This window comes from Chryseobacterium rhizoplanae (genome assembly GCF_900182655.1).
GTDB lineage: Bacteria > Bacteroidota > Bacteroidia > Flavobacteriales > Weeksellaceae > Chryseobacterium > Chryseobacterium rhizoplanae.
In genome coordinates this window covers 57672-173014 of the sequence record NZ_FXTC01000008.1, presented here as the reverse complement: position 1 = coordinate 173014, position 115343 = coordinate 57672, and the positions used below count along the sequence as shown (strand labels likewise).

General features: G+C 36.4%; 78 protein-coding genes and 5 tRNA genes (2 of these 83 cut by a window edge). 64 read left to right on the top strand and 19 right to left on the bottom strand.

Annotated elements, in window-relative coordinates; all coding sequences use genetic code 11:
* Nucleotides 1-539: the final stretch of an ABC-F family ATP-binding cassette domain-containing protein gene (locus tag FN817_RS17360; RefSeq protein WP_142719042.1), read on the top strand. 1051 nt of this gene lie to the left of the window's left edge; the window shows 539 of its 1590 coding nt (coding positions 1052-1590); its start codon lies beyond the left edge, outside the window; the stop codon is at nucleotides 537-539.
* Between the two features lie 170 nt (nucleotides 540-709).
* Here the strand turns inward: FN817_RS17360 and FN817_RS17355 are convergent, their stop codons facing one another.
* From FN817_RS17355 to FN817_RS17345, 3 genes are read right to left on the bottom strand one after another with little or no spacing between them, the layout of a single operon-like run.
* On the bottom strand, nucleotides 710-1249 hold the full coding sequence (locus tag FN817_RS17355) for an AAA family ATPase (protein WP_142719041.1): 540 nt from the start codon (nucleotides 1247-1249) through the stop codon (nucleotides 710-712).
* A gap of 41 nt (nucleotides 1250-1290) precedes the next feature.
* A complete protein-coding gene (locus FN817_RS17350) occupies nucleotides 1291-2217 on the bottom strand; it encodes an alpha/beta fold hydrolase (protein ID WP_142719040.1) in 927 nt (308 codons plus the stop codon).
* A gap of 9 nt (nucleotides 2218-2226) precedes the next feature.
* Nucleotides 2227-2853: a hypothetical protein gene (locus FN817_RS17345; protein ID WP_142719039.1), complete on the bottom strand. Its 627-nt coding sequence runs from the start codon at nucleotides 2851-2853 to the stop codon at nucleotides 2227-2229.
* Between the two features lie 155 nt (nucleotides 2854-3008).
* On the opposite strand from FN817_RS17345, the gene FN817_RS17340 reads away from it, so the two are divergent.
* The 47 genes from FN817_RS17340 (at nucleotide 3009) to FN817_RS17110 (ending at nucleotide 80929) form a co-directional block, all read left to right on the top strand.
* Nucleotides 3009-4295 carry an adenylosuccinate synthase gene (locus tag FN817_RS17340; protein WP_142719038.1) on the top strand — a complete coding sequence of 429 codons (1287 nt, stop codon included), beginning with the start codon at nucleotides 3009-3011 and terminating at the stop codon, nucleotides 4293-4295.
* 210 nt (nucleotides 4296-4505) lie between these two features.
* Nucleotides 4506-4793: a hypothetical protein gene (locus FN817_RS17335; RefSeq protein WP_142719037.1), complete on the top strand. Its 288-nt coding sequence runs from the start codon at nucleotides 4506-4508 to the stop codon at nucleotides 4791-4793.
* A gap of 254 nt (nucleotides 4794-5047) precedes the next feature.
* Entirely contained in the window at nucleotides 5048-5890 is an 843-nt protein-coding gene (locus FN817_RS17330) for an energy transducer TonB (RefSeq protein WP_142719036.1), read from the top strand.
* 164 nt (nucleotides 5891-6054) lie between these two features.
* Nucleotides 6055-6828: a ParA family protein gene (locus tag FN817_RS17325; protein ID WP_047374161.1), complete on the top strand. Its 774-nt coding sequence runs from the start codon at nucleotides 6055-6057 to the stop codon at nucleotides 6826-6828.
* Between the two features lie 69 nt (nucleotides 6829-6897).
* Nucleotides 6898-7788: a ParB/RepB/Spo0J family partition protein gene (locus FN817_RS17320; RefSeq protein ID WP_142719035.1), complete on the top strand. Its 891-nt coding sequence runs from the start codon at nucleotides 6898-6900 to the stop codon at nucleotides 7786-7788.
* Entirely contained in the window at nucleotides 7788-8426 is a 639-nt protein-coding gene (locus FN817_RS17315) for a DUF5683 domain-containing protein (protein ID WP_142719034.1), read from the top strand. The genes FN817_RS17320 and FN817_RS17315 overlap by 1 nt, the downstream gene beginning before the upstream one ends.
* Nucleotides 8427-8486: 60 nt before the next feature.
* Complete coding sequence (dapB, locus tag FN817_RS17310; RefSeq protein WP_047374207.1) at nucleotides 8487-9188, top strand: 4-hydroxy-tetrahydrodipicolinate reductase; 702 nt, start codon at nucleotides 8487-8489, stop codon at nucleotides 9186-9188.
* A gap of 126 nt (nucleotides 9189-9314) precedes the next feature.
* Entirely contained in the window at nucleotides 9315-10958 is a 1644-nt protein-coding gene (gene lepB, locus FN817_RS17305) for a signal peptidase I (RefSeq protein ID WP_142719033.1), read from the top strand.
* Nucleotides 10958-11632 (top strand): signal peptidase I, encoded by a 675-nt coding sequence (gene lepB / locus FN817_RS17300; RefSeq protein ID WP_228451593.1) that lies wholly within the window; start codon nucleotides 10958-10960, stop codon nucleotides 11630-11632. Before lepB (FN817_RS17305) ends, lepB (FN817_RS17300) begins: the two co-directional genes overlap by 1 nt.
* A gap of 11 nt (nucleotides 11633-11643) precedes the next feature.
* Nucleotides 11644-12261 (top strand): WbqC family protein, encoded by a 618-nt coding sequence (locus FN817_RS17295; protein WP_142719032.1) that lies wholly within the window; start codon nucleotides 11644-11646, stop codon nucleotides 12259-12261.
* A gap of 86 nt (nucleotides 12262-12347) precedes the next feature.
* Nucleotides 12348-14030, top strand: a complete 1683-nt coding sequence (locus FN817_RS17290; protein ID WP_142719031.1) for a S8 family serine peptidase — start codon at nucleotides 12348-12350, stop codon at nucleotides 14028-14030.
* A 124-nt stretch (nucleotides 14031-14154) separates the two neighbouring features.
* Nucleotides 14155-14646, top strand: a complete 492-nt coding sequence (locus FN817_RS17285; protein WP_142719030.1) for a lipocalin family protein — start codon at nucleotides 14155-14157, stop codon at nucleotides 14644-14646.
* A 25-nt stretch (nucleotides 14647-14671) separates the two neighbouring features.
* Nucleotides 14672-15361, top strand: coding sequence for an OmpA family protein (locus tag FN817_RS17280; protein WP_142719029.1), 690 nt, complete (start codon nucleotides 14672-14674; stop codon nucleotides 15359-15361).
* Nucleotides 15362-15468: 107 nt separating this feature from the next.
* A complete protein-coding gene (locus tag FN817_RS17275; protein ID WP_142719028.1) occupies nucleotides 15469-16356 on the top strand; it encodes a decaprenyl-phosphate phosphoribosyltransferase in 888 nt (295 codons plus the stop codon).
* Nucleotides 16353-17672, top strand: a complete 1320-nt coding sequence (locus FN817_RS17270; protein ID WP_142719027.1) for an FAD-binding oxidoreductase — start codon at nucleotides 16353-16355, stop codon at nucleotides 17670-17672. The genes FN817_RS17275 and FN817_RS17270 overlap by 4 nt, the downstream gene beginning before the upstream one ends.
* The gene (locus tag FN817_RS17265) at nucleotides 17672-18397 is read left to right on the top strand and encodes an SDR family NAD(P)-dependent oxidoreductase (RefSeq protein ID WP_142719026.1); all 726 of its coding nucleotides are present in this window, start codon (nucleotides 17672-17674) and stop codon (nucleotides 18395-18397) included. Before FN817_RS17270 ends, FN817_RS17265 begins: the two co-directional genes overlap by 1 nt.
* A gap of 6 nt (nucleotides 18398-18403) precedes the next feature.
* The gene (locus FN817_RS17260; protein WP_142719025.1) at nucleotides 18404-18991 is read left to right on the top strand and encodes an HAD family hydrolase; all 588 of its coding nucleotides are present in this window, start codon (nucleotides 18404-18406) and stop codon (nucleotides 18989-18991) included.
* 24 nt (nucleotides 18992-19015) lie between these two features.
* Complete coding sequence (locus tag FN817_RS17255; protein ID WP_142719024.1) at nucleotides 19016-19483, top strand: hypothetical protein; 468 nt, start codon at nucleotides 19016-19018, stop codon at nucleotides 19481-19483.
* Nucleotides 19484-19485: 2 nt separating this feature from the next.
* A complete protein-coding gene (locus FN817_RS17250) occupies nucleotides 19486-20661 on the top strand; it encodes a cysteine desulfurase family protein (protein ID WP_142719023.1) in 1176 nt (391 codons plus the stop codon).
* A gap of 83 nt (nucleotides 20662-20744) precedes the next feature.
* The gene (gene trxA, locus FN817_RS17245) at nucleotides 20745-21062 is read left to right on the top strand and encodes a thioredoxin (protein WP_047380983.1); all 318 of its coding nucleotides are present in this window, start codon (nucleotides 20745-20747) and stop codon (nucleotides 21060-21062) included.
* 125 nt (nucleotides 21063-21187) lie between these two features.
* Nucleotides 21188-21261, top strand: a tRNA-Asp gene (locus FN817_RS17240).
* 33 nt (nucleotides 21262-21294) lie between these two features.
* Nucleotides 21295-21368 (top strand) — tRNA-Asp (locus tag FN817_RS17235).
* Nucleotides 21369-21401: 33 nt separating this feature from the next.
* A tRNA-Asp gene (locus FN817_RS17230) sits at nucleotides 21402-21475 on the top strand.
* Between the two features lie 33 nt (nucleotides 21476-21508).
* A tRNA-Asp gene (locus tag FN817_RS17225) sits at nucleotides 21509-21582 on the top strand.
* Between the two features lie 323 nt (nucleotides 21583-21905).
* On the top strand, nucleotides 21906-23816 hold the full coding sequence (locus FN817_RS17220) for a polysaccharide biosynthesis protein (RefSeq protein ID WP_142719022.1): 1911 nt from the start codon (nucleotides 21906-21908) through the stop codon (nucleotides 23814-23816).
* Nucleotides 23817-24087: 271 nt separating this feature from the next.
* A complete protein-coding gene (locus FN817_RS17215) occupies nucleotides 24088-24807 on the top strand; it encodes a polysaccharide biosynthesis/export family protein (RefSeq protein ID WP_228451592.1) in 720 nt (239 codons plus the stop codon).
* Nucleotides 24808-24810: 3 nt separating this feature from the next.
* On the top strand, nucleotides 24811-27150 hold the full coding sequence (locus tag FN817_RS17210; protein ID WP_142719020.1) for a GumC family protein: 2340 nt from the start codon (nucleotides 24811-24813) through the stop codon (nucleotides 27148-27150).
* A 2-nt stretch (nucleotides 27151-27152) separates the two neighbouring features.
* Nucleotides 27153-28121, top strand: coding sequence for an SDR family oxidoreductase (locus tag FN817_RS17205; protein WP_142719019.1), 969 nt, complete (start codon nucleotides 27153-27155; stop codon nucleotides 28119-28121).
* A gap of 21 nt (nucleotides 28122-28142) precedes the next feature.
* Nucleotides 28143-29435, top strand: a complete 1293-nt coding sequence (locus FN817_RS17200; RefSeq protein ID WP_142719018.1) for a nucleotide sugar dehydrogenase — start codon at nucleotides 28143-28145, stop codon at nucleotides 29433-29435.
* Between the two features lie 36 nt (nucleotides 29436-29471).
* Nucleotides 29472-30881, top strand: a complete 1410-nt coding sequence (locus tag FN817_RS17195; protein ID WP_142719017.1) for a lipopolysaccharide biosynthesis protein — start codon at nucleotides 29472-29474, stop codon at nucleotides 30879-30881.
* Between the two features lie 2 nt (nucleotides 30882-30883).
* Nucleotides 30884-31879 (top strand): polysaccharide pyruvyl transferase family protein, encoded by a 996-nt coding sequence (locus FN817_RS17190; protein WP_142719016.1) that lies wholly within the window; start codon nucleotides 30884-30886, stop codon nucleotides 31877-31879.
* Nucleotides 31869-32888: a glycosyltransferase family 2 protein gene (locus FN817_RS17185; protein ID WP_142719015.1), complete on the top strand. Its 1020-nt coding sequence runs from the start codon at nucleotides 31869-31871 to the stop codon at nucleotides 32886-32888. The genes FN817_RS17190 and FN817_RS17185 overlap by 11 nt, the downstream gene beginning before the upstream one ends.
* Entirely contained in the window at nucleotides 32866-34179 is a 1314-nt protein-coding gene (locus FN817_RS17180) for an O-antigen ligase family protein (protein WP_142719014.1), read from the top strand. The genes FN817_RS17185 and FN817_RS17180 overlap by 23 nt, the downstream gene beginning before the upstream one ends.
* Complete coding sequence (locus tag FN817_RS17175) at nucleotides 34154-35239, top strand: glycosyltransferase (RefSeq protein WP_142719013.1); 1086 nt, start codon at nucleotides 34154-34156, stop codon at nucleotides 35237-35239. Before FN817_RS17180 ends, FN817_RS17175 begins: the two co-directional genes overlap by 26 nt.
* Nucleotides 35236-36342, top strand: coding sequence for a right-handed parallel beta-helix repeat-containing protein (locus FN817_RS17170; RefSeq protein WP_142719012.1), 1107 nt, complete (start codon nucleotides 35236-35238; stop codon nucleotides 36340-36342). The genes FN817_RS17175 and FN817_RS17170 overlap by 4 nt, the downstream gene beginning before the upstream one ends.
* Before the next feature lie 584 nt (nucleotides 36343-36926).
* A complete protein-coding gene (locus FN817_RS17165; RefSeq protein WP_142719011.1) occupies nucleotides 36927-38111 on the top strand; it encodes a glycosyltransferase family 4 protein in 1185 nt (394 codons plus the stop codon).
* A gap of 407 nt (nucleotides 38112-38518) precedes the next feature.
* Nucleotides 38519-38592: transfer RNA gene (locus tag FN817_RS17160), tRNA-Asp, on the top strand.
* A gap of 251 nt (nucleotides 38593-38843) precedes the next feature.
* Nucleotides 38844-38999 (top strand): Arm DNA-binding domain-containing protein, encoded by a 156-nt coding sequence (locus FN817_RS17155; protein ID WP_142719010.1) that lies wholly within the window; start codon nucleotides 38844-38846, stop codon nucleotides 38997-38999.
* A gap of 238 nt (nucleotides 39000-39237) precedes the next feature.
* Complete coding sequence (locus tag FN817_RS17150; protein WP_142719009.1) at nucleotides 39238-39963, top strand: thioesterase II family protein; 726 nt, start codon at nucleotides 39238-39240, stop codon at nucleotides 39961-39963.
* Nucleotides 39964-40413: 450 nt separating this feature from the next.
* Nucleotides 40414-45933, top strand: coding sequence for an SDR family NAD(P)-dependent oxidoreductase (locus FN817_RS17145; protein ID WP_142719008.1), 5520 nt, complete (start codon nucleotides 40414-40416; stop codon nucleotides 45931-45933).
* Entirely contained in the window at nucleotides 45933-58394 is a 12462-nt protein-coding gene (locus FN817_RS17140) for a non-ribosomal peptide synthetase/type I polyketide synthase (RefSeq protein WP_142719007.1), read from the top strand. The genes FN817_RS17145 and FN817_RS17140 overlap by 1 nt, the downstream gene beginning before the upstream one ends.
* A 94-nt stretch (nucleotides 58395-58488) precedes the next feature.
* Entirely contained in the window at nucleotides 58489-66195 is a 7707-nt protein-coding gene (locus tag FN817_RS17135; RefSeq protein ID WP_142719006.1) for an amino acid adenylation domain-containing protein, read from the top strand.
* Nucleotides 66196-66227: 32 nt separating this feature from the next.
* Nucleotides 66228-66959: an aspartate/glutamate racemase family protein gene (locus FN817_RS17130; protein WP_142719005.1), complete on the top strand. Its 732-nt coding sequence runs from the start codon at nucleotides 66228-66230 to the stop codon at nucleotides 66957-66959.
* Between the two features lie 14 nt (nucleotides 66960-66973).
* Nucleotides 66974-73414: an amino acid adenylation domain-containing protein gene (locus FN817_RS17125; RefSeq protein ID WP_142719004.1), complete on the top strand. Its 6441-nt coding sequence runs from the start codon at nucleotides 66974-66976 to the stop codon at nucleotides 73412-73414.
* Nucleotides 73415-73421: 7 nt separating this feature from the next.
* On the top strand, nucleotides 73422-77273 hold the full coding sequence (locus FN817_RS17120; RefSeq protein ID WP_142719003.1) for a non-ribosomal peptide synthetase: 3852 nt from the start codon (nucleotides 73422-73424) through the stop codon (nucleotides 77271-77273).
* Between the two features lie 103 nt (nucleotides 77274-77376).
* Nucleotides 77377-79041 carry a cyclic peptide export ABC transporter gene (locus FN817_RS17115; RefSeq protein WP_142719002.1) on the top strand — a complete coding sequence of 555 codons (1665 nt, stop codon included), beginning with the start codon at nucleotides 77377-77379 and terminating at the stop codon, nucleotides 79039-79041.
* A gap of 49 nt (nucleotides 79042-79090) precedes the next feature.
* A complete protein-coding gene (locus tag FN817_RS17110; protein ID WP_142719001.1) occupies nucleotides 79091-80929 on the top strand; it encodes a class II aldolase/adducin family protein in 1839 nt (612 codons plus the stop codon).
* A gap of 370 nt (nucleotides 80930-81299) precedes the next feature.
* On the opposite strand, the gene FN817_RS17105 is transcribed toward FN817_RS17110, so the two are convergent.
* From FN817_RS17105 to FN817_RS17095, 3 genes are all read right to left on the bottom strand, one after another.
* The gene (locus tag FN817_RS17105) at nucleotides 81300-82481 is read right to left on the bottom strand and encodes a phosphatidylinositol-specific phospholipase C domain-containing protein (RefSeq protein WP_142719000.1); all 1182 of its coding nucleotides are present in this window, start codon (nucleotides 82479-82481) and stop codon (nucleotides 81300-81302) included.
* Nucleotides 82482-82500: 19 nt separating this feature from the next.
* Nucleotides 82501-85347, bottom strand: a complete 2847-nt coding sequence (locus FN817_RS17100; RefSeq protein WP_142718999.1) for a TonB-dependent receptor — start codon at nucleotides 85345-85347, stop codon at nucleotides 82501-82503.
* A 135-nt stretch (nucleotides 85348-85482) separates the two neighbouring features.
* A complete protein-coding gene (locus FN817_RS17095) occupies nucleotides 85483-86532 on the bottom strand; it encodes an AraC family transcriptional regulator (protein ID WP_142718998.1) in 1050 nt (349 codons plus the stop codon).
* A 175-nt stretch (nucleotides 86533-86707) separates the two neighbouring features.
* On the opposite strand from FN817_RS17095, the gene FN817_RS17090 reads away from it, so the two are divergent.
* From FN817_RS17090 to FN817_RS17070, 5 genes are all read left to right on the top strand, one after another.
* Nucleotides 86708-87130: a hypothetical protein gene (locus FN817_RS17090; protein WP_142718997.1), complete on the top strand. Its 423-nt coding sequence runs from the start codon at nucleotides 86708-86710 to the stop codon at nucleotides 87128-87130.
* Between the two features lie 13 nt (nucleotides 87131-87143).
* On the top strand, nucleotides 87144-87431 hold the full coding sequence (locus FN817_RS17085) for a hypothetical protein (RefSeq protein ID WP_142718996.1): 288 nt from the start codon (nucleotides 87144-87146) through the stop codon (nucleotides 87429-87431).
* Between the two features lie 9 nt (nucleotides 87432-87440).
* A complete protein-coding gene (locus tag FN817_RS17080) occupies nucleotides 87441-87929 on the top strand; it encodes a hypothetical protein (RefSeq protein ID WP_142718995.1) in 489 nt (162 codons plus the stop codon).
* Nucleotides 87926-88279, top strand: a complete 354-nt coding sequence (locus FN817_RS17075) for an XAC2610-related protein (RefSeq protein WP_394345051.1) — start codon at nucleotides 87926-87928, stop codon at nucleotides 88277-88279. The genes FN817_RS17080 and FN817_RS17075 overlap by 4 nt, the downstream gene beginning before the upstream one ends.
* 185 nt (nucleotides 88280-88464) lie before the next feature.
* Complete coding sequence (locus tag FN817_RS17070; protein ID WP_185149919.1) at nucleotides 88465-89508, top strand: L,D-transpeptidase; 1044 nt, start codon at nucleotides 88465-88467, stop codon at nucleotides 89506-89508.
* Here the strand turns inward: FN817_RS17070 and FN817_RS17065 are convergent.
* The 3 genes from FN817_RS17065 to FN817_RS17055 all read right to left on the bottom strand — a co-directional run bounded on the left by FN817_RS17065 (nucleotide 89501) and on the right by FN817_RS17055 (nucleotide 92111).
* A complete protein-coding gene (locus tag FN817_RS17065) occupies nucleotides 89501-90028 on the bottom strand; it encodes a hypothetical protein (RefSeq protein ID WP_142718993.1) in 528 nt (175 codons plus the stop codon). The genes FN817_RS17070 and FN817_RS17065 overlap by 8 nt on opposite strands.
* Before the next feature lie 4 nt (nucleotides 90029-90032).
* A complete protein-coding gene (locus FN817_RS17060; protein ID WP_142718992.1) occupies nucleotides 90033-91352 on the bottom strand; it encodes a PDZ domain-containing protein in 1320 nt (439 codons plus the stop codon).
* Between the two features lie 120 nt (nucleotides 91353-91472).
* Nucleotides 91473-92111, bottom strand: a complete 639-nt coding sequence (locus FN817_RS17055) for an alpha/beta hydrolase (protein ID WP_142718991.1) — start codon at nucleotides 92109-92111, stop codon at nucleotides 91473-91475.
* A 246-nt stretch (nucleotides 92112-92357) separates the two neighbouring features.
* Here FN817_RS17055 and FN817_RS17050 point away from each other — a divergent pair, with 246 nt between their 5' ends.
* Entirely contained in the window at nucleotides 92358-92789 is a 432-nt protein-coding gene (locus FN817_RS17050; RefSeq protein WP_228451591.1) for a hypothetical protein, read from the top strand.
* A 45-nt stretch (nucleotides 92790-92834) separates the two neighbouring features.
* Here FN817_RS17050 and FN817_RS17045 read toward each other — a convergent pair whose 3' ends face one another.
* Together FN817_RS17045 and FN817_RS17040 are read right to left on the bottom strand one after the other, a co-directional pair.
* Nucleotides 92835-93473, bottom strand: coding sequence for a response regulator transcription factor (locus FN817_RS17045; RefSeq protein WP_142718989.1), 639 nt, complete (start codon nucleotides 93471-93473; stop codon nucleotides 92835-92837).
* Nucleotides 93463-95484, bottom strand: a complete 2022-nt coding sequence (locus FN817_RS17040; RefSeq protein WP_142718988.1) for an ATP-binding protein — start codon at nucleotides 95482-95484, stop codon at nucleotides 93463-93465. Before FN817_RS17040 ends, FN817_RS17045 begins: the two co-directional genes overlap by 11 nt.
* Before the next feature lie 255 nt (nucleotides 95485-95739).
* Between FN817_RS17040 and FN817_RS17035 the strand changes: the two genes are divergently transcribed.
* Nucleotides 95740-96246: an outer membrane protein gene (locus FN817_RS17035; RefSeq protein WP_142718987.1), complete on the top strand. Its 507-nt coding sequence runs from the start codon at nucleotides 95740-95742 to the stop codon at nucleotides 96244-96246.
* 190 nt (nucleotides 96247-96436) lie between these two features.
* Here the strand turns inward: FN817_RS17035 and tyrS are convergent, their stop codons facing one another.
* Nucleotides 96437-97732 (bottom strand): tyrosine--tRNA ligase, encoded by a 1296-nt coding sequence (gene tyrS, locus FN817_RS17030; protein ID WP_142718986.1) that lies wholly within the window; start codon nucleotides 97730-97732, stop codon nucleotides 96437-96439.
* Between the two features lie 186 nt (nucleotides 97733-97918).
* Here tyrS and FN817_RS17025 point away from each other — a divergent pair, with 186 nt between their 5' ends.
* Nucleotides 97919-98479: an RNA polymerase sigma factor gene (locus tag FN817_RS17025; protein ID WP_047420407.1), complete on the top strand. Its 561-nt coding sequence runs from the start codon at nucleotides 97919-97921 to the stop codon at nucleotides 98477-98479.
* A 161-nt stretch (nucleotides 98480-98640) separates the two neighbouring features.
* Here the strand turns inward: FN817_RS17025 and FN817_RS17020 are convergent, their stop codons facing one another.
* Nucleotides 98641-99273 (bottom strand): hypothetical protein, encoded by a 633-nt coding sequence (locus FN817_RS17020; RefSeq protein WP_142718985.1) that lies wholly within the window; start codon nucleotides 99271-99273, stop codon nucleotides 98641-98643.
* A gap of 114 nt (nucleotides 99274-99387) precedes the next feature.
* Here FN817_RS17020 and lipA point away from each other — a divergent pair, with 114 nt between their 5' ends.
* Nucleotides 99388-100254, top strand: coding sequence for a lipoyl synthase (lipA, locus tag FN817_RS17015; protein ID WP_002981042.1), 867 nt, complete (start codon nucleotides 99388-99390; stop codon nucleotides 100252-100254).
* Nucleotides 100255-100491: 237 nt separating this feature from the next.
* Here the strand turns inward: lipA and FN817_RS17010 are convergent, their stop codons facing one another.
* Complete coding sequence (locus FN817_RS17010) at nucleotides 100492-101391, bottom strand: AraC family transcriptional regulator (protein WP_142718984.1); 900 nt, start codon at nucleotides 101389-101391, stop codon at nucleotides 100492-100494.
* Between the two features lie 182 nt (nucleotides 101392-101573).
* Here FN817_RS17010 and FN817_RS17005 point away from each other — a divergent pair, with 182 nt between their 5' ends.
* Nucleotides 101574-102770, top strand: a complete 1197-nt coding sequence (locus FN817_RS17005) for an MFS transporter (protein ID WP_142718983.1) — start codon at nucleotides 101574-101576, stop codon at nucleotides 102768-102770.
* A gap of 77 nt (nucleotides 102771-102847) precedes the next feature.
* On the opposite strand, the gene FN817_RS17000 is transcribed toward FN817_RS17005, so the two are convergent.
* Nucleotides 102848-103228 carry a SpoIIAA family protein gene (locus tag FN817_RS17000; protein WP_047420413.1) on the bottom strand — a complete coding sequence of 127 codons (381 nt, stop codon included), beginning with the start codon at nucleotides 103226-103228 and terminating at the stop codon, nucleotides 102848-102850.
* A 115-nt stretch (nucleotides 103229-103343) separates the two neighbouring features.
* On the opposite strand from FN817_RS17000, the gene FN817_RS16995 reads away from it, so the two are divergent.
* The gene (locus FN817_RS16995; RefSeq protein WP_142718982.1) at nucleotides 103344-104549 is read left to right on the top strand and encodes an NAD(P)/FAD-dependent oxidoreductase; all 1206 of its coding nucleotides are present in this window, start codon (nucleotides 103344-103346) and stop codon (nucleotides 104547-104549) included.
* A 360-nt stretch (nucleotides 104550-104909) separates the two neighbouring features.
* Here the strand turns inward: FN817_RS16995 and FN817_RS16990 are convergent, their stop codons facing one another.
* The 3 genes from FN817_RS16990 to FN817_RS16980 all read right to left on the bottom strand — a co-directional run bounded on the left by FN817_RS16990 (nucleotide 104910) and on the right by FN817_RS16980 (nucleotide 108010).
* Entirely contained in the window at nucleotides 104910-106097 is a 1188-nt protein-coding gene (locus tag FN817_RS16990) for a VWA domain-containing protein (protein WP_142718981.1), read from the bottom strand.
* A 205-nt stretch (nucleotides 106098-106302) separates the two neighbouring features.
* Complete coding sequence (locus tag FN817_RS16985) at nucleotides 106303-106983, bottom strand: SIMPL domain-containing protein (RefSeq protein WP_142718980.1); 681 nt, start codon at nucleotides 106981-106983, stop codon at nucleotides 106303-106305.
* Between the two features lie 112 nt (nucleotides 106984-107095).
* Nucleotides 107096-108010 (bottom strand): SIMPL domain-containing protein, encoded by a 915-nt coding sequence (locus tag FN817_RS16980; protein ID WP_142718979.1) that lies wholly within the window; start codon nucleotides 108008-108010, stop codon nucleotides 107096-107098.
* 134 nt (nucleotides 108011-108144) lie between these two features.
* On the opposite strand from FN817_RS16980, the gene FN817_RS16975 reads away from it, so the two are divergent.
* The 3 genes from FN817_RS16975 (at nucleotide 108145) to FN817_RS16965 (ending at nucleotide 111444) form a co-directional block, all read left to right on the top strand.
* The gene (locus FN817_RS16975) at nucleotides 108145-109935 is read left to right on the top strand and encodes a tetratricopeptide repeat-containing sensor histidine kinase (protein WP_142718978.1); all 1791 of its coding nucleotides are present in this window, start codon (nucleotides 108145-108147) and stop codon (nucleotides 109933-109935) included.
* A gap of 159 nt (nucleotides 109936-110094) precedes the next feature.
* On the top strand, nucleotides 110095-110829 hold the full coding sequence (locus FN817_RS16970; protein ID WP_142718977.1) for a LytR/AlgR family response regulator transcription factor: 735 nt from the start codon (nucleotides 110095-110097) through the stop codon (nucleotides 110827-110829).
* Between the two features lie 72 nt (nucleotides 110830-110901).
* Complete coding sequence (locus FN817_RS16965) at nucleotides 110902-111444, top strand: lipocalin family protein (RefSeq protein ID WP_142718976.1); 543 nt, start codon at nucleotides 110902-110904, stop codon at nucleotides 111442-111444.
* A 70-nt stretch (nucleotides 111445-111514) separates the two neighbouring features.
* Here the strand turns inward: FN817_RS16965 and FN817_RS16960 are convergent, their stop codons facing one another.
* Entirely contained in the window at nucleotides 111515-111988 is a 474-nt protein-coding gene (locus FN817_RS16960; RefSeq protein WP_142718975.1) for a DUF7832 domain-containing protein, read from the bottom strand.
* A 115-nt stretch (nucleotides 111989-112103) separates the two neighbouring features.
* Between FN817_RS16960 and FN817_RS16955 the strand changes: the two genes are divergently transcribed.
* Together FN817_RS16955 and FN817_RS16950 are read left to right on the top strand one after the other, a co-directional pair.
* Nucleotides 112104-113354 (top strand): CinA family nicotinamide mononucleotide deamidase-related protein, encoded by a 1251-nt coding sequence (locus tag FN817_RS16955; RefSeq protein ID WP_142718974.1) that lies wholly within the window; start codon nucleotides 112104-112106, stop codon nucleotides 113352-113354.
* Between the two features lie 88 nt (nucleotides 113355-113442).
* Nucleotides 113443-115343: the 5' portion of a polysaccharide deacetylase family protein gene (locus FN817_RS16950; RefSeq protein WP_142718973.1), read on the top strand. Its footprint extends 1498 nt past the window's final position; 1901 of the gene's 3399 nt are visible here — the first part of the coding sequence; it begins with the start codon at nucleotides 113443-113445; its stop codon lies off the right edge, out of view.

Here is a 115343-nt window from a genome sequence, read left to right as displayed (position 1 = left end):
ATCTATGGAAAGAAAATCTCAGCCTTGAGATCCGAAGCGGAGAAAGAATTTCAATCAAAGGTTCCAATGGCTCAGGAAAAACGACCCTGATACAACTTCTGCTTGGAAATACTGAACCTTCCGAAGGAAAAATAGACAGAACAGACTTTAACAGCATTTATATTGATCAGGAATATTCACTGATTGATAATGACTCTACTCTTTATGATTTTGTCCAGACCTTTAATGATAATGCGCTGCAGGAATCTGAGGTGAAAACATTACTGTCCAGATTTTTATTTTGTAAGGATACCTGGGAAAAAAAATGTGGAATGCTGAGTGGAGGAGAGCGTTTGCGGTTACTTCTCTGCGGGCTTTCCATCAGCAACAAAGCTCCGGATATGATCATCCTTGATGAACCCACGAATAACCTCGATCTTCAGAATGTGGAAATTCTCACCCATTCCATTAAAGATTATCATGGTACATTGATGGTGATTTCCCACGATGAAGTTTTTTTAAAGGAGATTGGAATTGATCGGGAATTGATACTGAATTAATGATTGTATTTCTCACAAATTAAAAGGATAAAATAGATATTCAATAGAGGCGGGCTTTAGCCCGTCTTTCAAAAATCAATACAATTCCATTGGCTTTAGCCAAAACCTTACATAATAAAACCTGGAAATTAATTTCCAGGTTTTTATTTTCTATAAACTTTAAAAACTATTTATTTGTTTATTATATTCAGAATAATCTCCATCTTTTTAGGCAGGTCATAATCTCCTGAAATTTCAATCAAAGGAGTGTTCATCTTAGACAGCCATTCCAAATGGGCTTTCAACGTTCTGTTGGCAATACCCGTATGGTGATCATAATCTTTAGCCCAATCCATAAACTCCTGGAATTTTTTTGCTCTTTCCGGATTGGTGATAATTTCTTCGCCGTATCTTTCATGCTCTCTTTTTCGGAGCCTTTCCAGTCGTACTTCAGGTGGGAGATAGAGGAAAATAATCAGGTCAAATGCAGGAAATACATTTTTACCCCAATGAATGATTGAGCCGCCAAAAATCCAGTTTTCGGCAGTATGAAGTTGGTCTGAAACAATTGAATTTCTCGTTTCAGGGTTTTGTCTTTCTGTAAAAGGGATTGGTGTTGGAAGCCAGAAAAAATCATCACTGTCGAAGTATTTAAGATTGAGTTCCTCAGACAATGCTTTTCCTAAAGTGGTAACCCCGGAACCTGAAGCTCCGAAAATATGTATTCTCATGACTTTATCCATTTATGAATCCTCAAATCTGTGAAAGCATTTTAATTTTTTTCTATCCAACGACTGATTTCATTCAGTACCTCTTCCCGTATTTCTTCGTTAAGAATTTCGTGGCGCATCTCCGGATAAATCTTCACATCCACATGCTGGAAACCGTCAGCTTTTAAATGGTCAACAGTATGCATAACCCCTTTTCCAAAATCCCCGATCGGGTCATTCTGCCCGCTTACAAACAGGAAAGGAAATGACTTGAAAATAGTGGCAGCCCAGTTTCTCGCCGTAGCTTTTTTATAAACAGTAAATAAAGTATAAAAGGCATTATGACTAAATGGAATTCCACAAAGTTCATCCTGTTCAAAAGCTTTTCTGTTGTTAGGATTTACACTCAACCAGCTGGTATCACTGAAATCTTTGTCCTTTTTAAAATGTTTGTTATTGACGCTCGTAAAAACAGAATTCAAAAAAGTACGGTGACGGGGAGCGATAGCTGTGGCTAATGACAAATAACCTCTTAACAAGTCTATTCCGGGTAAAGGTCCGCCGGTTCCTGTAATGATAGCCCCTGAAAATTTACTGCTTGCCTTTTGAAGAAGACAACGGGTAATAAAAGATCCCATAGAATGTCCCAAAATAAAATGCGGAACATTCGGATATTGCTCTGCAAGATAATCAGCCATCATTTCGGCATCGGAAACAAGCCTTTCATCCGGTTTTTCAAGCTGAAAGAAACCGATGTCTTTTTTCTCTTTTACAGATTTTCCATGTCCCAGGTGATCATAAGTCAATACGGCAATTCCATGAGAAGCAAAATATGCTGCAATCTCTGCATATCTTCCGCTGTGTTCCTGCATGCCGTGAACAATGAGAAGGGTGGCTTTTGCTGTTTCCGGGGAAAACAGGGTGTGGAAAATCTGGGAGGCTTTGTTAGAGTTGGAGGGATGATATGAGGATTTATGAGATAAAAGCATAATAAAATATTAATTAAAAACATATCTAAATAACCAGTATACGCTATGTCCATTTAAATTTGAGTTTATGTCATTTAATTCTTTTTTTAAAGAATTAGCTCTTTTTGTATAATTTGTAATCTTGGAAATGTATAAATCCGTATTTTCTTCAAGGAAACTACAATTTTTGAAATGTTCAGTAGTTTCTTCTGGTTTTAAATTTTTATATGATATATGTTGTTTTACTTGTTCTGTGAAATCAGTTGAGATATTTAAAGGTGAATTTTCTTTTAAATAGTCAATACTGTAGATTATATCAATAAATTTTGAATAATCATTTCTTACTGTAAAGAGTCTGAATAAATACTCGCTTGGAATTGATTTATAAATTTCAGAGTTAAACATTGGCATAGTATCATAAGTTCGTTGTGATTTCCCATTGAAATTATTTTTTTCAAATACTATCGAATAATAATTAAGAATGTAAAATTTTGTTTTATCAAAGTCTGAAATATATGCTGTTGATTTTGGAAGAGCAATTTCGTCGTTATATTTTAAGATTAGTTTTCTATAATTATTTAATTTGTTTGCAATTGATAATCTATTAAAAATGTTTGTTAAAATAATTCCAATTAGGGAACCAAGAAATATCTTCATTTATGTAATTTATTAACTTCAAATATAATAATAAATGTCAAAAATATAGCTTCAACCTCATGATTTTCACCCCACCAAAAATAAAATCCACCTAGAATTTGCTCACCCAATTTTTTAAAAGTAATTTTGCACGAATCTAAAAACAAAAGTAAAATATGTCAACTTATGTAGTTGTAGGTCTTCAGTACGGAGATGAAGGCAAAGGAAAAATCACGGATGTTTTATCAGCAAAATCGGACTATGTAGTACGTTTCCAGGGTGGAGACAACGCTGGTCACACGGTTTATGTAGGTGATGAGAAATTCGTTCTACACCTTCTTCCTTCAGGAGTTCTTCAATGCAAAGGGAAATGTATCATTGCGAATGGAGTAGTGGTAAACCCTAAGTCTTTTATTAGAGAAGTTGGTCAGATCGAGAGCAAAGGCTTGAGAACAGATCATATCTTTATCAGCAGAAGAGCGCATGTAATCATGCCTTACCACATCCTTTTGGATACTTACCGTGAAGAGGAACACGGAGGAACTCAGATCGGAACTACCAAAAAAGGAATCGGGCCTTGTTATGAAGATAAAATTGCAAGAGTCGGAATCAGAATGGTAGACCTTTTAAATCCTGAAATTTTAAGAGATAAAATTGAGAAAAACTTAAAAGTTAAAAATTCTCTTTTTGAAAAATATTACGGAAAACCAACTTTAGACGTTGAAGAAATCTACAACGAATATTTAGAGATCGGAAAACAGCTTCAGGACAGAATCGTTGATACTGAATTAGAGCTGAACGAAGCAATCAGAGATGGTAAAAACGTATTATTCGAAGGAGCACAGGCATTAATGCTTGACATCGACTTCGGAACATATCCATACGTAACTTCATCTTCTCCATCTACAGGAGGTGTTTGTTCAGGAGCAGGAGTTCCGCCAACATCACTTCAGAACTTAATCGGTGTGGCAAAAGCATACTGTACAAGAGTTGGAAACGGACCTTTCCCTTCTGAATTAGATAACGAACTAGGTGAGAAAATCAGACAGATCGGTGGTGAATTCGGAGCTACTACAGGTAGACCGAGAAGAACAGGTTGGTTAGACCTTGTTTCTTTAAAGCATGCTTGTATGATCAATGGGATCAACAATCTTGTAATTACGAAATTAGACGTTCTTACAGGAATTGAAAATCTGAAAGTAGTAACACATTACAAAACTGAAGACGGGAAAATTATTGATTATTTCACTTCTTCAACAGAAAAGCTATACAACTACGAGCCAATCTACCAGGATTTACCAGGTTGGAACGAAGATATTACAAAAGCAAGAAGCTATGATGAACTTCCTGACACTGCTCAGAAATACATCGAGTTTATTGAGAAATATTTAGGAATCAATGTATACCTGGTTTCTGTAGGTCCTGAAAGAAGTCAGAACATTATCAGAAAAGAATTATTCTAATATTCTTAGATTATAAAATAACGAAGAGACTATCATTGGATGGTCTCTTTTTTTGTTTAAATGACCCTTGTCAAAGTTTTAAACCTTGACAAGGGTCGGGGTTCAAGAGTTAGGATTAATAACTTAAAGAGACTTTTAGCAGATTATCCCGGTCATGAATTTTTATATACTTTTGTCTTGGAACAAAACTATAAACAGAAAATCAATCACATGGAAGAAAATAAAATACTTCAGCGCTTTCTGGATAATATTGTAATCAGCTTATACTTTACAATAGCTTATGCGGCTTTGCTGATTGTCTATTTGGGACTGCCTATAAGAGTCAGTTCAGATTTTTTGCTGATCCTGTTTATAGTCTGCAGTTTGGTTTTTAGTATAGGCGCGATTTATTTTGCGGCTAAAAGTTATAAAAAAACGAAGATCAGTTCAATTATTCTGATAGTAATCAATGCTTTGGGATTATTGATACTGCTTACTCTTCTTCTCCTGCTTATATAATCTTCTCTACTAAGCTATCAATCTGTTATTTGTGGTTTACTGTTCTTATTTATTTTCATAGGAAATAGTTCTGTTTTCCTGTGTGACTTTTTCTACTTAAAAATGTTAAAATTTAAACATTATCATAAAATTTTCTAATATTATGTTGTTTTGCTAAAAAATTGGCAGATGTTTTGATATTACAACATTGCTTATCGATAAGAGCTAACAAAACTAATAATCAAAATTTTTAACAGTTTAAAAAAGTAGTAGTGATGAAACAACATAGTCAAAACCAGGAATTTCGTTTTAACGAAGTTCTCTTTGAGCACCGCAATAAAGAATATGGTGCCTATGCATTAAGAAACGAATCAGATCGAATATTAACCAAAGCGCTTTTTATCGGAGCAAGTTTAATGGCAGCAGTATCCATTACACCGTTTGTGATTTCTGCATTTAAACCAGCAGAAATACCTACAGGAACTATATATAGTCTTCCACATGTGATTGAGATTCAAGATGTAGAAAAGCCGAAAGATCCTCCTGTACAAATTGTAAAGCCAACGCCACCAGCTCCCGCAGTAAAAACATATGATGAGAGATTGCCAGAGCCTAAAGCGACTGTTACCAATGAAAAGCAGGTTGTAGATAAAACGAATGCAGTAGCAAGCACAGAAACATCGGAAGGTAAAGAAGTATCAAATACAACCTATATTCCGATTGTTCCACGCGTAATTGGAGGCGATGGCCCGCCTGCAGTAAAAGCTGATCCGGTAGTTGAAAAAACAGATCCTAAAAAGATTGAAACGGAATTAAGTGTAGAAGCTAATTTCACAGGAGGAATAGACGCCTTCAGAAATAAAGTAATGAACAACTTCGATGGTTCAGGATTTGAATCAGAAGATGTAGTAAAAACGACAGTTACCTTTATTGTAGAAATGGACGGAACCATCTCAGGGGTAAAAGCTAATGGAACCAACGCCGACTTTAACAGTGAAGCTATGAGAACAATCAAAAACATCTCAAGCAAAGGAAAATGGATCCCGGCCAAAAACAAAAAAGGAGAATTCGTAAGAAGTTATTTCAAATTTCCTATCTCAATGAAGTTTGATAATTAATACGGAAAAACACATTTCAAATAGTTATCCACAAAGATTTTTTTTTGTGGATAATTTTTTTTATTGCTAAATTGCTTATTAACAATATTTTAACTCAATTTTGATTTTCCCCACTCACCGAGAGCAAAGAAAAAAGTGTATTTTTGAAACTTAAAGTTCTAATAATGGCAAAAATCATAGGTATTGCTAATCAAAAAGGAGGCGTTGGTAAAACTACCACCGCTGTCAACTTGGCGGCAGCATTAGGAGTATTGGAAAAAAGAATATTAATCATTGATGCTGATCCTCAGGCGAATGCTACATCCGGTCTGGGTGTTGAAGATGTTCAGTATTCTACTTATAATCTTTTGGAGCATAGTGCAGAAACAAGAGTTTGCATCAAAAGAACTGCGACTCCGAACCTGGATATTATTCCGTCGCATATCGATCTGGTCGCTGCGGAAATTGAATTGGTAGACAAGGAGGATCGTGAGTATATGCTGAGAAAAGCACTGGCCAGTGTAAGAGACGATTATGACTATATCATCATCGACTGTGCACCGAGTTTAGGTCTTATTACAGTAAACGCTCTTACTGCAGCTGATTCTGTAATCATACCGATCCAGTGTGAGTATTTTGCATTAGAAGGACTGGGGAAACTTTTGAATACCGTTAAAAACGTTCAGAAGATCCATAATAAAGATCTTGGGATAGAAGGTCTTCTTCTTACGATGTATGACAGCCGATTGAGATTATCCAATCAGGTAGTGGAAGAAGTAAACCTGCACTTCCCGGAAATGGTTTTTGAAACCATTATCAGCAGAAACGTAAGATTGAGTGAAGCACCAAGTTTTGGAGAAAGTATCCTGAACTATGATGCAGAAAGTAAAGGAGCTGTTCAGTATATTCAGTTAGCTGAAGAAGTTCTTTTGAGGAACGAAAACTTAATAAAGAATTAAATTAATAATAAATGGCCAATAAGTGTATGCTGGTCATCACTTGTTAAACATCATTTATCAATTATATCTATGAAGGACAAAAAAAGAGCTATGGGACGCGGTTTGGGCGCTATTTTAAGTGCAGAATCTAAAGCAACTGTCAATTCAGCTACTGATGAAGGAGCAGATAAGTTTGTGGGAAATATTGTAGAAGTTTCGCTTGAAGATATCTATCCGAACCCGACGCAGCCGAGAACTTATTTTGATGAAAAAGCATTAAACGAGCTTGCACAGTCAATTGAAAACCTAGGGGTAATCCAGCCGATAACCCTGAGAAAAGATGGTGAAAAGTTTGAAATCATTTCCGGGGAAAGACGTTACAGAGCAACTAAAATTGCGGGGTTAACGACTATTCCTGCCTATATCCGTTTAGTGAATGATCAGGAACTTCTTGAGATGGCTCTTGTTGAAAACATCCAGAGAGAAGATCTTGATGCCATCGAAATTGCACTGACTTATCATAGGCTTTTAGAGGAAATAGGACTTACACAGGAAAATCTGAGCCAGAGAATAGGAAAGGACAGAAGTACCATTACCAATTCTATCAGGTTGTTAAGACTAAACCCTGATATTCAGAATGCTATCAGAAGTGGTGAAATTTCTGCAGGACACGGCAGAGCAATCATCAGTCTTGAAAGTGAAGAAGATCAGCAGGTTTTGTTCGAGCTTATTATCAAAGAAAAATTAAACGTTCGTCAGGCAGAACAGGCAGCTGCTGCATTGAAGAATCCAAAATCTCCCGCTGCCAAAAAAGCAAAAGTGGAGCTTTCCAATAACTATAAAAAAGCCCAGAAGACAATCGCTGATATCTTGGACGTAAAAGTAGAGATCAAATCTTCTGGAAATGGTAAAAAAGGTAAAATTGTCCTGGACTTCAAAAATGAAGAAGAGCTGGAATATATTTTATCCCATATTAAATAATGAAGAAAATATTTTTCACATTTTTCTTGTGTATCGCTGCACTGGCCTACTCACAAGTAAACCCTATTGATACCGTTCGGATGCAGACTCCTCCGAAAGAGGAACCCCGTGTGGTAAAACCAGGTAAAACAGAAGCAAAGATCATTGAAGATCTTGAAAAAGCCAATGGTCCCACAGTAAAAACCATAAAACTGAATCCCACCAGAGCAGGATTGTATTCTGCCGTTTTACCGGGATTAGGACAGTTTTATAACAAAAAATACTGGAAGATTCCTATTGTCTGGGGAGCGGTAGGAGCCGGAGTGGGTATTGCCGTATGGAATGACAACCAATACAAAAAATATCGTGAATACTACATCGCGAAACTTAATGGTACTCCTAATGAATTTGTGGACAGCCACCCGTTTTTAGATAAAAGAGCATTGGGGAACGCACAGGACAGAGCGAAGAGACAAAGAGATTACGCCATTGCGATTACAGGACTTATTTATATTCTGAATATTGTAGATGCCGTAGTAGATGCACACCTTTACGAAAGCCGTCATGACCCGGATCTGGTTTTTAAACCATCGGTTATTCAGGATCAGTATGGGTACAGTGCTCCAAAAACAGGGTTCAGTTTAAGTTATAGATTTTAGAAACAACATATCTGCTAAAGACCTCAGTTGAAAGCAGTATTCAAAAATAAAAAAGATTATATGAAAATAGCATTAGTTGGTTATGGTAAAATGGGTAAGATCATTGACGAGATCGCGCAGAAAAGAGGTCATGAAGTAGTTGCCCGTCTTAAGGAAACCCCAACTGCTGAGAATCTTAATAATCCGGATGTTGTGATTGAATTCTCATTGCCTGAAGTGGCATTTGAAAACATTAAAGCTTGTCTTGAAAATAAAATTCCGGTGATCTGTGGAACTACAGGCTGGCTGGATCAGAAAGAAGAAATAGAAAAACTGGCTGTAGAAAACGGTACTGCATTTTTATATGGTTCCAACTTTAGCTTAGGAGTCAATTTATTTTTTGCTTTAAACGAAAAGCTTGCAGATCTGATGAAAAACGTAGATGAATACTCTTGCCAGCTGGAAGAGATTCACCACATCCATAAAAAAGATGCTCCAAGCGGAACCGCTATTTCCATTGCAGAAGGAATCATTCAGAACAATCCTAAATTCGATGCCTGGAAGCTGGAAGAAACAGAAGGTAAACAATTAGGAATTTTTGCGGTACGTGAAGATGAAGTTCCGGGAACTCACAGTGTATATTACAGAAGTGAGGTAGACGAAATCGAGATCAAGCACACTGCTTTCAACAGAAACGGTTTTGCGCTGGGAGCTGTGGTAGCTGCCGAATGGATCAAAGATAAAAAAGGAAACTTCGCAATGAAAGACGTTTTGGGACTTTAATTTGTAACAAATTCTGTAAATTGCAGACCAATAAACAGAAAATGATGAATAGTGAATTGTAAACAGCGGACTGCTTTTATCATTTATTACTCATCATTTTTATCATAAGAATAGGCACAAAAATTTATGAATTATTTTTTAACTTATACCGTATATGTCCTCATACTATCCGTATTGATGGGCATTTCATCTTGGAAACTGTTCAAGAAAATGGGCTATAGCCCTTTATTTGCTTTTATCCCTTTCTACAACTATTTCATCATTCTGAAAGAAACAAAGCATCCGAAATGGTGGGCGATCCTGTCTTATCTTCCGATTGTAGGGCCAATCATGATGTCTGTTTTCCACCTTTATCTCGTGAAAAAGTTTGGGAAAACCCTTTTCAAAGATCAGATTCTTACCGTGATCCTGCCGTTTATTTATTTGGCGGTGATCAACTATTCTAAAGATGTAGAGTTAGAAGATGAAAATGCAAACGACCTGTTTCTTACAGATGAAGAGAAGAATGATAAAAAGAAAGATACATTCGTAGGTTCAATTACCTTTGCGGTAGTTTTTGCAACCATTATCCACGTTTTTGTAACACAGCCTTTCGGGATTCCTACAGGATCTATGGAAAGAACATTACTGGTGGGTGACTTCCTTTTTGTAAACAAATGGAGCTACGGGTACAGACTTCCGATGCGCCCGGTAGCAATACCTTTCCTTCAGGGGACGATTATGGATACAGGACAAAAGGGTAACCCGAAAGATGATCCAAAATCTTACGTAGATGCAGTAAAGCTTCCTTACACAAGAATTTTACAATTCAACAAGCCACAGAAAAATGATGTGGTGGTTTTCAACTATCCTCAGGATTCTGTGCATACAGCGATCGACAGAAAAGACCCTTACGTAAAACGTTGTGTGGCTACAGCAGGGGATACTTTTGAAATGAGAGCCGGAAGACTTTTCGTTAACGGAAAGCCGGAAACTGTTTTAGGAGATCAGGAAGTACAGCACAGATATATTGTAACAACAGATGCTCAGTTAGATATCCCAACCTTATATAAAGCTTATGGATTTTTACCGGTTCAGGAGTTTCAGCAGGATAACGGAGGATTCATTTATGGTTTTCAGGGTTTAACAGACAAGACGGCTAAAGAAATTAAAGAACTTCCTCATGTTCTTGATATGAAAGAAGAAGTTTCAGCGAAAGGTGAAGCTGCAGTATATTACAGAGATGAAGCCAAAACTAAAATTGATACTACTCAATCTATCTTCCCAATTAACAAACCTTGGAATCAGGATTGGTATGGCCCGCTTAGAATTCCTAAAAAAGGTGATGTGGTAGCGATCAATAAGGAAACACTTCCAACCTATCAGTGGATCATTTCTGAATATGAGCACAACAGCTTAGAGAAAAAGAACGGCAAAATCTTTATCAACGGAAAAGAAGCAACCCAATATACTATTCAGCAGGATTATTATATGATGGTAGGAGACAACAGAGATGCTTCATTAGATGCAAGGTTCTTTGGTTTTGTTCCGGAAGAAAATATTGTAGGAAAACCGATGTTTACATGGATGAGCCTTCAGGGTGCTTTTGCAGACAGCAGTTCTACTTATCAGGCGCCATTCAAAATCCGTTGGGAAAGAATGTTCAAAGCAACCAATACAGGAGAAGCTAACAAAACCTCTTACTGGTGGATTGCTGCAATGATCCTGATCCTGTTCTTCGGATGGGAGTATTTCGTGAAATTATTCAGAAAGAAAAAAACTGAAGAATAGTGTTTAAAAGTAAAATATTTAATAGAGTCCTTTTAATAGGCAGCTTTATTGTAACTCTTTTTATTATTGCAAAACTCTCCGGGGTTTTGCAATATGCTTTTGTACCAACGGCAGGCAATGAACCTACCATCAAAAAAAAGTCATTTATTGTGATGACTAACATCCTTCCTTATGCCAAGTTTGAAATGATTGCTTACAATCAGAATAATTTAGATTACCCTCAAGGTGTCTATGTGCAAAGATTAATAGGAACGGAAAATGATGAAATTTTAATTAAGAATGGAAAATTATACATTAATAACACATTGATAGATAAGTTTAATGTGAAGCATTCTTATAAAATAGGCAGAGACTATGCAAATGATCTCCTATTTAAAGGAACTGAAGAAAGTGAAATCTTTCAGATTGATGATAATTACTTCATTACCCAGTTAAGTGATAAAGAACTTAATGATAATTTCTTTCATGAAAGGTTTATAAATCCAAATACAGATCAGGATGTTCGCAAAATTTATCATAAAGATTGGAATGCAGATAACTTTGGACCAATAAAAGTTCCAAGTGGAAAATTATTCTTTTTAGGAGATAATCGTAATGCAAGTTTAGATTCCCGTTATTTAGGCTTTATTGATGAGAAGGATGCTGTAGGACGAGTAATTTATCCTAGAAACTAGATTATATTATTATGCAAAATATTTTATTACCGGCATTTTATTTGCCCCCAATTTCATGGTTTTCAGTATTATTAAATCCTGAGAATGAAATTACATTGGAACAGTTTGAGAGCTTTCCCAAGCAGACTTATAGAAACAGAGCAAACATCTATGGAGCCAACGGAAAATTGTCTTTAATAATTCCTATCCATCATAACGGTAAAAGAGAATTTAAAGATATTGAGATCTCTTACCGCGAAGATTGGAGAGCCCTTCATTGGAAATCAATCAAGACAGCATATCAGAGTTCTCCTTATTTTGAATACTATGAAGATAAGTTCAGAAAAATATTTGAGCTTCAGGAAAAATACCTTCTTGATTTTAACCTTAAAGGGATAGAAATCATCCAACAGATATTGAAAACAGAAAAGGCACACTCTTTGAATGAAGAATATATCAAAAATCCTGAAAGTATTAATTTCAGAGAAAAGTTTTCGGCAAAGCTTCCGTCAGAGTTTCAAATGGAAGAATATTACCAGACGTTTTCTGATAAACTAGGCTTTTTGGAAGACCTTTCGGTTCTTGACCTTATTTGTAATAAAGGTCCGGAGTCACTGATGTATATAAAAAATGTAAAACAATCATATTAGCATACAATCGCTATTAGTGAAATTTCAGTATAGAACAGAAGAAGTTGGCGATTGGTGTCTCTCTTTTAAAAAATAAATTTCAACATATGAAAAAGGTATTATTAGCTGCAGTTTTTTTAGCAGGTTTTAGTTTTTCTTTTGCACAGGAATCTAAAGCTAAAAGTATTGATCCAAACGAAGATAAAGATCTGATGACATGGTATCATAAAGATTTTGCAACTTCAAAAGTATATGGGGTAAATACGGAAAATGCTTATAAATACTTAGAATCTAAAGGACTGAAGCCTAAAACCGTTGTGGTAGGAGTTTTGGATAGTGGAGTACAGGTAGACCATCCCGGATTGGTAAAGAACCTTTGGTCAAACCCTAATGAAGTTCCCGGAAATGGTAAAGATGATGACGGAAACGGATATGTTGATGATGTACACGGCTGGAACTTCATAGGAGGTAAAAACGGTGACGTTGATATCGACAATATGGAAGTGACAAGAGTCGTTGCCAAATACAAACCTGTTTTTGAAGGAACTGATTCCACTAAAAATAAAGCAAATCAGGCTCAGATGAAAGAAGAGTTTGATATGTATATGAAGGCCAAAGATATGTTCAATAAAAAAAGTATCGAGGCTCAGCAGAATTTCAAAACATATTCTATGCTGAACGAGCTGATTCCTAATATGGTAAAATTATTAGGAGGTAAGCCTGTCACTGCTGAAACACTTTCAGCAATTAAAGCTCCTACAGACCAGAAAGATGCAATCGCACTGGAATTTTTGGGTCAGATTTCTCAAAGTCCAGAATTCAAAGGAAAATCTTCCGCTGAATTTGAAAAAAAGATGAAAGAAGAGATGAAGGAGGCAATAGACCACTTTGCTCCGGCAGCAAAACAATATGACCTTTCCTATGATACCAGAAAAGAAATTGTAGGTGATAACTATGATGACTATTCTGAAAAAAGTTATGGTAACAACCATTACGAAGGACCGGATGCAGAGCATGGAACTCACGTAGCGGGAATTATTGCAGGACTGCCGCAAGGAAAAGAAATTCAGCATGGGGTAGCTTCAAAGGTTGCTAAGATCATGTCTGTAAGAACAGTTCCGAATGGTGATGAAAGAGATAAAGACGTTGCTAACGCTATCAGATATGCAGTAGATAACGGAGCAAAAGTTTTAAATATGAGCTTCGGGAAACCTGTTTCTCCAGGTAAAAATGTAGTTTGGGATGCTTTTAAATATGCTGAAGATAAAGGCGTTCTTTTAGTAAAAGCTGCTGGTAACGAAAATGAAGATGTCGCAGAACATTTGGCATATCCTACCAACTTTAAAAATGTTACTGATGAAAAACCATTTGTAAGCAACGTTCTTGTAGTAGGAGCAAGTACCAATAAAAACAATGCTTTAAGAGCCGATTTCTCTAACTACAATAAAAAAATGGTGAATGTTTTCGCTCCGGGAGAAGAAATCTATTCTACTGTTCCTAAAAACGAATACAAATACCTTCAGGGAACCTCTATGGCTTCCCCTGTGGTAGCTGGAGGAGCTGCTGTTTTATTAGCATATATGCCGGATCTTAAACCTTATCAGATTATTGAAGCGCTTGTAAAAAGCAGCAATGCAAGTACTGCAAACGGATTTACAGATCAATCGCAGGCCGGAGGTGTTATCGACCTGAAAAAAGCTGCAGAATACGCCTATACTAATTTCTACAAAGGAAAGCCGGCAAGCACTGCTAAGCCTTCGAAATCCGTAAAAAAGGCTGTTAAAAAATAATTTATCTCCCTGTCTTTAAGGAGAAACCATAAAAAGTCCGAATTTTTTCGGACTTTTTATTTTTTATTTTAAATTTTGGCACGGTTTTTTGTAACTTTATAGTAACAAAATAATAAACAACAAAATGAAAAAGTTACTACTTGCAGGGATGTTGGGAACATCACTTTTTGCAGTTTCGTGTTCCTCTGTTAACAAAGCAGCTACATCTCAAAATCAAAGAGCCGACTTCCTGAAAATGAAAGGAGACTGGCAGATTGTAAGCATAGATTATGATAAAGGTTATAAAATTAAACCTTTTGACGAAGGTGCAGACGCACAGTGTTTCGTAGGAAGCCACTGGAGACTGATTCCTAATAACTGGACAGGAGCGTATACTTTAAATGGTGGCGGAGATTGCCCGGCAATTACACAGCCTATCAAGTTTGAAGTAAAAGACGGTAACACGTTTATGTTTAAAAAAATTGCTTCAGGTACTAAAGCAAAACAAAATACTGCAGGGTATACAATGATGTTAATCAACCAGTCTACAGATCAGTTTTCACTTCAGCAAGATGTTCCTTTTGAAGGAGGAAATGTAAAAGTAGTTTACAACTTCCAGAGAGCAGGAATGAAATAATTTATCAACATAAAAGATCAAAAAAATGAATTTTAATAAAACATACGTAGGAGCCCTTTTCTTGTCATCAGCATTATTATTGACAAGCTGTGAGGCGGTTCAGAATTCAAATCACCAACAAAGAGGTACAGCAGTAGGTGTTGCTTCAGGAGCAGTACTTGGAGGTATCTTGGGTAACAATGTAGGAAAAGGAGGAAACGGAGCTATTGGTGCTGTATTAGGTGGTATTATCGGTGGTGTAGCTGGTAATGTTATCGGTAACAAAATGGATAAGCAGGCCAGAGATATTAAAGAAACTTTACCAGGTGCTCAGGTAGAAAGAGTAGGAGACGGTATTAAAGTAACAATGAATGAAAGCATCGTTAACTTTGCATTTGACTCTTCAAACCTTACTTCTCTTGCACAGACTAACCTTGATAAGCTTGCTCAAGTATTAGCAAATAACCCGGATACTAATATCAATATCTATGGATATACAGACAGCGTAGGTAAAGATGCTTACAATTTGTCGCTTTCTCAAAGAAGAGCAGATGCGGTAAAAGCTTATTTAGTAGGAAAAGGAATCGCTTCAGGCAGAATGTTCACAAAAGGTGAAGGTAAAAATATGCCGGTTGCAAGCAACGATACTGATGAAGGAAGAGCTAAAAACAGAAGAGTAGAGTTTGCCATTACTGCAAATGAAAAAATGATTAACGATGCCAAACAAGGGCAGTAATTAATTTTACATATAAATATTTTCGTAAAAGACCGCCCCGGCGGTTTTTTTTGTATTTTTATGCTAGAAATTTTGAATTTATTATTTTTGTACTTGAAATAACATAAATGAAGAAATATTTAAAGCTGCTCCGTGTAGAGCAATGGGTGAAAAACCTTTTTGTATTTGTCCCTCTTTTCTTTTCAGGCAATATTACCAACATAGATCTGCTTACCAAAAGCATTTTCGCATTTGTTATATTTTCGCTTGCGGCCAGTGTTGTGTATATCCTGAATGATTACAATGATATTGAAGCAGACAGAAAACATCCTGAAAAAAGGAGAAGACCTTTAGCCAGTGGAGCTATTTCAAAAGCAACAGCTATAGGAATTCTTATCGGTCTGGTTATTACAGATATTGTTCTTGTATTTTTCACACAGCTCTACTTCCATGAGTTGCTTTGGAAGTTTGCTATCATCATAGGTTTCTATGTGATGATGAATCTGGCCTATACATTTAGACTGAAACATGTTCCGATTATCGATATCTTTATTATTGCTATAGGATTTGTACTTCGTGTATTGGCTGGAGGTTATATTACAGGCATCAGTATTTCACAATGGGCTATTCTATTAACATTTGTACTGGCACTCGTACTTGCAATTGGAAAAAGAAGGGGAGAGTTGATCAACGCACAGGTTTCAGGAAAAACAAGAAAGGCATTGGATGGCTATAATGTTCAGTTTGCAGATATTGCATTATCCATTTCTATTACACTGGCTATTGTGTGTTACCTGATGTTTACCCTGTCTCCGGAAGTTCAGGAAAGATTCCATGAAAGAGTTTTTTATACGGTAATCTTCGTGGTTTTTGCCTTATTAAGATACCTTCAGCAGACTTTGGTCTACAACAGAACGGAGTCTCCTACAAAAATTGTGTACCGGGACCGTTATATACAGGTTACCCTGGTACTTTGGGTAGCTGCATTTTTAATTCAAATTTATTTTAAGAAATGAAGCCGAATTTCACACAGAAAGTTACAAACTGGGGTAATTTCCCGGTAGTAGAGAAAGAAATGAGATCAGAGGACAGTTTCAAAAAAATAAAAGAATTTGTACTCAATCACAATGAAATTATTGCCAGAGGAAACGGAAGATGTTATGGAGATGCTTCGTTGGGAGAATCTATATTTTCAACAAAAAAATTAAATAAGTTTATCAATTTTGACCGTTTAAACGGAGTGATAGAATGTGAATCCGGAGTGCTGCTTTCAGATGTTCTGGAAATTGCTGTTCCGCAGGGATATTTTCTGTATGTTACTCCGGGTACAAAATTTGTATCAGTAGGAGGCGCTATAGCTTCTGATGTTCACGGAAAAAACCATCATGCAGAAGGGTGTTTTTCAGAATATGTGATTGAATTTAAACTCATGACCGAGAGCGGGGAAATTATTACCTGTTCCAGAGAAGAAAATTCAGAGAAGTTCTGGGCTACCATTGGTGGAATGGGACTTACAGGGATTATTCTTACGGCAAAATTTAAGCTTAAAAATATAGAATCCGCATACATTCGTCAGGAAAGTATCAAAGCAGAAAATCTGGATGAGATCTTTAAACTGTTTGATGAAAGTGAAAACTGGACTTATACCGTTGCATGGATTGATTGTCTTCAGAAAGGAAAAAACATTGGAAGAAGTATCCTGATGAGAGGTGAACATGCCTTTCAACATGAACTTCCCCAGAAATTTTCGAAAACTCCTTTGAGATTAAAGAAAAAATTATCACCTACAGTTCCTTTTTATTTTCCGGGATTTGTGCTGAATGCCCTTACGGTAAAAGTTTTCAACTGGCTATACTATAAAAAACAGTCTAAGAAAGAAGTTAAAAACTTTATTGATTACGAAACATTTTTCTATCCATTGGATGCTATTAATGATTGGAACAAAATCTACGGAAAATCCGGTTTTATACAATATCAGATGGTAATTCCTAAAGAAGCGGGAAAAGAAGGGATGAAAAGAATCCTTGAAACGATCGCGAAAAGCGGAAACGGATCATTCCTGGCAGTTTTAAAACTTTTTGGAAAACACAATCCGGAGGCTTACAACTCATTCCCTGTTGAAGGGTATACACTGGCTCTGGATTTTAAAGTCAATTCAAAACTGAAAAAACTGGTAGACCAGCTTGATGCAATTGTTCAGGAGTTCGGAGGAAGAATTTACCTTACCAAAGACAGTATGAGCAGATCATCGCTTACCAATTATCTGAAAAACATTCAAAATCCTAAATTTGTGTCTTTACAGCACAAAAGAATCATAAACAACAACTCATAATGATAGTTCTGGGAAGTACATCTGAAGTGGCACAGGCTTTTGTGGAAAAAGCACTTCAGGAAGGAGAAAAGTTTGAAAAAATCTATCTTTTTACCTCAAATAAAGAAACTACAGAACGCTTCGCAAGACATATTGATGTGAAGTTTCTGCAGCAGGCAGAAGTTATTGAACTGGATCTGACCAAAGAAATTGATTACAACAGATTTGATAATATCAATTCAAATGTATTATTTTGTGCCGTAGGATATTTGGGAGAAGGAACAGAAGAAGGACTGTATGACAACAGGAATACGGAACGGATCATAGACATTAATTATTCAAAACTGGTTCCTGTAATGAATTATTTTGCTCATAAATTTGAAAGCAGAAGATCCGGAACGATCATTGGGCTCTCATCAGTAGCAGGAGACAGGGGAAGACAGAGTAATTTCATCTATGGAAGTGCAAAAGCAGCATTTACAGCCTATTTGAGTGGCTTGAGAAACTATCTTTTTGACAAAAAAGTACACGTTCTCACGATAAAACCAGGGTTTATGGCAACCAAAATGACAGAAGGCCTGCCTTTGAACCCGAAACTGACAGCAACACCGAAACAGGCGGCTGCCTGTATTTATAAAGCCTTCAAAAAGGAGAAAAACGTGGCATATGTTTTGCCGGTTTGGAGTATTATTATGATGATTATCAGGAATATACCTGAGTTTATATTCAAGAAATTAAAGCTTTAAGAAGAAATGAAAAAGTTGTATTGTTTTGATTTTGACGGAACTTTGACCTATAAGGATACTATGTTTATGTACCTTAAATTCTACGATTCTACAAAATACCGGATACAATTTTTAAGACATGTACCGCTTTTTATTCTGTTGAAGTTAAAGCTTGCCGAAACAGAAAAAGTGAAAAAAAGTTTTATCGGGTCTATTTTAAAAGGGCAGACCCAGGAAAAGATCGAAATGAAATCTAAACAGTTTTTTGAACTTCACTATCCTAAAATTGTAAGGGAAAATGCATTAGACTTTATAAAAAATATCGATAGGAATAATACACAAAGTTTATTGGTAACCGCATCCTTAGATATTTGGGTAAAGCCTTTCGCTGAGGAACTTAAAATGGAGCTTGTTTCTACGCGGGCAGAGTTTAAGAACGGAATTTTCACTGGAAATTTTGTAGGGAAAAACTGTAACGGGAAAGAAAAACTGGTAAGAATTAAAGAAGAAATAAACAATTCTAAGTACGATAAAATTATTGCATTTGGGGATACTTCCGGGGATCGGGCAATGTTGAAATGGGCAAATGAGGGACATTATCAATTTTTTCACTAATTTTGGAAGATAAAATTGTAAAAAATGAAAAGCCTGTTAATTGCATGTGCAGTAATATTGATGAGCTGTGCAAGCGCTTCATCTCAGAAGTCTTCTGCTATGCAGGGAAATACTGAACTCCTTGTTTCTGAATCTCAGGGAGGAACAGATAAACCTGGCTTTAAGATTATTGAAAACGAAAAAGAGTTTCGTAACATTATCCAGGGAAGTTTTGGTATCGTAGATCTGGGAAAAGAATCTTATATCAAATATCCTCAGTTTCCGAAAAATAAGAAAGTCGTTTTATACAATTTGGGAACCTTCAGATCAGGAAGCCACAAAATTGAAGAAATCAAAGGAGTATCTGTGAAAAATCAAATTCTCTATGTAGAAGTTCCGGCTGGAGAACCTTCCGGTGGTATGGAAATTCAGGTGATCTCCAGCCCATGGTTTATTTTTACTGTTCCCACAGATTACAAGTTTACCTCCGTAGAATTAAAATATTCAAAATAATAATGGATAAAGTATATTTAGATAATGCCGCAACCACTCCGCTTGCAGAAGAAGTTATAGATGCAATGGTGGGCACTATGAAGATGAATTTCGGAAACCCGTCTTCAACGCACAGCTTTGGCCAGGAAGCAAAAATACTTATTGAAAATGTAAGAAGACAGGTTGCAGACTATCTTCATGTAACTCCTGCTGAAATTATTTTTACATCCTGTGGGACCGAATCCAACAATATGATCATCAAATCCTCGGTAGAACACCTTGGAGTAGAAAGGATCATCAGCTCTCCTCTGGAACATAAATGTGTTTCTGAAAGTATTCTGGACATGAAAAGCAGAAAAGGAGTAGAAGTAAACTACATCCGTCCGAATGAGAAAGGAGATATTGACCTTACAAAATTAGAAGAGCTGTTAAAAGCTTCAGATAAAAAAACATTGGTAAGCTTAATGCATGCCAACAACGAAATCGGAAATATCATTAATCTTAAACAAGTTGCCCAGCTGTGCAAAGAGCATCATGCACTTTTCCACTCAGATACTGTACAGACGATGGCTCATATGAATCTTGATTTCTCTGATATTCCTGTAGACTTCGCTTCCTGTAGTGCCCATAAGTTTCACGGGCCAAAAGGAGCTGGATTTGCGTTTATCAGAAAGGCAACAGGTTTAAAAGGAATTATTACCGGAGGACCTCAGGAAAGAAGCCTTAGAGCCGGAACAGAAAATGTGAGTGGTATCGTAGGATTGGGTAAAGCGTTAGAGCTTTCTCTGAATCATATGGATGAGTATACCAACCATATGCAGGATATTAAAGATTATGCAATCGAAAGACTTTCTGCTGAAATTGAAGGAATTAAATTCAATGGAAGAAGTGCTGAAAAAGAAAACAGTCTTTATACAGTTTTAAGTGCGTTGTTGCCATACAAAAATCCATTGATAGGGCTTCAGCTGGATATGAAAGGAATTGCAATCTCTCAGGGGAGTGCTTGTTCATCAGGAGCTTCAAAACCTTCAATGGTGATGATGATGGTACTTTCTGAAGACGAAATGGATCATTGTACACCATTGAGAATCTCTTTCAGCCATATGACGACTAAAGCGGATATCGATAGATTGGTGAATGCTCTGAAAGAAATTTCAAGTGACTACACTATAGAAAAAACTAATGTTGAGCATAGATAGTCTTGTGCGCTAAATATCGTAATTTTGAACATCCGATAAAGGATTAAAAGAAAAATAATATTAATTAAAATAAAAGAAACAAAATGGCTTTAGAAATTACAGACAGCTCATTTCAGGATACGGTTTTAAAATCAGACAAACCGGTATTAGTAGACTTCTGGGCGGTATGGTGTGGACCATGCAGAACTTTAGGACCAATCATCGAAGAAGTTGCTTCAGATTTTGAAGGAAAAGCAATCGTTGGGAAAGTGGATGTAGATAACAACCAGGAGATTTCTATGCAGTATGGAATCAGAAATATCCCTACAGTTCTTATTTTTAAGAACGGAGAAGTAGTAGATAAATTAGTAGGTGTAGCTCCAAAAGAGGTAATCGCTGAAAAATTAAGCGCTCACTTATAAAAAAATAAGTTTGATAATGAATGCCTTCCAGTATTGGGAGGCATTTTTTCTAAAATAATTTGCAGATAACAAAAAAAGGTGTAATTTTGCAACCACGAAAAAGAAACGACGTTCTTTAAAAAAATGATCCGGTAGTTCAGCTGGTTAGAATGCCGCCCTGTCACGGCGGAGGTCGCGGGTTCGAGTCCCGTCCGGATCGCAGAAGTTTTTCTCAATTTACTTTTAAAAAATTGATCCGGTAGTTCAGCTGGTTAGAATGCCGCCCTGTCACGGCGGAGGTCGCGGGTTCGAGTCCCGTCCGGATCGCAGAAGTTTTCTCAATTTCTTTTTAAAAAAATTGATCCGGTAGTTCAGCTGGTTAGAATGCCGCCCTGTCACGGCGGAGGTCGCGGGTTCGAGTCCCGTCCGGATCGCAGAAGTTTTCTCAATTTACTTTTAAAAAAATTGATCCGGTAGTTCAGCTGGTTAGAATGCCGCCCTGTCACGGCGGAGGTCGCGGGTTCGAGTCCCGTCCGGATCGCAACTGCAATATGAAAGTAGTATAAAATACTGTAAAATATATGTTTTACAGTATTTTTTTTGTTTTACGTGGGTTCTAAAAAAAGTGGAGAATTGTTCAGATACGAAGGTGGGGATAGAAGATAATGTCTGTATATGGCGGTTGGTTTACGAACCTTTTTAATAATGTTACTTTTGGAATTTTGTTTTAAAATGTTAATTTATATTTTAAAACAAAATTAACTTGTACTACTAAAAATATTAATAATAATTATTACCTTCGTCCAATAATAAAAGCCACTGAATGTTGAATTAATGAAAAGGGTATTTTAGGTTTATTTGTATATGGGGGACATTTTTAAAATCAGGGATTTAAGGTATATACCCAGATGGTCGGTATTTTTTATCGACGTTTCAGTTATTTTCTTTTCTGTTTTAGTTACGTATTTGTTATTAAAAAGTCTGGGGGTAAAACTTAACTTTATTGAATATCAAAATGAAAAAATATTTTCAGTAATTATTGTTAATATTCTGTTTATACTCCTGTTCAAAACATATGCGGGAATTATAAGGCACTCTACTTTCTTTGATTTTTGTAAAATTTTGTGGTCTTCGGGTAGTGCTCTTATTACATTGCTGGGGATGAATTTTATATCTGGACTGGCATTGGGTAAACCTCTCTTTTTATATCCGGTTCTGTTTTTATTTTTCTTGATTTCTATTTTTCTGATGTTCTTTTTCAGAATGATAACCAAGCAGTTTTTTTCTGTATTTATGAATCCTAAGGATGCTTCGTCCAAGGAAAGGGTTGCTGTTGTAGGGATAGGGGGTGCTTCTGTTTCATTAGCGAATGCTATTATTCATAATCCTGATCATCCATACCAGCTGGCAGGATTTCTTAGTGCGAGATCAGATTCTAAGAAAGCAATGCTGCTAGGTCATAAGATTTATAATAAAAAGCAGTTTATTAAAAGCAATTTGAGAGAACAGTTTGATGCGGTTTTGATCAAAGATATGATGACAAAGCGGGAAATGGAAGAATGGACAGCCCTCGCATTGGATAATGGATTGAAAGTATTAAAAGCACCTGTAGCCAGTATAATAAAGGAAGATGATGTTGTAAGAGGTATTCGCCCGCTTAAGATTGAAGATTTACTCAATCGTCCGGCCATTAAAATAGAGGGGGAAGAGGTAAGAAGTTTCCATGTTAATAAAACTATTTTAGTAACCGGCGCCGCCGGGTCTATAGGAAGTGAAATAGTAAGACAGGTTGCACAATTGAATTCATCGCTTATTGTGGTGGTTGATCAGGCGGAATCTCCTTTATATGAACTGCAGCTTGAGTTACTGGAGAAATTCCCGAATCAAAAATTCAAATTTGTATTGGCGGATATTTCAAATTATTCCAGAATCGAAAAACTGTTTGATGATTATCAGTTTTCAATAGTTTATCATGCTGCGGCATACAAACACGTACCTTTAATAGAAGATAATCCTCATGAAGCTATTTTTGTGAACATTGGAGGAACTAAAAACTTAGCTCTTTTATCAAAAAAATATAACGTTAAGCGTTTTGTGATGGTATCTACCGATAAAGCTGTTAACCCAACCAACGTAATGGGAGCTTCCAAAAGGGCTGCTGAACTCTTTGTACAGTCTTTACAAAATTCCCCGGAGAACACAACAAAATTTATTACTACACGTTTTGGAAATGTATTGGGTTCCAACGGTTCTGTAATCCCACATTTTAAAAAACAAATTGAAAAAGGTGGTCCGGTTACGATTACTCATCCTGATATTATTCGTTATTTTATGACTATTCCGGAAGCCTGCGAACTTGTACTTCAGGCAGGAACAATGGGACAAGGTGGTGAGATCTATGTTTTTGATATGGGCAAACCGGTTAAAATCCTGGATCTGGCAGAAAGAATGATCAAATTATCAGGGTATACACCGGGTGTTGATATTAAAATTGATTTTATAGGCTTACGACCTGGTGAAAAGTTGTATGAAGAGCTTTTAACTGATAACTCCACAACTATTCCTACCCATCATGAGAAAATTATGATATCCAGAGACCCACTGATGGAGTTTGAAGATATAGATACTTTGTGTCAACAGATTATCATGTCAGCAATGAATAAGGATAATTTACAAATCGTGAAAATATTAAAAGTCATTGTACCGGAATTTATAAGCAATAATTCGGAATTTGAAGTTCTGGATAAAATATCTGAGCATGAAGTATATAAGTAAAGTATATAAATGAAATTAATGAAAAAAATAGTGTAAAATAATATTTTTCGTTATTTTATTTCCAAACGGAATGAAAATTGCTAGAAAAAGAATTGATTTAAATATAGGTGTTAAAATACACTTCGCATCAGTAAAAACTAATACTATAGAATCTTAAATAAAATTGAAGTTAACTCAAGTGGACTTAGAACAAAAACATATGAATAAAACTATTATTGCATATATATTACTGTTGTCGGTTACTTTACTATCATGTAGACCGAAGCAAAATATGGTATATATATCGAAACATAATATGGAAGAGGAAGTTGCAAAAGCAAAGTTCCAGGGCTTACATATTCAGGAAGGAGATGTACTTTTAATTCTTGTTTCTGCACTGGATGAAGTTGCAGTAAAACCATTTAATCTTAACACTACAAATAAGGTAGGAAGCACTTCAAATGCCGGAATAAATCAATATGCGCAACCAAGTGAGTATTTGGTAAATGAGGAAGGGAATATATATTTTCCTGTAATAGGGAATGTATATGCTAAAGGAATGACACAGATACAGCTGAAAAATGACTTGGAGGCCCGACTTAAGAGGTATCTTACAGATCCTATGGTAAGCATTACTCTGAAAAATTTCAATGTAAGTATCTTAGGTGAAGTTAAAAATCCGGGACAGAAAGAAAGTGTTTCCCAAAAGATTAACATCTTTCAGGCATTAGGTCTTGCTGGTGATATGACAGATTTCGGAGACCGTACCAATGTAAAGCTAATTCGTACGGGAGAGGATGGTACTGATCAGATTGCTAATGTTGACCTTACCAGATCTGATATTGTAAGTTCTCCGTACTATTATATGAAACAAAATGACATATTATATGTACAGCCGGACAAAAACAAACAGGTTCAGGCTAACTCGAATCCAAACAGAGCTCTTACATTCCAGATTATTGGTGCATTATTAACGGCGGGTACGCTTATTATTGCCTTAACACGAAGATAGAATATGCAGAAGATAGAATTTCAGGAAAAGGAAGATAGTTTGAATCTAAGAAAAGTTATCTCTCAATACCTATATAAATGGCCATGGTTTGTTGCCTCTATTTTAGTTTTTGTCATAGGAGCTTACATTTATCTTAGATACAGTGTACCTCAATATGAATCAACAACGGTCCTTAAATTTGATAAAAAGCAAAGTAATCTTTCCTCGGCATTGTCTGATCTGGAGAATCTTGGGATGGGCTTAGGTAATGCTGATGAGTTGAAAAGTGAAGGAGCTGTTGTTACTTCAAGGCCTATTCTCATGGAGGTTGTGAAAAATCTTAATCTTAGTGTAGAATATTTCAATACAGGAGAAATTAAAGATTCACAACTATTTAGTAAAATCCCAGTTGTTGCAAAAGTATTATCATATAATAATAATGAGAATTTTAAATTTTCAGAATATACAATGATAGATTTAAAGGGGGATGAGTTTACGCTTCAGAATGAAAAAAAAGCGACCTTTAAAGGTAAGTTCAATATTCCTCTGAATTTAGATTTTGGAATAGTGATGTTTCAGAGAAATTCTGCTTTTCCGTTTAAATCAAAGTATAAAATAATTTTTTGGAATCCTATTGAGAAAGTAAAAAAATTAGAGAAAAAGATTGAGATAAATTTACCAGATGAAAAAGCCATGCTAATGGAGATAAACCTGATAGGATCTCTTCCTGAAAAATCGGAGGCTATTCTTAATGAGGTGACTAAGCAATATAATCTGGATGGTCAGAAAGATAAAAATTTACAGGCTCAGAATACTCAGGAATTCATCGACAAAAGACTGGAAGTGATTACCAAAGACCTTTCAGGGGTAGAAAATCAAAAAGAAGATTTTGAGAACCGTAACCGTATTGTAGACATCCAGGCACAGGCAGAGCTGGCATTACAGAATACAAGTGACAATACTAAAGTTCTCCTTCAGCAGCAGGCTCAGCTGGATCTTCTGAATTCACTTTCAGGAGAAGCTTCAAAAGGTAATAACCAGCTTATGCCATCCAACCTTGGGTTGAATCCTTCACTGGAACAAACAATATCTCAGTATAATTCATTGATTATCAGTAGAAATAAAACTCTTAAGCAAGCAACCAACGAAAACCCTGCTGTTATAGAAATGAACAGGGAAATTGCTTCTTTAAAGGAAGTAATACGTGATAATATCCGTGAGCAGAAGCAGACCGTGCAGACAGGTATTTCTCAGCTGCAGAACCAGATCAATACTAACAATAGTATGATTGAAAAAGTTCCAGGACAGTCTAAAGTCTATAGAGGAATTGAACGTCAGCAAAATCTTAAAGAGCAGTTATTTTTATTTCTTCTTCAGAAAAGAGAAGAAAACGCAATCAATCTATCAGTAAATGTACCGAAAGCTAAAATTGTGAATCCTGCATTTACAGAGGATATTCCTGTATCTCCTAAAAAAGATATTATCCTTTTAGGAGCGTTATTGCTTGGTGTATTATTTCCTTTTGCAGTTTTATATTTCCTTTTCATGCTGGATGATAAGATTTATACAAGAGATGATATTAAAGAACGTTCAGAATTGGGTGTATTGGTAGATATTCCTTCACTTAAGGATAATGAAAACCATTTGATACAGAAAAACGATTTTTCCGAGTTGGCTGAAGCCTTCAGGGTACTCGTTTCCAATTTGAAATTTGTATTACCGGTAAAAGATACAGCTAAAGTGGTTATGGTAACTTCTTCGGTAAAAGGGGAGGGGAAAACCCTGGTTTCTGTAAATCTTGCGCTTACTATTGCCAATAAAAATTCAAGAGCACTTCTGATAGGTTCTGACATCCGTAACCCGCAGATTCAGCGATATGACAGTGAGCCAACCAAAAGAAAAGGTCTTACAGAATATTTATATGATAATTCTGTAAATGTTGAAGAACTTATCCATACGTCTACTACCAATCCATCATGTGATGTCATTTATGCCGGAGCAATTCCTCCTAACCCTCAGGAGCTGCTTTCTAACGGAAGATATCAAAAACTTATTGAGGAAATGTCATCTCAATATGCTTATATCATTATAGACTCTGCACCGCTTATGCTGGTATCGGATACTCTTAGCATTGTTGATACGGCAGATGCAACATTATATGTTGTAAGATCCGGAGTATCAAGAAATATTTTGATAGATTTTGCTAATGATCTGGTGAGAGACTCTAAGTTGAAGAATGTATCTTTTGTCGTTAATGATGTTTCGAAACGTGCAGGAGGTTACGGATACAACTATAGTTATGGATATGGCTACAGTCAAACAAATGATAAAAAAAGTTGGTGGAGGAAAATCTTCAAATCATAAAAATGAATAAAATTTTAATTACAGGTGGAGCGGGTTTTATCGGTTCTAACTTAACAGAGTATTTTTTAAATAAAGGTTATTATGTAGTGTGCTTGGACAATTTCGCAACTGGGCACCGTCATAATATTGAACCTTTCCTTGAAAATCCAAACTATCAGCTTATCGAAGGAGATATCCGTGATTTGGAAGTTTGTCAGAAGGCAGTGGAAAATGTAGATTATATTCTACACCAGGCCGCACTCGGCTCAGTTCCCAGATCTATTAAGGATCCTATTACAAGTAACGATGTGAATGTTTCAGGATTTTTAAATATGCTGACTGCTGCACGCGATGCCAAAGTAAAACGTTTTGTATATGCTGCTTCCTCATCTACCTATGGTGATTCTGCATCATTGCCTAAAGTGGAAGATGTTATCGGAAGACCATTATCACCATACGCTATTACCAAATATGTGAATGAATTGTATGCAGATGTATTCGGAAAAACTTACGGATTGGAATGCATTGGCTTGAGATATTTTAATGTATTTGGAAGGAGACAGGATCCTAACGGAGCTTATGCTGCTGTGATCCCTTTATTCATAAAACAACTAATCAACCATGAATCACCGAAAATTAACGGTACAGGAGATTTTTCCCGTGATTTTACATACATCGACAACGTAATTCAGATGAATGAGCTGGCCATGCTTACTGAAAATCCGGATGCCGTGAATACAGTTTATAATACGGCAGTGGGTGATCGTACAACATTGAATGATCTGATTGGATATCTTAAAAAATATCTTAGCGAATTTGATGGAGAGATTGCCAACATTGATGCTGTTCATGGTCCGAATCGTGTAGGGGATATTCCACACTCACTGGCATCAGTTGAAAAAGCAGAAAAATTGTTAGGATATAAACCTAGCCATAATATAGATAAAGGTTTAAAAGAAGCTATTAACTGGTATTGGACAAATTTAAAGTAAACATTTTTTAATTGAATCTTTATGAAGAAAGAACATAAAATTGCTATTATAGGGCTAGGATACGTAGGATTGCCTTTAGCCCGCTTGTTTGCCACTCAATATCCGGTTGTAGGTTTTGATATCAATCAGAAAAGGATTGCAGAATTGAATACGGGGGTAGACAGTACTCTGGAAGTGGAAAATGAAGTATTGGAATCTGTATTAATTCAGAATAATCCTTTTAATCAGGGAGCTGAAAAAGGATTATATTGTTCAGCTGATATCAAGGATATTCAGGATGCAGACATTTACGTTATTACTGTCCCAACTCCGGTGGATCAACATAACCGACCTGACCTTACTCCGCTTTATAAAGCCTCAGAAACTGTAGGAAAAGTATTATCCGCAGGAGATATAGTGATTTATGAATCTACGGTATATCCCGGAGCTACTGAGGAAGAATGTATCCCTGTTCTGGAAAAAGTTTCAGGAATGGTGTTTAACAAAGACTTCTTTGCAGGATATTCTCCTGAGCGTATTAACCCCGGTGATAAGGAACATACTGTTGAAAAGATCTTAAAAGTTACCTCGGGCTCAACACCTGAAATCGGGGAAATAGTAAATGATTTATATCAGTCTGTAATCGTTGCGGGGACTCATTTGGCTCCAACAATCAAGGTTGCAGAAGCTGCCAAAGTAATTGAAAATTCACAAAGGGATATTAATATTGCCTTTGTAAATGAATTGGCAAAAATATTCAATCTTTTAGATATTGATACTCATGCAGTATTGGAAGCAGCAGGAACCAAATGGAACTTTTTACCTTTCAAACCAGGATTGGTAGGAGGGCACTGTATTGGTGTAGACCCTTATTATCTGGCTCAGAAAGCGCAGGAAAAAGGATATCATCCTGAAATTATATTGGCAGGGCGCCGTCTTAATGATTCCATGGGACAATATGTAGCTTCCCAGTTATTGAAAACCATGATTAAAAACAAGGTAACGATTAATGGAGCCACAGTTTTGAATTTAGGAATAACTTTTAAGGAAAATTGCCCTGATGTACGTAATACGAAAGCGGTAGATGTGATTCATGGGCTTGAAGACTATGCTTTACAGGTAACTACTTTTGACCCGTGGGCTAATCCTGATGAAGTAAAACATGAATACGGATTGGAGGTTGTGAATGAAATTCCACAGGAAAAATATGATGCCATTATCCTTACCGTTGCGCATAAACAATTCAATGATCTGGATTTAAAAAATCATTTGAAAGAAAATGGAATAATTTATGACGTAAAAGGAATCTTAGAAGAAAGTCATTCAAGATTATAATAAATATGAACTAAATAAATATTTATTACTATAATAATGAATAGCAATACTTTACTAAAAAGTACATTAATATATACCATTGGTAATTTTGGATCTAAGATTTTATCTTTTCTATTAATTCCTATTTATTCCTACTACCTTTCCAGGAAAGAATTAGGGGAATATGACTTAGTGCTCACTAGTGTCAATTTATTAGTTCCTTTTGTTTCTTTGCAGATGAATGAGGCCATTTATCGCTGGTTTCTGGACAAGGAAAACGAAAAAGAAAATTATATTGATAATATTTTTAAGCAATGTAGTATTCTGCTATTGATTTCCTTCATCAGCTTTGAACTGTTGCTTTATCTAGCGGGGTACTTTTATCATATTCCTTACCAGAAAGAATTGTCACTGCTGATTATAAGCTCCTGTTTATTGCCTTTTTTTCAGCAAATATTAAGAGGATTGGGGTTAACGAGATACTATTCATTTATAGGGATTATAAATAGTTTTTTTATATTTTCCTTTAGTTTACTTTTCTTACTGACAGATATATTTCATGATAAGGTACAGGGAATATTTTATGCACTTTTTATCAGTAATTTTATTGCAATTTTATTGATGTTGTTTAAGGTAAGCTTCCTGTTTAAGAAATATGTTAGTATAAAAATTAATTATCCATTACAAAAGCAGATTCTATTTTACTCACTTCCATTAATATTGAACTCTATAAGCTGGTGGGTCATCAATGCTTCAGACAGATATATTATTTTAAAATTTCTGACAATAGAGGATAATGGTATTTATGCCGTTTCTGCAAGACTTCCCGCTATTCTGACGATCTTTAATACCGTCTTTATGCTGGCCTGGCAGGATATGGCAATCTCCGGAAATGATCCCAATAATCCCTTTTTCTCAAAGCTGTTTAATAAATATATTGCTGTAAATATTGGATTATCAACTATTTTAATAGCTGCGACCCCATTAATTACGGAAATTTTATTTGATTCAAAATTTTATGAATCCTGGAAATATGCTACTCTTCTGTATATAGGATCTTGTTTTTCTTCAATTTCCGGCTTTTTAGGCGCTATTTACCTGAAAACGAAATCAACGAAGGGGATTTTTATTACAAGTATGATAGGAGCATTGGTGAATGTATTTATTTCAATGGCTTTTATTAAGTATATTGGTCTTTATGCACCTGCTTTAGGAACATTTGTCAGCTTCTTTGTTATGTTTGTTATAAGATATAGACAAACTGCTGAGATCTTAAAATTGGATATAGATATTAAGTCTTTTATCATACAGCTGTTGGTAGTTTTTGGTATAATTATTCTGTTATACGTCAACAGTAGCCATTTAATTTCAATATCATTAACGGTATTGTCGTTGTGCCTGTTCGGTTATTTTAATAAAGATATTTTTAAAAAAGTCTTTAATAAACTAAATTCTCTAAAAAAATAAATATGAATTCCAATAAAGAAAATATAAGACAATTAAAAAATATAATATCTGCTCAGCTTACTCCTCTCATTGATAATGATTTTATCCTGTTGGATATACCTAACCACAGAAATATTGGAGATTCTTTAATTTGGAAAGGAGAATTAGAATTTTTTAAAACATTAGCTCATAAATGTATTGGGCAGTACAACAGATATACTTTCAAAAAAAGTGATATAAAATCTGAGAAGATAATTATTCTGCTGCACGGAGGAGGAAACTTTGGTGATATATATGAATCAAGTCAAAGTTTCAAAAGATATATCATTGAAAATTTTCCTAATAATAGGATTATTGTTCTGCCTCAAACAGTACATTACAATAGCGAAGCAAATTTAAAAAGAGATTTTGCTATTTTCAACAATCATCGTGATCTTCACGTATTGGTAAGAGACCAGCCTTCATATGATACTTTAAAAGCTAATTTTAATGAAGAAAAATTAAAATTAGCACCGGATATGGCTTTCTTTTTAGATTTTGATGCTGATATTAAGACCAATTCTCCTGAAACGAGAAAGAACTTATATCTGAACAGAACTGATGCAGAAGCAAGTAAAGATTCTTTTCAGAATGTCATTGAAGGTGAATATGATATAAAAGATTGGCCAACTTACAATTCTTCCTCAAAGAGAATGAATACCATTACCAATTATGTAGAAGCTCTGGACGGTAAGCTTTCAAAAGTCATCAAGTATCTGCCCGCCTCTTCTTTAATAATTGATAATGCTTACGGATTCAAAAAGAAGAATGGAATGGATCTGCACATCAACCGCGGAAAGGAGTTCATCAATCAATATCATAAAGTATATACAACCCGTTTGCATGGTTTGATCCTCAGTATCTTATTGGATAAAGAAGTTGTTATCTTAGATAACGTTTATGGGAAAAGTAAAAATTTTTACGATGCATGGCTGAAGAATTTTAATAATGTTAAACTTTATGTAAAAAATGAGTCCTAAAATTTCGGTAATTTTACCTGCATATAATGCTGAACAGTATCTTAGAACAGCGATAGACAGTATCCTGGCACAAAGTTTTAAAGACTTTGAATTGCTGGTTATTAATGACGGCTCCATAGATTTTACAAAAGAAATCATATTAAGCTATAATGATGATAGGATAAGATACATTGAAAATGAAAAGAATTTAGGATTAATAGAAACTTTGAATAAAGGGATCTTATTATCAAAAGGTGAATATATTGCCAGAATGGATGCTGATGATATATGCCATTCATTGCGTTTTCAAATGCAGATAGATTTCATGGAGAAGAATCCGGAATATATTATCTGTAGTTCATCCAGAAAGGAATTTGCCGATTCTATTTCTCATTTTCACCTGAGTGTGCTTCCGGTTGATGATACATCAATTAGAATACATTCAATTTTCAGTACCCCTTTTACCCATCCGGCAGTGATGTTCAGGGCAGGTATAATTAAAGAGAACAATCTTTTTTTTGAAAAGGATTATAAGTATGCTGAAGATTATCAATTGTGGATTAAAATTCTGCAATATGGCAAAGGATATAATTTTAGAATGCCTTTGTTGTATTATAGAGATACTCCCAATAGCCAGACCAATATCGGTTCCGGCCAGATAGAACAGAGAAAGAGAACAATATCTAATATTCAGCAGCTGGCTTTACAGCAGCAGAATATTATTTTAGACCAAAAAGAATTAGATTTTATTTATATTCTGTCTTTATCTGATAAGATTAGAAATATTAGTTTTGAAGACTTTTCAGTGGATTTTATTCTTTCCTTTTTTAAGAAGCTATCTTTAGACCTGAAATCAAATTATCCGAATAATAAATTCAATGTTAATTGTGTTTTAGGTAAAAGATATCTTAAAATTTTATTATTTAACTTAAAAAGGTTGCCATTTACTCAGTTAATGAAGTTAGCATTTAGTAAATTAACTTTTTTTGGAATATATGAATTGATAAATGAAAAGATTGGAAATAAATAATACTATAGATAAATTCACAAAATCTGATTACCTTATAGGTACATCTATATGTTTTGTGATTTCAATATTATATATGTTTAATTTAAACCAGATAGTAGTAGGCGGTTTATCTATTCTATTATTTCTTTTTTACTTTAATCGTATACGTAAAAGGGCTACCGTTAATGAAGCACTTACTATTTGTTTAATATTAACTTTACCTTTCAGCTTCAGCCCTTTAGTGGGAAGTAGCTTTTTCAGCCTTTTTATTATTATTCAATTTATATTTATCTGTGTATTACTTACCAGTAACTTTTCTTCAAAAAAGAACTTGCTCATTCAAATTTTAGGGCTAGGGTTATTGTTGTTTTGTTTGGGTGTTTATTTTTTTAATCAGTCCAATTATCCGAAAATTTTGGTCGAAACATTGATAAAAACACTGTTATTTTTACTAATAATTATAATAGCGTTAATCAAGTTAAAAATGTCCGACCTGACTGTTTCTTCGATGATGAAATTCTATGTTTTCGCAGCATCAGTGGCAGGTTTAATGGTATTAATTCAATATCTGTCTTTGAAAATCCTTGGAATAAATTATCTGGGCGTTCAGAATCAGTTTGGTAAATCCAGAACTGGTTTTGCCGGTCTGTTTTATGATTATAGTATTTCATCTATCTATTTATCAAGCGCCTCTTTGATCTTATTTTATGGATTCTTAACTAAGAGGTACATCATTAATTATAAATGGAGTATCATTTTCATGCTTTTTACTGTTGGAACCAGTGTATTAACTTCCGGAAGATCCGGTATAGCAGCTCTTTTTATAGCTCTTTTCTTTTTACTTATATACCTGAGGAATATAAAAATTATTGTGATATCATTAATTGTGGGTTTTCCCCTGATTAAAACCATATTATACATATATTCTTTAAATAGAACAACCAATTTATCTAATGATTCCGGACGTTTAGACAATTATTTGAATGCCCTGAACTATTTTTATAAAAACTTCTGGTTTGGTTCCAGGTTTTTGGGCTTTAGTGAGACTTCAAAATCTATGTTACCCCATAATTTTATTTTAGATTTTCTGGTGCAGTATGGAGTTATTTTTACCTTGCTGCTATTATTATTTCTAATTGTTGTATGGTTTAAGGGTTTAAAAAGACAACCGATTTTGTTTTTTCTTTTTTTATTGATGCTTGTTGGAGGAAACTTCCATGCATCATTTATAAATACACATTATATAGTTATCCCACTTATTCTGATTATCGGAACACTCAATAATAATGAAAGTATATCATATAATAAATAGTTTAAGATTTGGCGGTGCTGAAAGATTAGTAGTTGATCTTTGCACCGAGTTATCTGAAGGAGGTTCAGACGAAATACACTTGTTATTATTAGACGATATTGATACCTCTCTAAAAAAAGAAGTAGAAAATAATGGGAAAATAAAAATTGAAGTAATTCCTTCAAAAAGTCTATATGACATCCGGATACCTTTTTTTATAAGTAAAATAGTGGCACATGCGGATGTTATACATTTGCATTTATTTCCTACACTATATTGGGGAGTATTGTCTAAACTTTTCTTTTCTGGAAAGCAAAAGTTAATATTTACAGAACATAGTACCGAAAATAACAGAAGGTCTAAATGGTATTTTAAAAGAATAGAAAAATTTATTTACTCCAAATTAAATTCTATTATCTGTATTTCGGAATCCACAGAAAAAAATCTTATTCAACATTTGGGATCTGAGTTTAAGGCGAAAATGAAGGTCATAAATAATGGAGTAAATCTTAGTAGATTTTATAATTCAAAAGCTCATTCCCGGACAGCGTATAATTTATCTGATAAAGATTTTTTATTAATACAGGTAGCAAGTTTTAGAGCTGCCAAAGACCAGCCTACCTTGATCAGGGCACTTACATTGTTACCTTCTCATGTAAAAGCAATGTTCGTAGGAGACGGGCCGGAGTTAGAAAACTGCAAAGAACTTGTTAAGAATAGTGGTTTGGAAAATAGAGCCTTTTTTTTAGGTAACCAGGCCAATATTGCTGAGCTCATCAAAATGAGCGATGTAGTGGTGGTATCATCACATTATGAAGGTTTTGGTATTGTAGCAGTAGAAGGTATGGCGTGTAATAAGCCTGTGGTTGCTTCAAATGTTCCGGGACTTTCAGAAGTAGTTTCAGAATATGGAATATTATTTGATGGAGGAAAGGAGAAAGATTTAGTTGAAGTAATTGAAAAATTACATTCAAATTCATCTTTTTACAACACAACTGCCGAAAAATGTTTTTATAGATCAAAAAATTTCTCAATTGAAGAAATTGCAAAATATTATCGTGAAATATATTATACATTATGAGAAGCCTATTAATTTCTTTACTTATAGTTAATTTATCATGTGCGCAGGGAAAGTTTAGTTACAAAGATGTCCCTGATACTTATATTAAAAAAACTGAAGTTACTTCATCTTTCAATACTTTAAAAGCAAAATCTTTTGAAGCTGTAAAACTTCTTCCCAATAATTACAAAAAAGACGGATCAGAAGATTATACAGCATATATTCAAAAAGCAATTAATGAAAATGTAACTGTTTTACTACCCAATTTCCCTATTTTAGTTAATGATAAAGGACTTCAACTAAAAGATAATACTACCTTATTATTTGATGATAATTCTCAATTGAAACTGAAGGCATCCAATAATCAGGGGTATGCTATAATTGATATTACAGGAAAGAAAAATGTCAGTATATATAACCCTGATATTGTAGGAGATAGAACTGTTCATACAGGGAAAACAGGAGAATGGGGTATGGGAATAAATATTAAAGATGCTGTAAATGTAAAAGTTTATAATCCTGTCATCAAAGACTGTTGGGGAGATGGTATCTATATAGGGGGGAATGGTTTCTCCAATAATATTTCTGTAATAGGCGGTCTTATTGATAATAACCGAAGAAACGGAATTTCTGTTATAAGCGGGGACAATATTTTGCTGCAGAATTTAGTGGTTTCAAATACAAATGGAGCTAATCCTAAAACCGGTATAGATATAGAACCTAATACTCCTGATAATAAAAAAGTAAATATCTCATTACAATCAATTATAACATTTAATAATGAGGTGAGCGGGCTTGCCTTTTATTTAGCTAGGTTAAGAGGGGATACTAACGCCAACAACGTTAATGTGGTTATTGAAAATTTTAAAGATTTTTATTCCAAAAGTGGAATTTCCTATTCTAACCAGAAAAATGATTCTAAAAAGAAATTGATGGGGAATATTGTTTTTTCAGGTATTGACTTAAAATACAACAAAGTACCTTTTAATTTCTTATACAAGAATTCATCTTTGGATAATATTAATTTGAAGGTAAATGATTTTAAATCTGATCATAAAGATAATAAAGGAATTGTAACGGATTTACAAAAATTTTCACAGCAAAAAATAAAATACAATCAATAATTACTTTTGTTTTTGAAATGAAAAAATATAATATACAAAATATACTTATTTCATAAATAATAATAATTTTTCCCAAAAAAGTGATAATGGAAAGATTTTTGCTTGTGGTATATTGCTTAAAAAGACTTAAAATTGAAATAGAAATTTTTTAATATTCCCGGATGTTAAAAATATAATGAAATTGCTTATGAAACTTGAAAAACTGAAATATTCTGTAAACAATCAAATCATCTAACGTAGAATAGATGACATCAAGGTATTCAATTACCAATAAATAGCTGGCGAAGATGTGAAGATGATGCACATTTATCTCTGCCACAAAGCTATTAAATCTCAAAAAACACGTAAACAAACCGGAAAATTAATGATTTTCCCGGACAGTAATGATGCAATGTTAATCCAAAACTAAGTTCTGTTTGAAACAAAGTTTTGGATTGGTAGTGGTTCATAAAGTAATATATTGTCTTTTGTAAAATCACAAATAAGTGAATTGAAAATAAATGAGTAAAAAACAACAACACACAATAGATTTATGAGAAATTTATTAATTAGTTCTAGATTTTATAGAAATAATAATAAAAAAAATGGAAGAGTTGAAAACTAAATTGGTACGGATTACAACAGTGCCGCTTTCTTTAAAAATTCTACTGAAAGGGCAGCATCGGTTTATGTCAGAGCATTTTGATGTAATAGGCGTTTCCTCACCAGGTAAGGAACTGGATGAAGTGAAAAAAGATGAAGAAATAGACGTAATAGCGATTGATATGTCTCGTAAGATTACTCCTCTTAAAGATATCAAATCTTTATGGAGTACTTATCGGTTTTTAAGAAAGGAGAAACCACAAATTGTTCATACCCATACCCCTAAAGCTGGTATTGTAGGGATGTTGGCCGCAAAAATGGCAGGAGTTCCTCATAGGCTGCATACAGTAGCAGGTTTACCATTGATGGAGGTAACAGGGGTGAAACGTCAGGTTTTAGATCTTGTTGAAAAATTAACCTATGCTTCTGCAACCCAGGTGTACCCAAATTCAAAAGGGCTGTCTGATTATATCATTGAGCACAAATATACAGACAAATACAAGCTTAAAGTAATCGGAAACGGTTCATCAAACGGAATTGATACTTCATTCTTTTCACCCGAACAGGTTTCAGATGATCAGAAAAGTCTTCTAAAACAACAATTGAAAATAAAAGACACAGATTTCGTTTTCGTGTTTGTAGGGCGTTTGGTGGGAGACAAAGGAATTAATGAACTGATAAAAGCATTTTCTGCTTTAAATAAACAGGAAAATCAGCAGCGTTCAAAATTATTGCTGGTAGGTCCTTTGGAACAGGAGCTGGATCCGTTATATCCGGAAACATTAAATGAAATAGAAAATAACCCGGACATTGTCTCTGTAGGTTTTCAGAAAGATGTTCGTCCTTATTTTGCGATTTCTGATGCACTGGTTTTTCCAAGCTATCGCGAGGGGTTCCCTAATGTAGTGATGCAGGCCGGAGCAATGGAATTGCCAAGTATAGTTTCTGATATCAATGGATGCAATGAAATCATTGTAGAAAACGAGAATGGAGTAATTGTTCCTGTAAAAGACAGCGAAAGTCTTAGAGAAGAAATGGAGAAAATGATCTTAGACAAAGATTATTATCAGAAATTAAAAAAGAATGCACGACCGATGATTGAAGATCGATTCGAGCAGTCTGTGATTTGGAACGCTATATTAAGCGAATACAGGAAACTGATTAAAGAAAGAGAATTTCGTGCTTAAGATTAAATAAGATGCGTAGTGTTTTAGAGTTATATTTTAAAATGCCTGTATTTTAAAACAATAAGAATGTTGATTTTGTGTGTGTTTTATAATCAATTTTCTTCAATGTTCTGAGTGTAACCTGCTAAGAGGTGTTTAGAACAGTTATATCTGAAATTTTTATATTTGAAAATGTGTATTTTACAAATAGCTTTAAAAGAAAAGGAATAGGTTCCTTTGGAAAAACTAAAAAAAGCTATATATTTGCACCAGTTAAAAACAAACGCTCGTAGATTGTTTACGAAAGTGATTTATCAGATCATTTACTAAATAAGAGAGTTACTTAAAGCAGATGGATAGGGTATTTCTGAAAATCAGAAATTCGGTCCGGATTGTAAAAGTTTTGTCAATTTACCTTAAAAAAAATTGATCCGGTAGTTCAGCTGGTTAGAATGCCGCCCTGTCACGGCGGAGGTCGCGGGTTCGAGTCCCGTCCGGATCGCAACTATTCAATCAAAATAGTACAAAATGCTGTAAAATAGATGTTTTACAGCATTTTTTGTTTTGTGCATGTTCCAAATGGAGCTAAAAAACCACAATCTGGAAGTGACCTATTCAGTGACCTGTTAGAAAGGTTGAAAAAAGGTCACTAAAAAGTAAGAAAAAAGCCTGTTCATGGGCTTTATTCAGAAATTGAACATCTTGTGGGAAGTTTTTAATGATTTTAATTTGAAATTTTTAAAAACGATACGTATGAATAAGACATTCAACCTGCTTTTTTATCTCAAAAAAGCTAAAATCAACACTCAGGGAAAAGCACCCATCTACATGAGAATTACTATTGACGGAAAAATTTCTGAGATCAGTACAAAACAGACTGTATTACCTTCTAAATACACTTTTAAATGAAGAAAAACGAAATCTCTATTTTGAGAAATTGGGTATTTCAAAAGCTGTAGTACAGGAATCACTATTTAATAATGCACTCCGGGTTAATAAATGTTTAGGTAATACTCCGGATATTCATTTACTTTTTTTAAATTTTCTTGAAAGAGGCAACAGATAAGTTTACAATATGTTAATGTATGACCATAAGTTTGTGATAGCTTAATTTTTATCTTTGGCACGCCTTATCAAATATTATACTATGGAAAAATTAACAATCTATTGTTTTCCTTTTGCGGGAGGGAACAAATACTCTTACAGGGGATTTATTGCACATGCTCCTGCTTCGCTTGATTTTGTTCCGTTAGAGTGGCCGGGAAGGGGAGCACGTTTTAAAGAACCTATCTTAAATGATTTGAATGCTATTGTTGAGGATGCTTTTAATAATATTAAAAATCAATTAGACTGGAATCAGCCTTATGCTTTTTATGGACACAGCATGGGGGCAACTGTTGGTTTTTTGGTAGCTCAAAAAATTGTCCAATCGTCATTGCCCAAACCTCTTCATTTATTCTTTACAGGGCGGTCTGCACCGTCGGTTAAACGAAGTAAGGGACACTTTCACTTGTTACCTAAAGCCCAATTTATTCAAAAAGTAAGAGAGTTGGGTGGGATGCCTGAAGAAATTCTGGAAAACAGTGATTTGATGGATTTTGTTGAACCGATTCTGCGAGCCGATTTTGAAGCCTTGGAAAAACATGATTATCAACCAGCAGAACCGCTTGATATCCCTATTGATATTGTGATTGGCACTAAAGAAGATATCAGTATAGAACAGGCATTTGCCTGGAAAAAAGAGAGTACAGCATCGGTTCAGATAAAACAACTGGATGGTGACCACTTCTTTATTTTCAACCACTCCTTACATATGATGCAGTTTATGACAGAAAAATTAAAGGTAACTGCATATAAAGCTAACCTCAAATAGAAAACATATACAGATATTACTCTTTTCCCATATACTGCTAACCTTCTTAGCCACTTTCAGAACATAATGACTTACTAGGTTTCAAATTCTTGTAATAATTTTTCAATTTCTATGCAAGAAACTTATCTAAATATTCATCATAGGAGCTGGAAAGAGCAGAAAGAAAGGTAAATATGGTATTCGATTGGTAGATTAAATAATATCATCAATGTTAATAATTTGCAACAAAAAAGCTCTGGTTATTAATTAGATATTAAGTTTAGATTGTTCGTTAATTCTCGTTAGAAGTATTTTGTAATATCCAGCATAATTAAATACCTAAACGAATTTTTATCTTAATACTTAGTGAAATTATAGTACATACTTAATGAAACCATAACAAATTCGTAATATAATTATGTATTTGAGCGGGATATATTTGCACAATTAACTGATTTAATTCACAACCTAATGAATAGTAAGTTCAGATCAATAAGTGAATATTTAATAGCATTAAACACATTAACAAATAAAGGAATCACCTTTGTTTTAGGGAGCGACCAAGAAGAATTTCTTTCTTATCATGCTCTTTATGAAAGGGCACTAAGTAGTTTAAAGTTTTTACAGGATTCGGGATTTATCCCGGGAACTGAGCTTGTATTCCAAATTGATAATCTCAAAGATTTTATCGTTACCTATTGGGCTTGTATCTTAGGTGGTTTTATTCCAGTACCTCTTTCGGTAATTCACCATGAAGAAGGTATTGAAAAATTATCCAGAATCTGGAAAACATTAAGTAATCCGCACTTGGTTAGCACCGAAAGCAATGTGGTTAAATTATCTAAAAAGTTTGCAGAATCTGAAGTCAGTTTAAAAATTGTATTATTAGAGGAGTTAAAAGAAGCGATTGGTGCTGGTGAAATATATGCTGCCAGTTCAGATGATATAGCTTTCATCCAGTTTTCCTCTGGTTCAACTGGTGATCCGAAAGGGGTTAAATTGACCCATGGTAATTTATTGGCAAATATTGAAGGCATAGTAATAGGTGCTGAAATTGTATCAGAGGATAAATTATTGAGCTGGATGCCCCTTACTCATGATATGGGTTTGATCGGGTTTCACCTGGTTCCTTTGGCTCTCGGAGCTGATTTATACCTGATGCCTACTGAGTTATTTATTAGGAATCCGACTCTTTGGATGAAGAAAGCATCAGAACATAATATTACCATTACCTCTTCTCCCAATTTCGGCTATCAGCATTTTCTCAATCAATTTAACGAAAATAATTTCCATGATGTAGATCTGTCTTCTTTGAGATTAATTTTTAATGGAGCTGAACCGATCTCAGCTAATATTTGTCGTGGTTTTTTAAATAAACTAGAGCATTATAACTTAAAAGAAAGTGTCATGTTTACGGTTTATGGGTTAGCAGAAGCTTCTCTCGCTGTAACATTTCCAAATCCTGCTGTTCGGTTTTCTTCCTTAAAATTTGACCATAGAAAATTAGGTCCCGGTGAAAAAGCACAAGAAATAACAATAGAAGACGAATATGCTGTTGAATTGGTAAACTGTGGTACACCCATAAAGCATTGTTCGGTTTTAATAACAGATGAATCTCACAGTGCGCTTGAAGATGGATATATTGGATTCATTAATATTAAAGGTGCTAATGTAACTTCTGGTTATTACAATAATCAAGAAGCTTCAAATAAAGTAATTACTGGTAACGGTTGGCTCAATACCGGCGATCTGGGGTTTATATATAACGGCTGTCTGTATATCACAGGACGAATGAAAGAGCTTATTTTTCTTGTCGGACAGAATGTTTACCCACATGATATTGAAAGAATAGCACAGGATTTGGATGAAATTGAAGCTGGTAAAGTTGTAGCTTGCGGTATTCCGGATGAGAAATCAGGTCTTGAAAAACTGGTTTTATTTGTCCTTTCCAGAAAAAAAGCAGAAGATTTTTTACCGTTAGCGGCTAAGCTTAAAAGACACATCGCCGCCAAAGCAGGAATAGAGGTTAGCTGGGTGGTACCTATCAAAAAAATACCTAAAACCACCAGCGGAAAAATCCAGCGCGTGTTACTGGCAGATGATTTCATTGCCGGAGCCTTTACATGTACATTGCCTGCAGCTCAAGGGCCTAAAACACTTTCAATCAGTTCAGTTGATTTGGAAGCATGGCTGTGTAGCTGGCTTTCCAACCGGATGAATGTTTCGCTGAATGATATAGATCTGGACACGACCTTCGCAGAACAAGGGGTAACGTCGTTAATGGCTGTTGAATTGGCCCGTGCTATTGAAGAAAAAACGGGTAAAACCGTAAGTACTACGGTAGCCTGGAGTTTTCCGAATATCAGAACCCTCACTCAATATCTTATTGATTTAGATGTGGAACTTGATCAGGAAAACAACAATCAACCGAAATCAGTAAACGAGCCTATAGCAATTATTGGTATGGCTTGCCGATTTCCCGGAGCTACCAATCTGGATGAATATTGGCACTTGCTTAAATACGGAAAAAATAGTCTTTCTGAAATAGAAAGTTCCCGCTGGAATAAGACTGTGGTAGAAGGTTTAACTTCCAGTAACAAAAATAAAACCGTTACACTTGGCAATTACCTAAAAGATATTGATCTGTTTGATGCATCTTTTTTTGGTATCTCGCCCAAAGAAGCCACAGAAATGGATCCTCAGCAGCGCCTTTTGTTAGAGCTGGCCTGGGAGGCAATGGAACATGCAGGTATTCCACAAAATGAATTATCAAATACAAATACTGCTGTATACATTGGTGCAAGTGGTAACGAATATGTAAGTCTGACGGTAAATGATCTGGCAGAATTAAATGCCTATTCGGGTACAGGTAATGCTTTAAGTATTTTGGCCAACCGCTTGTCATATTTTTTTAATCTCTGCGGTGCAAGTATGGCGGTGGATACAGCGTGCTCTTCATCCCTTGTGGCTTTGCACCAGGCTTGCCAGCAATTGCGAATGGGAGAAAGCGATACAGCTCTGGTTGGTGGTGTTAACCTTATGATAAGTCCTGCTTTGAATGTTATTTTTTCAGAGGCTAATATGCTGGCTGAGGATGGGAAATGCAAAACTTTTGACCAGCAGGCAAATGGTTATTCGAGAGGAGAGGGAGGTGCAATTGTGATCCTGAAAAGACTGTCTGATGCGATTAAAGATCAAAATACCATTCATGCAGTTATTCGCGGAAGTGCACTAAACCAGGATGGCAAAAGTAACGGTTTAACTGCTCCAAACGGCAGGGCTCAAAAAGCGGTTATCCAAAAAGCAATGACTGCGGCTAATGTGCAGCCTTTGTCAGTTTCTTATATGGAAACCCACGGAACCGGAACACCGCTGGGTGATCCGATTGAGTATCAGGTTTTAGATGAAATTTTACAAAAAAACCGTACACAGAATGAGCCTTGCTGGATAGGTTCTGTAAAAACTAATATCGGTCATCTGGAAGCTGCTGCCGGCATGGCAGGATTGATAAAAACTGTTTTATCACTTCAAAATAAAGAAATACCGAAGCATTTAAATTTCAACAAGATAAATCCTTATATCCAGAACGGGAACCAAAGTGTGCTTAGAATTCCAACAGAACATACGCCATGGATTATCAAAGAAGGGAGTAGAATTGCTGGTGTAAGTGCTTTTGGCTTTGGAGGTACGAATGCACACGTTATCCTGGAAGAAGGAGCAGTTTACCAAGAGCCGGTTCTTTCAGTGAATGATGATCAGGTTTATCCACTGGTTTTATCTGCTAAAAATAAGAAAGCTCTAGAAGAGTTAACATTAAGTTATCAGCAGTTTTTAAATAAAACGGATAAAGCTTTTAAAGATATCTGCTATACTGCTGCTTTCGGTCGTACTGCATTTACAGAAACCTTGCATATCACTGCTTCCTGTAAAGAAGAAGCTTCTGAGAAATTAGCGTTAATTGTAGAAGGTATTGAGATAGAAGAGAAAGCGTTAGGTGAAAATTGGAAGGATATATTTAACAATTCCGGATGTCATAAAGTTACGATACCAGGCTATCCATTTCAACGTCAGCGCTATTGGGTAAATGCAAACGAAACTATTTCTTGGTTAGCTGTAAGTGATGAAGAAGAAGTTGATAACCTGGATGAACATTTGTACGAAATAAACTGGATTGAAAAACCCTTCGATCATGTGCCTACGAACGATAAAAAAGGTTCATGGTTAATTTTTTCAGATACAGACGGAATTGGTGCTGAATTGGCCCAGCAACTAAAAGATCAGGGGCATTTTGCTTTCAAAATTTTTAAAGCAGACGAATCACGATTGGATATTCTTTTACAAGAAATTACAGAATCTATCACACTTCCGTGGATGGGATTTATTTACCTATGGTCTTTAGAAAACACATTGGATGGTCTGGATGATATTTCATTTAGTCCGTATTACCAATTTCTGGATACGGTTAAAAAAATAAACAATATTCATTTTGATACTGAGCCTGCACTTTGGCTCCTCACTAAAAATGCATTATTCCCGGATAATATAAATATTTCCGGATTGTTCCAGTCACCATTTTGGGGGTTTGCGAAATCGGTACCCTTAGAATATCCAAAATTCTGGTGTGGCATCATGGATATCGGAAATCAGGAGCCTGCAGTTATTATCAATCAAATTACACAGGAAGTTTTATATAACCGTACAGAAGATTTTGTTGTTCTTCGTAATGATCAACGGAATATCTTTCGTTTAGCCAAAGCTCCTGAACAAAATAAAAAGCCGTTTCAGCTAACGGAAACCGGATCTTACCTCATTACTGGCGGATTAGGATATTTGGGTTTAAAAATGGCAAAATGGTTGGCATTAAACGGTGCCGGCCAATTAATACTCAGCACCCGAAAACATCCTGATCTGGTAATAAAAAGTCAGGAACTTCTGGAACTGGAAAAAATGGGCGCTAACATTTCCATTGTACAACTCGATTTAGGAAACGCAGAACAAATACAAGACCTGGTAAATGAAGTTCAAAAAAGTGATTTTAATTTAAAAGGTGTATTTCATGCGGCAGGTATTTCAAACTACAACCTGATAAATGACTTGGATAGCAATCTACTGGATGAAACCTTAGAGCCTAAAATTAAAGGTGCCTGGTTTTTACACAAATCCACTCAGGTTGCTGATTTGGATTTCTTTGTTTGCTTTTCATCCATTACATCCATTTGGGGAGGTAAAGAGCAGTCACATTATGCCGCTGCCAATCAGTTTTTAGATAGTCTTGCCTATTACCGAAAAAACTTGGGACTCCCTTCACTAACGGTGAATCTTGGTCCGGTTTTCGGTGGAGGAATGGCCACCGAAAATGTTGATGTATTTAAAAAGATAGGTGTAGGAGAAATTCACCCGGAATCGCTTTTTGCCATTTTATCTAAACTTATCGGAGGTAGTTCTTCTCAAAAGATTATAGCCAAAGTTAATTGGGAAAAGTTTCAGCAGATTTATCAATTTCATACTACCAGACCCGTTTTTGATGAGGAAGTATCAATTGAGAAAATAGAAACAGAGTTCCAAAAATCTGATTTCTTATTGATCCTTGAAAAAACGTCAATGCCAGATCGCCCGTATGTGCTACTACACTATGTTCGTGAGGTAATAGGTAGGATATTAGGATATAAAAAAGGGGAATATCCCAATGTGGATCAAGGTCTCTTTGATATGGGAATGGATTCAATATCCGCCGTAAATATCAAAGAAAAATTAGAGAAAGACCTTCAAGTAAAGCTGAATCAAACGGTTGTATTTGATTATCCAAGCATACAAAATCTAGTTGATTTCTTTATTGTCGATAAACTGTCGGATTATTTTCCGGCAAGTATTGAACTTGAACCAGCTGATAAGTCCTTTAAATCTACTGATATACAAAGTATAGCTATAGATGACCTTTCAAATGAGGAATTAGAAAATTTATTAAACGAACAAATCAACAGATTTCTATAATGAGCTCCAATAATCAGAATTTGATGCGCCGAGCGGTGCTGGCTATTAATAATTTAGAAGTTAAACTTAAAGATAAAGAGAACGAAAGACACGAACCTATTGCCATTATTGGCATGGGATGTCGTTTCCCTCAGGGTGGAAATACGCCTGAGGATTTTTGGGAGTTAATAAAAGATGGAATTGATTGTGTAACGGAAGTACCTTCAAACCGGTGGTCTGCTAAAGATTATTTTGATTCAAATCCCGAAACTCCTGGTAAAATTTATTCTAAGTATGGAAGCTTCTTGGATGGCATTGATCAGTTTGATGCTCATTTCTTCGGAATTTCTGCCCGTGAGGCTCAGGCTATTGATCCGCAACAGCGTTTATTGCTCGAGGTTACCTGGGAAGCATTAGAAAATGCCGGAAAAACGTTAGCGCAAATCCGGGGAACTGAAACAGGAGTTTTCATCGGAATTACTACAAACGATTACGCACAAAACAGCTTAGATGATCAGCAACCGGAACTGGTGGATGCCTACTTCAATACCGGTAATGCATTAAACGTTGCGGCAGGTAGAATTTCGTATGTTTTAGGACTTGAAGGACCTAGTATGGCTATTGATACGGCTTGCTCCTCATCCTTGGTATCGATTCATCAGGCTTGTCAGAGTTTACGAAGCGGTGATAGTAGCATGGCAATTGCCGGAGGTGTAAGCCTTTTGATTTCTCCAACCTCATCCATTGGTATGTCAAGGATGAATATGCTTTCTGCCGATGGGCGTTGTAAAACTTTTGATGATAAGGCAAATGGAATTGTAAGAGGAGAAGGTTGTGCAGTTATTGTATTAAAAAAATATTCAGATGCTTTAGCAGCTAACGATACCATTTTAGGTTTGATAAAAGGTTCTGCGGTAAATCAGGATGGTGCTAGTGGTGGATTAACCGTACCCAACGGTAAAGCACAGGAAAAGCTTTTGAAAAAAGCTTTAGCTTCTGCCAGAATGGAGCCTTCGGAGATAGATTATATTGAAACTCATGGTACGGGTACTCCTCTGGGCGACCCGATTGAAGTAAATGCACTTGCCAACGTTTATGGAAAAGACCGTCCGGGAGATCGCCCGTTAATTTTAGGAGCATTAAAAACTAATATTGGGCATACGGAAGCTTGTGCCGGCGTTGCCGGTGTAATAAAAACGGTGATGGCACTTCATCATAAAGAAATTCCGGCTGGGCTTCATTTAACTACACCAAATACGAAAATTTCCTGGACTGAGCTTCCGGTTATGATTCCATCATCCTTATTGAAATGGAAAAACGGAGAAAAGAAAAGAGTTGCTGGTGTAAGTGCATTTGGTTTTAGCGGCACCAATGCACATGTAATATTGGAGGAATATGTGTCTCAGGAAAATACCAGGATCCCTGAACAACCTGTTCAGCACTTGTTAACGCTATCAGCTAAAACTGAAGAAGGTTTGGAGCAGCAGGTTTTAAAATATCATAATTACTTAAAGAAGAATAAAGATTTACATCTGGGAAATATTTGTTTTACGGCTAATGCTTCCAGAACTCATTTTGATTACTGCTTCAGTATCCCTGCAGGGTCAACAGAAGAACTAATTACAGCACTTGGTGAAAAAGATAATTTTAACATTATAAAGGCAAAGGTTGATAAAAATAAACACCATAAAATTGCTTTTTTGTTTACTGGTCAAGGGGCTCAATATCCGGACATGGGTAAAGAGCTGTATGAAACACAGCCGGTTTTTAAATCAATACTGGATCAGTGTTCATTAATGCTGGAACCCTATTTAGGCAAATCCCTTACGGATATTCTTTATTTGCCGGAAAATGCCGCATTTCTCGATCAGACTGCTTATACACAACCTGCCTTATTTGCCTTAGAATACGCGCTTGCCGAACTATGGAAATCATGGGGAGTAATTCCCTCGGTTTTAATAGGGCACAGTGTTGGAGAATATGTAGCTGCTTGTCTGGCCGGAGTCTTTACGCTGGAAGAGGGATTAAAAATAATTGCAGAAAGGGGTCGACTGATGCAGAAATTACCTGCAGGCGGTGCGATGGCGGCCATTTTTGCGTCGGAATCTGAGGTAATGAAATCTATTTCCGGGTTTGAAGATAAGGTTTCTATTGCTGCGGTAAATGGTCCTGGTTTAATCGTAATTTCCGGTGATGAACATGTAATAGATGGAATTGTGGAAAATTATCAAAAAGCAGGAATACGTACTAAAAAACTGCAGGTTTCCCATGCATTTCATTCCCCATTATTGAAGCCTATTATGGCAGAGTTTAGGCAATTTATAAAAAGAATAAACTTTCAGTCTCCTAAACTTAAAGTAATCTCTAATCTGACGGGACAAATAGCCGATGAAACAATGGCTGATCCAGAATATTGGTGCAATCATATTTTGGCTCCTGTTGCGTTTTACAAAGGCATTCAAACCTTAGAAAAAGAAAAAACCAGCATTAATATTGAAATCGGTCCAACACCTTCGCTGCTGGCAATGATTAAAGATTATACAACTGCTGCAGATACGTTGTGGTTATCGGCCTTACATCCTAAAAAAAATGACTGGCAGTGCGTCAATCAGGCTTTGGCAAGAATTTATATAAGTGGCTATCCAATTAATTGGACGGCATTCTACAAACCTTATCAGTATGCTAAGGTAACCTTACCGAATTATCCTTTTCAAAAGCAAAGCTATTGGCTTGCTAAAAAACAAATTAATCAAACTTTTCAAATGGTTTCCAATACCCCGCTAATGAATAGGCCAGAATTAAATGGTACGAGTAAAAATAGTTTGCATAAGTCAGATATTTTACCTGAATTAAAGAAAATTCTCGCTGAGATTCTTCATGAAGACCCTACCAAATTGGATGAACAAATGGACTTTGTAAAAATGGGTGCAGATTCAATTGTTTTGGTAGAGGCTTTAAAAAAGATAGAAACAACTTATCATGTAAAACTAAAAATTAGTCAGCTTTTTGGGGAGCTTTCTAACTTGGCAAACCTTGCAGAATACATAGAAGAAAATATGGACGTTGCCGAACCAATTTTAGCAAAAGATCAAACCATACATCCTGAAACAATCCACCCTTCAGTAAATACTCAAAATTTACTGCCTTCAACTTCTCAGGATAGCAGTTTGCAAAGCTTGATGATAAAACAAATGGATGTTTTACAGCAAACAATAAATGCCCAGCTGCAGGTTCTGCAGACATCGGAACGACTTCCAGTTGAGCAAATTCAATCCTTTCAGCCTGTTAACCTGGTTCAAGCGGTACAATCACCCGAAAATAAACCCGAAGAGTCAGCGGCTGATGCGACCAGTAAATTTAATGCAATTCGCTTAACAGAAGATCGGGAACTTACCCCAGATCAATCACAATTTTTAGCTGATTTAATTGTACGCTATAATCAAAAAACTTCTGAATCTAAAAAATATACCCAGCAATATCGCGGCGTACTTGCAGACTGGATCAATTCGCTTGGATTCAGGCTAGCGATCAAGGAAATGATCTATCAGATAGTATCTGTCCGGTCATCCGGTTCAAAATTTTGGGATAAAAATGGTAACGAATACATCGACCTGGCTATCGGATTTGGTGCGAATTTTTTCGGAAATAGCCCAGATTTCATCAAGGAAGCAGTATATGCACAGATTGATAAAGGTTTTGAACTGGCTATTCAATCTGATATTGTCGGGGAAGTTGCAGAACTGATCAAAGAAGTTACCGGGCATGAGCGCATTGCTTTTTCAAATACCGGAACAGAGGCAGTGATGGCTTCAATGCGTATTGCGCGTACAGTTTCCAAAAAAAATAAGATTGTCATTTTTAAAGGGTTCTACCATGGTACTTTTGATGGTTATCTGGCAGAATCAACCCAAAATGGAGCGTTAATTTTTTCAAATCCGGCGGCACCGGGAACTACTCAGGGGATGATTGATGATATCGTTCCATTGAATTACGGCAGCGATGATTCCTTAAAATATATTGAAGAACATGCAGATGAATTGGCTGCAGTGTTGGTTGAACCAGTACAAAGCCGCCGACCTGGTCATTTTCCAAAAGAATTTTTAATTAAACTCCGCGAAATTACTGCCCAGAAAAATGTTGCCCTCATTCTGGATGAAATTATTACCGGTTTCCGGATTCATCCAGGTGGTGTTCAGGCAGTTTTGGGTATCCAAGCGGATATTACTACCTATGGAAAAATCTTAGGAGGTGGTATGCCGATTGGTGTTATTGCGGCTAAAGCAAAATATCTGGATGCGGTTGATGGTGGCTGGTGGCAGTATGGTGATGAATCTTATCCGGCAACACAAATGACTCTTTTTGGAGGTACATTCTGTAAACATCCGTTAGCATTAGCGGCTGCCAAAGCGGTTTTATTGCGAATGAAAGAGGCTGGCCCGGCTTTACAGGAAGCGGTTAATCAAAAAACAGATCGTTTAGCAACTGAGATCAATGCCTTTTTTCAAGAACTGAATATCACTGTAAAGGTGGTCAATTTCGGCTCCTTGTTCCGATTTGAACCATTTGGAAAATATAACCCTTTATTGCAACCCATCGAGATGGATATTTTCTATTTTGCATTAATAGAAAAGGGAGTTTTTACCTGGGAACGAAGAATTAATTTTTTATCTGCAGCCCATACAGATGAAGATGTGGATTTCATCATAGCTAAAATTAAAGAGGTTATCTATGAAATGATTGATGGTGGTTTCTTTCCGGAATCTGATGGACACCGGAGACCAGTAAAACCAAGAAAAAAAATCATTTCAGAAGCACAGCGACAGTTATGGGTGCTGGCACAAATGGACCCGGCCGGCTCGGTAGCTTATAATGTACCCGTTGCACTTCATCTTTATGGTTCGGTAAATGCAGAACTTCTTCGGAAATCACTGCAAATAATTGTAGACAGACATGAAGCATTAAGAACCACTTTTAGTGAACGGGGAGATGCTCAATTGGTTCATGAATCCTTGAAAGTGGATTTTTTAGAGCAGGACTTTTCTTCCATACATATTGACGAAAAAGAAGCCAGGGTTAACGAATGGCGGAGGAAAATGAGCCAGACTCCATTTGATTTAATAAACGGCCCTTTATTACAGGCTGGTTTATTGAAAACCGATGAGAATCAGTATATTTTATCGGTAACGGTTCATCATAGTGTATATGATGGCTGGTCAGTAGGGGTACTTTCATCAGAATTAGGGGAGATTTATACCAAACTTTCAAATGGAGCTCCACTACATTTAAATAAACCTACTCAATTTGAGGAGTATCTTTTAAAAAGGGAACAGTTTAAAAAATCGTCTTCGTTAGCAGAACAAACTGCTTATTGGCTGGACCAATATTGTAAACCCTTAACTGCTCTTCAGCTTCCTATTGATAAAAAAAGGCCAGTAATAAAAACCTATAACGGAAACACTATTTCCGTTCGTTTGAATCCAGAGATCACCAGAAAAGTTGCTACTGTTGGTAAGGAAAATGGTTTTACACCATTCATGATCTTATTTGGAGCTTACAGCTTATTGTTGTCAAAACTTAGCCAGCAACAGGATATTGTGGTAGGAATACCAGTGGCAATCAGGGATATCGAAACAGAAGCGGCTATTATTGGTTATTGCACCGATGTGCTTCCGATAAGAACAAAGATTCAACCCGATGATTCCCTTTTGGATTTTTTAAAATCTATCCGCAAACAACTTTTAAATGGTTTCGAAAATCAGGATTTTGCGCTGACAGAATTGGTTACCAGACTAAAAGTAGAACAGGATATAAGCCGTTCACCGATAGTAAGTACCTTATTTAATTTAAATCCAGGTAACGTGGTTTTGCCTGTTTTCACAGGATTAGAAACGAATCTGCTTCCTAAAAAAATTGAATATACCGCCTTTGAGCTGATGTTTGATATCACAGAAGACCAAGGTGATTACATTCTGGAGTGTGATTACAATACCGATTTGTTTAATGAAACTACTATCATCAGTTTCATTAGGTATTACGAAAATATATTAGCGTCAATCAGTGCTGATACCAGTACTAAAATATCTCATATAAACATCTTATCGCTGCAAGATAAACAACAGTTGCTTGTTGATTTTAATAATACTTTAAAAGATTATCCTAAATATAGATTAATACAAGATTTAATACAGGATCAGGTTTCACTCTCTGCAGAAAAAATTGCACTGATAATTAATACGCAAGAATGGTCTTACGCTGCGATAAACAGTAGTGCCAATAAATTGGCGCATTATTTACGCCAGACACATGCAATTGCTCCTGGGAATTTGGTCGGTGTTTTTATGAACCGTTCAGAGCAAATGTTGATTGTCTTGCTGGGTATTATTAAATCTGGAGCAGCATATGTACCGCTTGATCCGGCATACCCAAAAGAACGCATCAATTATATTATACAAGATAGTGGGATGAAGATGATTGTGATGGATCAATCCTTATCTGATGCTGCCGTTGATATTACAAGTCAAGTTTTAATATGGAACGAAAAAACACTTGACGAAATAAATACCTATTCGAATTCCAACCCTGAAATAATTAATACTGCTGAAGATCTTTGTTATGTTATTTATACCTCCGGCTCTACCGGAGAACCAAAAGGGGTTGCTATCCGGCATAGAAATGCAGTAGCCTTTTTGTACTGGGCAATGGATGAGTTTGTACAAAGCAGTTTTGAGGTGGTTTACGCAGCTTCTTCTATTTGTTTTGACCTTTCGGTATTTGAATTAATTTTTCCGTTAACCATCGGAAAAACCATCCGAATGCTTCAGTCGGGGCTAGAAATTAAAGATTTTGTTGGCCAGGATGAGCGCGTACTCTTGAATATTGTCCCTTCAGTATGCGAATCACTTATCAAAGAAAAAATAAATTTAGATCAGGTTACCGTATTGAACCTTGCCGGCGAAGTATTTTCTGCTAATCTATTGCAAGGATTAGATGCTAAAAAAATAGAAATCAGAAATTTATATGGTCCATCAGAAGATACCACTTACAGTTCCTTTTATAGGCTTAAGGGTACAGAAGAAATTGTACCTATCGGGAAACCCATAGCGAATACAAAAGCTTACATTTTAGATCCGGATTTAAATCTGGTACCCATAAATGTTCAGGGACAAATTTATTTATCTGGCGAAGGATTAGCCAAAGGTTATTTGAATAAGGACCAACTAACCTCCTTATGTTTTATTGATAATCCTTTTGAACCCGGGCAGAAGCTGTATCGCACCGGTGATTTAGGGCGATGGATGGCTGATGGTAATATTGCGTTCGATGGCAGAAATGATTATCAGGTAAAAATAAGAGGATACCGGATTGAACTGGGCGAAATTGAAGCGGCAATAGAAAAGCATGAAGCAGTTAAAAAAGCGGTAGTTATTGTAAAAATGGTATCAGGTGCTGAATTTCTAACAGCTTTTTATACGTTAAAAGTTCCGGCTGAAATACATGAGATAAAAACCTTCCTTGAATCTTTGCTTCCGGGATATATGGTGCCGACTTACTTCAATTATTTGGAGCAAATGCCTTTAAACCCTAACGGAAAAATTGACAGGCATGCTCTAAAAGTAATTGAAACTACGGATTCCCAAAATATTGCCTTTGTGGTACCTGCAAATGAAGTAGAGGAAAAATTATTAAATATTTGGCAACAGGTTTTAGGTGTTTCCAAAATTAGTATGCTGGATGATTTCTTCAACATAGGCGGACATTCGCTAAAAGCCAGTGAATTGATTTTTCAGATTTATCAGGTGCTGGGAATACGGCTGGATTATAAGACGGTGTATACCAATAACACTATTCAAAGCCTCGCCCAAGTAATCCAGTCACACAATGTGTTAAATGTTCAGGAAATTCCTTTAGTGAATTTACAAGATCATTATCCGGTATCGCAAGGGCAAAAGCGCTTATGGATGGTTGATCAGATGGAAAATAATCAGGTCGCTTATAATATGCCAGGTGTTTTTATGTGGAATATTGAGTTGGATAAATCAGCTCTTCAGTATGCGTTCGAGGAACTTGTTAAACGCCATGAAAGCTTGAGAACCCAGTTTATTTTGGTTAATGGCGAACCTCGTCAGCAAATAGTAGAAGTAGCATCCTTTCCTGTTAGTTTGGAAGATATCGATTTTTCTGCGATGCGAAATCCACAACAAAATATGATGATTCTGGTTGAAAAGGATATTAATACAGCCTTTAATCTTGCCAGGGGACCGTTGATGAGAATAAAATTAATCAAATTGGGTGCCGATAAATTTGCTATTTATCTGAACATGCATCATATTATTTCTGATGGCTGGTCAGTTAAAGTCCTGATGAATGATGTAATGCAATTATATCGTTCTAAGACTACAGGAGTTCCGCACAATTTACCGGTATTAAAACTTCAGTATAAAGATTTTGCAACCTGGCAGAACCATTTTCTGGCTACGGAAACAGAAAAACATAAAGAATATTGGCTTAATCAGTTTTCCGATGAATTGCCGATACTGGATTTTCCAACGGATTTTGCCCGTCCCGCTATAAAAACCTATAATGGAAATACAGTTTATCTGCAGCTGAACAAATCATTAACTGATTCATTTGAAACTTACTGCAAAGCAAACAAAACCACTTTATTCACTGCCTTATTAGCATGTGTTAATGGACTTTTATATATATACACTGGTCAGGAAGACCTCATTGTTGGTATACCTGTCTCCGGACGGGAGCATCCTGATTTAATGCATCAGGTGGGATTTTTTGTAAATACACTGCCCATCAGAACCCGTTTTAGCGGTAAGGAAAGGTTTAATATTTTACTGCAAAAAGTGAAGCAATTGATGCTTGACGCGCAGGAATATCAGGCTTACCCAATGGAAGATTTGGTTGAAAATTTATCTCTTACACCAGATAGAAGCCGTTCAACATTATTTGACGTACTGGTTTCTTTATTGGAAGAGGAGAATGAATCATTCAATTTACCATCCCGCATTAGTAAGTACGATTTTTCATTTGAATTTAGAAAAAAATCAGAAGGACTTTCATTGAGTATAGAGTATAATACAGATTTATACCGTCTTGAAAAAATGGAGCGCATGCTGATCCATTTTAGTAATTTGATCTCAGCGATAGTAAACGAAACCGATCTGGCCATTAATCAGCTGGATATATTAAGTACAGAAGAAAAAAATAACCTGCTGAATACGTTGACAGATACGGATACAGATTATCCTAAAAACACCACGATAGTTGCTCTTTTTGAAGAACAGGTTCAGAAAACACCTCAAGCCATCGCGCTTGATTTTGAAGGTGAAACGCTCACTTACCATGAATTAAATTTAAAAGCCAACCAGTTAGCAAATTATATCAGCAACCATTATACTGTTCTGCCTGATACAAAATTTGGAGTGTTGTTAGCCCGCAGTTCAAACATGATTGTGGCATTGTTGGCCATCTTAAAATCTGGTGGAACATATGTACCCTTAGATCCGGCTGATCCTGTTAGTCGATTACAATACATTCTGGAAGATACTGAAATGCTTGTGATCATTACAGAAAGCGAAGAATTGTCTAAACAATTGAATGTTGAAACCATCCAATTACTGAATTTACAGGAAAAGACTGCAGAAATAGCAGAATGCAATACAGAAAATAATCTGAACCAAAACGGTCCGGAAGATCTTGCTTATATCATGTATACTTCTGGCTCAACAGGGCAGCCAAAAGGGGTGATGATAAAACACCGAAACGTGGTTCGTCTGGTAAAAAACACTAATTATTATGATTTTAAAGAAGGCGACAGGCTTTTGCAGACCGGGGCTTTAACCTTTGATGCAACTACCTTTGAAATTTGGGGAATGTTGTTGAATGGTGGCCGCATCTATTTGATACCACATTTGAGCCTCATTGATACTCCTTTGCTGAAAAAGAGCTTGCACGAAAACCAAATCAATATAGTTTGGTTCACATCCTCCTGGTTTAATCAATTGGCTGATATTGATTTATCAGTTTTTGGTAAGCTTAAATATTTACTGGTAGGTGGAGATAAATTGTCACCAAAACACATTAATAAGGTAAAAACGGCTTTCCCTGATTTAAAAATTATCAATGGGTACGGTCCAACTGAAAACACTACATTTTCCATATGTCATCATATTGATCGGTTCTATGAATGTGATATCCCGCTAGGTAAACCTGTTGCCAATAGCACGGTTTATATATTAAATGAAACCAGCAATTTATGTCCAGTTGGTATTAAAGGTGAGATTTGCGTTGGAGGAGATGGATTAGCCCGTGGCTATCTAAATAACTCTGATTTAACGGCCGAAAAATTTATCGATCATCCGTTTGTGCCAGGCGAAAAGCTATATAAAACAGGAGATGTAGGACGTTGGTTGGAAGATGGTACCGTTGCTTTTATGGGACGAAAAGATTCTCAGGTAAAGATCCGGGGGTATCGTATTGAAGTGGGTGAAATAGAAAATACGCTGCTGAGCCATCCTCTTATCGAAAAAGCAGTAGTTACCGTAGACCATTGTGAAGGGTTACAAGATCAGATTCTGGCCTATTTTACGTCTTCCAATTCACTGGATGGTACAGCGTTGAAAACGTTTTTATCTCAAGGGCTACCTTTATACATGGTTCCGGCTCATTTTATCCAGTTAGATACAATACCTCTTACTGCGAACGGTAAGACCGATCTAAGGGCATTGCCTAAACCGGTATTATTGAAGAATATCAATCAGGATCAGCTATCTGTTTTTGAAACTAAAACAGAAAAAAAGCTAGCTGGACTTTGGGAAGAGATTCTGAGTGTCAACGTAAATAGTCCCCATGATGATTTTTTCGAATTGGGTGGTCACAGCTTAAAAGTAATGCGCTTGTTAGAGGGTATTCACAGAGAATTCCAGGCTCAAATTGAATTAAGAATCATTTATCAGTATCCGGTATTGCACAAATTGGCATTGCAGATTGAAATTGCTGAAAGTAGTAGTGTCACGAACCAGATTAATCTTATTCCTTACCAGGATTCGTATGATTTATCTTACAGTCAGAAAAGCCTTTGGACTGCTTTACAATTTGAACAGGAACAGTCGGCGTACAATATTGCCGGAGCATACCTCATCACCGGAAACCTTCATGAAAATGCTTTTTGTGATGCATTCAAAGAAGTGGTAAAAAGGCATGAAAGCCTGCGAACTAATTTTGTATTAATAGATGGTGAGCCCCGGCAGTTAATTCACAATCCGGAAGAATATCCGTTGCAGGTTCAAATTTTGGATGTAAGACTGGAGGAAAATCCAGTAGGAGCTGCCTTGAAAATTATAGAAGAGGACGCCAAAACGGCTTTCGACCTGGAAAAAGATCAGCTTATTCGTTCCCGCTTATTACGGGTTAATGATTCGGAATATATCATTTTCATGAATATGCATCATATTATTTCTGATGGATGGTCAATGGATGTGATACTTTCGGAACTGCTTGCTGCTTACGATGCTTTTAGCAACAATACACCGCTCGCTTTACAACCTCTTGCTATCCAGTACAAAGATTATGCTGCCTGGCAGCATACTAATTTACAGGGAGAAAATCTGCAGAAATTGGTTAATTACTGGAAAAATAGATTAGGAGATAAGCAGCCTGTATTAAATTTACCGTTTGATTTTGAAAGACCATTGATTCCATCTGCAAAGGGAGAAACGTTTGAATTTCTCATTGACGAACAGCTTACTTCTCAATTAACACAGCTGGGTAAAGCTAATAATACCACCTTATTTGTTGTTTTGCTCACATCATACAATATCCTGCTACATCTGCTTACGAGAGAGTCTAAATTTATTTTAGGTACTTCTGTAGCCGGAAGAACAAATTATGAACTTCAGGGATTGGTTGGTTATTTCGTTAATGTAATACCTGTGCAGACAGAAATAGATAATACATTAACCTTTAACCAACAGCTTCAGCAGCTTGATGCCGGTTTCAAGGATGATATGTTTCATGCATTACTTCCAATTGATGTGCTGTTAAGAGAATTAAAACCTCAAAGACACTCCGGAATAACTCCTCTGTTTCAAGGGCGTTTCGTATTCAATGATTTTGCAAGTAGCATTACAGAACTCAATGCCAAATTAAACAGTGGTAATTCTCCTTTAACCATTTCAAATATAAATCTGCCTAGTCTTGGAGCTAAATACGAAACAGATTTCCGGCTAACCCGTGATGGAACAACACTTATAGGAAGCTTAGAATACAGGCTGGATCTATTTAAGCGGTCTACCATCGAAAAAATGGTTAGCAGTTATCTGGACTTGCTGAAAAATATTATTGAAAATCCTGATAAAACCATTAGCCATTTGGAAATAATAATGAATCAGAAAACGGTTGATCAGCAAAAAGAGAAACAAGCAAAATCTCTTCATAAACTAAAAAATATCCAATCAATAAGCCTAAAGTAAAAAACCATAAGCCCTTTCTTCCGGCCCAGAGAACTCCCTCGGAAAGGAAGGGTTGGGATGAGGCTACTAAAGCATTTAAATAAATCATCAAATCATGAATACATTATCAGGTTACCGCATTTCACCACAACAAAGCCGTTTTTTAACGGTGTATAACCATACCGAAAAACTGAATTCACAATTGGCTTTTACATGCGATGAAAACATTGATACCGATAAATTAAAAAACGCAATTACCAGCTTTTTTGATAGTGATATTATTTTTAAAACCACCTATCATCAAATTACAGAACCGTCTAATGCTTTGCAAATACCCGGGAATAAAACTTTGATTGAATTTCTGGATCATCCGGAAGTAATTTCAAGTGATGAAGCTATTAGCGGACTATTGTCGGATGAAATTAATAGAGAGATTAATATATCCGAAGGACCTCTTATTTGGGTAAAGTTAGTAAGGCTGCAAATTAAGCAACTTTTAGTTAGTATTACGCTGCCCGCTATTACTGCCGATTTACGAACGTTAGAAATTATTGCAGAAAAGATTTTCAGATTCTATGAAAACGGTGCCGAAGTTAAGAAGGAGGAAGCACTAAGCTATTTACAGTTCGCAGAGTGGCAAAATCAACTTTTGGAAGAAGAGGAAACTCAGGAGAGCTTGAAGTATTGGCGCAACAAAAAAATAAGTGGTTTAAACCAATTTTTAACTTTTGATCAGGATATTGATTCAAAAAAAGAGTTTGTATCCGCTAGCCATGTATTGGATATTAAAAATAACTCTTTGGCTTTACTGAAGAAGAATTTCCCTGATTATTCATCCGAAGAAATTTTGTTTGCCTGCTGGAATTTGCTTTTATGGCGCCAGCTTGAAACTACCGATTTTATTTCGGGCTATGTACATTCTTTCAGGGAATATGAGGAATTACAATCTCTTTGCGGTTGTTGTTGTAGAACCCTGCCATTTCACTTGGAGTGGGACAAAACCTGGCTTTTTAAGGATGTGCTTAGGCAGACAAAACAGGAAATAGAAACCATAAGCAATAACAAAGAAGCTTTTGAACATCATGTTTTTTTCAAAGGCGAAACTAAACCTAATAAGTCCTACACCATCCCTTATAGTTTCGAATACGCTGAAACTAGTTCCACCGCCATCCTTAAATCACAACATTTTGCCGTAATCCAGGCAGTCTCATTTACTGAGAATATCAAACTCAAACTGGTTTGTAAGCAAGTAAACGAAACCATCTCCGTAGAGCTGCAATACAATGCAAATGCTTTTAGAAAGGAAACGGTTTTATTTCTGGCAGATGCATTTGAAAATATTTTAAACAAGTTTATCTCTGAGCCTGTTAAGCCCATACTTCAGGTGAGTTTGCTGAGTGATTTATATAAAACAAAACTCCTTAAAGAGTTCAATCAAACTTCTGAACCACAGCACTCTTTTGATACGGTATGTCAGCTTTTTGACCATGTAGTAACAACTTTCCCTGCTCATGTGGCGGTTGTTGCCAGAGAAAATCAGCTTAGTTATCAGCAGCTTGATCAAAAAGCAACCCAGTTGGGGCTGTATCTGAAAGAAGTTTACGGCATTAAGGCAGGAGACTTAGTGGGTGTGATGTTCGGTAAGAACGAAAACCTGATGATCGCTTTAATGGCAGTTATTAAATCGGGTGGTGGTTTTGTACCGATCGATCCGGCTAACCCGGAAGAACGCATCAATTTTATACTAAAAGACAGCGCCGTTACGATATTGTTAAGTGAAACGGCTTTTGAAGAACGAACAGCTTTACTTCAAATTCCGACTTTAGCTATTGATAGTATTTCTGAATTCATAACTACAAAAGCAACTTTACACCAAAGAACAGCCGAAGATATTTTATACGTCATCTACACTTCGGGTACAACGGGTAATCCAAAAGGAACAATTATTCAGGATAAAGCTTTATTGAATTATGTATCCTGGTTTACAGATTCGTTTAATATCAACGCAACAGATAGTTCTATTTTGCTGGGATCTTATGCATTCGATCTGGGATATACCAGTATCTGGGGAACGCTACTGAATGGTGGCTCGCTGCACCTGGTTGATGATGAAATGGTTAAGAATCCTGACTCACTGATTGATTACCTTACCGAAAATACAATCACCTTTATAAAAACTACTCCCTCGCTATTCCATACTCTAACGGCTTCTATACAGTGTAATAATTTGGCTAAAAGCAATTTACGTTTAATACTGTTAGGGGGAGAACCGATTCGTCCGAAAGATCTGGAGAAAATAATTGAGATAAAACCTGAAATAAACCTTGTTAATCACTATGGACCTACCGAATCAACAATTGGTACCATTGCTTATAAGATTGACAATACACAAATGGCTGAATATGCTATGTGTCCGGTTATCGGCAACCCAATTAGCAATAATTCAATTTATATAGTTGATGAACATGGTTCGTTGGTTGCTCCGGGAATAGATGGAGAAATCATGATTTCGGGTAAAGGTTTGGCTGCTGGATATTTAAAAAGGGAAGATCTCACATCCGAAAAATTTCTCGCTGATCCCTTTACACAAGGGCAAAAGATGTACAAAACTGGAGATATTGCAAGATGGATGCCTGACGGAACCATTCTGTTCAGGGGAAGAAGAGATGATCAGGTGAAAATACGTGGCTACCGGGTAGAATTGGAAGAAATTCAAAAGGTTATACAATCCCTTTCCGGTATTGATCATGTGTTAATCATACCACGACGATCAGAAGATTATGGATTGGAACTGGCTGCTTATTTTGTATCTCAAGATAAAATAGATACAGTAGAATTACGGATGGCTTTATTGGAAACTCTTCCGGATTATATGGTTCCTTCATATTTTGTTAGTTTGGATAAATTCCCTCTTACTGCGAACGGAAAAGTTGACAAAAAAGCCTTGCCAGATCCGACGCTACTGAAAACAGAAAGCAAACATACTGCCCCACGTACCAAACTGGAAAAAAGTTTGGCAGTGATTTGGGAAGAAATTTTAGAATATGAAAATATTGGTGTTTACGATGATTTTTTTACAATAGGAGGGCATAGCTTAAAAGCGATCAACCTGGTTACCCAGTTATCAAAAAAGCTGGATATTAAAATCAAGCTGCAGGATGTTTTCATTTATTCTACTATAGAAAAACTTGCCGCTTTTCTTCATGAAAATGGTGTGGTTAAATTTGCACCTATTCCGGTATTAGCCAGCCAGCCTTATTATGATCTTTCGCATTCGCAACGTCGCCTTTGGATCTTAGATCAATTAGAAAATGATCAGGTTGCTTACAATGTTCCAGCGGCGTGTATTATTGAAGGTAAACTTAATGCACAAGCATTTAGCAAAGCTTTTGTAAAGGTAACCGAGCGACATGAAAGTTTACGTACTACGTTTATCACGGTTAATGGGGAGCCTAAACAACAAATACATGCACCTGGCGAACTTTCTTTTGAGGTTAGAAATATCGATTTTCAAACTGCCCCGAACAAAAGAGAAAAAGCACAAAAATTTGTAGAAGCTGAGGCTGATACACCGTTCAATTTAGAAAAAGGTCCACTTTTACGGGCGCATTTACTACAACTGGAACCTGAGAAATACGTGTTTGTATTTAACATGCACCATATTATTTCTGATGGATGGTCGATTGGTGTACTCATTGAAGAAGTTTTAACACTTTACCATGCTTTTAGTCGCGATGAAGAAAACCCATTACCGGCATTAACCATTCAGTACAAAGATTTTGCGTCTTGGCAAAATCAGAAACTTCAGGATGAAGAAGTTAAGCAGGCACAAGCTTACTGGTGGGGAATATTTAAAGATGAAATTCCGATTTTAGAATTTCCGGGAGACTATTCTCGCCCTGCTATCCAAACCTACAATGGCGCTCAGGTGAACCTTTTATTAGACAGAACTTTTAGTGAAAGATTAGTTCAGTTTAGCAAGGAGCAATCTACTACATTGTTCATTACCCTGCTATCATCGATTAATGCACTGCTTTATCACTACACCGATCAGGAAGATATTGTGATTGGTACTCCAGTTGCAGGTCGGGAGCATCCAGATCTGGATAACCAAATCGGGTTTTATGTAAATACATTGCCGGTACGATCCCGTTTTAACGCTACAGAATCATTTGAAATGCTGGTGCGGGGTGTTAAGGAAAACATGCTGAAAGCACAAGAGCATCAGATATATCCGTTCGATCGATTGGTAGATGACCTGAATTTGGAAACGGACCTAAGCCGTTCTGCCTTGTTTGACGTGATGGTTTCACTTTCTAACCCAGATACAGCGGCTAAACAGTTCGAAAAATTTAAAGACATTCAGGTTTCAGAATTTACCATTCCATCTACCATTAGCAAGTTTGATCTTTCTTTCGATTTTCAGGAAATGAAAGACGGAATCAAGGTTAGTATTGAATACAACACCGATTTGTTCAAGCCTTCGCGGATGGAAAGAATGTTGAGACATTATCAAAAAATGCTAAGCGAAATTCTTCAAAACACTAAAGCTCCATTAAATGAGATTGATATTTTATCATCTGCAGAAGTAAAACAGCTTCTGGAAGATTTTAACGATACCATCACATCTTATGATACCGAGAAAACAATTGTAGATATGTTCTACGACCAGGTTGAAAAATACCCGGATACTATTGCGGTATCATTCGGAAGCAAATTAATAACGTATGCAGAGCTTAACGAACAGTCAAATCGGCTGGCTCATTATCTAAGTGCTCAGCTTTTATTATCTCCCGATTTACGGATAGGATTATTGATGAACCGTTCCGAAAAAATGTTGGTTAGTGTTTTAGCGGTGCTAAAAATGGGAGCGGCATATGTGCCTATTGATACGGAATACCCGCTAGATCGTATTGAATATTTAATACAAGAAAGTGGTGCTCATATTTTGATAACTGATTCTGCAGAAACGGTTAGTAATTTATCAGTTTCTGTAAAAGTGATTGATCTGTATGCGGTTCAGAATGAAGTAGCCGATTGTATAAGTGGTAATTTAACCAATCAAATCCATCCGGATAATCCAGCATATATCATCTTTACTTCTGGTTCTACCGGAAACCCGAAAGGTGTTATAGTGAATCATCGTAACCTGAGCAATATTGCTAATTCTTGGCGTGATGGATATAAATTGCATGAGTTTAGCCCTAATTTATTGCAGCTGGCAAGTATTTCCTTCGATGTTTTTATAGGAGATTTTTGTCGTTGTTTATTAAATGGTGGGAAAATGGTGATCTGTCCCGGCGATTTCAGAGGTGATCCGATTGCGTTATATGAAATAATCCACGAGCATCAAATCAATATCCTGGAAACAACGCCAGGCATTATACTTCCTTTAATGCGCTATATTCAGGAAAATAATCTGGATATATCTTTCATGAAGCTCCTGATTTTGGGTTCTGATACCTGTTTAATTGAAGACTTTAAATGGTTACTGAATTCTTTCAGTGGCCATATGCGGATCATCAATAGTTATGGTACTACAGAAACCACTATTGATTCTTCTTACTTCGAATCATCTTTAGGGTTGCTGCCAAAAGAAGGTAATGTTCCTATTGGAAAACCTATGCACAATACCAGTTATTTCATCCTAAATAACAATAAGAAACTTGTCCCGGTAGGCGTAATTGGTGAGTTGTACATTGGCGGAGCGGGAGTTTCAAACGGTTATTTGAATAGGAATGAACTAAATGAAGAGCGTTTTATTAAATTGCCGGAAGTTATTCATTCTCAAAAAGTTTATAAAACCGGTGACAGAGCCTGCTGGCTGCCCGATGGGAATGTTGCATTTTATGGACGTAATGATAACCAGATTAAAATTAGGGGATATCGTATTGAATTAGGTGAAATTGAAAATATTTTGCTACAGCATCCAGCAATAAAATCGGTTGCTGTGCTGGCAAAACCAGATCAGGATGGACATAACCGCTTAATTGCTTATTGCTCACTTAATAATGTAGAAGCTATTGCCAACATAAAGGAAAGCATTAAAAAGAGGCTCCCTGAATACATGTTGCCTTCATTTTTTCTAATTTTAGACGAACTGCCGCTTACTCCTAACGGTAAAATAAATCATAAAGCTTTACCAAATCCGGATATTAATGATTTGAGAAATCAGAAAGGATTCAGTGCTCCGGTAACTGAAACGCAGAAAAAACTGGCCACCATCTGGGAACGGATTTTAAAAATAGAGACTATTGGAAAAGATGACCATTTCTTTGAAATGGGTGGACATTCGTTAAAAGCTACCCAGGTAATTACACAAGTTCACAAAGAGTTTGGTATATCGATACAACTACGAGATCTTTTTATGAATCCGGTTTTATTTGATTTAGCATATGTAATTGATGCTAAAGAGAAAACAGTTTATGAAAAAATAGAACAGATTGCTGATGCAGATTATTATCCTTTATCGGTGGCACAAAACCGTTTGTGGATCCAAGATCAGATGCAGGAAGGTTTAGCGGCTTATAATATTACCGATGCTTTTGAAATGGATGGGAGATTATCCTTGCCTAATTTCGAAAAAGCATACAAAGAGGTAATTAACCGCCATGAAAGTCTCCGGACCACTTTTATAGTACATCAGGGTGAGCCCCGTCAAATTATTCATGATGTTGATAGTAAGGAGTTTAGTATCACCTATAAGGATTTAAGAGATAAGCATGCCTCTACAGAATTAGTTCAACTAATGGTTGATGAAGAATCAACCGCCATTTTCGATCTGGAGAAGGGACCGCTTATTAAAGCTAGTTTATTACGGCTTACTGATGAAAATCAAGTGTTTGTGCTAACCATGCACCATATTGTTTCAGATGGATGGTCGTCAAATGTGTTTCTGACAGAACTGATGAAACTCTATCATGCTGGCATCAATGGGTTGCAAAATCCGTTACCTGCTTTAACTATGCAGTATAAAGATTATGCAGTTTGGCACCGCAACTTGTTAAGCGGCATCAATTTGAAAACCCTAAAAAATTATTGGTGCAATCAGTTTGCAGGTGAAATCCAAATATTAAATTTATTGACGGATAATCCTCGACCTGAAGTTAAAACCTATAACGGAAGCACTACAGCTATTGATTTTGGTGAAGCGTTAAGCGAGCAACTTCAATCTTTTTCAAAACAGCATAGTTTGAGTATATACATGACTTTGTTAGGGGTGATTAAAGTTCTGTTGCATAAGTATACCGGTCAGGAAGATATTATTATCGGTTCACCAATATCAGGACGTGTGCATAGTGATTTAGATGCTCAAATCGGTTTTTATGTGAATAGCCTGGCGTTGAGATCAAATCTTGACCCGAACCAGTCTATTGCAGATTATTTCCAATCCATAAAGAAAACAGTTCTTGATGCTGAGATCCATCAACTTTATCCATTTGAAAGTTTGGTAGAAGATCTTAAGCTTGAATATATGCCAAATCGTTCACCAATTACTGATGTTTGGATGCAATTGTATAATCAGGAAGTGGAAGCAAATTCAGAGGTACTTGGAGGATTGAAGGTAAAAGAGTTTCAGATTAATCATGCTTTTAGTAAAAATGATCTCACTTTCAACTTCGTTAATAATGCCGGATTAATCAGTTTGATTACTAATTATAATACAGACCTATTTGAAATAGACACCATTTCAAAAATGCAGGATGATTTGATTGTGCTGACCGATAAACTAATACAAAATACTGGATTGAAACTTTCAGAAATTGAATTAGTAGCAAAGAATGAAAGTACTGCCTTTATGGAGGCCATGTTTAATCTTTAATAAGTATTACAAAACCAGTTAAACCATTTTTGATGATAAGTAAAAAGCGCGTAGGAATTATTGGTGGTATGGGTACACAAGCCGGTGCTAATCTGTTCCAAAAGTTAATTGATCTTTCTCCTGCCAACAATGATCAGGGGTTTATGGAAGTATTTCTCCACAGCAACTCACAAATTCCGGACCGCACCAGGGCAATTGTTTATGGCGAAGAATCTCCATTAAAGGAAATGATCCGTTCTATTGATCTGATGAATAAATCCGGTGTAGAACTGTTGCTATTGGCATGCAATACCATTTATCATTATTATGATGAGTTTGTAACATATGCTGATGCCATAGTTTTAAACCCAATCCATTTATTAAGAGAGTACGTTGTTGAAAAAGGATTTAAAAAAATTGGAATACTGGGAACCACCGGAACCATGGCTGCTAATATGTTTGACAATGAATTAAGGCAATATGACAAGGAGATTATTAAACTTGACTCCTGGGAACAGGAAAACCTATTTATGGAATCCGTTTACGGGAAAAACGGTCTGAAATCATCAACTATTTCTCAGGAAACGATTGATAAAATGCACAATGCGGTCAGATTGCTGATTGACCGTGGTGCCGAAATAATTGTGGGCGGGTGCTCAGAGATATCCATTGCTGTTCAGCAGAGTGATATACCTATTCCTTACATAGATACCATGGATTTGATGGCGCAGAAGGCAATAGAGGAATGTTATTATAAAGAGAAAGTATTGAATTATAACCAATAACCATTTTAAGTAAAATGATTCATATTGAATTTGGAAAGAAAGTGCAGCAAGCACCGCTGAAAATTGCAATAGAAGAAGCAAAACGAGCGATTACGTATCACGATTTAAATAAACAAAGTATCATATTGGCGTCTATTTTAAAGAAGTTGGGGGTAAAGAAAGATACGATTGTTGGTGTTGTGTTGCCTTCAGGCATTAATTTAGTTACCTCAATTCTTGCTGTTTTCCGTGCAGGAGCTATTTACTTGCCGGTTGATATTGAATTTGCACCAAAACGCCTTGCTGATATTTTTGAACAGTCTCCCTGCGAAATTATCATTAGCTGTATCGATTTAGATGAAGATATAATTTCTTTAGTCAAAAATTTTAGTCCAGAAACGCAGCACATTATTTTATTAGGGGAAGATGAACCTCTTGTTCTGCAAGCCTCAGATCTAGAATTTAAACGAGCTGGATCTCTGGTAAATTTGCAAATTGCTCCGGATGAAGTGCTTCAACCCGACGATGCCAACTATATATTTTATACATCCGGCTCAACCGGAAAGCCCAAACCTATTCTAGGCTGTCATAAAAGTTTAAGTCATTTTATTACGTGGGAAATTGATGAATTTAAATTAAATGAACAGATAAAGGTGAGTCAGTTAACGCAATTTACGTTTGACGCCTCGCTTCGGGATATTTTTGTTCCGCTTTGTGCAGGAGGTACTTTATGCATTCCACCAGCGGATGTGAAATTTAACTTCACCAGGCTGATACAGTGGATAGAACAGTCGGAGATTACATTGATCCATACAGTTCCATCTTTATTCAGACTGATTACAAAAGAATTGCAGCAGTCTGAAACAAAGGAGCATTTTAAAAGCCTTCAATATTTCCTGCTAGCTGGTGAGCCTTTATTCGCTAAAGATATAATGAACTGGAGAAAACAGGTTGGTGAACATACAGAAGTTGTGAATTTATATGGTCCGTCTGAAACAACGATGGTTAAAACCTTTCACCGTATAAAAGAAGTTCCGCTATCTCCATCAGAAGGTATTCATGCCGGTAAACCCATCGCCAATACGTTTATTGCTATTTTAAACAATAATAAACAACTCTGTAACATCGGCGAAAAAGGTGAGATTTACATATGCACTCCTTATAAAACTAAAGGCTATTATCGTAATGATGACTTAACAAACCAGGTTTTTATTCAGAACCCTTTGGTAACTGATTTTAAAGATATTGTTTATAAAACTGGTGATTTTGGACGGTATTTGAAAGACAGGAGCATCGAAATTTTAGGGCGGATAGATGATCAGATCAAAATAAACGGGATTCGTATAGAGCCCGAAGAAATCAGAAAGTCTATTCTGGATACATGGGGTGTAGAAGAAGCTTATGTAACAGGTTATAAAAATAATGATAACCTCCACGAAATGGTTTGTTACTACACCGGACTTGAAAAAGACGATGCTACATTCAGAAAGGAACTGGTATCAGAACTCAATGAAAATATGATTCCGTCTTATTTCATCAGACTAGAGGCGTTTCCTTTAAATAGCAATGGTAAAATCAACAAAAAAGAATTACCTAAACCCGAAGACTTTTTAGTAAACGAAACCGATTATGAAGCTGTTATAAACGAAACCGAGCAAACCTTAGAAGAAATTTGGAAAGAGGTGTTGGATGTAAAGCGAATCGGCAGAAAAGTATCTTTCTTTAATTTAGGCGGAACATCCATAAAAGCTACTCAAATTGTAACCCGAGTTTTTAAAGCATTTAATACGCAAATAAGTATAAGGGCTATTTTTAGTTATCAAAGTATTGCCGAACTGGCTGCATTTATCGATAAATCAACTAAAGAAGACACCACAGAAATTAAGGCAATTCCAGAAGCTGAATTTTATCCGGTTTCCCAAGGTCAGAAACGATTATGGATTTTAACCCAGCTGGAAAGTGATACAGCGGTTTATAATATGTCGAGTGTGTTTATCCTTACGGGGACATTAAATATCGAGGCATTGCAAAATGCTTTCAATAAGGTAATTGAACGGCATGAAATTTTGCGCACTACGTTTATCATCCAGAATGATGAAATAAAACAGTGTGTACATCCTGCAAAAGAGATTAATTTCAACTTGCCGTATCTGGATTTAAGAAATGATGCAAATGGAGAATCAAAAGCATTAGAGATTTCTGCTACCATAGCTTTATCATATTTTGATTTTGAACGTGGACCTTTATTAAAAGCAAACATCATCAGGGTAAGTGAAAATCAATATATGCTGCCTTTTACTATGCACCATATTATTTCGGATGGCTGGTCCATGGAAATTCTGATTAAAGAACTGTTGCTCATATATCAATCTATTGTAAATGAAACTTCATTAAATCTTCCGGGATTAAAAATCCAGTATAAAGATTATGCTACTTGGCAAACTGAGCAATTACAGGGTATAAAACTGGAGCAGCACAAAACATATTGGCTAGATAAATTAGGGGGATCATTACCCATATTGGAGCTGCCTTATGAAGGGAACCGTCCTGTTCTAAAAACTTTTAATGGTGCAAGCAGTACATATACATTTGATAAGGATTTAATTAAAGATTTTAAAACCCTGTGCCAGCAAAATGGCAGCAGTTTGCACATGGGTCTGTTAGCAGTAATGTATGCGTTGTTTTACAGATACAGCGGACAAACAGATCTTATTTTAGGTTCTCCGTCAGCCGGGCGTATTCATCAGGATTTGGAAGACCAGATTGGTTTTTATGTAAACCTGCTTCCTTTACGTACCGTATTTGAGCCCACAGATTCTTTTATTGCCCTTTTGGCAAAAGTAAAAGATACCACGCTAGGCGCTTATGAACATCAAATTTATCCATTTGACAGGTTGGTGGAAGATCTGCAACTTGCTCGTGAAATGAGCCGTTCACCCTTGTTTGATGTGGCTGTAATTCTTCACAATACATCGATCAAAGAAGAACAGCTGGATAAATTTGCTGGACTTTCTGTTGAACGGCTGGAACCTGAAACCACATTGAGTAAATACGATATGCAGGCTAATTTTTACGAGGAGGGAGATGTTTTAACGCTTAATTTGGAGTACAATACCGATCTTTTTAGCAGTGATCGCACCACACGGATGATTCAGCACATGAATCAATTCATGCAAAGTGTAACCGCTAATGCAGAAGAAAGTATCAATATGGCGAATATTCTTACCAGCGAAGAAAGGCATGCACTTGTGTACGATTGGAACAATACAATAACACCTTATTCACAGGAAAAAACTATTCATCAATTATTTGAAGAACAGGTTCAGCTAAATCCTAACGGGATTGCTGCCGAACAAAACGAAACACATCTAACTTACCGGGAGCTGAATGAACAAGCTAATCAGCTTGCCAGGCATTTGTTGGAAAAAGGATTGCAAAATGGTGATAATGTGGGTATCATGACCGACCGCAACCTAAACATGCTTGTTGGGATGCTCGGTATTCTGAAAGCCGGTGGTGCCTATGTGCCAATTGATCCGGTTTACCCAATAGACAGACAGCTCTATATCTGTGAAAACTCTGCAATTACATTATTTGTTGCCGATCATCATTATCCGGTTATCAATAAATTGCCTAAGAAAGTGCCGTTTATTGTGATTTCCGCAGTTATTCTTGCGTCTTATTCGAACTATAATTTAGATTTTACAACAAAATCCAGTCAGGATCTTGCCTATACCATTTATACTTCCGGATCTACCGGCAGACCAAAAGGTGTTATGATAGCGCATCATTCGGCAGTCAACCTTATTGAATGGGTTAACAAAACATATAAAGTTGATAAGAAAGACCGCTTGCTGTTCATCACTTCCATGTGCTTTGACCTCTCGGTTTATGATATTTTCGGAATGCTGGCTGCTGGCGGTACGGTAGTTATAGCAACGCAGGAAGAAGTAAGAGATGTTGCCCGACTTAAAAGGTTGATGATGGATAAAGAAATTACCTTCTGGGATTCTGTACCCACTTCCATGAACCATCTTATTGCCGGATTAGAAGATGACGACAGCAGTTATATCCAAAATTCGCTTCGGGTGGTGTTTATGAGCGGCGACTGGATTCCGGTGGATTTGCCAGGACGAATAAAAAAACATTTCCCACTAACGGAGGTAATTAGTTTGGGGGGGGCAACCGAAGGTACCGTATGGTCAAACTTTTATCCTGTTAAAGAAGTAAAAGAAGGCTGGACGAGCATCCCATATGGAAAACCTTTGGACAATAACTTTTTCTACATTCTGGATGAATGGTTAAACCCTGTGCCGCAAGGTATTCCCGGTGAGCTGTTTATTGGCGGCGTTGGTGTTGCCCGGGGCTATGCAAACGATCCGGAAAAAACCGCTTATTCGTATATAAATGACCCTTTTAACCAATTGTTAGGGGGCATGATGTATCGTACCGGTGATTTAGGACGCATGTTACCGGATTGGAATATGGAGTTTTTGGGAAGGAAAGATCATCAGATAAAGATCAGGGGATTCCGTGTTGAAATTGGCGAAGTAAATACTGCGCTGGTACGAAATGAATTAATCAAAGAAGCAATTGTAGTTTCCAAAGGTGAAAAGAATAACAAATTTTTAGTTGCCTATTTCACTAGTACGGTGGAACTGAAAGCAGAGGACTTACGGATTTTCTTGTTAGAGTCTCTTCCAGATTACATGATTCCATCTCATTTAATCCAGCTGGAAAAACTGCCGTTAAATGCCAATGGTAAAGTAGATCATAAAGCACTTCCTGATCCTAAAGATTTAAATTTTGTAAAAGGAAGAACGTTTAAAGCTCCGGTAACGCAAACAGAAATCAGGCTGTTTGAAATTTGGAAGCAGGTTTTAAATATTGAGCAGATAAGTATTACCGATGTTTTTTTTGCAATTGGAGGACATTCGCTGAATGCAACCCGGTTATTAGGTAGAATACATAAAGAATTTGGAGTACGCATGGAGCTTAGAAACATGTTTATTTATCCAACTATTGAAACAATGGCACCAATCATTGAGAGCTCATTAGAAAAAACTTTTCAAGAGATTACACAGGTAAAAAGCCAAGAATATTATGAATTATCCCATGCGCAACAGCGGCTTTGGCTGGTAAACCAAGCGGATAAAAATGATCTCGCTTACAACATTTCGACAGCTTATGAAATAAACGGAGATCTGGATATAGATGCCTTCGAAAAATCGTTCATGACACTAATTGAACGACATGAAGTTTTACGGACCACGTTCGTTTTATTCGAAGGACAACCTCGTCAGCGTATTTCTGAACCTGGTATGACTGGTTTTAAAGTTGAGCAATTTGACATCAGTTTATTACCGAATGTAGAAGAGGAAGCGCAAAAACTGGCAGAAGTCGAAATGCCTTTCGATTTGGAAGAAGGTCCGTTGTTAAGAGTGAAAGTCATAAAGCTGGATGCAGCAAAATATTTGTTCCTGTTTTCCATGCATCATATCATTTCTGATGCGTGGTCCATGGGTGTTATCATCAATGAAGTAACGCAGCTTTACAGTGCATACAGTAAGAACGAGCCAATTTTATTGCCGCAGCTTGCAGTTCAGTACAAAGACTATGTATACTGGCATAAAAACAGGCTTGATGAACAGCATATAGAAATCCACAAAAACTATTGGAAAGATCAGTTTAAAGGAACACTGCCTGTGCTAAGCCTGGAAACAGATTTCGAACGTCCGATTGTAAAAACGTATAACGGCAGTGTTCATTTTCACACTATTCCCGATCAGATTTTTTCTAAGATTCGTGAGCTGGCTGATAGGAAAGGAATATCATCTTTTATGGTTTTAACAGCTATAGTAAAAACACTTTTGTATCGTTATACCGGGCAGGAAGATATTATCATTGGGACACCAATTTCTGGTCGTGATCATTATTTGCTGGAGAACCAGATAGGTTTTTATGTCAATACACTCGCATTACGAACAGTTTTTAATGGCAATGGAACTTTTAATGAACTTCTTGAAGATGTTAAAAATACTATCCTTGGTGCCTTTGAGCATCAGTTTTATCCATATGATGAATTGGTAGCTATGCTACAGTTAGAAAGAAACAAAAGTCGCAGTCCATTATTCGATGTTGGTATTGAATATCAAAACATGGTAATAGAAGCTGAAGTTAAAGAGCTTAACGGAATCACGCTTCAGTTATTTAAAACAGAGAATAAGATCAGCAAATTCGATCTTTCTTTCCGGTTTTTCGAAAATGATGGGCAATTAACTCTAGGTCTGGTTTACAACACTGATATGTTCGTTACAGAAAGCATTCAATTGCTTTGTGACCGGCTAATGATAGTGCTTACAAGTGTTATGGAAAACCCAGATGTAAGAATTGAAGATATTCGATTATCTGGCACTGAACACACCAGTTTAATGACTACAAATGTGATCAGCGAGTCTTTCAATTTCAATTTTTAAACAGAGTATGAAGATAGATAGAACACAGTTTACAGATAGCAGTTATCAAACTTATTATGAATTCTGGAAGCAGTTTTTAGTGGATGATGGTGAGGTGCAGACTTTTAATTTCAGCCAGAAAAATAACAGCACTCTTAATCAAAAGACCGAGATAGATGTCCACTCATTTGAATTAAGTGATGCAGCGGTAAATCAGTTAACTGAATTGGTAAAAGAAAGCGATTCGGGAATTTTTGTAGTGCTAACCACAGTTTTCGGCCTGATGCTGCAAAGATATACCCATCAGAGCCGAGTGGTTATTCATACGCCATTGTTTAAAAGTCATGGTGTTCAAGAAAAATATGAAAATTACACGCCGCTGGTATTACATCCCAGACAAACACATACCCTGAAAGAATTTATAATTGAAGTAAAAGGAATTGTTGCGGAAGCATATCGATATCAAAACTTTCCACGAGTGTTGTTGGGTAAAAACCAGGCAGAAATGTTTCAATCTAATATTCTGATGAGTTTTGATAACATTCACCAGACCCCGCCGGCAACTGCGTCTGAATATGATTTGCACCTAAACATTGAAAGAACAGCTTTCGGAATACAATTATCAGTCTTTTTTAATCCCGTACATTTTGAGAAAGGGTTTATCCAGCGGATAAAAATGCATTTCGATAAGATGATAGGGTACTTTTCAAATCTGAATTTCTTGGTGAGTGAAATAGATATTTTACCTACTGAAGAACGTCAGCAGCTCATATTTGATTTAAATAACTCGTCTGTCAATCTTGAGAGTGTAAACACAGTGCCTGACAATTTTGAGCGGATAGCTTCATACTATCCGGATAAAGTTGCGGTTGATTTCGGTGAAATTAAATTGACCTATGATTTACTTAATCAGGAAGCAAATAAGCTGGCAAAACAGATCAGAGATACTTATCAAATTAAACCGAACCAGACGGTTGGTATTTTACTTCCACGTTCCGAGAAGATGATTATTGCACTTATTGCCATCTTAAAGTCGGGTGCGGCTTTTTTGCCAATTGATGTTAATTATCCCGTCGACCGTATTAAGTATTTACTGGAAGATTGCCGAACTACTTTACTATTAACAGATTTATCTGTAAATACAGAGGCTTTAACAGATTACTCTGGTGAGTTTATATATGTGGATCAGCTATCAGAGGAAGAAAATGCAGAGAATTCTCCTCCAATTAATAAACAAACAGACCTGGCTTACATCATTTATACTTCCGGATCAACCGGGAAGCCAAAAGGAGTGGAGTTACAGCATGATAATTTTATCCACTACATTGAGTGGGCAAATGATTATTATTTCTCTGGACAAAAAGAAATACACTTCCCCCTGTTCACTTCTCTGTCTTTCGATCTTACCATAACCTGCATTTTTACCACTTTGCTTCGTGGTGATACGCTTTTTGTATATCGTGACAGCATGGAGGTGGCAGCTATTCTTGAGGATATATTTGACCCTAAAACACCTATCAATGCAGTTAAACTAACCCCCTCACATATCAGTCTGGTAAGTCATCTTAACTTACAAAAAACCAATATTACTCACCTGATTACTGGAGGAGAGGCCTTAACCTCCAAGCAGGTGAAATGCCTGCAAAAACTTAATCCATCTATTAAGATTTATAATGAATATGGTCCTACTGAAGCTACTGTTGGCTGCATGGTAAAGGAGGTGCGTAATGGGGAAGATATTACGATAGGCAAACCGATTATTAATACTCAAATCTACTTGATGGATAAGCACGAAAACCTTGTTCCATTGGGAATAAAAGGTGAGTTAGTAGTTGGAGGTGCGGGTATTTCCAGGGGATATTTTAATAAACCAGAACTTACTGCCGAGAAGTTTATTGCCAACCCTTTTTCATCAAAAAGTTATAAAATTTATAAAACAGGTGATGTGGGGAGATGGTTGCCAAATGGCGAACTTGAATATTTGGGGCGTATTGATAATCAGGTTAAAATCCGGGGAAATCGTATTGAATTAACTGAAATTGAATGTGTTTTAATTAGTCATCCCCAGATTAAGGAAGTATCAATTACGGTTAAAGAAGACGCCGGATCAAAAACCTTGGTAGCCTATTTTACATCATCTAGCAGTTTAAAGGGAGAAACGTTGCGGGAGTTTTTAACTGTCCAGTTGCCTGATTATATGGTGCCCTCGTACTTTATTCAACTGGAGATGCTGCCTTTAACAACTAACGGCAAGGTAAACAAGAAGGCATTACCGGATCCTGATAAAGCAGTTCTAACTTCGGGATGCAAAGCACCTTCAAATTACAAAGAAGAAATAATCCAGAAAGTATGGACACAGGTTTTGGGTAGGGATAAAATTAGTGTAGATGCGAATTTTTTTGTAATTGGTGGCGACTCTATTAAAGCCGTACAGATTTCATCCTTATTATATCAGAAAAGCCTGCAGATTAGCGTATCAGATTTATTGACAAATCCAACAATTGAAAGCCTGGCAATATATGCAAAAGATATTTATGAATTTGCTCCACAAGGTTTTGTTAACGGAAAATTTCCGTTAACCCCCATACAGCATGATTTTTTTAAATCACCGCGAAAGTTTCGGGAACACTTCAACTTTGCTTTATTGTTTAAATTGGATTCGGGAACCGAAGAAATTGCAATCAAATCCATTTTTAAGAAAATTCAGGATCATCATGATGCGTTAAGAATAACATTCGATTTATCCGGTTCAGAAGTTACTCAAATAAATCATGGAACCGATTATGGATTTTCTCTGGAAGTGGTTGATTTACGGGAAGCATTAGATGAAAAGGAAGCATTAGAAAATCATGCCGAGACTGTTCAATCCAGTTTTCAATTGGAAACCGGACCTTTAATGAAATTGGTATTATATCGTTTTTCGGATAGTGATCGGCTGTTAATTGTGATACACCATCTGGTAATGGATGTTGTTTCCTGGCGAATAATTTTTGAAGATATAACGACTTTATTTCAGCAACATCAGATGGGTGAGGCATTGCAATTGCCACTTAAGACAGATTCATTTAAAGACTGGGCTTTGCAATTGCAGAAGTACGCTCTGCATCCCGACTTTCTAAATTCAGAGGTACCTTACTGGAATCGGATTGCAAGAGAACCTAAACAGATTATTCCCACAGATTTTGAATCCGAAGTATCCCTGCTTGAGGATTCAGAGAAATTTATATTCACTCTGGAAGAAGAGTATACCAAACGTATTTTATTTGACCTCAGTGAGCAATTTAATACCGAAATAAATGATGTTTTATTAACAGCGTTGGGCTTGGCTGTAAAGCAGGTATTCAGTGTCAATACACTGTTACTGGATATGGAAGGTCATGGTCGTGAAGAGATCACTAAGCTTAACATCACCAGAACGGTTGGTTATTTCACTTCTACTTATCCAGTTTTTATAGATAGTTCATTTTATGACAACCTTGAAAATCAATTGTTGGTTGTAAAAGCGATGTTAAATAAAGTGCCATTTAAAGGTATCGGATATGGACTCTTAAAGCATTTAGCCCCTGCACAATATACCTCCGAAATAGAAGTGAGTCCGCAAATCTGCTTCAATTATTTTGGTCAGTTTGATAGAGATATTGATCAGCTAGCTATCCCGATGGCAAACGAACCAACTGGGCACACACAAAATATTAAAGAATTCAGGCATGGTTATAATTTTTATATAACCGGCTATATAGAAAATAATGAACTTATTGTGCGTATTGATTTTAGCAATAAACAATACAGAAAAACAACGGTTGAGAAACTAGCATATGCTTTTAAAAGCTGTTTAATGAAAATTGCGGGCTTAACAACCCATAAAGAATTAATAGGATGAAGTATTTAAATAAACCTTTGTCCTTCCAAATGCCATGATGGAATCTTATCAGACTTGTAAATGAAGTACTCCTCACTAAAAACATACATTAATAAAATCAAGCATGTTTATTTTAAAAATCTTTCAAAACCGATCCAAACTGTTTTATCTTGCACTGCTCTTACTGGGCATCATTAACAGTTTAACATCGACCGTGTTACTGATGTTTATTCAAAGTGCACTACAGCAAAAACCTTTTCCTATTTTGCCGGGTTACGGCTGGGCGACCTTTACCGGTTCTCTGGTGATCGCCATAGTTTCAACAAAAATATTTCAAACCTATATCGTAAAACTCACACAGGAGATTTTGTACGACTATGAATTAAATGTCCTTGAAAAATTACGTTTTACATCTTATTTCGATTTTCAAAACCTTGGTTCACAGCGTATTTATACTGCTATTAATGATGTAAGAGTATTGGCGATGGTACCTGAAGTATTGGTGGTTATGATTAACTCGTCTATTCTAGTTTTTTGTGCCTTAGGTTATATGTTTTGGATTTCTCCTGTCGGAGGGGCCAGCATGCTTTCCTTGATGATCTGTTTACTGGTATTTTATATGTTCCGCAATAACGTGATTAAAAATAATCTAAATAAAGTACGGGATCTCCAGGATACTTACCATAAATATTTACTGGATTTATTGAATGGTTTTAAAGAGGTAAAAATGAGCATCAGCCGGAATGAAAATCTATTTAACAAATACTTAAAAGCAAACCGAGTAGAGGCACGGGCAATAGGTCAAAAGACCGCAATACGTTATTTGGATAATGAACTGATCGGCAGATATAGCTGGTATATTGCTTTAGGAGTGGTTTTGTTTGTATTGCCAACATTGTTAAATATGAACGCTATGGAATATTCGCCTTTCATCATTGTTGTGCTTTTTTTAATGGGTCCATTGTCGTTGTTGGTAGGAATACTATCTCACTTAAATAATATCAAAGTGGCCATTACCCGCATCGAAAAAGTAGAAGCAGATATCAATGTAAAATCAAATTCGGTTCTTGGTCATGGTGATTTAACAGAAATAAATAAAAACTTTGATGAGCTGATATTCGATGAGGTTACCTACAAATATTTCGATGAATTGAAGAAAAGTACCTTCATCGTTGGTCCAATAAATCTAACCATTAAAAAAGGTGAAGTAATTTTTATAACTGGAGGAAATGGGAGTGGCAAAAGTACGTTTATCAACCTTTTAACAGGTTTATATAAAGTTACAAGCGGTGCAATTTACTTAAATGGCACTCACATTACACCGCAGCTTCAAGCCAATTATCGTAATCAGTTTGCTGCCATTTTTACAAATAATTATTTGTTCGAAGAGAATTACAACGATTTTGAGCTGCATACGGGAAATGAAGATCTAATGGCATATACCGAAATAATGCGATTGAAAGGTATCCTGAAAATTGATGATCTGGGTAAGAAAATTAGTAACGGTTTATCAAAAGGGCAGAGCAAGCGTTTAGCCTTAATTTACGCCCTAATGGAGCAGCGACAAATATTTGTTCTGGATGAATGGGCTGCAGAGCAGGATCCTATATTCAGAGCTTATTTCTACGAGAAAATTCTTGTTGACCTTAAGAATATGGGCAAAACGGTGATAGCTGTCACGCATGATGATCATTATTTTCAGCATTGTGACCGGATACTGAAATTTGATTATGGGAAAATTATTGAAGATAAAGCTGTACTAAAAAGAAGAGAATTTTTAGCACACTAGAGTTTTGCCTAAACTAAGTTAATAATTACAGAAATAAATATACCTACTTATGATATCTAAGAAAATGGGGCTTCAAAGCCTTTTAAATACAAAACCTGTTTCAGTGAACCTAGTAGATTTCACAGAAGTAAAGTCATCGTCCCTGCGACTTGATAAAGGAGATATTGCCATGTATACGGCTCCAGAGTCAATCTCTTTGGAAGACTGGATTAAAGAAAACAAAGTATTAGTTGAGAAGAAATTTTCGGAAGAAGGATTAGTTCTTTTTCGTGGTTTTGAAGTAAAGGGAAATTCGGAGTTTAATGCTGCCACGCAATTACTATCAAATGAATTGATGGATTATTCTGAGCCTTCTACTCCCCGCAGTAAGGTGGCAGATAAAGTATATACCTCTACCGAATATCCCAGAGACCAGTTTATACCGATGCATAACGAACATTCGTACAGCAATCATTGGCCACAAAAGTTATGGTTTTACTGTGCGCAGCCTTCAGAAACAGGAGGTCAAACTCCTATTTGTGACAGCCGTAAAGTATATGACCTGATAGATGCTTCGATTAGGGAAGAGTTTATCCGCAAAGGCGTGATGTATGTGCGCAATTTTAGCGATAAACTCGACTTGCCCTGGCAAGAGGTTTTTCAAACAGAAAGCAAGACTGAGGTGGAAGATTATTGCCGTAAAGCAGGTATAATTTATGAATGGAAAAGTGACGGAAATCTTCGCACTAAGCAGGTTTGCCAGTCGATATTTCGTCATACCCAAACCAATGATTTGGTTTGGTTTAACCAGGCACATCTTTTTCATATTTCTAACCTGGAACCTGGAGTACAAGAATTTTTAATTGACCAATGTGGTATTGACAATGTTCCAAGAAATAGCTGCTTTGGTGACGGAAGCCCAATTCCAGATGTCTATTTGACAGAAATCCGCCGTGCATACGAAAAAACGAAATTGATATTTGATTGGCAAAAAGGTGATATGCTGATGATTGATAATGTACTATTTGCTCACGGAAGAAATCCATTTATGGGGGATCGTAAAGTGATGGTAGCTATGGCAGAACCATATCATCATCAAACGAATAAAGAAGAGCCAACCAACCAGGAAGTGGTGTCAGAAACTCGCAGGGAGACTGCTCAGTTTTTTGTTAATATGTCGGCTGATGATCAGGACCACGATCTGTTAAAATACAAGCTGGCTATAGCTTACCGTATCATGGTGTCTGAAAATCTGGATGAAGGTGGAATTAGCGGTCATATAACGATGAGGGTTCCGGGACAGCCGGATGCCTTTTGGGTGAATCCTTTCGGTTTGCTCGCAGAAGAAGTAACTCCTCAAAATCTTATCAAAGTGGATAAAACGGGTAAAGTACTTGAAGGGGATTATCCGGTAAATGTTGCTGGATTCTGTATCCATGCCGCTATTCATGAGGCCTGGCCAGATCTAAATTGCATAGTTCATACACATTCGCCATGGGGTACGCTTTTTAGTGCCCTTGATCGTCAAATTAAACCGATTGACCAAAACTGTTGTTTGTTTTTTGAAAACCATGCGTTGTATGAACAATACAATGGGCCCGTAAACGATCCGCAAGATGCATTTAATCTGGCGAAGGCCCTTAACGGAATGGATGCTGCCATATTGCGTAATCATGGTATTATCACGTGCGGAAATACTATTGAGGCGGCTGTCATGCGGATGGTTGCTATAGAACGGGCATGTCGTTTGAATATTTTGGCATTGGAACAGCAAGATTTAAAACTGGTAGATGAGGATACTGCTAGGATTACCCGCGAGTGGATAGGCAATGATATCGGTTTCGCTGTCGAGTTTAATGCCTTGATGAGAAAGGTAGAACGGTTATATCCCGAAATTCAACAAACTTAACTATGAACCATTTATAATACTTCCTGCAAAACCAGTATCATTGTCTTATTCAACATATATAGGCACATTCATTAAATGTGCAAAATATTGTAAATCAGTGAATTGATTTGTGTGCTTATATAAATCAAACCCGAAATTTAGCAAAAAAGCTGAGAATCGGGGGTTTTAAGTTTAAAGTTTTGTCCCGTCCATAAATAAGTCGATTAGTTGTCAACTTATTTCAGGACGACTCAATAACTTTTCATAAAATTCAGAATTATCGTAAAGAGTGGTCGTCAGGCAGAAACCTTTACACGATAAAAGAATACTGTTTTATCTTTAAAATAATTTTAAACTAAAAAGCCGGTTCTGAGCAGAACCGGCTTGCTATTTATTTGCAAAAAGAATTTAAAGGGTTTTTAAGATAATCTTTCCCCTTCGGAGGCTGTACAAAATAAGGAGTTCCATAAGTATTTCCCGAGCGGAAAAAATCGGTGGAGATTACTTGTGCACCACTGCTGAAAGCTGCCTTAGACCGAGTGAAATCGTTGGTTTTGGCTTCATAGGTTTCAATATCTGATCTGGTTCTGACTATAAAACCCTGCTTTACCAAATCCTGTATCTCTTTCTGTCTTACGATGGCGTTATCCCGTAATATAAACCCTGCGAAAGAATCATCAGGCTCACTGTTCAGGAACATCACTCTTTCTTTTAATGAACCGTCTATGAGGTAAGGATTGTTTTTTGAAGATAAAGTTCCTGCACTTCCGGGAAGCAGCATAAAAATGAATTTTCCTTTGCTGTCGTTCAGTTTAGGCCAGTTATTGTGAGTTACAGCTTCTTTGAGTGTACGGTATTTACCCTGAACCTCTTTTGGAGTGATGATTTTGTCTTTTCCGAGATATTTTACAATTTCTGTATCCAGATCATCATAAGCTTTTTTATCAAAAGGAAGGACTTTTGTACTGTTTTCAAGAATCGGGAAACCGGAATCTTTGGCTTCGATCATCATGAAGACAGGAGTATGATCAGAATGTTGATCAGACCAGGTTTTAAGAGCGGTAAGTGCATCTTTCAAAGTGGGATAGTGCGTTCTGAAATCGATATCCGCCATATGCAGTACTTTGAAGCCAGGCTGATCCAGGCCTTTTGTATTGAAAGGAGCCAGATCTGTTACTCCCTTTGCTTTTAATATCTCATAGGTGGCAGGATGGCTGAATCTGTTACCTTCCGGATCATAGTATACATCTATTTCCAGGCCCCTCAGATTGGCATTGAGCTGCTCTGTGAAATCAGGGTGGTTATAATTCAGCCCTTCTTTCAGGTCCATTCCGTAAGGGTGGTACTCTTTAAATTTGGCTTTTTGCTCTTCAGACATCATACTGCTGTATTTCTGCATCATTCCGTTGATGATAGGAGTGACCAGGTCCAGTACTTTAGGGTCTGCCGGCTGGGCATAAGAATTGTGAGTTCCCACAATCTGCAGCTGATTGATTCTTAGATTCTGGCACTTATCCTGTGCCTGTATCAGTGCTGTCATACAAAATGCAGCTCCATATATATACTTTTTCATATGAATAAAAAACTTTTGATTAAAAATTGAAGTTGAATCCCAGCTGTCCGCGCATTCCTGAATAAGAAATATTTTCTACCCGGTCTTTCGTTCCCATATAAAAGCGGTTGGGTTCATTAAGAATATTGTTAAGCTCTATAAACAGACGGATTTTCTTTGTAAGGCTGTAAGAAGTGGAAAGGTCTACTGTAAAGTTTTTATCAAAATACTGATAATGATCTGCCCCCGCGGCCGCTCTGATTTCGCTTACATAATTTCCTTTGTAGTTTCCGGCAACACGCACCATCAGCCTGCTGGTTTCATAGAACAGAATAGTATTGAAAATATGTTTGGCCTGATTAGGAATGGTGGTAGACATTGTTCCGGTCTGTTTGCCGTTTTCGTACACTGGCATATTCATTTTGGAAGAGATATAAGTATAGTTCCCTTCAAAACCGATATTTTTCAAAAATCCGGGTAGGTTTTCAAAACGTTTGGATATTCCGAATTCAAAACCAAATAGTTTGGCTCCTTCAAGGTTTTTTGGAGCTGTAAAAGTATACGTTCTTCCTGCCAGATCTACCACAGACTGGTCTTTGTAAATAAGATTGGTGATATCTTTATAGAATACTCCGGCTGTTATCAGATCCAGTTTACCGAAGTAGTTCTCAAACATAAGATCAAAATTATTTGAAAACGTAGGATCCAGTTTGGTATTTCCCTGAGTAATGGTGTTGGTAATGTCATTGACGATGGTTCCGGGATTCAGATCGTTGAAGTCCGGTCTTGCAAAAGAGCGGGTGTAAGCAAGTCTCAGGATTCTGTCACTGCTGATATTCCATTTCATATTTACCATAGGAAGTACAACATTGTAAGTTTTATTGTCTTTAATGTCTTCCGTTTTACTGTCTTTATCAGAGGTTACTTTTTTGCCCCAGAAGGTAACGTCATTATATTCATTTCTGAAACCTCCCAGTACCTGAAGCTGGTCTGAAATCTTCCAGGTTCCCATCAGGTAAGCCGCCCAAACATTTTCAGTACCTCTGTAGGAACTTGTAATATTTGAGTTGCTGTCTTTACCGCTCACCTGCATCAATCCTAAGCCGTTTTGTGTGGCAGGATTGTACATCTGATCAATCTGCACATTGGTAATCTGATCGATGATCACTGCGTTGTAAGGGTTCCTCAATGGATTCATGAAACCTCCTTTATACTGAAAAGCTTCACGCTCAAGCTGATTCAGATAAGTTACCGGTGTTCCGGGAATTCCCAATGATGATTTGGGCATCCAGACAAGCAGAGAACTGTTGACGATTTTATTCTTATTATTGTATTTGGTCCCGAATTTAAGTTCAAAATTATCGGCTGCTTTATATTTAATATCAATTTGCCCTCTTAGATCTGTTTCGCTATTACGGTTCTGGCTTAAAATAATCTGATTCAATTTAAGTTTATCCGCTGCAATAGCCTGCTGGTTAGAAGGCAGAGTATATCTTCCGGTATCGCCAATGCCATCCGGAGCGTCCATTGCCATATATTTTCTTCCGTCAGCAGAAAGATTTCCATAAGTCATTGGCTGCATAAAATTGACCATAGGATAACCTCTTTCATGAGGATCAAGGTTATCAGGAGAATTGAATTTAAACTCAGAACGTGCCTTGGATACGGACCAATTGACCTCCATACGCTGTCCCACCTGATGATTACCACCCAGCTGCATAGAATACAAATCTGTAAGATAATCTGCATGACGAGCCTGAAGAAGTACATTTTTACTGTCAAAATTAAAATAGGTTTCCCTTACGGACTGGCCGTCTTTATACTGGCTGTATAGTGCTTTGGCGTATAATTTATTCCTGCTGTCTATCTCATAATCCAATCCTATATTGAATCCCAAAGTTCGTCGGTTCGCAAGGTAATCGCGAAGCTGAAGCTGATTGATGGAGTAGGAGGCTGTTTTATCTTTCAGTCCATAGTTATAAATATTCCTCATCTGGTCAATAGCCGTGGAACGTTCCCAGATCACTGCTGAGGTAATGAATTTCAGCTTATCGGTAATTTTATTTCCATAGACAATGGATGTATTGTAGGTAGGTGATTTGGACATATTGACATAGCCTGTAGCCATACTTATAGCCAGAGTTTCTTTATTGGGTGAAGTTTTCGTGATAAAATCCACATTTCCGCCAATAGCATCTCCATCAAGATCGGGGGTTAAAGCCTTAGACAGACGTACATTCTGAATAAGCTCCGAAGGGAAAATATCCATCTGAATTCCACGGTTGGCATTGTCACCGCTGGCACTTGGCATTCTGTTACCATTCAAAGTGGAAGCAGTCCATTGTATTGGCGTTCCTCTTACCGCTACAAAACGTCCTTCACCCATATCTCTTTCAATGGAAACACCCTGCATACGCTGTACGGCATCTGCAGCATTACGATCCGGCAGTTTCCCGATAGCATCGGCAGACAGTACTTCTGTAATCGTATTGGAATTTTTCTTCATGGTAATTGCTCTCGCCTGTGATGCTTTATACACACTGGTAACCACTACTTCCTGAAGGTTGTTTTCTTTAAACTTGGCTCCGAATTTAATTAATCCAAGGTCTACTTCCTTTTTATCCGTAATGGTGAAAGGAATATAAACATTATCATATCCCTTATATTCTACAACAAGCTTATAACTGCCGTCATACACATTATTGAGAACAAAGGAACCATCGGTATCGGAAGTTACCTTCTGTCCGCTGTTTTCAATATAAACCAGGGCATTTGGAAGGTTTCCCTGACTGTCTACTATAGTTCCGTGTACGGTGGTTTGTGCAAAGGCCAATGGCCCAAGAAGAAAAAATGCTGCTTTTGTTAAAAAAAGTCTTTCTCGTGACATCCTTATAAAGTTTGGTGCAAAGATGTCAGCTCCCTCAAAAGTTTTCGTTCATTTAAATTTTATACAACTCCTTCCGTTGAGTTCGAGGTGAACAATATTGTAAATCAAACAGTTGCTAATGTTAAATAATTGTAACTAATGAACAAGCTGAGAAGGAAGACAGTCAAATTCCTTTTTAAAATATTTATAAAAAGTAGATTTGGATTTAAAACCACATTGAAAAGCAAGGTCTGTAACACTTGCTGAAGGATCTTCCGACAGAATCTGTTTAAAATGTTGTATACGGCTTCTATTGGTATATTCGTGGAAATTGGAATGAAGATGTTTATTAAAAGTGATGCTTAAATCCGCTTTGCTTATTTTCAGATGATGCGAAAGCTGGTCTAAGGTAAATTCCTCATCCAGATATATATGACTCTCCTGATAGAAAGAAATAATGGCACTTTGTACAGAATCGAAATCTATTTTTGAAAGATCTTTATACTGATAGGTTTCTTTGGGGGCAGAAGAATGTGATATATTTTGCTGTTCCTGCAGTTTGTGCTGGTACGTTAAAATATAAACGTACAAAATCCACCCGAACTGAAAGAGAAACAGAAGGCTGTAGATCTTCTGATAGATCAGCGTATCCCAACCCAATTGATAGACCATCCAGAAAACCAATACTCCCAATAATACATAACCAACCAGATAACGGAAATTACCGGCTACCGGATGTGTAATGTTTTTGCGGTATCTTGTCAGTAAATAAATACATAAAACAAGACACACGATCCAGTAATAACTGTAATAAACGAAATAGGATTTGTAAGAGGCAATCGCCAGATCTGCCCAGGAAAGATCAAGCATTTTGGCAGAAGTTGCAATTGCATGATGAATAACCACCAATGTCAGCGGAATAACGAGATATTTAAGCTTATCTCTCCATTTTGCATGAATTAAATGGGTAGTGATATAAAGAAAAATAAGCCCTTTAAAAACCCGAAGGCTTCCCGGAATTTCATATAAAACAGATTCATAGCCAAATCTTTGGATGATGAAATATTCATAGCCCATATCCAGTGCAACCACTCCAATGTACAGGAGCAGCATATTCAGTACTGATTCCCTGTTTTTGATAAGGGACATCAGCAGCGTAAGGGTGATAAGTGCCTGTAGTACAACTACCATAATGATATATAACATGATAACTGATATTTTGCCAAAATTATAGATAATATGGGCATGGCATCTTTAACAAATTATTAAATATGAGTTTAGAAATATGCAATTAAGAGACAAATTCTGATCAGTTTTTCAGGGATTCCCGGTTTTGTATATTGAGAGGATATTGCTATTTTAGCTGATAAGCATAAGTTGGATGTCCAAAAGAAAATTTATTTTACACTCAATACTTAAAACCTGGCTGATCTCTACGTTGATTTCCTGTGTGCTTCTGATTCTGTTTTTAAATGTAACCAATGAAGTAAGAGATGTTCCAAGAAAATGTGGTATGAACGGACTCGCCAGTGTTTTTACTGTTTTTTGGATCCAGTTTCTAAGTATATTGTCTTTAAGTAGTTTGTTCTCTCTTGTAAAATTTTTTCAAGGAAAAATTAAAACAGTTTTGTGTTGGTTTCTGTTGCCTGTAACAGTTTCCATATATTCCTTTTTTATGATTACTGATGAAAAGCTAAGCGGTGAGGAAGCAATCGTTTTTTTGATTATGAATCTGCCTTGGCTGGCTTTTTGGATGTTTTATTATTACAGATTCAATATCCGTTTCAATATATCCAATCATTGATACAATATTATTCATGAAAAAACAATTTCAAAACTGGACGCTCTTCTTTGTCGTAGGAATTCTAGCAATAATTGTCGCGTTGATTGCTTCTGTTATTCTAATGGCAGGAGTTTCTGCCAATGATGGATTATTCGGTATATATATTCTGTGCAGCCTGATTCCCATAGTACTCGTGATGATCATAGACCGGATTCTCGTATGGAAATTCGGAAATAAAAACGTCAATAAAGTTCAGTTTTCAATACTGCTGTTGATTGTCTTATTATGGATGGTAAGATTTGTGGTTAATTTGGTTATATAAATTATTTCTATGAGAAAATTGTTGCTATTTTGTATTATTATGATCTCTGGGGGGTATTCCGCACAGCCTTTTACTCTGAAATCCACAGGAGAAGCAAAAGATTTCAGCCTTACTCTTTATTACGGCGCTCAGGGAAAGGGAGCTTTTGTGCAATATTCCGGAAAGAAAGAAATCATTTCTTTACAGGTAAAAAGCTTTAGAGTTGATACGGATGGGAGAAGTGACGGGCAGCCGGATATCGAGTATTGCATCTGGAATGAGATGATTGGAGGAAAAATAAATGGAGTATACAAGTTTGAAATCATGCAGCATCAGGCTTCAAACATTAGCTATACAAGAGGAAAGGATAACAGAAAGTTTACACTGGAAATGGTTGAAGATGAAAAAAAGTACGACGGAAGCGGCAAGTATCTCCTGCATGGGGCTTTACTTTCGTTTAATCATTTTTATAATAATCACTTCACCATTACTTATCCTGATGGAAAAAAACGGCTATAGAACTTCCGGCTCCTGATCAACCTTCTTTTGTCAGACAGAGCATTATAGAGGATTATAACTTTGACGGCTATGATGATATCGCATTCTCTGTTCCTGATGAAGGAATGGGTGTTTACAGAATGTTTGATATTTATCTGTACAATCCTGGAAGCAAACGTTTTGAAAAACTTAAAGAACCGGATTATTCCCGCTCAAGCTGTTCATGTCTTTGTGATGTGACTGCAGAAAAAAGTAAGAAACTTTTAAAAACAGGATGCAGAGGTGGGGCAAGATGGCATCAGGATGTCTACCGCTTCGGTAAAAAAGGGATCTTAGAATGGGTTGCCACGAAAGAACAGCCAGAAGAATAATGTTTCTGTTCAACGTTTGAAAATACCTTTAAAATCTATTATTTATAAAACCTTGTACACTATAACTCCTCATTTGCAGTGATAAAGCCTCCGTTTTTTTACGGTATTTTTAATAATGTCTTTTGTGATTCAATTTTAGGTCTGATATTTGTACTGGGTAGCCAAACTAAATGGCCGATTTATTTATGAAAAACATATTTGTGAAAAAATCCTTTCTATATGCTTGTTTATGCGCAGTTTTTCTTGTTTCCTGTAAAAAGGAAATAGATAAAATAAGCGATACCTTTAAAGATACCGTTTCTTCTTCTGAAGTACAGGAGGCAGAAAAGGATTCTATAAAGAAGGATTCTGTTCCTGTAGTAAAAAAAGAATCTATTCCACCTGCCATGCAGGAGAATGGGTTTTACAATGCTTTTGTTCTTCCAAAGGATAAAAAGATGCGTGATTCTATCTATGCTGAATACAGTAAGAAATACAGTGTAGAAGAACGTACCGCTATTTTAGCTCTAAACAGGCTGGATTCTAAAAGTAAATGGAATGCCGATACACTAGTGGTTCCAGCGAAAATAGATACAACATTGATGGCATATTCACCATTCCCAATGCAGTTGGATGTATTAAGTGGAGTGAAAAAGTTTGTCATATTCTCGTACCCAATACAAGCTTTTGCGGTATATTCCAATGGGAGCCTTGTGAAATGGGGACCTACAAGTATGGGTAAAAAGGCAGCTCAGACAACAAGAGGACTTACTTTTGCCAACTGGAAAAAGAAACTGGCTATTTCCACAGTGAGCACTGAATGGAAACTTCCGTATAATTTCAATATTCACAATATTGGAGGGATTGGATGGCATGAATACACGCTTCCGGGATATCCTGCCTCACACTCATGTCTTCGATTGCTGAGAAAAGATGCGCAATGGCTGTATTCCTATGCAGATACCTGGATACTGAATCCTGGTGGTGCTACAACGAAGGCCAAAGGTACAGCAGTAATGGTATTCGGGGATTATAAATGGGGTGGAAGAAAACCATGGAGAAAGCTTTTAGATGATCCTAATGCCAACAATATATCCGTTGAAGAACTCACCAAGCTCCTTGAGCCTGAGGTTCCGAAAATGTTGAAAGAACAAAGCAACAGAGAAAAAGTGGTGGATTCTATCAAAACAGCAAAAGCAATGGCTACACCTATTCAGAATGAAAAGCCTGTAGAATCTCCGTCTAATTAATTTTCTTTTCAAACTGTAAAGTAGATTCTTCAGCAAACTTTCTCAGCTTAAGCATTTCATCTTTACCTTTATGCTGCCCGAATCTTGCAGCAATATAAGTAAGAAGAATAAAAAATAACATGACAAAAGAAGCGCTTAGTGCCCAAGGGTATTCGGCGCTTTTTATTTGCTTTTCTACATAATACATCGTGAAGAAAGTCATCCAGAGAATAGAAAAGGAAAAATACAGAAACATAAAGAATGTCCACACAGCAGAACTGGGACCAAATACTCCGCGTATCGCTGTATGCTCATCTTCCATTTCTACCCGCAGGGCAAGACATGGTTTCCAGTAGTTGTCATAATCTGTTTTTATCCAGATGGTAGCAACTTCCTTATTGATATTGCCTGAAAACTCATCTTTATGTTCTTCCATATATTTTTTCAGATTTTCAGCGTACTCTTCTTTGGTAAGATGAGTAAACATTTTAAATCTTGGCCGGGTTCTTATCCTATCTAATGTGGTCTCTTCGGTATTCATAATTTTATTCTTGATAAGGAATGGGATCTTCAAGTGCAAAACTCAATGTCAGTTTTACAGATTGTCTTTCAATAACCATTGTGATATTTCTTCCTTCATTGGATTTCATGAGTTCTACAATTTTTTCCAGAGTCATATCTGATGTTCGCTCTCCATTGATACTTATAATTTTGTCATCTTTTTTCAGACCTGCTTCATAAGCGGGGGAATCTTTTCTTACCCCTGCAATGGAAAATATGGGTTTCAAACTGAACTTATACTGGAAGGCGTCTTTATAAACCTCAGTTGTTGCCATGTTTGATTTTTGGGTCTCAATTTTTAATTTATCTTCCTGCCATTCCAGGCCGTCTTGTTTGAAATCGAGGCCACTCATATTAAAATGAAAAGGATCGTCAAAATATCTGTTTTTCCTCAAATACAGTTTTTGGTTGGGATAATCAAAAACTACAGTAAACCTTCGCATAATTTCGCTTCCCACAGAACCTTTTCTGCTTTCTACCAATTTTACATGCTGGATAGAAAATTCATCCGGCATAGCAGTAAGAGGTTTTTCAAATTTAAAATTTCCAAGATAGAAATTATGAATACGGCTTCTTTTACCATAAATATCTCCATTGAAACCGCGCCCCAGAAAATCATCAATATTAGGCCTGTTGTAGACAAAGTTTTTAATAAGAGTAGGGAAGAGCCATATAGCATCACTGTTGCCAAGGTCAATTAAAAGTTTCGAATCTTTCTTCTCATTGGTCATTTCTACACCAGCATACAGATAGGGTTTGTCTTTTTCAATCGTGATTGGGAATTCTTCAAATCTTTTAGTTTTCTTTTTTAGAAGATCAGCATTTTCATAAACCGTTATTTTCTTTGAGGCATAATCAATATAAATAGGATGATCTTTAAAAAAATGATATCCGATTACTCCATTTACAGGAATTCCTACATGAGGCGAAATATTAAATTCTTCATCAATAATAATATAGAGAGACATGGAGGTGTTAACAATTTCATTTCCTATTTTGCCCAAATTACGTTCAGATTTTAAGCCGTCAATACTTAAACTTCCCCCAAGACCTGAAAATTTAACTTTTTCAACATTACTCAGTTTCAGTTCTTTATTTTCGAGACTGAAAAGAATAGTCTCCGAAACTCCCGTATCCAGCAGGAAGGTAAGTTCCGCACCATTGACATTGATAGGAATAAAGATAAGATTGTTGATAAACTGAAAAGGAATCACCGCTTTTTCCGTATTAATCAACTCAAAAGAGTTCTGGGCATTTATAAAAATGCTTAGAAATAATCCCAGTAAAAGCAATTTGAATTTCATTTACTGAATTTACTGAAATTATCTATATGTTAACAAAAAAACATTCCAAAAGCTGGAATGTTTATATAAACTACAATGAAGTAGGCTTATTCGTTGGATTTATTTTAAATTGGATCCTGGTTATTTGGAAAAGAATTCCATCAGATCCATATAATTTTTTTGATTGACACCATGTCCGCTCATATATTCTCTGAAAGTGAAATAACAGCTAAGATCATACAGAAGGTCAGCCGCTTTTCTTCCCCATTCAAGTGGAATTACAGCATCATCTGAACCATGTGAAATGAAGAAACGAAGTCTTTCCAGCTTCTTTTTATCTTTTACAATATTGTCAAGAATTTTATCTTCAGGATAACTGCTTAGACAGGCAACATAATTAAACAATTCAGGATGTTTTAAAGCCAAAGCATAGCATAGAATTCCTCCCTGGCTGAAACCACACAGATGAGTTTTACTTTCTGTAAGTCCATAATGGTTGATGATCTTAAGCATACTTTCCAAAACTGCATGTAAAGATTCCTTTGCCTGAGGAACATCTATGAAATTTTCGGGATCGTTGAAATTGATATCATACCATGAATATCCTTCAAATTGAGTATCACGCGGAGCTCTGAAACTTACAATGATCCAGTCATTGGGAAGTGTTTCCCTGAAGCTGAAAAGATCCTGCTCATTACTGCCGTAGCCATGAAGCATAAAAAGAATAGGGGTATTGGAGGTAATGTTTTCCGGCTCCCTTACTAGATAATCTAAATTCATACAGCAAAGATAATTAAATTACATACAGAATCTTAACTTTTATTATTCATACAATGAACTTTAGCCGGATGATGCTTTATGTTTAAAGATTGTTTCTTTGAAGTATATTTTTGGACTTTAGAGACGAGTTTTTGTTTTTGTTGATTTGATATTATTTGGAAATCTTTGTTGGAAAATTTTCATAAAAGTTATTTTTATATTAATAAAAAACTTATATTTGAAACATTAAAAAATCTATTTGGAGAAATGAAGCAATTTTACAATTCAAAAAGTTTACTTAGACTTTCTTTTTTATTCGTTTTATTATTTTCTGTAATTACCGTTGTCAATTCTTGTAAAAAAGATGACGATGAAGAATTTAAGGATCATGTGGTTCAATTTGAAGTGAAGACTACTACAGGAGGGAGCATTATAAGTGTTGTAACACAGGTGGGCACAGCTCAGAACACGATATACAATACTCCGCAGTCACCGATAATTTCACCATGGACAAGTGGGGAATTCTTTGTGAACTCCAGCCAGGCACAGTTGAATCTTGATGCTAATGCGTCAATGCCGGATGATAATTCTGAGTTAACGATCAATCTTTACATAGATGGAGAAGTTGTAAGAACTGTTAAGAAAAAAGGGAAAGGAGTATTAGTTGCTTCTATCGATTACAGTTTCTTGGAACCATAAAATATTTCAATATTATATACAAAAAACCGCTCTTGGAGCGGTTTTTTACTTTTCAATCAATTGCTGCTGTACTGCAAGATTGATCAGTTCTGTTGAGTTTTTTGCCTGGAATTTCTGAAGCAGATTCTTACGGTGGGTATCTACAGTAAGAGGGCTTAGGAACAGCTCCTCGGCAATCGTATTACTTGTTTTCCCCTGTGCTACCATCTGCAGGATCTGTTTTTCTCTTTTGGTAAGCCGCGGTGTTGGGAGGTCTTGTTGGGAAGGACGGCTGATGATCTGTTTTGTCTCATTACAGAAAACAATATCACCTGATAGCGCTCCTCTGATGCATATCACAAGCTCATCGATAGACGTGTTTTTGAGAAGATAGCCACTCGCTCCGTTTTGTATAGACTGCATGATGATGCTTCGTTCAGAGCGATTACTGAACATAATCACTGAAGTATTCGGAGAAATTTTCTTTATTTCTCTGCACAGTTCTGTTCCATTGGCATCGGGCAGAGTAATATCAAGAAGGATGATATCCACCATTTGCGACCGGATAAAGCTGATCGTTTCTGCACCGGAAGTAAAACTTCCCGCTATATTGAAAAAAGGCTGGCTGTTAAGCAACATTTTAAGACCTTCGATCACAATAGGATGATCATCAACGATGACTATATTTATTTTTTCATTCTCCATGGATGTTGAGTTCTATATTAATTATTGTCCCTTGATGATCAGAATTGATTTCCATTTTTCCTTTCAGATAATTGACCCTGTTTTTCAGGTTGCGAAGTCCCATACTTTTGGTGGTTTTTTCTATATTTTTATCAAACCCTTTTCCGTTATCTTCAATTGTAATCAGAAAACTTTCACCGGATTGCGAGCATTGAAGCAAGATGCTGCTTGCTTCAGCGTGTTTTATAGCATTAGCCAATAGCTCCTGTACGATTCTGTAAATATTAAGCTGGATATTTAAAGGTAATGCCTTGTCAATATCAATGGCCTGGAAATCAATTTCGAGGTTTTTTCTGTTGTAAAATTCACACAGGTCATGTAAAGCGGTTTCCAGGCCAAAGTTAAGCAATGATTCAGGCATCAAATTCCTGGCTACATGTCGGAGCTCACTTACAGAATTGTCCAGTTGTCCTAAAATCTTATAAAATTCCTGATCTTTTTCTGGATTAAGGTGGCTGGAAGACCAGACTGAGAAATTAATCTTAACTCCGGCAAGCATACCGCCAAGACCATCGTGAAGATCTCTGGCAATACGCTCTCTTTCTCTTTCTTCACCATCAAGAATTGCTTTGGTAAGTGATAATTCTTCTTTTTGTTTAATATCTTCTATTTTTTGCTGAAGATTGATTTCCTTTTGTTCAGATAGTTTTTTATTTTTTCTGTAAATAATATATAGAAAAATAAGAAGACCGATGAAAGATAATAAGGCCAGACTTAATAACCATAAATACGAATTTTTTTTGCTTACTTCCATCTGTTTCTTTGCCTTCTCGGTATACAGCCACGCAATTTTTTTCTCATCTTCGGCTTTTCTGTATTTAGCTTCCAGAAGTGCAATGTTTTTGTGAATGCTGATATTATTAATGCTATCCAGAGAATTAATATATTCGGTAGCATAGAGATTGGCTTTAACAGTGTCTTTTAATGCGGTATAATTTTTAAAGAATTCTCTCATAACCTCCTGTTTTGTTCTTTTGTATGAGGTTTTCTGATAGACTTCTTTTAAAATGTTATTAGATTGTTTGAAGTTTTTAAGCTCTTGATAGATTTGATGTTTGAACAGTTTTATCCTTTCCGTAATATTGGTGTTTTTATATTTTTCTGCATTTTGCAGACCCAGATCAAAAGTTTTAAGAGCTTCAGGATAGTTTTTTTGCTTCATCTGATAATATCCTAAATTGCTTAAATATAATGAGTTGAAATTAGATTCCGGGTAATTTTTAATGATAGAGTAGGTTTTATTCAATTCTATTTTTGCCTCCGGTAGTTTATCCTTTCTCATCAGGCATTCTGCTTTCAGTAAAAGAACTTCTCCCATTATACCATTAGATTGGGGAGTTTGCTTTTTTAATTTGCTTAAAAATAATTCTGCCAGATTACAGTATTCGATCGCTTTTGAAAAGTCATGGGAGTTATAAAACAGAAGGGCAACATTTTTATACAAACCACCTATAAGTTCATTATCTCCAATGGATATTGCAATAGGGACTGCTTTGTTAATAATAAGATTCATAGCTTCTGTTTCTTTGGTCTGCATTACTTTTAGCAGAGACAGATTTTGAAACATAATGATTCTTATTCTTTTAGCTTCAGTACTTCGATATTTTTTTAGGGCAGATTCTGCGGTGACAAAATCTTTTTCAAGAAGAGCAGCAAAATCAGGTTTTGTAAAGTGGATGAGAGCCTGATAATATAATCCAATATCTTTGTATATCTGACTTTTAGAAGAGCTTTCCAGACCTTGTTTTAAGTATTTATTATAATTGTCTAAATCCTGTCTTGTAAAATAAGTAGCACATATCTGGTAGGATTTTATGGCCTTTATAGTGTCTATAGTTTCATGATTAGCAGCTGCAACCAGACTGTCGAAATTACTGTTCTTTTTTTCAAGATAATAAAAATATGAGCCTTGAGCAGATACATATTGTGATCCCAAAGTAAATAGAAGTAAAAGCAAATATTTATTTATCATCTTTTTTTTACAATATAGTTGTTGATAATTCAAAAATAGAAAGACCACCTAAAATTATAAAATTAAAATCATCAATTATATTATAAACCTAGGAATTGCGATTTTGGGTCTGTATCTTCAAATATACAGGTTTAGCGGATGTTATGATATACCTAAAAATCAGTAGAAAAAAATACACTTTTTTAAGGGTTGTATTCTGTTACGTCCACTGATAGTTTTGCAGAACAGACAATAACAAAAAATAAACTATTAAGAATGAAAAAGAGAATCTTTATCCTGGGAATGATTTCCCTGTTTGGGAGTATGCATGCACAGAGAATACAGAAGGGAGAAGCTCAGATCAATGTGGATATTGGAGTAGCAAACGGATGGGGACTTCCTGTATCAGTAGGAGTGGACTACGCTATACATAATGATATCACAGTGGGAATAGAAGGTAGTTATGCTACTGAAAAGTATTCAGGAGACATTAAAGGAAGCTGGTTTGGAATAGGAGCTAACGGAAACTACCACTTCAATACTTTGCTTAAAATTCCAAATAAATGGGACGTATATGCAGGAGCTACCTTGGCATACAATTCTTTTTCCTATAAATATAACGGATCAGATTTCGATTATTTTGATGGAAAGTCTTCAGGAGTTGGTTTCGCAGGACAAATTGGGGGCAGATATTTTTTCACCAAAAATCTTGCAGCTCATATAGAATTGGGTGGAGGATCTGTAGCTTCAGGAGGGAAAGCCGGGCTTACTTATAAATTTTAAACTCTATTATTATTTTCAATACAAATCAGTTTTTTCATAGCCTATACGATATCAGCAGTGACAGCAAGTTTTAAAAAATGGTAACTTTCTCAACAGAGCCGTGAATATATTTCACGGCTTTTGTATGGGCTTTGAAACAAAAAAAGACTGTTTTATACAGTCTTTTTTATTATATGAAGTCTTTTTCAACTTATTGAACCTTTACAATAAAGTAGCTTTTCTTACCTTTTTGCAGCAATAGGAATTTACCGTCAATAAGATCAGTTTCATTAGCGGTAAAAGTATCATTCACTTTTTGCTTGTTAATAGAGATTGCATTTCCTTTGATCTCTCTTTGAGCTTCACTCTTAGATTTTAAGAATCCTGATTTTTCAGAAAGAAGATCTACTATATTCACTCCTAAAACATCAGTTTTTGCAATTTCTTTCTGAGGAACGCCGTCAAAAACCTCAAGGAATATTTCTTCATCAAGGCTTACCAGATCTTCAGCAGTAGAGCGTCCGAAAAGAATTTCAGAAGCTTTCAGTGCCTTTTCATATTCTTCTCTTCCATGTACCCAAACCGTTATCTCTTCAGCCAGTTTCTTTTGCAGCTTTCTTTCGTGCGCCGCTGTTTTATGCTCTTCGATTAAGGCTTCAATCTCTTCTTTTCCAAGGAAAGTGTAGAACTTGATGAATCTTTCCGCATCATCATCAGTAGCATTCAGCCAGAACTGATAGAATTTATAAGGAGATGTTTTCTTTTTATCCAGCCAATAATTTTCTCCGCTTTCAGACTTTCCGAATTTAGAGCCATCAGCTTTCGTAATCAAAGGAACCGTTAATGCAAACGCCTCACCCTGGGCTTTTCTACGAATCAGTTCAGTTCCTGTAGTGATATTTCCCCACTGGTCAGAGCCTCCCATCTGTAGTTTTACATTGTTATTCTGGTAAAGGTGAAGGAAATCATATCCCTGAATTAACTGGTAGGTAAACTCTGTAAAACTCATTCCGTCAACACCAGCGTCTCCGGATAGTCTTTTCTTTACAGAATCTTTAGCCATCATATAGTTGACTGTGATATTCTTCCCGACATTCTTAGCAAAATCAAGGAAAGAAATGTTCTTCATCCAGTCGTAGTTGTTCACCAGTTCAGCTTTATTGGGCTCATTTCCATCAAAATTTAAGAATTTTGAAAGCTGATTTTTTAAACAGTCAACATAGTGCAAAAGAGTTTCCTCATCCAGAAGATTTCTTTCAGCTGATTTTCCGGAAGGATCACCAATCATTCCTGTAGCACCTCCAACCAAAGCAATAGGTTTGTGGCCATGCTGCTGGAAGTGAGCTAAAATTTTTATTTGAATAAGACTTCCGATATGTAAAGAATCGGCAGTAGGATCAAAACCAATATATGCAGTAGTTACCTCTTTATTCAGTTGTTCATCGGTTCCAGGCATCATATCGGCAAACAGACCACGCCATTTCAGTTCTTCTATAAAGGAATTCATTGATTGTTAACTTTAAAATTTTAAGAAGCAAAGATAGTAAATTCAGAAGGAAGAGAAAAAGGAGAAACTGCAAATAAGCAAAATCATAAAAACCTAAAATACCTTGATAATAACTTTGCCAGCGTGAAACAGGCTCGATATTTTCCCTTTTGCAATTATGCTCCAAATACGCTATATTTGTTATTAATGAACGACGAACAGCTATTCCTGCTCATACAGAAGGCCAAAGATAAAGATCAGAAAGCCCAGACTAAACTCATCAATGTTTTTTGGGTGGATGTTTTCTCTTTTGTCATGAAAAAGGTGAGAGATGAAAACGATGCTGATGAAATTACCGTAAATGTTTTTTCAAAAGTATTGTCGAAACTGGATATGTTTGACCCTCATTTTCAGTTTAAAACCTGGATATTGACCATTGCACAGAACACCGTTATTGATTTCTGGAGAAAAAAGAACCGTGAAAACGAAGATGCTGTTGAAAATCTTGATGAAGTCAAAAACCAATATGCCAAATCTCCGGAAGAACTTCTGATTTCTGAAGAAGAACAGAAGAAAATCATCAAAACCATAGAATCTCTGGATGCCAACTACCAGGATATTATCAAGCTGAGGTTTTTTGAAGAAAAAAGCATCAAAGAAATTGCTGAAGAGCTGGGGATTTCCGTTGCCAATACCAAAGTACGGGTAATGCGTGCTAAAAAAGTCTTAGCAGAACTTTTGAAGAATAATGAGTTTGATGATAATTAAGCCTGAAACTCAATACAGGATATTCAATAGAAACGGGCTTTCAAATGTCATTCTGAATGAAATGCAATGTAGTGAAGAATCTCATCAACTTATTCATTAATAAGATTCTTCCTTCGTCAGAATGGCAAGATTCAAAATTGGCTTTAGCCAAAACTTATTACCTAGAAATAAACCTCTTCTTTTGTTTTCGGAAGAATAATTTTTCTTTGTTTATCCTGATTTCTGTTTTGAAGATTAATCTTTACACCTTTATGAATATAGGTTTCCTTTGAAGATTTACCATATTCAGCTGTATTTTCTACCTCGTTTGTATAGTTCAGCTGCCCTGTTGATAGATTGAAATCTACATCTTTCCAGTAATCTCCGGGTCTTCCATACGTGGAGGAAGTTCCTATGAGCTCAAAATGTCCGTTTTGAAATCTGTACTTGTCTGTAACATCCCATTTCCAGCTGCTTCCACCCATTTGAGAAATGATGAGAATTCCTTTTTCTATTTTAGTTTCTCCGTAAGGATCACCCATCATACCACCTCCACCACTTTCAAGAATGGCATTTCTGGATTTTTCAAGAAGAGTCCATTTTCCGCCTGCATTTTTCAGAATTTGAATCTCACGGATTTTTCCCAGTTCACCTTCATCTGCTGTTGTATAGATGAGTACTTTTTCAGGAATTTTATCACCATCAAGATCTCCGTCTATCGTTTCCAGAAGGGTAGAGCCTGCTGGCTGAAACTGTTTTTGAGCAAGGCATAATGTTCCGGCGGCCATACATAAAAGAAATACTGTTTTTCTCATAAAAAATTTTGAAAACTTAAATGTACAATGAAATTTTTAATTATCAGTTTCATCAATATCTCTGGTTGATGGTTTCCATTAAAAATTCCTTAACTTTGAACTTCAATTTTAGAAATGGAAAATTCAGTTCAAGACACTACCGTTCAAAAACCAAAATGGATCCGCGTAAAACTTCCTACCGGAAAGAATTACAGAGAGCTGAGAACTTTGGTTGATAAATATAAATTAAATACAATCTGCCAAAGCGGAAGCTGCCCGAACATGGGAGAATGTTGGGGTGAAGGTACAGCAACTTTCATGATTTTAGGAAATATCTGTACAAGAAGCTGTGGATTCTGTGGCGTAAAAACAGGAAAACCGCTGGATGTAAATTGGGATGAACCTGAAAAAGTAGCCAGATCAATCAAATTAATGAAGATCAAACATGCCGTTCTTACTTCAGTAGACCGTGATGATCTGAAAGATATGGGGTCTATTCTTTGGGGTGAAACAGTGAATGCTGTAAGAAGAATCTCTCCGGGAACCACGATGGAAACTCTGATTCCGGATTTCCAGGGGATCACAAAACATCTGGACAGACTGGTAGAAGTTGCTCCGGAAGTGATCTCACACAACATGGAAACGGTAAAACGTCTGACCAGAGAAGTGAGAATCCAGGCAAAATATGAAAGAAGCCTTGAAGTATTAAGATATCTGAAAGAAGCCGGACAAAGAAGAACCAAAACAGGAGTAATGCTTGGATTAGGTGAAACGAAAGATGAGGTTTTCCAGACAATCGAGGACATTAGAAACGCAAATGTAGATGTTATTACCCTTGGACAATATCTGCAGCCGACTAAAAAACATCTTCCTGTAAAAAAATTCATCACTCCTGAAGAATTTGATGAGTTTGGAGATTTTGCAAGAAGCTTAGGTTTCAGACACGTTGAAAGTTCTCCTCTTGTAAGAAGTTCTTACCACGCAGAAAAACATATTCATTAAAATATAAACCGTTCAGTAATGAGCGGTTTTTGTTTTTTTAGGTAGCAGGGATTAGGTGGCGGATTATAGGTGATAGGTGTGGGTATCAGATGTTAGGGATTAGCTAATAAATGTGACAATCCTTATAATAATGTCCTCTATCATTCCCCTCTTTTGGAGGGGTGGCAAAAATTCAAAGAATTTTTGACGGGGTGGTTTAGTCGTTCCATCAATAGCTTACATTACATCATGTACGCCCTACTTATTACAAGCCGTTTCCTTTGTAATCACCCCAATCCGCCCATTGATTTCAATGGGTTTAAAATGTTTCTTCTTAAATTCGGAAGGGGTTTCTCCCGTATGTTGTTTGAATAGCTTATTAAAGTAAGAAAGACTTTCAAACCCTACCTGAAAGCAAACTTCAGTCACAGAATAATCCTTCAGCAGAAATATTTTAGCCTGATTGATTCTGTAGTTATTCACAAAATCTGTAAAGGTCATATTGGTCTGCTTTTTAAAATAACGGCAGAAAGCAGGAGTACTCAGACTTACAATTTTAGCAATTTCATTGACATTGGGTTTCTTGTCGTAATTTTCGTGGATATAATCGTAGATGGTTCCCATTCTGATTTTATCATTCAAAAACCACTTGATCCTGGTATCTTCCTTGTTAAGTTCCTTTACTTCCGTTGAATCAGCGAGAATTTGCAGAATTTCAATTAATCCTACCAGGGATTCAAAGGAGTTTTTATCTTTAATGATCTGTAGTTTTTCAACCACTGTATTTTTTGTTTCTCCGGAAAATGAAAGCCCGAGATACGAACGTTCCAAAAGGTTTTTAATATTTTCAAATTCGGGAACAGGAAGAATAATATTCTGCAGGAAGCTTTCCCGCATCTGCAGCACAAGCTGTTGACACTCTGTTTGAATACCATAATCAAAATTAAGGTGGGGAACATTAGATCCAATCAATAAAAGGTCACTGTCTGTAAAGGCAGAAATATCTTTTCCTACATGCCGGATTCCGTTCACCGCTTCTACATAGACCAGTTCTATTTCCGGATGATAATGCCAGAAAAAACAATTTTTCAGGGAAGGGGCAAATAGTTTGAATGATTTCCCTTTTTCAAATTCAATAATTTCTTTCTGGATTTTCATCTTGTTCTCATTTGATTGTTTCTGAATATAAAATTAAATAAAAAGGTTAATATGGAGCAAATTTTTATCATTCAAAGAGGAGTGAAATTCAAACTTTCTTGCGATTTTTGCACTTTCAAAATGAAGAGACTCAAGGTATTTTAATTTGAAAAGAAATTAATTCAGAAAAAGATTTAGATATAATGAAGATTGATAAAAGAATAATACCACTGGCTATCGGTGGTTTGGGAATAGGAACTACGGAGTTTACCGTAATGGGACTGTTGCCGGATATTGCAAAAACACTACAGATTACAATCCCGCAGGCCGGACATTTAATTTCTGCGTATGCTATGGGAGTAGTTATCGGAGCTCCGATTCTGATCGGGTACTCAGTAAAGTTCCCTCCTAAAAAAGTTTTGATAGCTTTTATGATCCTTTTTACCCTATTTAATGGTCTTTCTGCAATTGCTCCAGGATATGACAGTATGTTGGTTATCCGTTTTCTGTCCGGACTTCCTCACGGAGCATTCTTCGGCGTAGGAACAGTAGTTGCCTCAAGAATGGCAGGAAAAGGAAAAGAAGCATTTTATATATCAATGATGTTTACAGGGCTCACGGTTGCCAACCTGGCTATGGTTCCTCTGGTCACCTACATTGGGCATACATTCCACTGGAGACTGTACTTTGCTATTGTAGCGGTGATTGGTCTTTTTGCCATATTATTTTTGAAACTGTGGCTTCCCGCCATGGAATCCAACCAAAATACCCACTTCATGGAAGAGTTGAAATTCCTTAAAAATAAACAGTCGTGGCTTGTCCTTGCCATTACAGCGATTGGATTTGGAGGTCTTTTTACATGGTTAAGCTATATTACCCCTTTGATGACTGTTGTTGCCGGAATCAAAAGCAGCCAAATGGCCTATGTGATGGTTCTTGCCGGAGCCGGAATGGTAGTTGGTAACCTGGTAGGTGGAATTGTTTCAGATAAATTAGGACCTGAAAAAACATGTGCCCTTCTGATCTTTTTAATGATGCTGTCTCTTGGAGGTGTTTTCTTTCTTGCAGAACATAAGAATATTGCTTTGGTATTGACGTTTATGTGTGGCGCTTTATCTATGTCTATTGCATCACCTATCAATATTATGATGATGAAAGCTGCTCCAAAAAGCGAAATGATGGCCGCTGCTTTTATGCAGGCTGGTTTTAATATTGCTAATGCAATGGGAGCTTTCTTTGGAGGAATTCCTCTGGAATACGGGTATTCATTTAACTATCCATCGCTGGTAGGAGTAGGAATGACTTTTATAGGAGTGGTTATAAGTGTAAGATATATGTATCTGTACGGTTCAAAGACTGAAGAAGAAGTGGCTGCAGAATGTGTATCTTGTGATAAGTAATAAGATCGTTCTTACGGTTGAAATAAAAAAAGAGCCTGTTTCTCATTGAAACAGGCTCTTCTGTATAAAAATAAGTTTTATGCCTCTACTTCATCTCCATTTTTACACCAATAGAGGGCATTGTATAAATTTTCTTTGGGGAAAGATTTAAACTCTCCCGGCATCAGGACACTGAAAATACTGGTAAAATCACGTATACCTTCTTTGTCAGTAACAATGGCTGACCGGTTCCAGTTGGTAAGATTTTTCAATCCTAACAGCAGATCCTCAAGCCATGCTCCCATGGTAAAATTATCCAGATCGGTATCCAAATACAATAAGTAATTCAGCTCACCGAATTGCTCTACCTTCTCTTTTACGCGCGGAATTACCAGTCTTTCAAAATCCTCTTTCGTTACTTCTCCCGTTGCACTGAATGCTGCAACATTTTCCGGGGCTTCTGGAATAATTGTTATCATAATAAATATTTTATGGTGGTTTGAGTTTAAAAGGATAACAATAATTACACCATAATTTGATGATAAATTGTTAAAAAAGGTATAAATATTGTTACTTTCAGTGTAAAATACTAATATGGATCTCAAATCAAATGAACCTTTTTGGCTTTTAAAAAACGGACTGTTAGCTTCTTATCCTTCTTTACAATCAAATGAAAAATGTGATGTTCTCATTGTGGGAGGCGGCATTACAGGAAGCCTGATTGCCCATCAGATGATAGAAGATGGCTATACTACCATCCTTATTGATAAAAGAGAACTCTGCAACGGAAGCACTTCTGCTACCACTTCTATGCTGCAGTACGAAATAGATGTTCCTCTTTATGAACTGATAGAAAAAATAGGCAAAAAAGGAGCTGTTTTAAGTTATAAGGCCTGTAGTGATGCCATTGATACACTGGAGAAACTTTCAAAAATGATTAAATCAAATGCAGGTTTTAAAAGAAAGAAATCCTTGTATTTTGCTTCAAAAAAGAAAGATACAGAATGGCTGAAGAAGGAATATCAGGCGAGAAAAGAAAACGGATTTGAAGTGCAGTGGCTGGGAGAGGAACAGATTCTGAAGAAATTTGAATTTGAGAACACCTATGGCGGAATATTATCCAGGCAGGGAGCCAGTATTGATGCTTTTCAGTTTGCCCATGAACTTTTTATGTACAATGTAAAGAAAGGACTGAAGATCTTTGATAAGACAGAAATGGTAAAAGTGGAGGAGTATAAAGGTTTTAATCTGGTTACCGTAGACAGTGGATATCAGATCAAAGCAAAAAAGATTATTTACTGCATTGGTTATGAGAGTAAAAATTTATTGAAAGAAAACTTTGTGAACCTGAAAAGTACGTATGCTGTTGTTTCTGAAATAGATAAAGATAAGTTTAAAAATATCAGCAATACATTGGTCTGGAATACCGATGATCCTTACCTCTACATGCGGACTACCGACGACGAAAGAATGTTGATCGGAGGAGGAGATGAAGACTTTTATGATGCTGAAAAACGGGACGCTCTCCTCAATAAAAAAGAAAAAGAAATCCTTAAAAATCTAAAGAAAATAAAACCTGATTATCATTTTTACCCTGATTTCGTGTGGGCGGGAACTTTTGGAGAGACTAAAGATGGGCTGCCTTACATCGGGGAACATAAAAAATTGAGAAACTCCTATTTTGTATTAGGTTTTGGAGGAAATGGGATTACTTTTTCGGTTACAGGAATGGAGATGGCTTCTCTATTTATGAAGAACAAAAAGCATCCGCTATCAAGGTATTTTAAATTTGGTAGATAGTCCCGGTTTTTTTAACCGCAAAAGTCACAAAAGTCTTTAAACACTTAAGTTGTTTTAACCTGCTAATCAGTGTTCAAGAAGTACACTTAAATTTTTGAAAGCCTTCGGTTTTTAATCTATATAAAAACTGTTTAGATTCCTTCGGAATGACAAACTGCCTGTATAAACTAGCGTTTCAATTGTGTCATTCCGTAGAAATCCTGCTTAAATTACTTGAAAAAATGTGATAAATAGATATTTCAACAAATATTCCAATTGGGGTTGCTCAATTCCCCTCCTTCGGAGGGGTGGCAAAAATTCAAAGAATTTTTGACGGGGTGGTTAAAAAAACAGGCAGTCACAAAAAGACTGCCTGTTCAACTACAAACTATACCCATTCTTTTTAGCCAGTTCAACAATAGATCTCTCAATGGCTTTTCCCAGATCATCAGAATCGTCATTGCCTCGTTTCTTCATTTCTCCGTCAATATAGCTCTGACGCTTTTTGGAAAGTTCTTCAATTTCTTTCTGAATTTTATCACGAGCGGCAGACTTTGCCGTAATCGTTTTTTGAATTTCTTCCTTGCTTTTTCCTTTCAGCTCGGCAGGAAGCTCGCTTTCTTTTACATTGGCAATAAATCCGGCATCCTTTTCAGCTTTATCTACCAGATCCCAGTGGTCATTTTTGTAAGCGTTCTTTTTAGATTTGGCGACGGCTCTTTCCACTAAGTTGGATGCTGACTGTGATTCAGCGTTTTTATCCTGAGTGATCTGCTTTAGTCTGTATTCCGAACCGTGATTTCCGTAATAGATATAAGTATCATTCAGCTTTGCATTGCATTCGGAAATTTTGCTGTCGTAAGGTGTTTCAATATAGAGTACTTTTCTGTCACTGTCGATATTGAAATATTTTCCACCTCCCAAAGATGCTCCGTTTTGCCAGAACGTCTGGATTCCTTCTTCCCGGCTTCCGCAGAAAATAGTGTTGGTATAAATATTTTTATCCTTTGCTTTTGGAACAACATCCTTATAATTTATTTTTCCCTGATTGAAAGCTTCATTTCCTGCAATATAAATCAGTTTCATACTTTTATCATTGCTGTCCCAGTTCAGGTTGGCAGAAGCATCACGGATAACAGCACCGCAATATTCACTGCCGCCATTGGTTCTCAAAGCGAATAGTTTTTCTGAAATAAGATCAAGATCCTGAGTGAGAGGAGCAACCTGACGGATGTAATTTTCATCACGGATTCCATCATTTCCATATTCATACAGGGCAATTTCAATCTGCGGGGCTTTTCCGTTGTACTTTAAAGTGGTCAACGTATTTACAATATTCCACAGCCTGGATTTTGCCTGATCAATCAATCCGTCCATGCTATTGGAGGTATCCAGTAAAAGAGCGACCTGAATTTTATTGTCCTTTATTGCGTTGGCCGGAATCAATGTTACTTTTTGTGCCGGTAAATGGCTTTCAACAGTACTTTTTGTAGAGAGGCTTTCCGGAATATTACCGGAGCTTAAAAAAGCTGTACTCGCTGCAAGTGCTAAGATTTTTAGAGTTGTCATATTGTTATTTTTTTATTGGTTATTTGTTGTAATGAATGAATAGCGTTTCATCGTTTATTATTTTAAATTCCTAGAGTAAAATTATACCTATTTGAGGCTGAAAATCAGGCAACTTGGTGAAGTGGCCTTTTGACTTGGTGAGTTTTGCTGGAGGTAAAAAAATAAAAAACAGCTCCTAAGGAACTGTCTTTTAAATTATTTATTTTTAAAGGATTTCATATCGTGTTTTGATGCTGTATTTCAGCTTGATGTTTTCAATGTTATCGAAAGAATAATCTACTGGAGCATCAGCCATTTCCAGCTGGATATTGCTTGCTCTTCCTTTATAAGCTGCGGGCATGATCATATCGCTGGTGTAGTCTTCTATTTCTACAATTTCAAGAGCATTTCCTGTCTTTTTACCCATGCTTTCCAATAAATAATCTGCTTTTTCTTTAGCGGCTTTCAGAGCATTGATCTTTACTGCTTTTCTGAAATCTGCAATTTTAGTATTCTTTATCTCTGCGATGTTCAGGCTGCTTACCCATTTTTGGTTCAGGTCTTCAAAAATTTTACTCAGACTTGATTTTGCGCTGGCTTTAAACTGATAGCTTTTAGTAAACTTGGCTGTTTTAGAGTAAATATTCTGATACATTGATTTGAACTTAATGTCTTCGTTCTTTACGCCTGCATTCTTTAAGGTTTCAAATAACTTCTTCTCATTATCTGCCAGATCATTTTTGTTGTCTGCTTTTATTCCGATGCTGAAGATGATTTCATCCGGTTCTACTTCCATTTCCGCAACACCTGTTACTTCAATTGCATTTTTCTTTATTTCTTGTGTCTGAGCATTTACAAAGCTTCCAAGAGTTAAAATTCCGATTAATAAAAAATGTTTCAATTTCATAATTTCCTGTTTTTAAATTTTTAATTACTGATGTAAAATTACACCGATCAGAAGCCCGAAACCGGGAGACTTGGTGAAACGGAGCTTTCACTTGGTGAGTTCCGAAAAATGATTAGTTTCCTTTATTCTTTTTCAGATCATATTTTACGTTGAGGTTCATGATATATTGTATACCCACTTCCGGATCAGAATTATTGATTACTTTATCAAAGCCGGTATAATCTGTCCCATCATAATAAAAGGTTTTAGATTTTCTTTCTTCCTTTCTTACATATTTGGAATCATATCCATACATAACATTGGCACTTTCAAAAGCTGTATAATTCTGATATTGGCTTTTTGGAAAGACATAAGTAAAGCCTGAAGAAGCGGTGGGATTTCCAATAATTTCCTTTTTAAACAGTTTAAAATAATTTTCCTTTTTTTTGTCGAAAACCGAATAAGCCTCTTTGAGAAGTTCTTCCTGGATTTTATTAATATCACTACTGATATAATCTACCTTAATAACATCATAGATCTGGAAGTCTGAAGCTTCAGAGATCAGTTTTTCAATCATTGAGTGTTTGTTTACCGTAATAATGATGTTTTTCTTGGTTTCAAATCCATCCATTTTCTGGATGGCAGTCTGTGAATCTTTATTAACGTTGTAGTCATAGATTTTGGTCTGAGAGATAAAGTCTACAAAGATATCATTGTCTTTGATGCCCATTGAGGATATTCTTTTCATAAAACCGCTGATTCTCCTGTTGATATTTTCAATGGCAATTTTTGGAGTGGCTGCTTCTTCATTCAAACCCAGTGTAAGTTTATATTGGTCTGCCGTTTTGTTCATCAATACTTTTACGGTGATAATTAAGGTTGAATCGGTAGCAAAATAGGTATTGGTGTTGATGAATTCTAAATTTCTGGGAGTGGAATAGTCGTTGTTATTTCTGTCTCTGTAGATCTGGTTTCCTCCGACCTGTGCTTTTGAAAGACTTAAAAAAGATACCGTAATGAGTAAAAAAGTAAGAGTTAGTTTTTTCATGATTTTTAAATTTGAATTATTTTGCTCCAAACTTAGCCTTACGCTCACATTATCAAAGACTAAACTTGGTGAAAGGGGATTTTCGCTTGGTGAATAGTTTTTGAGTACACTATATATATGTATATCTTTGTTTTATGAAAATGTTTACACTTCTTTCAATCTTTTTACTGATGCTTTGGGGAAATACAATGTCTTCCCAGACTAATAACACTACTGCTGCGGTGGAAGATGTACAGGTAGAAACAAAGAAGCTGAAAAAAGCAATGGACACGAAAAATGAACCTGCCCAGGCAGATTCTTATTATAATATTGGTGAAACCTTCTTTAACAGCGGGAACTTTCCGAAGAGTGAAGAGTATTATACCAAAGCCAAAAATCTGTATGAAAAACTTAATGACAAGCCAAATATTGAAAAAGCAACCCGCAGATTGGCCCAGTCACAGGAAAAACAGAATAAAATAACCCCGGCCATCAGCAACTATAGCAGAGTGGCACAAATGGGGTACAGTGAAAAAAGTAAGGCCGTTAATTCCAATGATGTTACAAGGCTTTCTTCTCCTACACCAGAGCTTAGGGCAGAAGCTATCCAGAGTAATATTAACTTAAGTAAAAAAGAAAACGAACAAGGTGATCTTGCAGAAAGCTACAGTCAGCTGGCTGATGTAAATCTTAAACAGAAAGATGTTTCCAGTGCCGAAGAAAACCTGAATACAGCCTATAAAATTTCTAAAAGAGAAGCGCCGCAGCAAGCTTTGGCCATCAATCAGAAGCTTGCAGATCTTTACGTTGAAAACAAAAATTTTGAAAAAGCTATTGAAGCTAAAAAGAAAGTTTTGAAGGAAGATTTTGTAAAAGAAAACTCACAGGAAAAAGTTAATCAAATACAGGAACTGGCGGATATTTATATTAAAAAAAATGATCCGAAAGAAGCAGTGGATCTGTTGAAAAATGCCTACGGGATTGCTTTGGACAAAGGTCATACGCTGGAAGCTCAAAGAAGTGTAAAAAAACTGGATAGCCTGTATGCCATTTCAGGAAATATTGATGCTTCCGTTCAACTGTACAGAGACTTTCTGGGGAAACTTCCCAATCTTGTTTCAAAGGACAGAAGTCTCGTAGACAATAAAATCCTGGAAGATACCGAACAACGAATTTCACAGCTGGAAAAGGAAAGAGAATTGAAAGACGAGCTTATCCGTAAGAAAAATGTATTCAACTATAGTTTGATCGGAGCTTTGGTTCTGCTTACCGGATTGATTATTTTTATTTTCAGAACTCTGAAAAAGGTTCAGACAAAGAATAAAAAAATTGCTCTTCAGTCTTTGCGTAGGGAGATGAACCCACATTTTATCTTTAACAGCCTGAATAGTGTTAATCATTTTATTGCGACCAATAATGAGCTGGAAGCCAATCAGTATCTGACAAAATTCTCCAAGCTGATGCGTGGCGTGATGGAAAATTCTACTGAAGATTTTATTCCTTTTCAGCAGGAGCTTGATCTTCTCCAAAATTATCTTGCCCTTGAAAAAACGCGTTTTGCTGATAAATTCGATTACGAAATTGATGTAGATGAAAGTCTGAATATGCAAAACCTGCAAATCCCGGGAATGCTCATACAGCCGTTTCTGGAAAATGCAATATGGCACGGACTCCGCTACAGAACAGAAAAAGGTTTTTTAAAACTAAACTTTGAGAAAAGTGAATCCTACCTTAAAATCCTTATTGAAGACAACGGAATAGGTATCGAAGAAAGCAAAAAGCAGAAAACCCAGCATCAGAAAACAAGAGAGGGCAGAGGAATGAAAAATACTTTGGAAAGAATTCAGCTGCTCAACGATTTGTATAAAAAAGATATTACCTGCTCTGTACAGGATAAAGAAAATAATACCGGAGTTTTGGTAACGCTCCAGATCAATTTGATTTAATCTGAATTCAGGTTAGATCTTCTTTATAAATTGATAGCAATTTAGGATAATATAAAGAGGAATATAACTCTATAAGCTCTTTGGCCAGATTGTATGATTGATTAAAAATTCTTAATTTGCATCTGCAACCCATTGGCTGCCACCTAATATCTGACCTCAATGAAAATAAAAGCCGTAATTATAGACGATGAACTCATCGCAAGAGAAGTTTTACGAAGCTATCTTACCAAATACTGTCCACAGGTGGAAATTCTTGGCGAGGCTGAAAATATTAAAGAAGCAGTGCCATTGATTGCTGAAAAGCAACCTCAGCTGGTATTCCTGGATGTAGAAATGCCCTTCGGAAATGCTTTTGACGTATTGGAAGCTACCAAAGCATTTTCCTATGAAACCATTTTCATTACTGCGTTTTCACAATATTCATTGCAGGCGTTAAACAAATCGGCAAGTTATTATATTTTAAAACCTATTGACATTCAGGAGCTGATTCTTGCGGTGAATAAAGTAGTAGAAAGTCTTGAGAAAAAAGAAGAACTCAACCGGAATAAGATTCTGCTTGAAAACCTGAAGTTAAAACCTGAAAAACAGCAGCTGATTCTTCCAACCCTGCAGGGATTTGATGTCGTAAAAACTGAAGATATTGTGAGACTCCAGGCTGATGGAAATTTTACGCAGGTTTACCTTACAGATGGTTCAAAAAAGATGGTATGCCGCTTTTTGAAACATTTCGATGATCTGTTGGAAAGCCCGTTTGCGAGAGTTCACCGTTCCCATATCATCAATACAGGATTTGTGAAATCTTACCATAAAAGCGGAACCGTAATGTTGTCTGATGATACGGAAATTGAAGTTTCAGGAAGCTTTAAAGATAATTTCCTGAAAGTCTTTTCATAGAATTTATGGGTCCTTAACAGACCAAAGGCATTATTTTTGACGTTTTATTATAACCACCAAAATATTTCTGTCATGAAAACCATTCATAAAATTGTACTTCCCGTTTCATTGGGAGCTTTAGGGCTTATCGTTTTCAATTCATATTCTGTAAGAATTCCCAGGGGTGCTTCTGCGGTAAAGAATTTTGATCTTAAAAAATATCTTGGCAGATGGTATGAGATCGCCCGTTTTGATTACAGGTTCGAGAAAAATATGGATAATGTTACTGCAGAATATACAGAGAATCCGGATGGAACAGTTCAGGTCAGAAATAAAGGGTACGATTACATTAAAAAAATATGGAATGAATCGATCGGGGAAGCAAAATTTGTAAAAGATCCGAAAGAAGCCCGTCTGAAAGTTTCATTTTTTAAACCAATCTGGGCCGGTTATAACGTTATAGATATTGATGAAGACTATCAATATGCTCTGGTGGCAGGAAGCAGTTTAAAATATTTATGGATTCTGTCCCGTACCACTACTATTCCGGAAAGCATCCGCCAGCGTTTCCTTCAGAAAGCAAAAAAAATCGGTTATAATACCAATGAACTGATCTGGGTAAAACATAATCAATAAAAAAGTAAAAGGGCAAGATCGTTTAAAAACTGATTGTTTTCAGTGATTTGCAAATTTGCCCTTTCGCTCTTTAGTTTTTAATATAGTCTTTCCATTCCTCAAAACGATGATCAATAACCTGTTTCATCAGATCATAGTTTTCGTAGGTATCCTCAATGTGGTAGAAGGTTTCATATTCATAATCACTTTCCTCAGCTTTCGCATCAAAAATATTTACGTAATCATCAGCAAACGAGCTGTATCTGTTTCCGAAATCGGTATCATCCGCATAATAATCCTTTGCAAAAAGATTTCCCAGCTCATTCAGGTCATATTCTGAAAATTTTCCGTCGCAGGAATCCATAATGAATTCTGCACCAGTGATTTCTCTGCGCTTTATTTTTTCAATTTCCTCTTCACCATCTTCTTTCAGTTCATCAGAAATCAGATCATTCTGAATGCACCAGTTCAGGAACATTCCTGTATGCGTTGCTCCGTTTTTCTGAGGAAGTTCCTCAGGAAAATCACCACCATAATGCCATGAAGCATCATCATATTTAGACATAATTTGTATTGTAGTTTTAAATAAATTTCGTCAAAAATAGAAAAAATCAATTTATATTGCTGCAGCCACAGAATTTTCCGTCATTTGCATAGAATTTTTTTCAACAAAAAAGCATATGGAAAAAGCTGTTCTGATTACCATTGGTGATGAAATCCTTTCCGGAAACACGGTAGATACCAATTCTAACTTTATTGCTGCTGAACTAAAAAACATAGGAATAAAAGTTACTCAGATTCTTACAATCTCAGACGAAATTGAAACCATTAAAGAAGCATTGAATGTTGCTTTTGAAACAGGTGACCTAGTCATTACAACGGGAGGACTTGGGCCTACCAGAGATGACAAAACCAAAAAGGCACTTGCTGAATATTTCAATGATGAAATTGCTTTGGATGAGGTGACATTCAATCACCTTAAAGGATATATGGAGAGAAGAGGAAGGGCAGATATTCTCGAAAGAAACAAAGAGCAGGCTTTTGTCCCTACCAAATCCATTGTTTTTCAGAATCATTACGGAACGGCTCCATGCATGATGATGGAGCTGAATGGTAAACTGTCTTACAGCCTTCCGGGGGTTCCTTACGAGGTAAAACCACTTATCAAAGACCAGATCATTCCTTATTTACAGGAAAGATTCAAACTTCATTATATCCATACCAGAATTGTTTCCGTTGTGGGAATTCCTGAAAGTATCCTTGCAGACAAAATTGAAGACTGGGAACTGGCGCTTCCGGAAAATATTGCACTTTCTTATCTTCCGGTAGGAACCCGTGTAAAGCTTCGTCTGACAGCTTCCGGTGATAATGAAGAACAGCTGAAACAAATCACTGAAGAAGAAATTCAGAAATTACTTCCTTTAGTAGAAGGTCACGTAATTGCTGTATCTGAAGATAAAATCGAGAATATTCTGGCAGAAATGCTTATCGAAAGAAATTTGACCATTTCCACGGCAGAAAGCTGTACAGGAGGTGAATTGGCAAAAATGATCACTTCAGTCTCCGGCAGTTCAAAATATTTCCATGGCGGAATAGTACCTTATGCCACTGAAAAGAAGATTAAAATTTTAAATGTTTCTAAAGAAACCATAGATCAGTTTACTGTAGTAAGTGAAGAGGTTGCTCAGGAAATGGCAAAAGGCTGTCAGGAATTATTTGAAACCCATATTTCACTTTCTACAACTGGTGTTGCCGGCCCTGGAAAAGGAGAAGATGGGAAAGATATCGGAACGGTATATTATACGATAAGGATTAATGACAAAGCAGAAACATTTAAATTATACATGCCGCATCTGGAAAGAGTAGACTTTATGAACTTCGTTTCACAAAAGGTAATTCAGGATCTTGTAAGCCTTCTTATAAACAGTTAGATACATTTCTGTTTTTTAATTTTTTTTTAATTAATTTTAATAGAGTTTTTCACACTTTTTGAGAATCATTCAATAAATTTCAAAAATCGTGGAAAATTCCAAACAGATCTTTCAGACCAACAGCAAAAAACGCTGGAAAAGTGTACAGTGGGGAAGCCGTATTTTTATCTTTGTAGGAATATTGCTTTTGCTTGCTTTGGGGCTGATGATGACCCTGGACAGAAGTCCTAAAATTCCTTTTAAAGAAGATTATAAAGCTGTAATTACTGCCAATAAACCTTATCTTCAGGAGAATAAAATTTCCAAAGAATATAAAGGTTTCAGAAGCTTTATTTCGGAAAAAACAATCCATACCAATCTCGACAAAATTCAGAAGGCGAGAGAAGAAAGATATAAAAATCAGAACAGAAACTGGGCTCAGTTTCCAGGTGGAATCCGGTCTGCATTCTATGTAGCTTGGGATCCTCAGTCTCTCATGTCTCTGAAACGAAATATAAGACACGTTAATCTGGTTTTCCCGGAATGGTTTTTCCTTGACCCGAAAACAGGAGATCTGAAAACCAATGTAGATCCCGAAGGATACAAAGTGATTAAAAGAACAGGAGTTGCCGCAATGCCAATGTTGAGTAACAACTCTGATCAGGAATTCCATTCAGAAGGATTGGTAAAAGTTCTTAATGATCCTCAGAAAAGAACCCATCTGATCCAAAAAATTACCCAGCAATGTAAAAAATACCATTTCAAAGGAATCAATATTGACTTTGAGGATATGAACCTGAATTCTGATGAAAACCTGATTGCCTTTATGAAAGAGCTTTCAGAGACTTTCAAAAAAAATCAGCTGCTGGTGACAATGGATACCATGACGGATAATGATGATTACAACATACCAAGATTAAATCCTTATGTAGATTACTTTGTATTGATGGCTTACGATGAATATTCTGCCGGAAGTGATGCCGGTCCTGTTTCTTCTCAAAAATGGATCGAAGAACAGACCGGAAAAATCGTAAAACAAACTTCTCCGCAAAAAATTATCTTGGGTCTTGGTGCTTATGGCTACGATTGGAGTTCCAATAAAGATGACAATACGTCTGTAACTTATATGCAGGCGATTACCAAAGCCAGTGCCAGTAAAGCAGTCATTGACTTTAATGACAATACGTTTAATTTAAATTATTCTTATACAGATTCTAAAAATTTAACCCATACCGTATTTTTCAATGATGCCGCTTCTATTTTCAATACAATGCGTTTTTCCTCAGAATATCCATTGGCAGGAACAGCACTTTGGAGACTGGGAAGTGAAGACAGCAGAGTCTGGAATTTCTATGATAAAGACCTTACGTTTGCCGGCCTTTCCAAACTGAATCTGAAAACCCTGGAAAATGTAAAAGGGCAGACTATGGTAGATTATATCGGGGACGGAGAAGTATTGGATGTTCTGAATACTCCTCATGACGGGAAAATTGCATTGGAAATTGATCCGAAAGAAAAAATAATTACAGACGAGAACTACATCACTTATCCAAGTTCTTACGAAGTAAAAAAATATGGAAGTGCTCCCCAAAAAGAGTTGGTACTGACTTTTGATGATGGTCCGGACGAAACGTATACTCCGCAGATATTAGATGTATTGTCCAAATATCATGTTCCCGCAGCATTCTTTTTGGTAGGATTAAATGCGGAAAAGAACCTTCCACTTGTTAAACGGATTTACCGTGAAGGACATGAGATCGGAAACCACACTTTCACCCATGAAAATGTAGCAAAAGTAAGCCCGGAAAGAGCTTTGCTGGAACTGAAACTGACAAGATTACTGATAGAATGCGTAACAGGGCACAGTACAATTTTGTTCAGAGCTCCGTATAATGCCGATTCTGAGCCTACCACTTCGGAAGAGATCATTCCGGTAGCACTGGCAAGACAACAAAATTATCTTGATATTGGGGAAAATATTGACCCTGAAGACTGGCAGCCGGGAATAAA

What these genes read in the sequence shown, in the direction of transcription:
- FN817_RS17355 (WP_142719041.1), bottom strand. Translation starts at nt 1,249, where the DNA reads ATGAGAATACATATTTTCGGAGCTTCAGGTTCCGGGGTTACCACTTTA.
- FN817_RS17350 (WP_142719040.1), bottom strand. Translation starts at nt 2,217, where the DNA reads ATGCTTTTATCTCATAAATCCTCATATCATCCCTCCAACTCTAACAAA.
- FN817_RS17345 (WP_142719039.1), bottom strand. Translation starts at nt 2,853, where the DNA reads ATGAAGATATTTCTTGGTTCCCTAATTGGAATTATTTTAACAAACATT.
- FN817_RS17340 (WP_142719038.1), top strand. Translation starts at nt 3,009, where the DNA reads ATGTCAACTTATGTAGTTGTAGGTCTTCAGTACGGAGATGAAGGCAAA.
- FN817_RS17335 (WP_142719037.1), top strand. Translation starts at nt 4,506, where the DNA reads ATGGAAGAAAATAAAATACTTCAGCGCTTTCTGGATAATATTGTAATC.
- FN817_RS17330 (WP_142719036.1), top strand. Translation starts at nt 5,048, where the DNA reads ATGAAACAACATAGTCAAAACCAGGAATTTCGTTTTAACGAAGTTCTC.
- FN817_RS17325 (WP_047374161.1), top strand. Translation starts at nt 6,055, where the DNA reads ATGGCAAAAATCATAGGTATTGCTAATCAAAAAGGAGGCGTTGGTAAA.
- FN817_RS17320 (WP_142719035.1), top strand. Translation starts at nt 6,898, where the DNA reads ATGAAGGACAAAAAAAGAGCTATGGGACGCGGTTTGGGCGCTATTTTA.
- FN817_RS17315 (WP_142719034.1), top strand. Translation starts at nt 7,788, where the DNA reads ATGAAGAAAATATTTTTCACATTTTTCTTGTGTATCGCTGCACTGGCC.
- dapB (WP_047374207.1), top strand. Translation starts at nt 8,487, where the DNA reads ATGAAAATAGCATTAGTTGGTTATGGTAAAATGGGTAAGATCATTGAC.
- lepB (WP_142719033.1), top strand. Translation starts at nt 9,315, where the DNA reads ATGAATTATTTTTTAACTTATACCGTATATGTCCTCATACTATCCGTA.
- FN817_RS17295 (WP_142719032.1), top strand. Translation starts at nt 11,644, where the DNA reads ATGCAAAATATTTTATTACCGGCATTTTATTTGCCCCCAATTTCATGG.
- FN817_RS17290 (WP_142719031.1), top strand. Translation starts at nt 12,348, where the DNA reads ATGAAAAAGGTATTATTAGCTGCAGTTTTTTTAGCAGGTTTTAGTTTT.
- FN817_RS17285 (WP_142719030.1), top strand. Translation starts at nt 14,155, where the DNA reads ATGAAAAAGTTACTACTTGCAGGGATGTTGGGAACATCACTTTTTGCA.
- FN817_RS17280 (WP_142719029.1), top strand. Translation starts at nt 14,672, where the DNA reads ATGAATTTTAATAAAACATACGTAGGAGCCCTTTTCTTGTCATCAGCA.
- FN817_RS17275 (WP_142719028.1), top strand. Translation starts at nt 15,469, where the DNA reads ATGAAGAAATATTTAAAGCTGCTCCGTGTAGAGCAATGGGTGAAAAAC.
- FN817_RS17270 (WP_142719027.1), top strand. Translation starts at nt 16,353, where the DNA reads ATGAAGCCGAATTTCACACAGAAAGTTACAAACTGGGGTAATTTCCCG.
- FN817_RS17265 (WP_142719026.1), top strand. Translation starts at nt 17,672, where the DNA reads ATGATAGTTCTGGGAAGTACATCTGAAGTGGCACAGGCTTTTGTGGAA.
- FN817_RS17260 (WP_142719025.1), top strand. Translation starts at nt 18,404, where the DNA reads ATGAAAAAGTTGTATTGTTTTGATTTTGACGGAACTTTGACCTATAAG.
- FN817_RS17255 (WP_142719024.1), top strand. Translation starts at nt 19,016, where the DNA reads ATGAAAAGCCTGTTAATTGCATGTGCAGTAATATTGATGAGCTGTGCA.
- FN817_RS17250 (WP_142719023.1), top strand. Translation starts at nt 19,486, where the DNA reads ATGGATAAAGTATATTTAGATAATGCCGCAACCACTCCGCTTGCAGAA.
- trxA (WP_047380983.1), top strand. Translation starts at nt 20,745, where the DNA reads ATGGCTTTAGAAATTACAGACAGCTCATTTCAGGATACGGTTTTAAAA.
- FN817_RS17220 (WP_142719022.1), top strand. Translation starts at nt 21,906, where the DNA reads ATGGGGGACATTTTTAAAATCAGGGATTTAAGGTATATACCCAGATGG.
- FN817_RS17215 (WP_228451592.1), top strand. Translation starts at nt 24,088, where the DNA reads ATGGTATATATATCGAAACATAATATGGAAGAGGAAGTTGCAAAAGCA.
- FN817_RS17210 (WP_142719020.1), top strand. Translation starts at nt 24,811, where the DNA reads ATGCAGAAGATAGAATTTCAGGAAAAGGAAGATAGTTTGAATCTAAGA.
- FN817_RS17205 (WP_142719019.1), top strand. Translation starts at nt 27,153, where the DNA reads ATGAATAAAATTTTAATTACAGGTGGAGCGGGTTTTATCGGTTCTAAC.
- FN817_RS17200 (WP_142719018.1), top strand. Translation starts at nt 28,143, where the DNA reads ATGAAGAAAGAACATAAAATTGCTATTATAGGGCTAGGATACGTAGGA.
- FN817_RS17195 (WP_142719017.1), top strand. Translation starts at nt 29,472, where the DNA reads ATGAATAGCAATACTTTACTAAAAAGTACATTAATATATACCATTGGT.
- FN817_RS17190 (WP_142719016.1), top strand. Translation starts at nt 30,884, where the DNA reads ATGAATTCCAATAAAGAAAATATAAGACAATTAAAAAATATAATATCT.
- FN817_RS17185 (WP_142719015.1), top strand. Translation starts at nt 31,869, where the DNA reads ATGAGTCCTAAAATTTCGGTAATTTTACCTGCATATAATGCTGAACAG.
- FN817_RS17180 (WP_142719014.1), top strand. Translation starts at nt 32,866, where the DNA reads ATGAAAAGATTGGAAATAAATAATACTATAGATAAATTCACAAAATCT.
- FN817_RS17175 (WP_142719013.1), top strand. Translation starts at nt 34,154, where the DNA reads ATGAAAGTATATCATATAATAAATAGTTTAAGATTTGGCGGTGCTGAA.
- FN817_RS17170 (WP_142719012.1), top strand. Translation starts at nt 35,236, where the DNA reads ATGAGAAGCCTATTAATTTCTTTACTTATAGTTAATTTATCATGTGCG.
- FN817_RS17165 (WP_142719011.1), top strand. Translation starts at nt 36,927, where the DNA reads ATGGAAGAGTTGAAAACTAAATTGGTACGGATTACAACAGTGCCGCTT.
- FN817_RS17155 (WP_142719010.1), top strand. Translation starts at nt 38,844, where the DNA reads ATGAATAAGACATTCAACCTGCTTTTTTATCTCAAAAAAGCTAAAATC.
- FN817_RS17150 (WP_142719009.1), top strand. Translation starts at nt 39,238, where the DNA reads ATGGAAAAATTAACAATCTATTGTTTTCCTTTTGCGGGAGGGAACAAA.
- FN817_RS17145 (WP_142719008.1), top strand. Translation starts at nt 40,414, where the DNA reads ATGAATAGTAAGTTCAGATCAATAAGTGAATATTTAATAGCATTAAAC.
- FN817_RS17140 (WP_142719007.1), top strand. Translation starts at nt 45,933, where the DNA reads ATGAGCTCCAATAATCAGAATTTGATGCGCCGAGCGGTGCTGGCTATT.
- FN817_RS17135 (WP_142719006.1), top strand. Translation starts at nt 58,489, where the DNA reads ATGAATACATTATCAGGTTACCGCATTTCACCACAACAAAGCCGTTTT.
- FN817_RS17130 (WP_142719005.1), top strand. Translation starts at nt 66,228, where the DNA reads ATGATAAGTAAAAAGCGCGTAGGAATTATTGGTGGTATGGGTACACAA.
- FN817_RS17125 (WP_142719004.1), top strand. Translation starts at nt 66,974, where the DNA reads ATGATTCATATTGAATTTGGAAAGAAAGTGCAGCAAGCACCGCTGAAA.
- FN817_RS17120 (WP_142719003.1), top strand. Translation starts at nt 73,422, where the DNA reads ATGAAGATAGATAGAACACAGTTTACAGATAGCAGTTATCAAACTTAT.
- FN817_RS17115 (WP_142719002.1), top strand. Translation starts at nt 77,377, where the DNA reads ATGTTTATTTTAAAAATCTTTCAAAACCGATCCAAACTGTTTTATCTT.
- FN817_RS17110 (WP_142719001.1), top strand. Translation starts at nt 79,091, where the DNA reads ATGATATCTAAGAAAATGGGGCTTCAAAGCCTTTTAAATACAAAACCT.
- FN817_RS17105 (WP_142719000.1), bottom strand. Translation starts at nt 82,481, where the DNA reads ATGAAAAAGTATATATATGGAGCTGCATTTTGTATGACAGCACTGATA.
- FN817_RS17100 (WP_142718999.1), bottom strand. Translation starts at nt 85,347, where the DNA reads ATGTCACGAGAAAGACTTTTTTTAACAAAAGCAGCATTTTTTCTTCTT.
- FN817_RS17095 (WP_142718998.1), bottom strand. Translation starts at nt 86,532, where the DNA reads ATGTTATATATCATTATGGTAGTTGTACTACAGGCACTTATCACCCTT.
- FN817_RS17090 (WP_142718997.1), top strand. Translation starts at nt 86,708, where the DNA reads ATGTCCAAAAGAAAATTTATTTTACACTCAATACTTAAAACCTGGCTG.
- FN817_RS17085 (WP_142718996.1), top strand. Translation starts at nt 87,144, where the DNA reads ATGAAAAAACAATTTCAAAACTGGACGCTCTTCTTTGTCGTAGGAATT.
- FN817_RS17080 (WP_142718995.1), top strand. Translation starts at nt 87,441, where the DNA reads ATGAGAAAATTGTTGCTATTTTGTATTATTATGATCTCTGGGGGGTAT.
- FN817_RS17070 (WP_185149919.1), top strand. Translation starts at nt 88,465, where the DNA reads ATGAAAAACATATTTGTGAAAAAATCCTTTCTATATGCTTGTTTATGC.
- FN817_RS17065 (WP_142718993.1), bottom strand. Translation starts at nt 90,028, where the DNA reads ATGAATACCGAAGAGACCACATTAGATAGGATAAGAACCCGGCCAAGA.
- FN817_RS17060 (WP_142718992.1), bottom strand. Translation starts at nt 91,352, where the DNA reads ATGAAATTCAAATTGCTTTTACTGGGATTATTTCTAAGCATTTTTATA.
- FN817_RS17055 (WP_142718991.1), bottom strand. Translation starts at nt 92,111, where the DNA reads ATGAATTTAGATTATCTAGTAAGGGAGCCGGAAAACATTACCTCCAAT.
- FN817_RS17050 (WP_228451591.1), top strand. Translation starts at nt 92,358, where the DNA reads ATGAAGCAATTTTACAATTCAAAAAGTTTACTTAGACTTTCTTTTTTA.
- FN817_RS17045 (WP_142718989.1), bottom strand. Translation starts at nt 93,473, where the DNA reads ATGGAGAATGAAAAAATAAATATAGTCATCGTTGATGATCATCCTATT.
- FN817_RS17040 (WP_142718988.1), bottom strand. Translation starts at nt 95,484, where the DNA reads ATGATAAATAAATATTTGCTTTTACTTCTATTTACTTTGGGATCACAA.
- FN817_RS17035 (WP_142718987.1), top strand. Translation starts at nt 95,740, where the DNA reads ATGAAAAAGAGAATCTTTATCCTGGGAATGATTTCCCTGTTTGGGAGT.
- tyrS (WP_142718986.1), bottom strand. Translation starts at nt 97,732, where the DNA reads ATGAATTCCTTTATAGAAGAACTGAAATGGCGTGGTCTGTTTGCCGAT.
- FN817_RS17025 (WP_047420407.1), top strand. Translation starts at nt 97,919, where the DNA reads ATGAACGACGAACAGCTATTCCTGCTCATACAGAAGGCCAAAGATAAA.
- FN817_RS17020 (WP_142718985.1), bottom strand. Translation starts at nt 99,273, where the DNA reads ATGAGAAAAACAGTATTTCTTTTATGTATGGCCGCCGGAACATTATGC.
- lipA (WP_002981042.1), top strand. Translation starts at nt 99,388, where the DNA reads ATGGAAAATTCAGTTCAAGACACTACCGTTCAAAAACCAAAATGGATC.
- FN817_RS17010 (WP_142718984.1), bottom strand. Translation starts at nt 101,391, where the DNA reads ATGAAAATCCAGAAAGAAATTATTGAATTTGAAAAAGGGAAATCATTC.
- FN817_RS17005 (WP_142718983.1), top strand. Translation starts at nt 101,574, where the DNA reads ATGAAGATTGATAAAAGAATAATACCACTGGCTATCGGTGGTTTGGGA.
- FN817_RS17000 (WP_047420413.1), bottom strand. Translation starts at nt 103,228, where the DNA reads ATGATAACAATTATTCCAGAAGCCCCGGAAAATGTTGCAGCATTCAGT.
- FN817_RS16995 (WP_142718982.1), top strand. Translation starts at nt 103,344, where the DNA reads ATGGATCTCAAATCAAATGAACCTTTTTGGCTTTTAAAAAACGGACTG.
- FN817_RS16990 (WP_142718981.1), bottom strand. Translation starts at nt 106,097, where the DNA reads ATGACAACTCTAAAAATCTTAGCACTTGCAGCGAGTACAGCTTTTTTA.
- FN817_RS16985 (WP_142718980.1), bottom strand. Translation starts at nt 106,983, where the DNA reads ATGAAATTGAAACATTTTTTATTAATCGGAATTTTAACTCTTGGAAGC.
- FN817_RS16980 (WP_142718979.1), bottom strand. Translation starts at nt 108,010, where the DNA reads ATGAAAAAACTAACTCTTACTTTTTTACTCATTACGGTATCTTTTTTA.
- FN817_RS16975 (WP_142718978.1), top strand. Translation starts at nt 108,145, where the DNA reads ATGAAAATGTTTACACTTCTTTCAATCTTTTTACTGATGCTTTGGGGA.
- FN817_RS16970 (WP_142718977.1), top strand. Translation starts at nt 110,095, where the DNA reads ATGAAAATAAAAGCCGTAATTATAGACGATGAACTCATCGCAAGAGAA.
- FN817_RS16965 (WP_142718976.1), top strand. Translation starts at nt 110,902, where the DNA reads ATGAAAACCATTCATAAAATTGTACTTCCCGTTTCATTGGGAGCTTTA.
- FN817_RS16960 (WP_142718975.1), bottom strand. Translation starts at nt 111,988, where the DNA reads ATGTCTAAATATGATGATGCTTCATGGCATTATGGTGGTGATTTTCCT.
- FN817_RS16955 (WP_142718974.1), top strand. Translation starts at nt 112,104, where the DNA reads ATGGAAAAAGCTGTTCTGATTACCATTGGTGATGAAATCCTTTCCGGA.